General features: G+C 34.6%; 97 protein-coding genes, 1 other RNA gene and 2 riboswitches. Of the genes, 75 read left to right on the top strand and 23 right to left on the bottom strand.

Annotation, left to right across the window (positions count from 1 at the left end; genetic code table 11):
• Window positions 1-202: 202 nt before the first annotated feature.
• The 4 genes from J6D32_RS06000 to rbr all read left to right on the top strand — a co-directional run bounded on the left by J6D32_RS06000 (window position 203) and on the right by rbr (window position 4924).
• Window positions 203-1561: an ABC transporter substrate-binding protein gene (locus J6D32_RS06000; protein WP_006784309.1), complete on the top strand. Its 1359-nt coding sequence runs from the start codon at window positions 203-205 to the stop codon at window positions 1559-1561.
• A gap of 244 nt (window positions 1562-1805) precedes the next feature.
• Window positions 1806-2630 carry a PHP domain-containing protein gene (locus J6D32_RS05995; protein WP_006784308.1) on the top strand — a complete coding sequence of 275 codons (825 nt, stop codon included), beginning with the start codon at window positions 1806-1808 and terminating at the stop codon, window positions 2628-2630.
• Window positions 2631-2850: 220 nt separating this feature from the next.
• Entirely contained in the window at window positions 2851-4161 is a 1311-nt protein-coding gene (locus tag J6D32_RS05990) for a sugar ABC transporter substrate-binding protein (protein ID WP_009606921.1), read from the top strand.
• A gap of 193 nt (window positions 4162-4354) precedes the next feature.
• Entirely contained in the window at window positions 4355-4924 is a 570-nt protein-coding gene (gene rbr / locus J6D32_RS05985; protein WP_006783472.1) for a rubrerythrin, read from the top strand.
• 35 nt (window positions 4925-4959) lie between these two features.
• On the opposite strand, the gene J6D32_RS05980 is transcribed toward rbr, so the two are convergent.
• Window positions 4960-6216, bottom strand: a complete 1257-nt coding sequence (locus tag J6D32_RS05980; protein WP_187115467.1) for a DUF2812 domain-containing protein — start codon at window positions 6214-6216, stop codon at window positions 4960-4962.
• Window positions 6217-6319: 103 nt separating this feature from the next.
• Between J6D32_RS05980 and J6D32_RS05975 the strand changes: the two genes are divergently transcribed.
• Window positions 6320-6739, top strand: coding sequence for a C-GCAxxG-C-C family protein (locus J6D32_RS05975; protein ID WP_006783475.1), 420 nt, complete (start codon window positions 6320-6322; stop codon window positions 6737-6739).
• Between the two features lie 25 nt (window positions 6740-6764).
• Here the strand turns inward: J6D32_RS05975 and J6D32_RS05970 are convergent, their stop codons facing one another.
• Window positions 6765-8114 (bottom strand): dicarboxylate/amino acid:cation symporter, encoded by a 1350-nt coding sequence (locus J6D32_RS05970; protein ID WP_155232406.1) that lies wholly within the window; start codon window positions 8112-8114, stop codon window positions 6765-6767.
• A 628-nt stretch (window positions 8115-8742) separates the two neighbouring features.
• Here J6D32_RS05970 and J6D32_RS05965 point away from each other — a divergent pair.
• The 7 genes from J6D32_RS05965 to J6D32_RS05935 all read left to right on the top strand — a co-directional run bounded on the left by J6D32_RS05965 (window position 8743) and on the right by J6D32_RS05935 (window position 13743).
• Complete coding sequence (locus J6D32_RS05965) at window positions 8743-10011, top strand: 4Fe-4S dicluster domain-containing protein (RefSeq protein WP_238526652.1); 1269 nt, start codon at window positions 8743-8745, stop codon at window positions 10009-10011.
• Window positions 10012-10086: 75 nt separating this feature from the next.
• Window positions 10087-10536, top strand: coding sequence for a type II 3-dehydroquinate dehydratase (gene aroQ, locus J6D32_RS05960; protein WP_006784968.1), 450 nt, complete (start codon window positions 10087-10089; stop codon window positions 10534-10536).
• Between the two features lie 287 nt (window positions 10537-10823).
• Entirely contained in the window at window positions 10824-10970 is a 147-nt protein-coding gene (locus J6D32_RS05955; RefSeq protein ID WP_006784969.1) for a hypothetical protein, read from the top strand.
• Entirely contained in the window at window positions 10952-11617 is a 666-nt protein-coding gene (locus J6D32_RS05950; protein ID WP_132942939.1) for a hypothetical protein, read from the top strand. Before J6D32_RS05955 ends, J6D32_RS05950 begins: the two co-directional genes overlap by 19 nt.
• Before the next feature lie 108 nt (window positions 11618-11725).
• Window positions 11726-12430: an acyl-[acyl-carrier-protein] thioesterase gene (locus J6D32_RS05945; protein ID WP_006784971.1), complete on the top strand. Its 705-nt coding sequence runs from the start codon at window positions 11726-11728 to the stop codon at window positions 12428-12430.
• Window positions 12431-12450: 20 nt separating this feature from the next.
• On the top strand, window positions 12451-12849 hold the full coding sequence (locus J6D32_RS05940; RefSeq protein WP_006784972.1) for a VOC family protein: 399 nt from the start codon (window positions 12451-12453) through the stop codon (window positions 12847-12849).
• A gap of 285 nt (window positions 12850-13134) precedes the next feature.
• Entirely contained in the window at window positions 13135-13743 is a 609-nt protein-coding gene (locus J6D32_RS05935) for a hypothetical protein (protein ID WP_006784973.1), read from the top strand.
• Between the two features lie 8 nt (window positions 13744-13751).
• On the opposite strand, the gene J6D32_RS05930 is transcribed toward J6D32_RS05935, so the two are convergent.
• Entirely contained in the window at window positions 13752-14600 is an 849-nt protein-coding gene (locus J6D32_RS05930) for a patatin-like phospholipase family protein (RefSeq protein WP_006784974.1), read from the bottom strand.
• 141 nt (window positions 14601-14741) lie between these two features.
• On the opposite strand from J6D32_RS05930, the gene J6D32_RS05925 reads away from it, so the two are divergent.
• The gene (locus J6D32_RS05925) at window positions 14742-15617 is read left to right on the top strand and encodes a radical SAM/SPASM domain-containing protein (RefSeq protein WP_006784975.1); all 876 of its coding nucleotides are present in this window, start codon (window positions 14742-14744) and stop codon (window positions 15615-15617) included.
• 10 nt (window positions 15618-15627) lie between these two features.
• The gene (locus tag J6D32_RS05920; protein WP_006784976.1) at window positions 15628-16038 is read left to right on the top strand and encodes a peptide deformylase; all 411 of its coding nucleotides are present in this window, start codon (window positions 15628-15630) and stop codon (window positions 16036-16038) included.
• A 192-nt stretch (window positions 16039-16230) separates the two neighbouring features.
• Here J6D32_RS05920 and J6D32_RS05915 read toward each other — a convergent pair whose 3' ends face one another.
• The 5 genes from J6D32_RS05915 to J6D32_RS05895 form a co-directional block, all read right to left on the bottom strand.
• Window positions 16231-17286 (bottom strand): ABC transporter permease, encoded by a 1056-nt coding sequence (locus J6D32_RS05915; protein ID WP_006784977.1) that lies wholly within the window; start codon window positions 17284-17286, stop codon window positions 16231-16233.
• Entirely contained in the window at window positions 17283-18374 is a 1092-nt protein-coding gene (locus J6D32_RS05910; RefSeq protein ID WP_155232407.1) for an ABC transporter permease, read from the bottom strand. The genes J6D32_RS05915 and J6D32_RS05910 overlap by 4 nt, the downstream gene beginning before the upstream one ends.
• Window positions 18375-18386: 12 nt before the next feature.
• Window positions 18387-19322 carry an ABC transporter ATP-binding protein gene (locus J6D32_RS05905; RefSeq protein WP_006784979.1) on the bottom strand — a complete coding sequence of 312 codons (936 nt, stop codon included), beginning with the start codon at window positions 19320-19322 and terminating at the stop codon, window positions 18387-18389.
• Between the two features lie 168 nt (window positions 19323-19490).
• A complete protein-coding gene (locus J6D32_RS05900) occupies window positions 19491-20135 on the bottom strand; it encodes a response regulator transcription factor (protein ID WP_006784980.1) in 645 nt (214 codons plus the stop codon).
• On the bottom strand, window positions 20128-21282 hold the full coding sequence (locus J6D32_RS05895) for a sensor histidine kinase (protein WP_006784981.1): 1155 nt from the start codon (window positions 21280-21282) through the stop codon (window positions 20128-20130). The genes J6D32_RS05900 and J6D32_RS05895 overlap by 8 nt, the downstream gene beginning before the upstream one ends.
• 70 nt (window positions 21283-21352) lie before the next feature.
• Between J6D32_RS05895 and J6D32_RS05890 the strand changes: the two genes are divergently transcribed.
• The gene (locus J6D32_RS05890) at window positions 21353-22093 is read left to right on the top strand and encodes a flavodoxin family protein (RefSeq protein WP_006784982.1); all 741 of its coding nucleotides are present in this window, start codon (window positions 21353-21355) and stop codon (window positions 22091-22093) included.
• A 12-nt stretch (window positions 22094-22105) separates the two neighbouring features.
• Here J6D32_RS05890 and J6D32_RS05885 read toward each other — a convergent pair whose 3' ends face one another.
• Window positions 22106-22597, bottom strand: coding sequence for a hypothetical protein (locus J6D32_RS05885; protein ID WP_006784983.1), 492 nt, complete (start codon window positions 22595-22597; stop codon window positions 22106-22108).
• A 125-nt stretch (window positions 22598-22722) separates the two neighbouring features.
• Between J6D32_RS05885 and J6D32_RS05880 the strand changes: the two genes are divergently transcribed.
• Window positions 22723-23004 (top strand): nucleotide pyrophosphohydrolase, encoded by a 282-nt coding sequence (locus J6D32_RS05880; RefSeq protein ID WP_006784984.1) that lies wholly within the window; start codon window positions 22723-22725, stop codon window positions 23002-23004.
• Window positions 23005-23025: 21 nt separating this feature from the next.
• Here J6D32_RS05880 and J6D32_RS05875 read toward each other — a convergent pair whose 3' ends face one another.
• A complete protein-coding gene (locus tag J6D32_RS05875) occupies window positions 23026-23580 on the bottom strand; it encodes a metal-dependent hydrolase (protein WP_006784985.1) in 555 nt (184 codons plus the stop codon).
• Between the two features lie 376 nt (window positions 23581-23956).
• On the opposite strand from J6D32_RS05875, the gene J6D32_RS05870 reads away from it, so the two are divergent.
• The gene (locus J6D32_RS05870; protein WP_055165067.1) at window positions 23957-26506 is read left to right on the top strand and encodes an ATP-dependent helicase; all 2550 of its coding nucleotides are present in this window, start codon (window positions 23957-23959) and stop codon (window positions 26504-26506) included.
• A gap of 84 nt (window positions 26507-26590) precedes the next feature.
• On the opposite strand, the gene J6D32_RS05865 is transcribed toward J6D32_RS05870, so the two are convergent.
• Window positions 26591-27577 carry a C39 family peptidase gene (locus tag J6D32_RS05865; protein WP_129821192.1) on the bottom strand — a complete coding sequence of 329 codons (987 nt, stop codon included), beginning with the start codon at window positions 27575-27577 and terminating at the stop codon, window positions 26591-26593.
• 423 nt (window positions 27578-28000) lie between these two features.
• On the opposite strand from J6D32_RS05865, the gene J6D32_RS05860 reads away from it, so the two are divergent.
• The 7 genes from J6D32_RS05860 to J6D32_RS05830 all read left to right on the top strand — a co-directional run bounded on the left by J6D32_RS05860 (window position 28001) and on the right by J6D32_RS05830 (window position 34669).
• Window positions 28001-29296, top strand: coding sequence for a hypothetical protein (locus tag J6D32_RS05860; protein WP_006784988.1), 1296 nt, complete (start codon window positions 28001-28003; stop codon window positions 29294-29296).
• Entirely contained in the window at window positions 29280-29942 is a 663-nt protein-coding gene (locus J6D32_RS05855) for a DUF6320 domain-containing protein (RefSeq protein ID WP_006784989.1), read from the top strand. The genes J6D32_RS05860 and J6D32_RS05855 overlap by 17 nt, the downstream gene beginning before the upstream one ends.
• Before the next feature lie 67 nt (window positions 29943-30009).
• Window positions 30010-30111: riboswitch (SAM riboswitch) on the top strand.
• Between the two features lie 77 nt (window positions 30112-30188).
• A riboswitch (SAM riboswitch) is annotated at window positions 30189-30290 on the top strand.
• A gap of 92 nt (window positions 30291-30382) precedes the next feature.
• Entirely contained in the window at window positions 30383-31426 is a 1044-nt protein-coding gene (locus tag J6D32_RS05850) for a methionine ABC transporter ATP-binding protein (protein WP_055165069.1), read from the top strand.
• On the top strand, window positions 31410-32090 hold the full coding sequence (locus J6D32_RS05845) for a methionine ABC transporter permease (RefSeq protein ID WP_006784991.1): 681 nt from the start codon (window positions 31410-31412) through the stop codon (window positions 32088-32090). The genes J6D32_RS05850 and J6D32_RS05845 overlap by 17 nt, the downstream gene beginning before the upstream one ends.
• 27 nt (window positions 32091-32117) lie before the next feature.
• Window positions 32118-32927 (top strand): MetQ/NlpA family ABC transporter substrate-binding protein, encoded by an 810-nt coding sequence (locus J6D32_RS05840; RefSeq protein WP_006784992.1) that lies wholly within the window; start codon window positions 32118-32120, stop codon window positions 32925-32927.
• Window positions 32928-32946: 19 nt separating this feature from the next.
• Window positions 32947-34125 (top strand): M20 family metallopeptidase, encoded by a 1179-nt coding sequence (locus J6D32_RS05835; RefSeq protein WP_006784993.1) that lies wholly within the window; start codon window positions 32947-32949, stop codon window positions 34123-34125.
• A gap of 91 nt (window positions 34126-34216) precedes the next feature.
• Window positions 34217-34669 (top strand): zinc ribbon domain-containing protein, encoded by a 453-nt coding sequence (locus tag J6D32_RS05830; protein WP_006784994.1) that lies wholly within the window; start codon window positions 34217-34219, stop codon window positions 34667-34669.
• Window positions 34670-34713: 44 nt separating this feature from the next.
• Here the strand turns inward: J6D32_RS05830 and aspD are convergent, their stop codons facing one another.
• Window positions 34714-36357 carry an aspartate 4-decarboxylase gene (gene aspD / locus J6D32_RS05825; RefSeq protein ID WP_006784995.1) on the bottom strand — a complete coding sequence of 548 codons (1644 nt, stop codon included), beginning with the start codon at window positions 36355-36357 and terminating at the stop codon, window positions 34714-34716.
• A 42-nt stretch (window positions 36358-36399) separates the two neighbouring features.
• A complete protein-coding gene (aspT, locus tag J6D32_RS05820) occupies window positions 36400-38085 on the bottom strand; it encodes an aspartate-alanine antiporter (protein ID WP_287467390.1) in 1686 nt (561 codons plus the stop codon).
• Window positions 38086-38250: 165 nt separating this feature from the next.
• Here aspT and amrA point away from each other — a divergent pair, with 165 nt between their 5' ends.
• From amrA to J6D32_RS05805, 3 genes are all read left to right on the top strand, one after another.
• Window positions 38251-39636: an AmmeMemoRadiSam system protein A gene (amrA, locus tag J6D32_RS05815; RefSeq protein ID WP_055165075.1), complete on the top strand. Its 1386-nt coding sequence runs from the start codon at window positions 38251-38253 to the stop codon at window positions 39634-39636.
• A 1-nt stretch (window position 39637) separates the two neighbouring features.
• A complete protein-coding gene (gene amrS, locus J6D32_RS05810; RefSeq protein ID WP_287467388.1) occupies window positions 39638-40627 on the top strand; it encodes an AmmeMemoRadiSam system radical SAM enzyme in 990 nt (329 codons plus the stop codon).
• Between the two features lie 90 nt (window positions 40628-40717).
• Window positions 40718-41137, top strand: coding sequence for a DUF2871 domain-containing protein (locus tag J6D32_RS05805; protein WP_006784999.1), 420 nt, complete (start codon window positions 40718-40720; stop codon window positions 41135-41137).
• Between the two features lie 35 nt (window positions 41138-41172).
• On the opposite strand, the gene J6D32_RS05800 is transcribed toward J6D32_RS05805, so the two are convergent.
• Genes J6D32_RS05800 through J6D32_RS05790 form a run of 3 tightly spaced genes read right to left on the bottom strand, consistent with a single transcriptional unit; the run spans window position 41173 to window position 44017 of the window.
• Window positions 41173-42228 (bottom strand): lysylphosphatidylglycerol synthase transmembrane domain-containing protein, encoded by a 1056-nt coding sequence (locus tag J6D32_RS05800; protein WP_009606504.1) that lies wholly within the window; start codon window positions 42226-42228, stop codon window positions 41173-41175.
• The gene (locus J6D32_RS05795; protein ID WP_055165081.1) at window positions 42225-42920 is read right to left on the bottom strand and encodes a polysaccharide deacetylase family protein; all 696 of its coding nucleotides are present in this window, start codon (window positions 42918-42920) and stop codon (window positions 42225-42227) included. Before J6D32_RS05795 ends, J6D32_RS05800 begins: the two co-directional genes overlap by 4 nt.
• Complete coding sequence (locus J6D32_RS05790; protein WP_006785002.1) at window positions 42917-44017, bottom strand: MGDG synthase family glycosyltransferase; 1101 nt, start codon at window positions 44015-44017, stop codon at window positions 42917-42919. The genes J6D32_RS05795 and J6D32_RS05790 overlap by 4 nt, the downstream gene beginning before the upstream one ends.
• 431 nt (window positions 44018-44448) lie before the next feature.
• On the opposite strand from J6D32_RS05790, the gene J6D32_RS05785 reads away from it, so the two are divergent.
• A complete protein-coding gene (locus J6D32_RS05785; protein WP_006785003.1) occupies window positions 44449-45660 on the top strand; it encodes a M20 family metallopeptidase in 1212 nt (403 codons plus the stop codon).
• A gap of 76 nt (window positions 45661-45736) precedes the next feature.
• On the top strand, window positions 45737-46669 hold the full coding sequence (cysK, locus tag J6D32_RS05780; RefSeq protein ID WP_055165086.1) for a cysteine synthase A: 933 nt from the start codon (window positions 45737-45739) through the stop codon (window positions 46667-46669).
• Window positions 46670-46716: 47 nt separating this feature from the next.
• On the opposite strand, the gene J6D32_RS05775 is transcribed toward cysK, so the two are convergent.
• Entirely contained in the window at window positions 46717-47148 is a 432-nt protein-coding gene (locus tag J6D32_RS05775; protein ID WP_006785005.1) for an Hsp20/alpha crystallin family protein, read from the bottom strand.
• A gap of 135 nt (window positions 47149-47283) precedes the next feature.
• Between J6D32_RS05775 and J6D32_RS05770 the strand changes: the two genes are divergently transcribed.
• The 6 genes from J6D32_RS05770 to J6D32_RS05745 all read left to right on the top strand — a co-directional run bounded on the left by J6D32_RS05770 (window position 47284) and on the right by J6D32_RS05745 (window position 53796).
• Window positions 47284-48276: a LacI family DNA-binding transcriptional regulator gene (locus J6D32_RS05770; RefSeq protein WP_287467386.1), complete on the top strand. Its 993-nt coding sequence runs from the start codon at window positions 47284-47286 to the stop codon at window positions 48274-48276.
• Window positions 48277-48623: 347 nt separating this feature from the next.
• A complete protein-coding gene (locus J6D32_RS05765) occupies window positions 48624-50000 on the top strand; it encodes a sucrose-specific PTS transporter subunit IIBC (protein WP_009607469.1) in 1377 nt (458 codons plus the stop codon).
• Between the two features lie 84 nt (window positions 50001-50084).
• Entirely contained in the window at window positions 50085-51053 is a 969-nt protein-coding gene (locus J6D32_RS05760; protein ID WP_006785008.1) for a carbohydrate kinase family protein, read from the top strand.
• A 25-nt stretch (window positions 51054-51078) separates the two neighbouring features.
• Window positions 51079-52509, top strand: coding sequence for a glycoside hydrolase family 32 protein (locus J6D32_RS05755; RefSeq protein WP_129821186.1), 1431 nt, complete (start codon window positions 51079-51081; stop codon window positions 52507-52509).
• 151 nt (window positions 52510-52660) lie between these two features.
• Window positions 52661-53239, top strand: a complete 579-nt coding sequence (locus tag J6D32_RS05750; RefSeq protein WP_009607470.1) for a chromate transporter — start codon at window positions 52661-52663, stop codon at window positions 53237-53239.
• Entirely contained in the window at window positions 53236-53796 is a 561-nt protein-coding gene (locus tag J6D32_RS05745; RefSeq protein WP_129821185.1) for a chromate transporter, read from the top strand. The genes J6D32_RS05750 and J6D32_RS05745 overlap by 4 nt, the downstream gene beginning before the upstream one ends.
• Before the next feature lie 41 nt (window positions 53797-53837).
• Here J6D32_RS05745 and J6D32_RS05740 read toward each other — a convergent pair whose 3' ends face one another.
• Window positions 53838-54944, bottom strand: coding sequence for a DEAD/DEAH box helicase (locus J6D32_RS05740; protein ID WP_006785679.1), 1107 nt, complete (start codon window positions 54942-54944; stop codon window positions 53838-53840).
• 382 nt (window positions 54945-55326) lie between these two features.
• Here J6D32_RS05740 and J6D32_RS05735 point away from each other — a divergent pair, with 382 nt between their 5' ends.
• Window positions 55327-57429, top strand: a complete 2103-nt coding sequence (locus J6D32_RS05735) for a sensor domain-containing diguanylate cyclase (protein ID WP_155062257.1) — start codon at window positions 55327-55329, stop codon at window positions 57427-57429.
• 177 nt (window positions 57430-57606) lie between these two features.
• The gene (locus J6D32_RS05730; protein ID WP_006785681.1) at window positions 57607-59367 is read left to right on the top strand and encodes a helicase-related protein; all 1761 of its coding nucleotides are present in this window, start codon (window positions 57607-57609) and stop codon (window positions 59365-59367) included.
• 46 nt (window positions 59368-59413) lie between these two features.
• Here the strand turns inward: J6D32_RS05730 and J6D32_RS05725 are convergent, their stop codons facing one another.
• Entirely contained in the window at window positions 59414-60046 is a 633-nt protein-coding gene (locus J6D32_RS05725; protein WP_006785682.1) for a YczE/YyaS/YitT family protein, read from the bottom strand.
• A gap of 542 nt (window positions 60047-60588) precedes the next feature.
• On the opposite strand from J6D32_RS05725, the gene pulA reads away from it, so the two are divergent.
• The 4 genes from pulA to J6D32_RS05705 all read left to right on the top strand — a co-directional run bounded on the left by pulA (window position 60589) and on the right by J6D32_RS05705 (window position 65443).
• The gene (pulA, locus tag J6D32_RS05720; RefSeq protein ID WP_006785683.1) at window positions 60589-62718 is read left to right on the top strand and encodes a type I pullulanase; all 2130 of its coding nucleotides are present in this window, start codon (window positions 60589-60591) and stop codon (window positions 62716-62718) included.
• A gap of 12 nt (window positions 62719-62730) precedes the next feature.
• Window positions 62731-62916 carry a metal-sensing transcriptional repressor gene (locus tag J6D32_RS05715; RefSeq protein ID WP_006785684.1) on the top strand — a complete coding sequence of 62 codons (186 nt, stop codon included), beginning with the start codon at window positions 62731-62733 and terminating at the stop codon, window positions 62914-62916.
• Between the two features lie 129 nt (window positions 62917-63045).
• Window positions 63046-64524: a coproporphyrinogen dehydrogenase HemZ gene (hemZ, locus tag J6D32_RS05710; RefSeq protein ID WP_006785685.1), complete on the top strand. Its 1479-nt coding sequence runs from the start codon at window positions 63046-63048 to the stop codon at window positions 64522-64524.
• Window positions 64514-65443 (top strand): 3'-5' exoribonuclease YhaM family protein, encoded by a 930-nt coding sequence (locus tag J6D32_RS05705; protein WP_006785686.1) that lies wholly within the window; start codon window positions 64514-64516, stop codon window positions 65441-65443. Before hemZ ends, J6D32_RS05705 begins: the two co-directional genes overlap by 11 nt.
• Window positions 65444-65484: 41 nt before the next feature.
• Here the strand turns inward: J6D32_RS05705 and J6D32_RS05700 are convergent, their stop codons facing one another.
• Window positions 65485-67134: a peptidylprolyl isomerase gene (locus J6D32_RS05700; protein WP_055165092.1), complete on the bottom strand. Its 1650-nt coding sequence runs from the start codon at window positions 67132-67134 to the stop codon at window positions 65485-65487.
• A gap of 187 nt (window positions 67135-67321) precedes the next feature.
• On the opposite strand from J6D32_RS05700, the gene J6D32_RS05695 reads away from it, so the two are divergent.
• The 21 genes from J6D32_RS05695 to J6D32_RS05595 all read left to right on the top strand — a co-directional run bounded on the left by J6D32_RS05695 (window position 67322) and on the right by J6D32_RS05595 (window position 89794).
• Window positions 67322-67414 (top strand): YjcZ family sporulation protein, encoded by a 93-nt coding sequence (locus tag J6D32_RS05695; RefSeq protein WP_081448248.1) that lies wholly within the window; start codon window positions 67322-67324, stop codon window positions 67412-67414.
• Window positions 67415-67695: 281 nt separating this feature from the next.
• The gene (locus J6D32_RS05690; protein WP_081448250.1) at window positions 67696-67785 is read left to right on the top strand and encodes a YjcZ family sporulation protein; all 90 of its coding nucleotides are present in this window, start codon (window positions 67696-67698) and stop codon (window positions 67783-67785) included.
• A 457-nt stretch (window positions 67786-68242) separates the two neighbouring features.
• Window positions 68243-68719 (top strand): NADH-quinone oxidoreductase subunit NuoE family protein, encoded by a 477-nt coding sequence (locus tag J6D32_RS05685; RefSeq protein ID WP_006785688.1) that lies wholly within the window; start codon window positions 68243-68245, stop codon window positions 68717-68719.
• A gap of 59 nt (window positions 68720-68778) precedes the next feature.
• Window positions 68779-69123: a hypothetical protein gene (locus tag J6D32_RS05680; protein ID WP_006785689.1), complete on the top strand. Its 345-nt coding sequence runs from the start codon at window positions 68779-68781 to the stop codon at window positions 69121-69123.
• Between the two features lie 20 nt (window positions 69124-69143).
• A complete protein-coding gene (locus J6D32_RS05675; RefSeq protein ID WP_006785690.1) occupies window positions 69144-69569 on the top strand; it encodes an ATP-binding protein in 426 nt (141 codons plus the stop codon).
• A 12-nt stretch (window positions 69570-69581) separates the two neighbouring features.
• A complete protein-coding gene (locus tag J6D32_RS05670; protein WP_006785691.1) occupies window positions 69582-70856 on the top strand; it encodes a [Fe-Fe] hydrogenase large subunit C-terminal domain-containing protein in 1275 nt (424 codons plus the stop codon).
• Complete coding sequence (locus J6D32_RS05665) at window positions 70843-71175, top strand: hypothetical protein (RefSeq protein WP_229040068.1); 333 nt, start codon at window positions 70843-70845, stop codon at window positions 71173-71175. The genes J6D32_RS05670 and J6D32_RS05665 overlap by 14 nt, the downstream gene beginning before the upstream one ends.
• Window positions 71176-71178: 3 nt before the next feature.
• Entirely contained in the window at window positions 71179-71892 is a 714-nt protein-coding gene (locus tag J6D32_RS05660; protein WP_006785693.1) for a PHP domain-containing protein, read from the top strand.
• Entirely contained in the window at window positions 71889-72434 is a 546-nt protein-coding gene (locus J6D32_RS05655; RefSeq protein ID WP_006785694.1) for an ATP-binding protein, read from the top strand. The genes J6D32_RS05660 and J6D32_RS05655 overlap by 4 nt, the downstream gene beginning before the upstream one ends.
• Before the next feature lie 18 nt (window positions 72435-72452).
• Window positions 72453-72821 carry a (2Fe-2S) ferredoxin domain-containing protein gene (locus tag J6D32_RS05650; protein ID WP_006785695.1) on the top strand — a complete coding sequence of 123 codons (369 nt, stop codon included), beginning with the start codon at window positions 72453-72455 and terminating at the stop codon, window positions 72819-72821.
• Window positions 72822-72845: 24 nt separating this feature from the next.
• Window positions 72846-74666 (top strand): NADH-quinone oxidoreductase subunit NuoF, encoded by a 1821-nt coding sequence (gene nuoF, locus J6D32_RS05645; RefSeq protein WP_006785696.1) that lies wholly within the window; start codon window positions 72846-72848, stop codon window positions 74664-74666.
• Window positions 74667-74678: 12 nt separating this feature from the next.
• On the top strand, window positions 74679-76451 hold the full coding sequence (locus J6D32_RS05640; protein ID WP_006785697.1) for an NADH-dependent [FeFe] hydrogenase, group A6: 1773 nt from the start codon (window positions 74679-74681) through the stop codon (window positions 76449-76451).
• Between the two features lie 340 nt (window positions 76452-76791).
• Complete coding sequence (gene nifJ, locus J6D32_RS05635; RefSeq protein WP_006785698.1) at window positions 76792-80352, top strand: pyruvate:ferredoxin (flavodoxin) oxidoreductase; 3561 nt, start codon at window positions 76792-76794, stop codon at window positions 80350-80352.
• A 429-nt stretch (window positions 80353-80781) separates the two neighbouring features.
• Window positions 80782-82047, top strand: coding sequence for a glucose-1-phosphate adenylyltransferase (locus tag J6D32_RS05630; protein ID WP_006785699.1), 1266 nt, complete (start codon window positions 80782-80784; stop codon window positions 82045-82047).
• A gap of 3 nt (window positions 82048-82050) precedes the next feature.
• Complete coding sequence (locus tag J6D32_RS05625; RefSeq protein ID WP_006785700.1) at window positions 82051-83442, top strand: glycogen synthase; 1392 nt, start codon at window positions 82051-82053, stop codon at window positions 83440-83442.
• A gap of 175 nt (window positions 83443-83617) precedes the next feature.
• Entirely contained in the window at window positions 83618-84181 is a 564-nt protein-coding gene (gene folE, locus J6D32_RS05620) for a GTP cyclohydrolase I FolE (protein WP_006785701.1), read from the top strand.
• Between the two features lie 12 nt (window positions 84182-84193).
• A complete protein-coding gene (gene aroC / locus J6D32_RS05615; protein ID WP_006785702.1) occupies window positions 84194-85345 on the top strand; it encodes a chorismate synthase in 1152 nt (383 codons plus the stop codon).
• Window positions 85345-86412: a 3-dehydroquinate synthase gene (gene aroB / locus J6D32_RS05610; RefSeq protein ID WP_006785703.1), complete on the top strand. Its 1068-nt coding sequence runs from the start codon at window positions 85345-85347 to the stop codon at window positions 86410-86412. The genes aroC and aroB overlap by 1 nt, the downstream gene beginning before the upstream one ends.
• Before the next feature lie 2 nt (window positions 86413-86414).
• Complete coding sequence (aroA, locus tag J6D32_RS05605; RefSeq protein ID WP_009607412.1) at window positions 86415-87683, top strand: 3-phosphoshikimate 1-carboxyvinyltransferase; 1269 nt, start codon at window positions 86415-86417, stop codon at window positions 87681-87683.
• Window positions 87684-87724: 41 nt separating this feature from the next.
• Window positions 87725-88975 (top strand): tetratricopeptide repeat protein, encoded by a 1251-nt coding sequence (locus tag J6D32_RS05600; RefSeq protein ID WP_006785705.1) that lies wholly within the window; start codon window positions 87725-87727, stop codon window positions 88973-88975.
• A gap of 90 nt (window positions 88976-89065) precedes the next feature.
• A complete protein-coding gene (locus J6D32_RS05595; protein ID WP_006785706.1) occupies window positions 89066-89794 on the top strand; it encodes a zinc metallopeptidase in 729 nt (242 codons plus the stop codon).
• Between the two features lie 41 nt (window positions 89795-89835).
• Here the strand turns inward: J6D32_RS05595 and J6D32_RS05590 are convergent, their stop codons facing one another.
• Complete coding sequence (locus J6D32_RS05590; protein ID WP_006785415.1) at window positions 89836-90708, bottom strand: YitT family protein; 873 nt, start codon at window positions 90706-90708, stop codon at window positions 89836-89838.
• A 94-nt stretch (window positions 90709-90802) separates the two neighbouring features.
• Here J6D32_RS05590 and dapB point away from each other — a divergent pair, with 94 nt between their 5' ends.
• The 5 genes from dapB (at window position 90803) to nth (ending at window position 94585) form a co-directional block, all read left to right on the top strand.
• The gene (dapB, locus tag J6D32_RS05585) at window positions 90803-91513 is read left to right on the top strand and encodes a 4-hydroxy-tetrahydrodipicolinate reductase (protein ID WP_006785416.1); all 711 of its coding nucleotides are present in this window, start codon (window positions 90803-90805) and stop codon (window positions 91511-91513) included.
• A 103-nt stretch (window positions 91514-91616) separates the two neighbouring features.
• Window positions 91617-92777, top strand: coding sequence for a CCA tRNA nucleotidyltransferase (locus tag J6D32_RS05580; protein WP_132942662.1), 1161 nt, complete (start codon window positions 91617-91619; stop codon window positions 92775-92777).
• A complete protein-coding gene (locus J6D32_RS05575; protein ID WP_009607331.1) occupies window positions 92761-93237 on the top strand; it encodes a hypothetical protein in 477 nt (158 codons plus the stop codon). Before J6D32_RS05580 ends, J6D32_RS05575 begins: the two co-directional genes overlap by 17 nt.
• A 10-nt stretch (window positions 93238-93247) precedes the next feature.
• Window positions 93248-93925, top strand: a complete 678-nt coding sequence (locus J6D32_RS05570) for a DnaD domain-containing protein (protein ID WP_006785419.1) — start codon at window positions 93248-93250, stop codon at window positions 93923-93925.
• A 15-nt stretch (window positions 93926-93940) separates the two neighbouring features.
• Window positions 93941-94585, top strand: coding sequence for an endonuclease III (gene nth / locus J6D32_RS05565; protein WP_006785420.1), 645 nt, complete (start codon window positions 93941-93943; stop codon window positions 94583-94585).
• 36 nt (window positions 94586-94621) lie between these two features.
• Here the strand turns inward: nth and J6D32_RS05560 are convergent, their stop codons facing one another.
• Entirely contained in the window at window positions 94622-97672 is a 3051-nt protein-coding gene (locus tag J6D32_RS05560; protein ID WP_155062251.1) for a PBP1A family penicillin-binding protein, read from the bottom strand.
• 22 nt (window positions 97673-97694) lie between these two features.
• Window positions 97695-98282: a Holliday junction resolvase RecU gene (gene recU / locus J6D32_RS05555; RefSeq protein WP_006785422.1), complete on the bottom strand. Its 588-nt coding sequence runs from the start codon at window positions 98280-98282 to the stop codon at window positions 97695-97697.
• Window positions 98283-98449: 167 nt separating this feature from the next.
• Between recU and rnpB the strand changes: the two genes are divergently transcribed.
• The 8 genes from rnpB to J6D32_RS05515 form a co-directional block, all read left to right on the top strand.
• Window positions 98450-98828, top strand: an RNA gene (rnpB, locus tag J6D32_RS05550) — RNase P RNA component class B.
• Between the two features lie 257 nt (window positions 98829-99085).
• Window positions 99086-99946 carry a helix-turn-helix domain-containing protein gene (locus tag J6D32_RS05545; RefSeq protein ID WP_006785423.1) on the top strand — a complete coding sequence of 287 codons (861 nt, stop codon included), beginning with the start codon at window positions 99086-99088 and terminating at the stop codon, window positions 99944-99946.
• A gap of 9 nt (window positions 99947-99955) precedes the next feature.
• Window positions 99956-100537, top strand: a complete 582-nt coding sequence (pgsA, locus tag J6D32_RS05540; RefSeq protein ID WP_006785424.1) for a CDP-diacylglycerol--glycerol-3-phosphate 3-phosphatidyltransferase — start codon at window positions 99956-99958, stop codon at window positions 100535-100537.
• Window positions 100538-100684: 147 nt separating this feature from the next.
• The gene (recA, locus tag J6D32_RS05535; RefSeq protein WP_006785425.1) at window positions 100685-101722 is read left to right on the top strand and encodes a recombinase RecA; all 1038 of its coding nucleotides are present in this window, start codon (window positions 100685-100687) and stop codon (window positions 101720-101722) included.
• A gap of 284 nt (window positions 101723-102006) precedes the next feature.
• Window positions 102007-103560: a ribonuclease Y gene (gene rny / locus J6D32_RS05530; RefSeq protein ID WP_006785426.1), complete on the top strand. Its 1554-nt coding sequence runs from the start codon at window positions 102007-102009 to the stop codon at window positions 103558-103560.
• Window positions 103561-103662: 102 nt separating this feature from the next.
• Complete coding sequence (locus J6D32_RS05525; protein ID WP_006785427.1) at window positions 103663-104454, top strand: TIGR00282 family metallophosphoesterase; 792 nt, start codon at window positions 103663-103665, stop codon at window positions 104452-104454.
• Window positions 104455-104523: 69 nt separating this feature from the next.
• A complete protein-coding gene (locus J6D32_RS05520; RefSeq protein ID WP_006785428.1) occupies window positions 104524-104787 on the top strand; it encodes a stage V sporulation protein S in 264 nt (87 codons plus the stop codon).
• Between the two features lie 321 nt (window positions 104788-105108).
• Window positions 105109-105449: transposase (locus tag J6D32_RS05515; protein ID WP_503004030.1), on the top strand; the 341-nt coding region annotated here is incomplete at its 3' end.

The following is a 105449-nucleotide window of genomic DNA, read 5'->3' as shown; positions in this document are numbered from 1 at the left end:
TTAATTAATCACTTTTTATTTTTTATATTTTTGTTAATTTTTATGTTAATTTGTTGATTTGATGGAAAAAAATGTGTATAATCTGGGTGTAAGTGAAAAGGAAAAATAGAGAAACAAATGTATGAAACAGGTATCAAAGGAGAAATCCTTTAATACATATTAAATTCAACGGCCATATTGAATTTTAGGGAGGACAAAAAAAGTGAAAAAATTATTAGCTTCGCTAACAGTAGTATTAGGATTATCAACAGTGGTAGCTTGCTCAAATGAAACAAAAGGAGAACAAGTAACACCTGAAACACCTACTACAGAAGAATCAACAGACACAACAAAAGAAACAGGTAATGACTTAGTTGTTACAATTAATGAACCAGTTTCAATCGAATTCTGGCATGCGATGTCAGGAGATAATGAAAAAGTTGTAAACGAATTAGTTGAAAACTTTAATTCAACAATTGGACAAGAAAAAGGAATTACGGTAACTCCTGTTTATCAAGGAGCTTATAATGATTTAAAATCTAAAACAACAGCCGCTATCAAAGCAAAAAATGCACCAGCTATTTCTCAGGCATATCCTGATTGGGTAGCAGAATATTTACAATCAGGTGCAGTTGTTGCTTTAAATGAATATATCGAACACCCAGAAGTAGGAATCACTGATTTTGAAGATATTGCAGAAGCATATCGCTTAGAAAACAGTCAATATACAACAGATGGAACGTTCTACTCATTACCATTTAATAAATCAACAGAAGTTTTATATTACAATAAAACATTCTTCGAAGAACATGGTTTAACAGTTCCAACAACTTGGACAGAATTAGAAGAAGTTTCTAAACAAATCACTGAAATTACTGGAAAACCAGCTTTCGGATTTGACTCAGCTCAAAATGCGTTCATCACATTAGTTCAACAATTTGGAGGACAATATACAACATCTCAAGGTGAAGTCTTATTCGGTGAAACTGATGCTGCAGTACAAGCATTAGAGATGATTAAACGTAATACAGATGCTGGATATTGGCGTTTACCAGGGGAAGATAAATATATGTCAGGACCATTCGTTTCTGAATTAGTTCATATGTTTATTGGATCAACTTCAGGATCGACTCATGTTGTGAATGATAACTTTGAATGGGATTCTGCTCCAATTCCACAAGTTTCTGACGATACAAAAGCAGTTATCCAACAAGGAACTAATGTTGTTGTTATGAACTTAGGTCAAACTGATGAGCAAGTTTATGCTGCGTATGAGTTTGCTAAATATTTAGGATCTTATGAAGCAAATCTTTTATGGGCAACGAACACAGGATACTTACCAATTCGTCAATCAGTTATTGATTCAGCTGAATATCAAGCGTATATTTCTGAATCAGGAAACTCAACAAAACAAACTGGACCAGCACAAGCAGACTACTACTTCTATGATCCAGCATTCTATACAGATACTTTCTCTTCTTATAATGTGCGTACAGAAGCAGGATTAGCCATTGAACGTGTTGTATTAGAAGGTATGGAACCTGCTGCAGCAGTTGAAGCAGCATTAAAAGCTTTAAAATAATTATAGTGACCAAAACACCGCTATTTAGCGGTGTTTTTTAATGTTAAAATACTTTCCTATTAGTTTTATCGAAATCGTATTTGATAAGCAGATTAGGATAGCAGGAGTTATTATTCTTTTCTTTAAATAATCAATAGAAGGTAGTCTTTTTTTATTTTACTTCGCGAAAGGTTGGATGGAATTTCAGAATTTGTCGTTTTCTGTTATAATGATAGAAGTATGAATTTTGTTAGGAGTTGTTTAAATGTTAGTAGATTTACATATGCATACGTATTATTCAGATGGCTCATTTTCGCCGCGTGAAATGGTTCAATTAGCAAAGAAAAAAGGATTAGGATTGATTTCAGTAACTGATCATAACACCATTGAAGCTCATGAAGAGTTTGAAGCTGCCTGTCAAGAGTTAGAGATGAATTATGTGGTAGGGGTGGAGTTAGACTGTGTGTTTAAAACAAAGTCTGTCCATTTATTAGCCTATAATTTTAACGTGAATGAGGAGTTTTTAGCGATTATTCAAAAATCACGTCATCAGTTAGATCAAATGGGGATTGATTTAGTCAAGTTAATGGAAAAGGATTATCCGCAAGTATCGTCTGAAGATTATGAAAATTATACGTATGACCGTACTAAAGGTGGATTTAAAGGCATTCATTATTTAATGGATCGCGGATTAACGGATAATTTAATGGATGGTTTTAAATTTTACAAAGAATATGAAGTATTTTACTGGAATTATGAGTTTCCTACTGTTGAAGAGGCCATTGTTCAAATTCATGCGTGTGGTGGTAAAGCGGTGCTTGCTCATCCTGGAAAGTATTATCGTTTTACACCATTAGATGAAGTCGTAGAAGATTTTAAACTTCTGGTGTCACAAGGAATTGATGGAATTGAGTGTTACTATCCGATTCATAGTGAAGAGTTGACAGCATGTTGTGTTGAGTTTTGTCAAGAACATGATTTAATGATAACAGTTGGATGTGATTGTCATGGTGAGATGAGTAAAAAAGAGGATGAATATGTGATGGGATGTATTAAAAAAGAGGATTCAGATTTAGTTTTAAAGTTTTAATACAAAATGATATCGCTTTCGACATAAAATAACATTAGCGATTTTTGGCGTGATTTTTGAAAAAATAATGGTACTTTTTCTTTATAAAAAGGAATAATTTATAATATTTTATAGGGTGTAACCGTTTGCTTATGATATTAAAGCTATTGTTTAATATAAAATCTGGTGTTATAGTCTTCTTGTAAAAGATTTTCTAAATTATGTCAGGGGGCACATATTAATGAAAAAGCTAGTATCATTAGGTTTAGTTGCATCGTTATCTTTCGCGGGATTAGTTGCATGTAGTGGGAATGAGTCAGAGACACCAGCTGAAACACCAGCAGGTAGTGACACAACGACTGAAGCACCAGCTGAGACACCGGCAACATCAGGTGAAAAAGTAGAGATTAAATTATGGTTAGATGACGATGATTACGCAGCAGCTATTGAACCAGCAATCGAAGCCGCTTACCCAAACATCGATATCGTTTATGAAAAAGTAGGAGCAGTTGATGCTCGTACAAAATTAGAATTAGACGGTCCTGCAGGGTTAGGTGGAGATGTATTCATTCAACCTCATGATGGAATGAGTGAATCAATCATTTCTAATATCTTATTACCATTAGGATCAGATATGGGAGCAATGATTGAAGAGCGCATGTTAGAAGGAGCTGTGGGAACAGTTAAGAAAGATGGTAACTATTATGGTGTTCCATTAGCAACTGAATCAATTGCGTTATTCTATAATAAAACATTATTAGATGAATATGGATTTGAAGTTGCAACTTCTTTTGAAACAATTAAGGAGCAAGCTGCAGTTTACAACGATAATGCAGCAAATAAATTCTTAATTCGTTGGGAACCAGGTAACTCTTATACGAACCAATTCTTCTTAACTGCAGCAGGATTCCAATTATATGGTGAAAATCATGATGATGCTTCTCAAGTTAATTTAAATACTCAAGAAGTTATCGATGGTTTAACATTCTTCCAATCAATGAAAGAATATTTACCAGTACCATATGCAGATTTAAATTGGGATACTATCCATGGTGAGTTTATTAAAGGAAACGTTCCTTACATGATCTCTGGACCTTGGTCATTAGCTGAAGCAAAAACTGGAGCTGAAGACAATGGATTTGAATTCGGGGTAACAACTATCCCAACAATCAATGGTGTTCAACCTGAAACATTCTCAGGAAATATCATTGCTTGCGTTAGTGCATACACACAACACCCAACAGAAGCTAAACAAGTGGTTGACTTCTTAGCATCTGAAGAAGGATTACAAATTATGTATGATGTTCAAGGTAAAATCCCAGCATTAAAAGATGCATCTGTTATTGAAGGTGTAGTAGAAGATCCATATATCGCTGGAATTTTAGCTCAAGCTGAATACTCTCAACCAATGCCAATCTTACCAGAAATGTCAAAATACTGGGGTGCAGCTGAAACAATGTATCGTTCAGTATGGGAAGGTTTAGCAACTCCTGAAGAGGCAGCTGCTAAAGCTTTAGACGATTACAATACTGCATTACAAATGACTGAATAGTTAACACACTTAAAACTCCTCGGATTCCGGGGAGTTTTTTTATGATAAGAAAAAAGGTTGTTCGATGAGAGCAACCTCTTTTTTACATATGTTATTAGGATAAATTTGTAAAGGGTTAACTTGAGAAAGTAACCTTTATCGGGAATTAGCATATCAATATTAAAGAATGAATGTTGATTGGAGTGATGAGTAAATGGATTCTTTAGTGTCAGGTGAAACATTGAAAAATTTAAAAGGGACGAAGACGGAACAAAATTTAAAAAATGCCTTTGCAGGGGAGTCACAAGCAAGAAATAAATATACATTTTATGCAGAAGTTGCAAAGGATGAAGGATATGAACAAATTGCAGCCTTCTTTACAGAAACAGCAGGAAATGAAAAAGAACATGCCGAGATGTGGTATAAACTTTTACATGATGGTGGGTTAGGAACAACAAAAGATAATTTAAAAATAGCAGCCTTTGGAGAAACCGGAGAATCAGAGGATATGTACCCTGATTACGCAAAAATTGCCAAAGAAGAAGGGTTGCCTGAGATTGCTGCTTTATTTGAAGGGGTAGCTAAAATTGAAAATGGACATAGTATTCGTTATTCTAAACTATTAAATAATCTTGAAAATAATCAAGTTTTTGAAAAAAAAAATCCCGTCGTTTGGGAATGCCGAAATTGTGGACATCGTCAAGTTGGTAAAGAAGCTCCAGATTACTGCCCAGTCTGTGGGTATCCAAAAAGCTATTTCCAAATGCCATGCCATAATTATTGATAACAAAAAAGACTTGCTCAAGGGCAAGTCTTTTATTATTTTATTAAATCTACAACTTGTTGAATGACATAATTAAAATCTTCACGATTATTTTCAAAATAGAGATAAATGAATTCATCATCTTTTTCAGCTACAATAAATAGGTCTTGATTGTCACAAACATATAAATTAAAGGATTTGAATTGAGCAAAGAGATAAGGATATATTCTGAATGGATCATGCTGTTTTATTTGTTGAGTAAAGTAATAGTTTAAATAAGTTTGTAGTTGGGAAGATGAAGTTTTAAACGATTTAAAATCTAATTGATGTAAAGAAGAACTCTCACTATAAATTTTTACTTCTTCGAAGATAGGTCCAATATGATTGGAATACTGGCTGTAATAGGTTGAAACCTCATGAGGGGTTAAATCAGCTATTGTGATGATATCTTTGACGTCGACTTCATTATAAGGATGAGACATATCAAAAAAGGCACTCCAAAGAAGTAACAAAAGTGGAAGAATCCAACTTAAGGCATTGAATTTTTTAGTAGACAATTGAAGTGGACTATACTTTTCTAAGACTTCACTTATAAATTGAATACCAAAGGGAAGACCCAGAAATAAAAGTGTTTCTTGAGAGGGTTGTTTATTTAAAAGAATGCCAATGCAACAAAGAGGAAGAACAATCACAACGTTTAGGATGGAGAAAATGGTTGTGATGGTAGGGAGCTGATGCCTGTATTTTTTGAACGAGTCATTAAAGGGGGAAGATTGTAATTCGTTGAAGGTGCATAAATACTTTATATTGATTAGGATTTGAAGAAATAAGGCAATCGAAATGAGTATCATCATCAGGAGAAGCGCAAATGTATCCCAGTTTATTAAAAAATTGAGGTCCATCAGAAAAAACGCTAGAATGAAAGAGATGGCAAGAAGTGATAGAGTCGCGCTGAATAAATCGTGAACAAGATAAGTTTTAAACTGTTTAAATTTCATTTGTTCAATTTTAGGGATGTAGGCAAATACATCGCTAGAATAAAATAAGTAATGTGATTGATAGTGAGCAACATAGTGCCAACCCTCTGTTTCAAATGCATCTAAATATGAGGGGAACTTTTTGTTTAGTTTTTCAATTGTTGAATAAGTATATGGGAAAGTGTCGAAATGGAAAATAACATCTTGAGGTTGTGATTCCTCTAATATAATGTAGGATGAAGAAAAAGATGTTGGAAACCACCCTTCACGTGCTTGTTGCCTTAAAAAAGCATAAAGTTCTAACTCAGATAATTGTTTTATTTTAACCTTCTTCATCATATCATCTCCCTAACGACTTTATTTTACTATAAACTGTAAAAAAAGCGTGCTGTTAAGGTGTGATATAATTAAAAATAAACATTATTAAAGGAGTTATAAAATGGATTATCGAGTGAATAAAGCGATTGAAAAACATTGCAAAGGCTATAATTGTTCTCAGGCTGTTTTGTGTGCCTATCATGATTTAATTGGTTTAGAAGAGGAACAAGCCTTTCGATTAGCTGAAGGATTTGGAAGTGGAATGGGAGGCTTACGTGATACTTGTGGTGCGGTGACGGGGATGTTTATGGCTGCTAGCTATCTAGCATCAGATGGTGATCGTGAGAAAAATGCTTCTCGTAAATCATGCTATGAATTGATTCACACATTAGGAGATAAATTTAAAGAAAAGAATGGCTCTTTAAGGTGTGATGAATTATTGCAATGTGAACAACATAAGCGTCATGAAAAATTATGTACGTCATATGTTGAAGATGCGGCACAACTCCTTGAGGCATACATAAAAAAAACGTCAGTCTAGATGAACTAGATTGACGTTTTTTTTATTATTTTACTTCAGTGTAATAAGCTTTTTCATCTAAACTGTTTTCTGATTTTGCCACAACAACAGCTGTTGCAGAATCTCCAACGACATTTAGGGCCGTCACTAACATTTCAACTGGACGGTTGATTGCTAAGATTAATGAGTAAGCTAGTAAAGCAGCATCATTTTGATATCCCATTCCTGATAATACCGTAAACAAGATAACAGCACCAGCACCAGGAGCAGCAGGCGTTCCGATTGAAGCGATTAAAGCTAGGATAGCGATTAATGAAATACTTCCAAATGTGACTTCATATCCAGCACTTGAAGCGATGAAGATGGCTGCAATGACTTGCATAATGGCAGTTCCGTTCATATTAATAGTCATTCCAAGTGGTAAGATGAATGAAGCAATTTCTTTGTTTACTCCAAGTTCTTCTGTTGTTGTCTTTGTGTTTAAAGGTAATGTTGCAGCAGAAGATGATGTTGAGAATCCAAACATCGCAACTTTAGAGATTTTCTTAACGAATGGCATTGGATTTAAACGAGTTGCAATTAAAATGAATAATGCATAACCAAATACTAAGAAGAATAATAAGGTTAAAACAACTGTTACGACATAAGCTAAGGCAGGTTTCAAGTGTTCAACACCATAAATGGCGAATGTTCTCGTTAATAAGACGAAGATAGCAAATGGACCGAATTTTGTAATTAAGAATGTTAAGAAGACCGTGATAATTTTATTAATATCTTCAAGAAGTTTCTTTAAAACTGAAATTTGATCACCTAAATGATTAATTGATAAACCTGTTACAACAGCTAAGAATACGATTGAAAGAATGCTTCCGTTTGTTGAAAAGACTGATGTAATGTTATTTGGGATAGCTTTAACGAAGATTAATAATGGGTTAGAACCTGTTGTGCCTGTTTGAGCGGTAATATTATCGATGCTTACATTAAAGATTCCAAATTTATTAGCAACTAATCCAACAACACCAGCAAGTAATAAGGCGAAGACTGAAGTTGCTAAGAATCCACCGATTGTTTTGTAAGATAAGCGTCCAAGTGTTTTCGTATCAGAGATACGGCACATTGCTAAAGCAATTGATGTAAATACCATTGGAACAATCACAAGTTGCATTGAATTTAAGAATAATTGACCTAAAATATAGAAGATTCCAAATGCATCTGTTGCTCCTTCAGCACTGATATCTTGGAATAAAATTTTATTAATGGTTGCCCAAAGATCGGCATTGCCACCTGCTAATAAATTTTCACGTAAAATTAAGAATAATGATCCTGTAATTAATCCAGCAACTAAGGCAATTACCATATGAATCGCTAAACGATTATTTGATTTTTTTTGACGCATTGTTAAATCCTCTCCTCATATAAGATGCTAGGACCCAGTAAAAAAAGCCTTAATTTCATGAAGGATGTCACGAAATTAAGGCTCAAATGAATACAACGATATAAGTAAAAAAGCAACATAGAAGTCATGCATTTTCACACTTTATAAAACGTATTATTTTACCTTAATAGCTTCTCGTGAGCTATCTTAAAGGGTTCCTATTTGTAAATAATATACCGACTAATGATTTTAAAGTCAATAAAAAAGTAGAAATTTAGCGAAAAAAAGACATAAAAATATTTTTTTGAAGGGATGTTGAGTGAAGTAATTTAAATAAATAGATGAATAAAGTCCTAAATTTAATGAGATAGAAGGCTAATGACTAACAAAGAGTGGTACAGATCCTGCTAAATAAGCAGTATATGAATTTATGGATGAACGCAAAGTGATATCATGAGAATATTTTATCAACTAAGTTAAAAGAAATTGGAATTGGAGTGGGTGAAAAAGCAGGAAAAGGTTTAGCAACACCGGATTTTTTTGAAAAATAATTAATTTAAAGAGCGATGATGTCACGCTTTTTGAATATTTTAAGTGTAAGAAGTTTACAATAGAATAAATTTTATGAAAAATGGAAGGGAGTGAAGACGTGTCACATTTAGTTGCAAAAGATGCCTATAAAAGTTTAGAAGAGAGAATTAATAAATACCCTCAAGGAGCTCCAAAAAGTGAAACATTGAATGAAATTTTAAAACTGTTATTTTCTGAACGTGAAGCAGATTTAGTTTCTAAATTACCGGTTCGTCCATTTAACTCAGCAAGAGCCTCGAAGGCGTGGAAATTACCACTAGACGAAACGGAAAAAATCTTAGAAGAACTAGCTTCTCGTGCCATTTTATTAGATATGGAAACAAAAGAAGATCGTCTTTTTATGCTACCTCCTCCAATGGCAGGTTTTTTTGAGTTTTCATTGATGCGAATCGGAAAAAATGTGAATCAAAAAGCATTGGCTGAATTATATTATCAATATTTGAATGTAGAAGAAGATTTTGTTAAGGATTTATTTTACTCAACGGACACCAAACTTGGACGTGTTTATGTCAATGAATCAGTCTTAAGTCGTGAAAATACTGTTTCAATTTTAGATTATGAAAGAGCCTCACACATTATTAAATCGGCTTCACATATTGCCTTAGGTGATTGTTATTGTCGTCATAAGATGTTACATATGAATCAAGCCTGTAATGCTCCACTTGATGTCTGTTTAACGTTTGGTGGTGCGGCCCAATCACTAATTAAGTATGGTTATGCAAGGGAAATTGATGCTTCTGAATGTCTAGACGTTTTAGAGCGTTCCTATGAATATAAACTAGTTCAATGCGGTGAGAATGTTCAAAATAATCCAACCTTTATTTGCAACTGCTGTGGTTGCTGTTGTGAGGCTTTATTAGCAGCGAAAAAGTTTGGAAATCTTCATCCGGTTGAAACAACAAATTTTATTCCATCAATTAATCATGAAACGTGTGTGAAATGTGGACGATGTTTGCGTGATTGTCCAATTGATGCAATTTCGAAAGTAAAAGTCGATGAAGGAAAGTCAACAGAGCGCTTTGAATATCAGGTGAATGAAGAAGTTTGTCTAGGATGTGGTGTTTGTGTAAGCGCTTGTTTTAATAAAAGTATCATGCTTAAAAACCGTGGAAAACGTGTGATCACACCTGTTAATTCTGTCCATCGTGTTGTCTTACAAGCGATTGAAAAAGGGCAGTTACAAGATTTAATTTTCGATAATCAAGCGTTTGGTTCACATCGTGCAATGGCGGCCATCTTACAGGCTATTTTAAACTTACCGCCACTTAAACAAGCGATGGCAAGTGAACAAATGAAATCAAAATACTTAGCTAAATTACTAAAGTAGCTAGGAATGGTTGACTCTAGGGATGTTTTAGTATTCAATAAAAGTTAAAGTGCTAGACTTAGAGGAGATATCATAATGAAAATTTTAGTGTTAAATGGACCAAACTTAAATATGATTGGGATTCGTGAAAAAGGAATTTATGGAAGCCGTAGCTATGCTGATATCGTTGGCTATCTTAAAGAAGAAGGAACAAAGCGTGGTCATGAAATTGAAGTTCTTCAAAGTAATTATGAAGGACAGATCATTGAATGGTTACAAAAGGCATACTTTGAACACTATGATGGCGTGATCATCAATCCAGGTGCCTTTACTCATTATAGCTATGCTCTTCATGATGCTATTAAAGCAATCGCAGATGTGCCAACGGTTGAAGTTCATCTTTCAAATGTCCATGCTCGTGAAGCGTTTCGTCATCAATCAGTTACAGCGCCGGCTTGTATTGGACAAATATGCGGATTTGGTGAGTTTGGATACATTTTAGGAATCATGGCATTAGAAAATAATAAAGCAAAAAATCAAAAATAATCACATTTAACCCTCAAAGTCTGATTAGATTTTGAGGGTTTTTATAAAAAGAAAAGGTTTAGAAGATTAAGAGGCTATCTAAGGACAGTCTTTTTTTGTGATTAAAAATCAAAAAAATCCATATAAAAAGAAATGATTTCGATATTTTTTGTAAGCGCTGTGTGCTAAGATGAGCTTAATAATAAGATTGGATACCTCATCAAGATTAGGAAAAAATTAAGGTTTTATTTCCTATGATTTGGGTAAGTTAGAAAAGATGTTCAAATTTAATAAGGAAGTGAAGCGACATGAAAAAAATCATGCTTGTAATGGGACTGATTTTAATACTAGGAGGATGCCAAAATGTAGAACCCAAAAACGAAGAAAGTGAAAAGCAAACACTAGAAAGTCCACAAGCGGAAAAAGAGCATTTTAGATGGAGTTTAATTTATTAGTTAATGGGGGAGCGGAGATGGGAGCAGTCAAAGTTGATTTGAAGCAGTATATTACGAATGGGTTTGTACGATCAGGGGTTAGTTATTTCGGATATGGGATTATTTTAGGCGTGATAACGGCAGGTTTAGGATATGGAACTTATATCATTCATCAAAAAAATAGTTTAAATCCGGTTCAAGGTTTCTCCCAGATTGTTGGCTATTTATTGCTTGTGATGGTTGGCATTTTAGTATTAGTAACTTTTTCATTACTTTATCACGGGATTAAATTATTTAAACAATTTGTAGCCTTTATGAAATCAGATGAAGTAGTGTTGATTTCACATGAAGAACCGATGTCAATTGGGATTGCGCTTGATTATTTATCAGAGGAAACCATCATTTATGAAAATCGTCAGTTAGTGTTAACTGAAAAACACATTATTATATTAGAGGGGGAACCTTGTATTAAGCCCAAATCCTTATTAAGGGCAGCGAGTCTTGATACTCGTGGATTAAAAGAGGGACAGAGAGCGCGGTTAAATCAATTGAAGACGGTTGTATTAGAATTTAAAAATCATGAATTGAAAAAAGTAAATTGCCACTATATTCAAGAAGCGAATGATATTTTACAAAAATTAAAAGAACAAGGAATTAGAATGATTTAAAGTGTAGAATTTGTATGAAATCGAAAAAAAGCATTGAAGTCTACAATGACTTTAATGCTTTTTTGATATAATAAATTATATTTTTAATAGAAGAAGGGGTCATTTTCGATGTATCTAATGGCAGGTCGTGTAAGATATAGTGAAGTCGGATTAGATGGGGGCTTGACGCTGCATCATTTAATTAATTATTTCCAAGATTGCAGTACATTTCATTTAGAAGATATTGGCCTTGGGTTGGATTATTTTCAGTCTCAAAACTTAGCTTTCTTTATTTTGTCGTGGCAGATTGAAATTAATCGTCTACCAAAGGAAAGTGAAAAGATTAAAGTCGGAACACAAATTTACGAGTGTAAAGGTTGCTTTGGTTACCGTAATTATGTGTTATATGATGAGGCGGATAACGTCCTAGCTTATGCCAACCTTGGAGGCGTATTTATGGACACGATTTCGGAAAGTTTTGCTAAATTATCAACGGAAGAAATTGCTAAATATCCGATTGAAGAAAAGTTTGAAATGGAGTACTTGCCTCGTAAGATTAAAGCACCAAAGGCAACGGATACATTCCCGAAGGTTACCATTCGCCCGTGTCAAATTGATACAAACGGCCATGTTAATAATAGTCACTATGTAGCATTAGCACTTGAATGCCTTCCGCAGGAGTTAGAGATTAAACGTGTCCGTGTTGAATACAAAAAAGCAGCTAAATGTGGTGATATCATGATTCCAGCATCAGTCTCTTTAGATGGGATATACTATGTATCATTAAATGATGAAGAAGGACATCCCTACGCGATTTTAAGTTTCAACGAGTAAAGGGAATAGGAGAGTTTAATATGAGTATTAAAATGATGCATCACGTTTGTATTCAAACAGAAAAGTATGAAGAATCTCTTGAGTTTTATATGAGAATTTTAGGATTTGAAATCGTACAAGAAACACCAAACTTCCATAACCGAGCGTTTAATACCTGGTTAAAACTTGGAAACTTTATGATTGAACTTCAAACAGCTAAACAAGGCGAGACGCTAAATCCTTGGAGTTCATTAAATGAAGGAATCGTTCATCTGTGTTTTTTAGTTGATAATGTTTTTGAAGAAATTGAGCGAATTCAACAATTAGGATATGAACATTTCAAAATCAAAAATGGTGAGATCGTTTATAAAGTTGAAGATGGATATCTCTTTAAAATTAAAGCACCCGAAGGAACAGAAATTGAAATTAGAGATTTATAAGCTCAGATAAGTGTTTCACACTTGAAAAACTTTTATCCTGCTAGTGGGGAAGGGGACCCCTAGACTATGGTTATGTCTTTGTATTAAAAAGACTTAGGTAATGAGACTATTTGATAATAGTGAAATACATGTTTTGTTTCAATATAGAAATTAAATCGTTAAAAAGCAGGTGAGGATTGAATCACCTGCTTTTTTTTGATGTAATTCGTCATGATAAATGACGTTTTTTCATAAAATGTAAGGTGTAGAGAAATGATTGACCTTAAATAAAGTGGGTGAGAAGAAATGATGAAAGTTGAGGATGAATTAGAAAAAAAAGAAGTGATAAAATCATTAAGAATAGCGTTGGATGAAACGTTAAAACAATGTGATTCTTGTGAAGACCGAGTCCATCAATCTATTAAAATAGCAAACTGTGTGTTAAGCAAGGAAGAATATTATGAATTGTTGAATGAGTATCAACGATTCGAAAATAATTTTGGTATATTAGAAAGTTTATCGGTGCAAATCACAGAATTGAGTTCTATTTTACAAGCCATGTCAGTCGCCGCAGCTCTTAAAGAAGTTCGAAATAGCATCGATCAATTACTTGATATTATGGAAAAAATTAATTTTAGACTAGATGTTCAAAAGTTTGATCTACTGATGGCCCAACTCATGGAAGAGTTAATGGGGGTCATTGACTTTGATGCGATCGAATATGAAACCTTAGAGGCGGCACTGGGCGCACCTTTTATCGTCTTAGAAACCCTAGATGTTTTAGATCGTGAATATCAAGATATTTATTATCCTTTAAACGTTTTGAAAATACAATCATTTAATAGTAAAACCGCTGCCTATCAATATGCACTAAGTCGCGGTATTAGAAAAGAATTCGTCATCAAAAAAGCGTAGCGACATCGCTACGCCTTTTTTAAAAGTTCTTTGATTTTTAAAATTTCCTTCGATAAATCCTTACGCCCCATCGCATAAATCGGTTCTAAATTCTCTTTATGTTTTTCAAAACGACTAATCGTAATGGGATGACTTGGTGCGATGACCAAGGCTTTCCCTTCGCTTTCAAGTTCTCTTAAATAAGCAAGTGTTTCATTATAATTTTTATGCCTATTGTCTAGTAATTCAATCATTTTGGGATACTTTTTAAACACGCGTTTATAAACAAATCTAAATTGTTCTGGTGACTTTTGATAATGTCGATCACGTGTTAAAATCACCACGACTTTATCACAGCCATCTTCTAATGCTTTTTTAACAGGAATGGCATCAGATGTTCCTCCGTCTAAATATTTTTTCCCTTTATACTCAACAATAGGAGAAAATACTGGAATAGAAGAGGAAGCTTTTAAAACAGTACAATCATGATCAAGTGCCGTTTTATCAAAATAAACCGGTTTTCCAGTTTCAACATCGGTTACACCCAGTTTAAATTCACAGGGGGATTTAAAGAAAGTGTCATAATCGAATAAGTCTAGTTTATGAGGAACTTCATCAAAAATAAAATCCATCCCAAAAATAGATCTGGTTTTAATAAAGTTAGAAAAGCTAATGTAACGTTTATCACCTAAGTAATTTGTATTAACACGATAACTTCGTTTAGCTTGATTTGAAACGTAAGAAACACCGTGACAAGCCCCAGCTGAGACGCCAATGACATAATCAAAAAGTATCCCTTGTTCCATCAGATAATCTAGTGCACCCATTGTATAAAAGCCGCGCATCCCGCCACCTTCAAGTACTAAACCTACTTTCATTCATCATCATCCTTTTTAATTGATTGTGTCTTTTATTCTAACTAATTTGGAAATGATTGTCTATGGACAGTGGTGGGATTGAGTTTGAAATGTGAGATAGCTGTGCTAAAATAAGTGTAGATTATTTAAAGGAGAGGTCCTATGCCCCGATTTAAAAAGATATATGTCGAAATAACGAATCGTTGTAATTTAAAGTGTGATTTTTGTCCAAGTGCTACACTCGGGCGAAATGGAAAAGTCATGAATGAAGACGATTTTAAACATATTTTAAAAGAAGTTAAACCTTATACGAATTATTTATATTTTCATTTACTCGGAGAACCTTTCTTAAATCCTCGAATTGGGCGTTTTTTAGAAATGAGTCATGAAGCGGGAATTCAGGTTAATTTAACGACAAATGGTGTTTTGATTGGAAAAGTAAAAGAAACGTTAATTCAATCACCGGCACTTCGTCAAATTAACTTCTCGGTTCATTCTTTCGAAGCCAATGAATCAACGCAAACGTTAAAAGACTATCTGATGCAAATTGCTTCTTTTATTGATGAAATACAAGCAGTGCGTCCTGTCTACTGCAATCTACGACTTTGGAACATGGATGGCGAAGCATTACAGGCGAAAAATACACTTAACCAACAGATTTTAGACTTGATTGAAGAAGCCTTTCATCTTCCGTATCGCCTAAACGAAAAACTCATGGAAACGAACAATGTTAAAATTCGTGATCGCGTGTTTATTAATATGGCGGATAAATTTGAATGGCCAAGTTTAGAGCGCGAGGTGATTAGTGAGAAAATGTTCTGTTACGGTCTTCGCGATCATATTGGAATTCAGGCGGATGGAACAGTGGTGCCTTGCTGTTTAGATAGTGAAGGGAAAATTCCTTTAGGAAATGTATTTGAAACACCGCTGCATGATATTTTAGAAAGTGAGCGTGCCAAGGCGATGTATGATGGCTTTTCAAATCGTGTAGCAGTCGAAGAACTCTGTAAGAGATGTGGTTACGCGAAGAGATATTAGGAGGTAGACAATGATTAGACCGATTATGAAAGATGAAAAATTTTTAGCACAAAAATCAGTTCCTGCAACAAAAGCAGATTTAGCGGTTGTTGAAGATTTAATCGATACGTTACGAGCTAATTTAGAGCGATGTGTGGGCATGGCCGCCAATATGATTGGGATTAAAAAACGCATCATCGTCTTTGCGATTGGGGAGATCATTGTTCCAATGATTAATCCCGTTATCGTAAAAAAAGAAAAAAGTTATGTGACAGAAGAAAGCTGTTTATCACTTGTTGGATTTAGAGAAACAACACGATATGAAACCATTGAGGTAGAATATTTAGATAAGCAATTTAATAAACAAAAAGGAACGTTTACCGGATTCGTTGCACAAATCATTCAACATGAAATTGATCATTGTAATGGAATCATTATTTAAATTAAAAAAGCTAATTCAAGTGAGATGAATTAGCTTTTTTTGATGGGGTAAAATGAAGTATCGTGTAAGTATCACAGGAGAATATCCTTTGTGTTTTTAGTAGTGATAGGTCAAGTGTATTTAGTACGTTAAGTTTCTGGTAGAAGTATTAAATGAAAAAAATGATTCGTGATGGTTAGTTAGGATACTTATTTAATTTTGAATAAAGTTTTTAAGTTTGAAGCTTCCAGCACTTAAGAAAGCCACACCAAACAGCAAAATGATGATTAGATTCGGCCATAATGTTAGATTAAGGGCTGTATCAAATGCCCAGTAAATCGGGAATAGCTTCGCGATATTCATCATGAGCGTTGGTTCAAAACCGAAATCGAACAGGTTAATACTAAGCATCGATAAAATAAACCCGACGAGTGCATACATAACGATTGACATCTCAATTAAACTTGGATTTTTCACGACACGTGTGACAAAAATAACAAGACTCGACGCAACAAACGACATACTAAACATCAATAAAAGTGGAAGCAATGGATTTGGCATTGACACATCCAAGACCATCATCCCAATATAATAGACAATCGTAAAACAAATTCCCTGAATGAAACACATCGCCAAAATTAACCCACCAAATATCTCAATATCCTTGTTCGCCGTACTCAACGCACGATGTAAAACCTTTTGTTGTTTTAATTGATACACATCCTTTGCGAGTGAGGTGGCACCGATGAACATGAAATAAATGATCATCACGATAAACATCGTCATACTCATATCAACAGGCTTTTCTTTGAACTCGATTTTTGTCGTTATCAGTGAAATCGGATTCAGGTTATAGTAGTCAGTTAGCCAAGTGTTAATTTGTTGTTCAATTTGAATTTCAACTTCTGCTGTTCCAGCGCCCTCCGTTGTTTTTAAAATTTCAACTTGCGGTTTGACACCACCTTCAATGTCAGTTGAAAACGTCTTTGGAATGATAATGACACCTGCTAACTCATTCGCCATTAATCCCTCAAGTGCAGATTCTTGATCGTGATAAATAAATTTTTCTTCAACGCCTAAATTTTCTAACAGTTCTATTTCATAAATGCCATTTGATTCTAAAACATAAGCAACATTTGGAGTTATTTGATCACTATCTGAAAAAAATAGAGAACCGAGGACAAGAAATAAAGGAATAGGTCCCATCATTAACAATAAGATAGGATTTTTAAGATAACGTCTAATATGAACTAAAGCTAATCGAATCATCTTTTTACCTCCCAAAAACGATATTTTTCTTTTAAACAGGTCATTAAATATAAACTAAGCGCAATTGCTATCGTCATTAGGAATGGTGTTTTTAAACTTTCCCACGTTCCATATAAAATATAGTTTTGAAACATTTTAGTAATCGAATAAGACGGAGAGAAGGTTGCGACACTGTCAGTCGGTAAGAAGGTGCCACCGATAAAAATTTGTAAAAAGAATAAAATTAACGCCAACATGTTTCCATATTTAGCGGAGAAAAAGTGACCAATAAATGATCCGACACTTACCATAAAACAAGAGGTTGCCAAAATAGGTAAAAGTAACAGAGCAATAGGTCCCTCAAATGAATATCCAAGGACTCGGTAAACCAAAACGTAAAAGCTTAATAAAATAACACAATATAGTAAATTTGCTAAATAATCATAATTAAACATACGGACTCGTGTAAGCGGGGCTGAATACATTCGCTTATCAAGTCCAAGCTCCGCACTTTTATAACTAGCTCCTGAAATGTTCATGATCATCATGAAGACAAAGAAAGACATCATTCCAACAGAGTAATACGTGGTTGAGTTTAAGGCAAGAGCAGATTCGATATAAACAGATTTTAAACTGGTGTTATCATAAATTAAAGATAATTGCTCGGGATTATCTGTGGATAAACTTCTAAAAAGACTTTCGTGGTACTGATCGAGAATTGACTTTGCTACAGTAAGAGATAACATATGTTTATTCGTATTGAGTTCTTCTAAAACTAACTCACCACCCATTCCCGTTAAAAGATTTTCTTCATAACCATCGGGGATAACTAAAGTCGAAGCACGTTCATCATTTGAAATGATAAAGTAGGAAGACATTGACTCATCGTTTAAAAATGAAATCAACTGATTCGATAAGGTAGATTGATCCTCATCTATGATTTGTAGAGGTAAAGGTTCCATCGAATTTGGATTTGCAAACAGGATGGTCATCATATTCCCCATTAAAAGTCCAATGAATAAGGGCAGTCCAAGCATATACAAAATCGTCATTGGAAACTGCTTAAAAACGACTTTCAAATTCACATAAAGCCACATTAATAATCGCATCACTCTTCCTCCTTAGTCGCGTAACGATTTCCCAGTTAACCATAAGAACACATCTTCAAGACGAGGTTCTTCGTAACGAATCCCTTGTAACTGCGAAGAATATGACTCAAGTAATGCAATAGCGGACGTTAATTTGAAGTCTTTATTAATCGTTAACGTCACTTGATTACCTTCTTCCGTTACTAATGAAACACCCTCAAGTCCTCGTAACTTTAGAACGATTTCCCCACTTAGATGACCGACCGTTAGAATGACCTTTGTTTGTTCTCCAGATAAGGATTTAATTTGTTCCTGACTTCCAGACGCAATTTCTTTACCTAAATCCATGATGAAAACTTTTGAACAAAGCTCCTCAATCTCTTCCATGTAATGAGAGGTATAAATCACTGTTGTGTTTCGTTCCTTACAAATCTTTTTCGTAAACTCAAAAATATGATTACGAGATTGTGGGTCAACCCCAACAGTGGGCTCATCCATAATTAAAATTCTAGGATGATGCATCAAAGCAGCGGCAATATTTAATCGACGTTTCATCCCTCCTGAAAACTTTTTAACTTTCTCCTTTTTACGATCCATTAAACCGGTTGCCATTAAAGCCTCATTAATACGTTCCTTTAGCACCTTGTAACTTAGACCATAAAGAGAACCGAAAAATAACAAATTATCATAGGCCGTCATTTCCTCCATCAACGCTAACTCCTGAGGAACAAGACCGATTAAAGACTTCGCCTCAATCGGTTGCTTCACAATATCATAGCCCCCAATTTCAACACTTCCATTTGTCGCCTCAACGAGTGTCGTCATAATATTAATCAACGTCGATTTTCCGGCTCCATTCGGTCCGATAAGTCCAAAAATTTCACCCTCTTCAATTTCAAAACTGATATTATCTAAAACAAGTTTGTCATTAAAACGTTTCGTTACATTACTCACCTTAACAATACTCATGTTATTTCCTCCCTGATTTTATCATCTGATACCTTCATTATAGTCATAACTGGATATCAATTCCATAACCCATCGTCATAGTAGGGGGTGACTTAAGTCACTTACTTAGAAAAAATGACCTTATAGGGAAATAAAAAAACATCAGTCTAAGTAGAAACTGATGTTTTTTTATGCTAATCCATTCTTAAATGCAAAAATGGCGATTTGAGTGCGATCTCGAAGCTCAAGTTTAAATAAAATATTCGTGATATGATTTTTGATCGTTCCTTCGGATAAAAAGAGTTTGGCGGCGATTTCTTTATTTGTTAATCCTGTTGCAATCTCACGAATAATCATCAGCTCCTTTTCGCTTAAACGATACTGCTCATAAAATTGTGCATCACTTTTAATTGAAGTCGTTTGCGTATTTAACAGTTGAGTTGCAACTTCCGGATGAAAAATAACATTCCCCATGATGGCAGATTTAATTCCCTCATAAATCACCTCATGCGAACTATCCTTTAATAAGTAGCCACTTGCACCGAGTTGCATCGCCTCTTGGATATAAGATTGATCTTTAAACGTGGTTAAAATCAACACTTTTATCTTTGGAAAAGCTTCTTTAATCAAACGTGTTCCAAGAACTCCATCGCATAAAGGCATGCGAATATCTATCAAAACAAGATCTATATCCGGGTGTGATTGACAGGCCTTCAGGGCTTCCTCACCATTTGACGCTGTTGCTACGACCTCAATATCTTCAAATAACGACAACATTAAACGAAGTCCATCACGAATTAGCGCTTCATCATCAACAATTAAAATCCTAATCATAACTTTCACCCTTTCCCTTTGGAATCGTAATTCTTATTTTAAAGCCAACTGTAGAAGGGATAAAGTGAACCTTCCCATTGACCTCACTGACACGCTCGCTCATACTCGTTAAACCGACCCCTTTTTGAAAATTAGGACAGCCAATTCCATTATTTTCAGCCGTTAACACCACATGATCAGGTGAAAAATGAATTGAAATGGACGCATCCGTTGCTTGACCATGACGGAGTGCATTCGACAATGTTTCTTGAATGGCACGATATAGTGTCAATCCCATTTTCGGGCTTAGTTCCCATTTTTGTTTAGAAATCGTCAGTCTGACATTCATCCCAGATAACTTTTTAAAATTCTCAATTAATTCTTCAATCCGATATAACTCTTGATACGTTTGATACTCACTCGGTTTTAAAGTCGAAATGGCCTCACGAACTTCTTGTAAACAATTTTTTAAAAATTCACGTAAATTTAAAGCCAGAGGAGCAACACTTGAATTCTCTTTTGAGGCGATAACTTCCATCGCATTCAATTGAATGATGGCTGTTGAGAGAGCATGTCCGACACTGTCATGAATATCACGTGAAATTCGATTTCGCTCTTTTAAAACGGCAAGTTCTGTTATTGAAGCCCCGTAAAGTTCTAATTCTTCTTTAGCCTGTTTTAATTTTTCTTCAGAAATTCGAAGTTCATCATATAAAAGTTGAGCATCTAATTTCTTTTCATGTTCTTCTTTAATATAAAGCCCTAAAAAAGCAACGATGAGAAACACAAATAAAGAAGTTATCTGATTTAATGTGAAAGAGTGAGAAATTAAAAATAGCAAGATCATTCCGATTAAACAAGACAAGGAAAGATGATAACGTCTTGGTAACAGTAAAATACTATCAAGTATCGGTAAAATAAAATAATAGGCTACCATTTGCGGTTGATACGAACTTAAACAAATAAATAAGATTAAATCAACAACTAACGAACATATAATATAAGGTGCTTGACGAAGCGAGAAAAAACGAAACTGACTATTGATAAGTAAGCATAACAGCATTAAGATAATAAAAATCGATAATGTTTCATTCAAACTAATGAAAGAAAAAATAACCGTGAGTAAACTTAAGTAACGAACAGTAATTAATAGTTTGTTTTTTCTCATAAGATACCTCCTGTTTATTTTTGTATTGTATCATGCAAACAATTGGTAAATAAAGTTACGAGGTGATATTTTGAAAAAAGTTATCGCAATTTCAAGTAGTGGGCGTCAAAAAAATACATATCAACTCATTCAATCGGCGGCTCCCTTATTAAAGGAAGCGGGAATTTCTTTGCAAATCATTCATCTGTCAAATTACTTGATTCAAGATTGCAAAGGGTGTGAGGCTTGTATCTTAAGTGACCGGTGTCCGATTAAAGATGATGTGATCGGGATTTTAGAAAAACTGGGGCAGGCGGATGGAATTATTTTAACGTCACCTGTTTACATGGCAGGCGTGAGTGGACAACTTAAACGATTTATTGACCGTACCTGCAAGTGGTATCATCGTCCAGAATTAGTAAAAAAACCAGTTTTATTAATGACCACAACAGCAGGGGGATATGCCGATGAAGTTCTAGACTATATGGAAAAAGTCGCAACTTTTTGGGGGATGCATCTTTGTGGTCGAGTGAAGCGGAACGTAAAAACTTGGGATGAAGCGGTCAGTAGAAAAGAGTTGAAATTTTTTATTAAAGCGGTGGAAGAAGGGGAGGAAACGGAGTGGATTCCAACAAAGGATCAGGTTATCGCATTTCAGGTGCAGAAAACATTAGCCATGAATATCCTTCCAAGAGATCGAAAGTATTGGATAGAACATGGTTATGATGTACAAGTTTACTATGAAGAGAATGATGTGCCCTTTTATTTAAAGTGGATGGGGAACTCTTTTTATAGTTTCTTTAGCCGTATTATTAAAAAAAAATCCTCTTAATAGGAGGATTTTTTAATGATGATGAGAAGCTTTTGAGATTAAAAATCCAATGGTTGTTGAAATCAAGTCGCGAAGTTGAATAATCCCTTCTTGATAACTTAGATTATTCGTTCGATTAGCAATCATTAAAACAATGATACAAATGATGCACACCGTTGTTGAAAACAAAATTCTAACGTGAGTTGCTTTATTCAAATTAATATCTTTATTGAATACAAACTCTTGTTTCTCATGATCTTCAGATTCTTCAGAAGGTGGCGATGCTTTTTTAGTTGAATAGCTATGAGCCATCCCAAGAATAAAACCAAAGATACTTGAGGTACTTGTTCTAAAGACAATCTGAGTGGTGGAATCTAGCGCATTAGCTGGAACAAAAATAGCATAAATCAGTTGGAAAAGAAGGAGGATTCCAATGAAAAAAATACATTTAGTGGCAAAGTCGAGGTGTCCCCATTCATACTTGAGTTTTTTATAGAGTTTATAGATGCTTGAATTTTTATTCATCGTCATCACTCCTTTATTTAAGTTACTATAGAGTATGAAGATTAAACAAAATAATAAAGTGGTAGTATCACGATATTTTAAATATGTTAAAATAAACTGAAACTATAAAAGTGAGGACTTCTATCATGAAAGAGACAATGAAAGAAATTATCAAATTTAGAGATGATCGTGGCTGGAAACCTTATCATACTCCAGAAAATTTAGCAAAATCTATTTCAATTGAAGCAGCTGAATTGTTAGAATGCTTTCAGTGGAATAATGACTTTGATGCAGAACATGTTTCTGAAGAATTAGCAGATGTGATGATTTATTGCATGCAAATGGCTGATGTATTAGAAGTAGATGTCAAAGACATTATTTTAAAGAAATTAGAAAAGAATGCGATTAAATATCCAAGTACAAAATAAAACCCGTGATTTTCACGGGTTTTATTGATGAATGGCGTAAACCATGGTTGTATAAGTTTCATAAAGGACGTAAAGTACCATACTGATTAAGAGCATTTGACTGATGAAACGTTCACCTTTGGCACCTGTTTTAAAGTTGGCGAGTTTAATTTTTTTCTTACACGGATAAAATAAGCAAACCCCTTGATGCGTGAATAAATCAAGTACAATATGTGAAATATGACCAAGCATTAAGCCGCAGGTAATAATAATATAAAACTCATTTCCGACGTCTAGTAATGGAGCGCAGGCAATTAAAACAAAAAAGAAGGCGATAGAAAGAAAGCTATGAGTCAGTGTTCGATGTTTAAAGTTTTTAGCAATGAATTTTGAGATAAAGGGAAAAAGTTTTCCCATTTGAGATCCTGTCATGTCGATATCGGGTAATAATGACCCGACGGTGGTCGCAAGACAATAAAGGGTGATAATGAAAATTTTAGAATAAAGATTAGCCTCCTCGTAATAAGGGGCAATAAAAAGATGGTGGGTCACAAGTCCGCAAAGTAGGCCACCTCGTTGATGCGTTCCGGCAGTCATAGTTAAAAGTCCTCCTGTATAAACCTGATGTCGAATTTAAAAGATTAATGTCATCTATTTTATATTATACAAGAAAAAAACGAATATTCGTTTGAATTCTATGAGGGAAATAATGGTATATTAGATATAGGGAGAGAGAGACTTGCATAAAATGAAAGGATAGTGTTAAGGTAAGAGGAGATAGAAGTCTAGAGCATTTTTTTAAGCCTCTTTTTATTAGACTATAGGATCCTCGATACAAAAGGGTTTAAGGGTTTAAGAACTGATTATGATTTTAAAATGTTGCGTCTTAGTATTTTGTTTGAGCAACCCAACATAACTGCTAAGGAACAATCGTTTTGTATCGGGATAGATAATGAAGTGAGAGTGATGTTTCATGAATTTAGAAGAAGAGTTAACGGGTTTAAATGACGCACAATCTGAGGTCGTTTCTAACCTAAATGATAATTTATTAGTCATGGCTCCGGCAGGAACAGGGAAGACGAAAGTTATTTCATTACGAGTAGCGGGATTTATTAATCAGGGGATTGAGGCGAAAGAGATATTGTGCTTAACCTTTACGAATAAAGCTTGTCATGAATTAGCAGAACGATTGCTAAAAGTAACGAATGGGTTGGCCAAAGAGGTTTTCGTTAAAACGTTTCATAGTTTTTGTTTTCAACTCATTAAAGAAGAAGCGAAAAACTTCGGTAAGATTTCGCGTGATTTTTCGGTGATGGATGAAGAGGATGGAAAGTTTTTAGTGCGTCAGTTAATGAAAGATGATTATGTCATTGCCGATTTGGCCTATCAATATTTGCAAGAATTGAAACTATATCGCTTAATGATTCCAAAAGCGTATCGTGACGATTATAAAAGAGTGGTCGCCTCTTTTCATCAATCTGAAAAAGCACAAAAACTTCAATATTCGAATAGAAGAAGTGATGCTGGAGCATATACCCTTGGATTTTTAGCTCAGTATGGTTGTTGGTTATATGAAACATATCAAACGTATCTTCTTGAAAATCACCTTGTTGACTTTAATGATTTGATTGTTTATGCTAGCGAATTACTAGAAGATGAGGAGATTTTAGAACGTTGGCGTGAGCGATTTAAGGTGGTGATGGTAGATGAAGTACAAGATACCTCCCAATTTGAATATCAACTGATTGAAAAATTAGCAAAAGGAAAGCAATTTAGTGTTTTTGGGGATTTCAATCAAACCATTTATGAGTGGCGTGATTCAAATCCAGAACTGATTTTGTCACAAATTATGACGACATTTAATCCAAAACGATTGGAGTTATCCCTAAATTATCGGTCTTTGAAACGATTAGTTCAAATGAGTGCCAATTATTTAGAAAATGCGAAAAAAGCACGCTTAATTAATCCGAGGCTATCCCCACGCGTGATTGAGGCAGCGAATGAGGAAGTGGGAGGTCGGCCTGTCTTTTATGAAGCACAGACCCAACAAGAGGAAATGGATTTTATTATCGATCACCTAAAGCATTATCGATTAGATGACCTCGCTAATACTGTGATTCTAACGCGAACAAATAAGCAAAATATTCAAGTTTCAAATTTTTTAAGAAATGTGGGGATTCCCTGTTATTTGATTGAAGATTTAAGTTTATTTAGACGCAAAGTCGTAAAAGACTTACTTGCCTTTGTCAAATTTCAACTTAATCCATTTGATCATTTATCACTTGAACGATTGTTGCCACTTATTTGTCCTGAGGTATCTCCTGAGTTATTTAATCAAACGTATCGTCAACGATATGTTAGTTATGGGATGAGAATGATTGATTTGTTTCAAGAAGCTGCTTATGAGTATGAAGAACCGTATGGATTATTAAAGAAGCAGTTTGAAAAGGGACGAATTGTCATTTTTGATGTGGAATCAACGGGTCTTGATGTGACTCAAGATGAAGTTATTCAAATTGCAGCTATTGAATTGGTGAATGGTGAGTATACTCGTTCATTTGAACGATTTATTAAACCGAGCCACTCGGTTGGAGACTCAGCTTTGGTGCACGGATTTAGTGATGACTATTTAAACGAACATGGCGAAGAGGCGAGAGAAGTCTTTTTACAGTTTCAAGCGTTTGTAGAAGGCGCTTTATTGATTGGTCATAATGTTCAATATGATTTAAAAATTGTGAGTAGTCAGATGAATCGTTTAGGTCTGATGTTTGAAAATTCAATGGGCTATTATGATACCTTAGATATTGTTAGGCGCCTGTATCCAGATTTGAAAAATCATAAGTTAGATACCGTCAGCGCCTATGTTGGTGTGAGTCATGAGCCGACGCATAATGCGATGGATGATATTTTAGCAACAAAAGATGTGCTCGTTAAAAGTATGGATTTGTTAATGACGCATCATGAAAACCGTAAAAAAGTCATGAAATTTTATGAACCTCATTTATGGGGAGCGATTCAAAGGTTAAAAGAAATTCAAGACTGTTTTGAAACACAGCCGCCACATGTTGCGATGAAAGGTTTAATAGATGCTTTTGAGTGTGAGGATGAAGCACATAAGCAAAGTATCATAGAGTTACTTAATTACATTGAGGCGACCTATCATCGCCTGCATCATACGAATCCACATCAACCAAATTTAGAAATTTGGATTCAAATGCTTAATTTGATGGCGTTATCAAGCAGTGAACTTGATCGTGTCATGAAAGAGGAAAATAAGCTTGCAATTATTACGGTGCATCAGTCAAAGGGGCTTGAGTTTGATCATGTGATTATTCCATTTATGAGTCAGGGGATGTTCCCGCTCGATTTTGATGGGATTAATCAAGAGGAAGAATGCCGATTATTTTATGTTGCGATGACTCGTGCGAAGCAGAGCTTATTATTGACGCGCCATATGAAAGAAACCTCTTCATCTAGAAGGGTGAAAGAGCGAAGTCAATTTATATCGTTTTTATATTCATAAAGAAGAATGAGCCAAAAAGTATGAATGAAAGGGTTAAACGATTATTTGAAATAAAAAAGAGTCTCAGTTACCTGAGACTCTTTTTTATTCTGTCACTTTGTCAACAACGATGAAGGGTTGTAATTGATAAGGTTTAGGTGCGACTTTACGATCTTGCCACATATAGAAGAAGCGTTCAAGTGGAAAAATAGCATATCCATCTTGCCAATGGTCTGATGTATCATAAGGATCAGCAAAAATTAAGGTATCATCTCCAATACTTGGTGTTCCATTGTTATCATATCCAATAATAGAGACCCAATGACCATCCCAGTCTCCCCATTCAACCATAACGGGTCTTCCTGCTTTTAAGTGTCCTGTTAGCCATGTGACGAAGTAAGAATCTTTAGCATCGTCAACCCAAGCTTCAGTATCGTCACTATTTTCTGAAGCGTATAAAGATGATGAAGAGAAGGTCGGTTTTAGATTTCCGATATTAGAAGGGGTTGCTCCATCCTCTTCGCTTACCAAGTCAGCCTCGGTATAATCAGCGCGATAACTTGTTTCTAATACTTTAAATCCTTCTAAATTAGAAAAGAAGTTGTACATGTCTTCAACGGTTGTGCCATATTCATGAAAGTTATTAGCACTTCCAGGAAGAGCGCCTTCCGTATCATCGTCAACACTTGAACCCATGGCAAGTGCGATATCCCATTCTGTTAAATCAGTTTTTCCCATATTCCAAAGTGTCATTAAAGAAACGGCGTTTCCACATGACCATTCCGTTGTTTGTTGCATCGTTTTAAAACCTTCAATGAGGGTTAAGGTTTCGTCTGATTTTAATCGATAAAAATCGGGATTAACATAAAATCGTGAAGTAGCGTTATCACCTAAAAAGTTATAAGAATCTGCTCCCCCCAATTCATCGTAATCTTCTCCCTCAATAAAATCTGGTTTTAATTTAACTGTCTCAGAAACGGTTTTAACTGCCTCCTCTTCAAGTGGTTCAATGGCAGGTATTTCATTTTGATTTTGGCATCCTGTCATCACCCCTAATGCCATAATTAAAGTTAATAATGAAATTTTTTTCAAAAGTAATCATCCTTTCAAATTTTGATTTTCGTAATTTTATTCAACATTATGTTTAGTATTTATAAACTTTTTGAGCAAAAATAAAATGTTTAGATGAGAATCATCGAAACAAAAGAGAGGGGGAATAGCTAATTTATTAACGTTTTATTGCTCATTAATCATATATTAAACGATTTTTAAGGATAAATCAATCATTTTTATTTAAAAAATTCATAATTTTTTACAATTTATATAAGTAAACATTTAGATTATTATTTTTGTTCTACAAATGGAGAAGTTTCATCTCAAGAGATGAATAAAAAGAAGTAAAAAAAGTAAAATTGTTTTAATTGAATTGGTAGATTTATAATCTTAGTTATTGTATGATTAGCTATAAAGCATTGATTTTTGCGATGTAGATTTAAAAAGTAAGGACGATGGTAGATGAATGATAATTACCAAGCATTTTATTGGAGTAAGCTTGATAATGTGGCGAAGTTATATTCACTCGTATCGAGTACAAAGGCAACAAATGTATTCCGAATTTCGGTCAAAATGACAGAACCAATTCAAGCGGATTACTTATCAGAAGCTGTCGTGGGGGCACTTCTTGAAATGCCATCATTTAGTGTACGTCTAAGGATGGGAATTTTTTGGTACTACTTTGATATGAATATTCAAAAACCAAGAGTTCGTAAAGAGTTTACGTATCCATGTTCAAAAATGACGAAGTACACTAATAATGGTTATTTATTTAATGTCACCTATTATGAAAACATGATGCATCTAGAAGTTTTTCATGCTTTGGCTGATGGAGCAGGCGCATTACAGTTTTTACAGGTTCTATTGTATCAATATTTAAAAAGAGTTTATCCTAATTCAGTCAATCAACATTTACAGTTAATGAGTGACCAACAATCTCAACGTGCAATGGATGAGGACAGTTTTTTAAAAGTTGTGTCGGATCGAGATGGAAAAGTTATTCCAACGACTTCTAAAGCATATAAAATACTAGGAATTAAAAAACGTCCTCAAGAATTAAAAGTGATTCATGGAATGATGCCAGCAAAACAGATTGTTAAATTATCAAAACAATATGGCGTTAGTATGTCTTGTTTTTTATCTTCTTTATTAATTTATTCGATTTATATGGAAAATGAGAAATTCACAAAGAATAAGCGACCAATTACGGTGACAATTCCATTTGATTTAAGAGCCCGTTTTGAGTCAAATACTGTGCGTAATTTCTTTTCTAATGTGACGGTATCGGTTAATGTTTTAGAGGAGATGAGTTTTGAAGATATTTTAAAGCAGGTATCCATTCAATTAATTGAGGGGCAAGATCAACAAGTTGTGACGCATAAAATTAAAGATAATGTGAGTGCTCAAGAAAATTTAGCCATCCGTTTTGCTCCACTGTTTATCAAAAATACGGTGATGAGACAAATTTATTTAAAGGCCGATCAAGGGGTGACAACCACGTTATCGAATCTTGGGCGTATTGTCTTTTTAGATGAAATTTCACAGTATGTCGATCAAGTACGCGTCATGCTTCCGGTGACACCACATCAACGAATTCGTTGTGGGGTTTGTTCATTTAAGGAGACGTTAGTCGTTAGTTTTACATCATCATTAGAAGAAACTGATATTCAACGATTCTTCTTTAGATTTTTAAAAGATCAGAAAGTTGAAATTACAATTTCATGTAACGAGGAAATAAATAATGAGATATTGTTCTAAATGTCAAATGAATGTAGAAAATGAATTGAAAAGATGTCCTTTATGTGGGGAAATATTGGACTTAGTTGAAATTGAAGTGGTTCGAGATTATCCATCCCGATTTGCAAAGAAACGTCGCGTGCCGATTCGTAAACTGATTGTATTTATGGCCATGGTGATTATTTCGTATTCTTTTATCATCGGAATTTTTCATGATTTTAATTGGAATTGGGTCTTTATTATTGTGTGTTCTACTTTATATTTGTCAGTGAGTGTTATTATTGGCTTAAGAGTGAAAAAAAATATTGGACCAAATATTTTGACGCATGTCTTTGGTGGAACTGTATTTGCCGTTATTTTAGATTATTTACTTGGCTATCAAGGGTGGTCATTGAATTTTGTGTTTCCATTAGCACTGATGGCAGGAACATCTGTCTTTACATTGTTAATTATTTTAAGACCAAAGCGTTTTACAGATTTTGCAAGTTATCAGTTACTGCTTGGGGGTATTGGATTGTTTTTATTAATGCTCGTTTATTTTGAGTTAATTAGTTTTCCAGCGGTTGCAGTGGTTGCAGGATATTACGCCTTAATAACATGTGTTGGGATGTTTATGTTTGCTGATCGTAAACTGATTCATGAAATAAAAAAGAAATTTCATTATTAAAAAGACTTTACATTCCATAAAATGGATGGTATAGTATCCGTAAGTTAAAAAAGAAATAAAAATGGATTCCTTATCAAGAGAAGTGGAGGGACAGGCCCTATGAAGCTTCAGCAACCGGTACAGTCGTACACGGTGCTAAATCCGACAGATTAATTCTGGCAGATGAGGAGCGCGAGTTGTAAGTTAGACTAAGCGTTCTTCAAATTTTTGAAGGATGACTTAGTTTTTTTATTAATTAAATATAAAACCTTATCAAGAGAAGTGGAGGGACAGGCCCTATGAAGCTTCAGCAACCGGTACAGTTGTACACGGTGCTAAATCCGACAGATTGATTCTGGGAGATGAGGGGATTGTTTATTAGAGGACTCTAATGAGACGGACCCCAGCTTTTGATAAGGGGTCCGTTTTTTTATTTCAACTGACAAGGAGGGAGATAGAAGATGATTGAGTTAAGACAGGTAAGTAAGAACTTTGAAAGTCAAGGGCAAGTGGTTAAAGCTTTACAAAATATAAATTTAAGGGTGAATAGAGGTGAAATCTTTGGAATCATTGGGTATAGTGGAGCAGGAAAAAGTACGTTAATCCGATGCTTGAATTATTTAGAAATTCCAACAGAGGGAGAAGTGTTGATTAATAATTTGGTTCTGGGGCAATTGAATGCGAAGCAATTAAGAGAGGCTAGACGAAAAATCGGAATGATTTTTCAACATTTTAATCTCATGAAATCACGTAATGTTTATGAAAATATTGCTTATCCGCTAAAAGGTCAAGGATTGAATCGTGATGAAATAAAGGAGAAGGTTGATCGTTTATTAAAGCTTGTTGGATTAGAGGAAAAGGCTAATGTCTACCCTAATCAGTTGAGTGGGGGTCAAAAACAACGTGTGGCAATTGCTCGGGCATTGGCAAATGATCCAGAAGTGTTGCTTTGTGATGAGGCGACATCAGCTCTTGATCCTCAAACGACTAAATCGATTCTTAGGTTGTTAAAAGAAATTAATGAACGGTTAGGAATTACGATGGTATTGATTACGCATCAAATGGAGGTTGTTAAAGATATTTGTCATCAAGTGGCGGTGATGGAAGAAGGTGAAATTGTTGAAGTAGGACCTATAGTTGATGTTTTTTCAAATCCTAAAGCAACTATTACAAAGGATTTTGTGGCCAATGTATTTCAGGATGAACGGATTTTTGAGTTATTAGAGTCGAGAGGTTCGTTTGAAGAATTAACAAAACTTGAAAAACTTGTGAAGATTTCATTTGTTGGACAACAGACAGGTAAAGCCTTTATTTCTAATATTTCAAAGTTGTTTGATATTGAGGCGAGTATTTTATTTGGAAGTGTGGAGATGATACAAAAAACGCCCATTGGGCATCTAATTGTCAGTTTACATGGCGATGAGAAATTGATGAGTCAGGCACTACAGTATTTAAATGATAATCAGATTAAAGTGGAGGTGTTAAGTGATGGTCGAGTTCTTTAATCAAATTTGTCCAAATGTGGTCGAGTATTTTCCTGATTTATTAAAAGCACTTAACGAAACGTTATTAATGGTTAGTATATCGGGGATTTTTGCAACGATGATTGGATTGCCAATTGGGGTTGTTTTAGTGGTGACAAGGCAAAATCATTTGGTTGAAAATAAATGGGTCTATTATATCATCGGAAAATTAATGAATGTTTTGAGATCCATTCCTTTCATTATCTTGCTTGCGTTTATTATGCCATTTACGAAGTGGATTGTTGGCACAACGATTGGGTTAAAAGGGGCTTTAGTTCCGTTAATTGTGGGGACGACACCGTTTGTAGCGAGACAAGTTGAGTCGGCACTGTTAAATGTTGATGATGGGGTAATTGAAGCAGCAAAAGCGATGGGATCGAGTCCATTTGAAATTATCTATCGTGTCTTGTTAAAAGAAGGATTACCAAATATCATATATGCACTCACGATTACGATCGTAAGTTTGATTGGATTTTCAGCTATTGCTGGAAGTGTTGGTGGAGGTGGTCTTGGAGATTTTGCCATCCGTTATGGTTATCAATATTTTAAAGGAGACATCATGTTTGTGACTGTTGTCGTTTTACTTGTGTTAGTGTCACTAGTTCAAAGTGCCGGGGAATGGCTCCAACGGAAACTCAGTCATTAAAATAAATCATATTAGGAGGAATTGATCATGAAAAGAAAATTATTAGGGTTAGTAATGTCAGTTTGTTTAGGATTTTTATTAGTTGCATGTGGTAATGAAGTGGGAAGTGATTCGGTTATTAAGTTAGGAATTAATGGCGAAGTTAATTCCATTTGGAAAAGTGTTCAAAGTCGTCTTGCAGAAGAAGGGATTATCCTTGAGTTTGTGACTTTTAGTGATTATAACTTACCAAATACCGCACTAGCCGATGGAGAAATTGATGCGAATGCTTTTCAAACAATCGCATTTTTTGAAGAATTTAAAAGCAATCATAACTTAGATCTAACATCAATTGGATATACCGTTTTAGCCCCAATGGGAATTTACTCATCGCAATTAACGGATGTAGCACAATTACAAGAGGGAGATAAAGTGTCAATTCCAAATGATGCTTCAAATGGTGGTCGAGCTCTATTATTACTTCAAGATGCAGGTTTAATTACATTAAAAGAAGGAGTGGGGATTACGCCAACGGTGAAAGATATCATTGCCAATCCTAAAAAGTTAGAAATCGTTGAATTAGTTGCTCAACAATTACCGCGTTCATTTGAGGATGTGGCAGTCGCAGTCATTAATAATGGGGTCGCTGTTCAAGCTGGCTTATCACCACTTGATGATTCGATTTATGTTGAGAATACAGAAAGTGAAACGGTTGTAAATTACTACAATATCATTGCGGTTCGGACAGAGGATCAGGATAAAGAAGCATTAAAACGTTTAGTGGAAGTCTATCAAACGGAAGAAACTAAAAAAGCTATAGAAGAAGAATACAAAGGGGCATCGATTCCAGCATTTTAGTGAATAGGAGAGAGAACGTATGGAAAATCAAATTCGTCAATTTATAAAGGAACAAGAAGCTTATTTTATCAACCTGAGTCATCAAATCCATGAACATCCTGAAATTGCAAACGAGGAATATTTTGCGTGTGAGTTGTTAACGAATGTTTTAAAAGAAAGAGGATTTGATGTAAAGACAAATATTGCGGGGCATGAAACAGGATTTGTGTCACGATATATTGCTAAAAAACCTGGTCCGGTGATTGGTTTTTTAGCTGAGTATGATGCTTTAGCGGGACTTGGGCATGGATGTGGTCATAATATTATTGGGGTAAGTAGTGTATTAGCTGCTTGCAGTTTAGCACCTTTATTAGAATTAACTGGAGGAGAAGTCATTGTTTTTGGGACACCGGCTGAAGAAGGTGGAAATAATGGGAGTGCGAAAGCTTCGTTTGTTAGAGCGGGATTGTTTGATGATGTAGATGCTTGTATGATGATTCATCCAGGTAATAAAACAGCAATAACAACTAGCTCTTTAGCCAATCATCCCATTGAGTTTGAATTCTTTGGACGTCCCGCTCATGCAGCAGGATGTCCGGAGAAAGGAATTAATGCATTAGATGCCATGATTTTATTTTTTAGTGGGGTGAATGCTTTAAGACAACATGTAACATCTGATGTTAGAATTCATGGAATTATTACACACGGAGGAGATGCACCTAATATTATTCCAGAGTATACGAAAGCGAGATTTTATGTTCGTGCCAATACGATTGCAACCTGTGAAGAAATCACGAATAAGGTCATTCAAATAGCGAAAGGTGCGGCATTGAGTACAGGGTGTGAGGTGAAATATAATACGTATCAAAATATTGTGGAAGATTTAATTGTGTATCCCTTATTTAATGAATTATTTAAAAAGATTGCAACTGAAGTGGGATTGATTGTAGAGGACATCAATCCTAATGAATCAAAAGGTTCAACCGATGCTGGGAATGTCAGTCATGTCATTCCAACGATTCATCCATCTGTAAAAATCTGTGACTCTGAGGTAGTGACTCATACTGAGGAATTTAAGCAGGCAGCGATTTCTAAACAGGGGGATGAAGGGTTGCTTCAAAGCGCAGAAATTTTAGCTCGAATAGGATTACGATTATTAAGTGATGGTGAGTTGTTAGCACAAATTAAAGAGGAGTTTGAGTTGAATAAAGTGAGATAACATCAAAAGTTGAATTTATAGTTATATCACTAAAGCACTTGAATATAATAAAGTGATTTAATAATTATAAATTTGAAGATGAGGTGAGAGGATGGGCACTTTTTTCGAACAGTTTGGTAAGAAGGTTACTCAAACAAGTCAAGATGCGATGAAAAAGACAAAAGAATTTGCGGAAATCGCAAAATTAAACACACAGATTAGTGACGAAGAAAAACGATTAAATAAAATATATATGAATTTAGGTCGCTTATATTATCAACTTTATGGAAATCAACCTAGTTTGGAATTTAAAGATTTATGTCTAGCAATTGAAGGAAGTTTAAAGAATGTTGAGCATTATGAGGTAATGGTTAATGAATTAAGAGGGATTAAACGTTGTGAATCTTGTGGGACAGAAATGCCGATTGATTCAACGTTTTGTCAAACGTGTGGAAGTCGCTTAAATGAAGAAAGAGGAAGTGTCGTTGCTGTTGTTTGTGCTAAATGTGGAATGGAAAATGGAGCACAAGCTACATCTTGTATTGGTTGTGGGCAACCTTTATAAAAGAAAAATCCCCGGTGATACCTTTCACCGGGGATTTTTCTATATTACCATTGGAATTCTTTCCAATCTTCCGCGTATTTAGAGAATAATTCGTTAACTGCTTTACCAATTTCAGCGTATTCTTCATCTTTTAAGTTAGCTAAGGAAACACGGATTGACCAAGATGGCCCTTCGAATCCACTACCGTTTAATAAGACGATACTGTATCGATCGGCTAATTCGAATAAGAATTCTAATGGGTTACGTTTTTCTTTTAAGTATTTAACGAACTCCTCACCGTATTTTAATTTTGCCCAAACAAGAAGGTCAATTTCATTGTAGTATGACGTACTATATGGATCTTCTTTATAAGATAAGTTATCAAAGTTATCATATAGTAAATGTTTACGACGACGGCAAATTTCTTTCGTTTGTTCTTTGTAAACATTTTCTTTATCTAATAAGGCAAAGATAGAGAAGATTGCCATTTGGACCTGACAAGGAGTGGATAATCCAGCAGTGTGGTTAAGTGCAACCTGACGGCTATCTGCTACGATACGATCGATAAATGGAATATTATCTGGATCAGTTGTTAAGGCGCCATAACGTTCACGTAAAATATCTTTTTCATCTTCTGGTAATTTGTTGATTAAGTGATTGAAGACATTGTCTTTTTCTAATGCGATAACCCCTAAACGCCAACCAGTGACACCGAAGTATTTAGAGTACGAATAAACTCCTAATGTGTTGTAAGGAAGGGTACACATTAATGATTTGAAATCGTTAGAGAATGTACCATATACGTCATCGGTAACAATCATTAAATCTGGATTTTGACGTTGTACGACTGATTTTAAGTAATACATAGACTCTTCGTTGATTGCAACTGACGGTGGATTACTTGGGTTAACAACACAAGCTAATTTGATGCTAGTATCTGCTAATTTATCTAACTCTTCTTGCGGATATTGCCAAGTATGACGGCCTTCTTCACTAATTTCTGAAGCATAAATTTTTACGATATCGAAATGATAACGAGGTAAGTTAGCAATTTCTACATAAGGGGTAAAGATTGGAACGAATAAGGCGATTTTATCTCCTGGAGATAAAATGCGGTTGGCAATTAGTGAGTCGAAGATATAGCACATTGCGGCTGTACCACCTTCAACAGCGTATAATTGGTGAGTAGATGTTTCGGGATTCCCACCCATTTCTTTAATCACATAATCTTTCACAACTTGTTCGATATGGATTAACATACGATCAGGAACTGGGTAGTTGTCACCGATAATAGCATCAACTAATTCAAATACCCAAGAATCTGGATCAAATCCTTTATCTTTAATACCATATTCAATGATGTTAGATAGTAATTCAATACCAGGAGCATCTTTATGATTTCTTACATAAGAGGTGAATCGCTCATAAATTCCTGGTTTTTCAGGCATACCAGCTAAATCTTTTTCATGCCAAGTACGTTGTGTTTCTTCAACGGCGAATTGTCCAAGAGTGAAGAAGGCTTGACGTGGAGTGGCAGCTGTCCAGTTAGGATTTCCGCGTCCTGCATTGAGCATAATACGGACACCTTTTTGTTCAGATTGTTTAGCCATATGAATTAACTCATCTTTTAATTCAAATGGGCTTAAGTGTTGTACTCTTTCAATGATATCATTGATTTTTTTACGCTTAACTTCAGCTCGTGTAGTCATACAAAACTTCCTTTCAAATTTTGTTTCAAGATATTAATAAGGTTAGGAGAAGAAAATAATAACCAAGGATCCCCAAACAGTTAATAAGATATTACCAACAGCGTAAGGAACGGTGTATCCAAGTACGGGTGCATTACTTTCAGCTTTCTCAGTAATAGCCCCAATTGCCGCTGTTGTTGTTAAAGCTCCTGCAGTTGCTCCTAGAGCAATTGGAGCTGAAAATTTGAATACATATTTTCCAAGAAAAATTCCCGCGAATGTTGGAATAAGTGTCACCACCACACCTGCTAAGAAGAAACTGATCCCTGATGATCTTAAACCAGAAACGAACCCTGGACCGGCATTAATACCGACAACAGCAACGAAAGCAGCAAGACCAACATTACTTAAGAACCAAGCAGTTCCTTTTGGAATACGACCAATGGTCGGACGACGAGAATGAATTAGTCCAAAGATTAATCCCATAATCAAAGCCCCACCACTTGTAGATAAGCTGATTCCAACATGGCCAATCGTGAGCGCCGGTATCCCAATTAATCCACCAATTAAAATCCCTAAACCAACGAAAATCATATCCGTTTCATCTGAATCACGTGCTGGTTTTCCGATTTTGTACGCTAAAGCTTCTACATCATCAACAGGTCCTGTTAGTGTAATCACATCTTTCTTTTTAATAACTGTTTCGTTATTATAAGGGATTTCATCTCCTGTACTTTGAAGTTTAGAGATAAAAACACCACGTGTTAAAGTGTTGTGACGAACCTCACTAATTGATTTTCCAGTAATTTCACTATCTTTAACATAAACAGCCACTGTTTCAGTTGGAAAGTTAATTAACGTATAGTCTGAAATTTCTTGCCCAATCTCTAGAAGGTTAATTTTAGAGACATCTCGTTCTTTAAAAGAAAATGCAACGCGATCATTTTTTTGGATAATTTCATCCACATTTGGTCTGAAGACATCATTCCCACGTTTCATTCTCACCATAAATAGACGAATACCTTCTGTGGCAAGTTTGTGTTCAACTGCTTTTACAGTTTGTCCAATGTAGCAATCATCAATGATATAAGCGCGATAATCGACATCTCCTGCACGCGAATTTAAAAGTTTTCCTTCAAGTGCATCTTTAGACGCATTATCGATTTTTCGACTTTCTTCAGCTAAATCAACTCCATAAATTTTTGGACCCAGTGTTGAAAGAACAAAAGCGCATCCGATGGTACCAAAAATGTAAGTGACGGCGTAACCGACTGGAACGAAATCACTCATGGATTTAATATCAGCAGCTGAGACTGATAGCTGACTAATCGAATCTTGAGCAACCCCGATAACAGCAGATTGAGTTAAAGCTCCCGCTGCGAGCCCTGCGGCTTGTCCAGCGTTGTAATGAAGGATTTTTCCAACGATAATTGTTGAAATGAGTCCAATTACGCAGACGATAACTGAAAAAATAACTTGTGGAATTCCGTCTTTTTTGAGCCCTTTAAAAAATTGAGGTCCTGCATTATAACCTAGAGCAAATAAGAAAAGAAGGAAGAAAACTGATTTTACAGTGGCATCAATCGTGATGTTTAATTGCCCGATGATAACCCCTGTTACTAATACCCCAGTAACGGAACCGATTTTAAAGGTACCGATTTGGATTTTTCCTACTGCGTATCCAATGGCTAGCGTTAAAAAAAGCGTTAGTTCTGGATGTGAGCGTAATGCATCGATAAACCATGTCATAGTAACTACCTCATTTACTAGATTTTTAAAAAAATATTATTATCTGTGCTAGTAAATTTATGCTGTCTTTTAAGGATTCCCAACAATTTACTACCCAATGTTTGGTTTAAATTTGAAAATCAATATAAACTAATAAAGATATAATTTTAAAAAAGAGGTGTTTAAATGAATTTTTATTTAATGCCACATCCACCGATTATTATTCCCGCTATTGGAAAAGGGGAAGAATTAAAGCTTTATAAAACGACATTAGCGTGCAATCAAATTGCCGAGGAAATATCAAAGCTTAAACCTCAAACCATCATTATCATTACTCCCCACGGGCCGATGTTTTCAGATGCCATTTGTATTTTAGATGATGAAAAAATAGAAGGTGACTTATCGCAATTTCAATGTCATGATGTGAAGATGAGTCTAACATTCGACCGGGAGTTAAATGAATTAATTTTGAATTTAAGTCAAAACAGAAATATTCCAGTTGTCTCAGTTGATCAACATCTTTTAAAAATGTATCATCGTCGATTTCAACTAGATCACGGAGTTGTTGTTCCTCTTTACTTTATAAATGAGCAATATCGAGACTATCAATTAGTTCATATTACTTATGCTCCATTAAAAGATCGTCAACTTTATGAATTTGGAATGGTTTTACAAGAAGCAGTCAAACAATTAGACCGACAGGTTGTCATGATTGCGAGTGGTGATTTATCACATAAATTAAAAGAAGCAAACATGAAGTATGGCGAAGAGTTTGATCGCCAGTTTTTAAACCACCTAAAAAAAGGTGAGCTTTTAGAGCTTTTTGAATTAGATAAAGAAGTGGTCTACCAGGTGGCAGAGTGTGGATTACGCTCGATGAAAATTATGAGTGGTGCCATGGATGGTGGAAAGTATGAAGGTAATGTGTTAGCTTATCAATGTCCTTTTGGTGTCGGTTATGGAACGGTAAAGTTTAATTATTTAGGAGTAGGGATAAAAGGATTAAAATATATTGAGAAAAAGCCTAAAATTAAGGCAGTATCGATTTTACAGAAAGAAAATCCCTATGTTTATGTTGCACGTAAAGCGTTAGAGGATTATTTTCAACAAACTAAAACGCTGTTAACACAGGAAGATTTACCGAGTGAAATGTTTGTTAAACGGCAAGGTGTGTTTGTTTCCTTAAAAAAACAGGGTCAATTACGTGGTTGTATTGGAACCATTTTTCCAACAACTGATTGTGTAGCAACAGAAATTGTAAGAAATGCGATTGCAGCGGCAACACAAGATCCTCGTTTTATGCCAGTTGAGGAAGAGGAATTAACCGAGTTAAAGGTTTCCGTTGATGTCTTAACCGAGCCTATTTCTTGTTCTAAAGAAATGTTGAATCCTAAAAAATATGGGGTCGTTGTTAGCTGTGGAATGAAAAAAGGGGTATTATTACCTGACTTAGAGGGGATTGAAACAGTCGAGGAACAACTATCAATTGCCTGTCGTAAAGCGGGGATTGGTGAAACTGAATCTTATGAAATTGAACGATTTGAAGTGATTCGCTATCAAGAAGGTGATTAAGATGGATGCTCCTGTTTTGTTTTATAAAGGAAAAAAAGATTTAATTCAGTGCGAATTATGTTCACATCTTTGCATTTTATCGGAAGGAAAGTGGGGGAGGTGTAAAGTTCGGACGGTTCATGATGGACAATTAATTGTAACTAATTTTGGTAAAGTTACCTCAGCAGCTTTTGATCCGATTGAAAAGAAATCCTTGTATCATTTCATGCCAGGGACTTGTATTTTATCGATTGGAAGTTTTGGATGTAATATGACCTGTTCTTTTTGTCAAAATTATGAGATTTCACAACATCAACCTCATTCAAAGACTTTACCGGTTGAACAGTTATGCCAGATTCTTTCTGAACAACCCAATCATGTTGGCGTCGCGTTTACCTATAATGAACCTTTCATGTGGTATGAGTATGTCTATGAAGCCGCTAAAAAAATTAAACAAACAATGCCACATCAAAAAATTGTGATGGTCACGAATGGCTATATAAATCAATCGCCATTAATGAAGTTATTACCGTACATTGATGCCATGAATATTGATTTAAAAGGATATACCAATCAGTATTACCGTAAAATTTGTGGAGCAAAATTAAACCCAGTTCTTGAAACCATTAAGCTAGTAGCGAATAAAGTACATCTTGAAATTACAACGTTGCTAGTGAGTGATGAGAATGATTCACTTGAGGAAGTCGAGGAAATTGCAAAATTTATTGCCAGTATTAATCCTAATATTCCGTTTCATTTAAGTCGATATTTTCCCAAATATAAATTAAATCATCAAGCAACGGAAATAGAGGTGTTAATAAAGGCGAAAGCGATTGCTCGAAATTATTTGAATTATGTTTATATTGGTAATGTTGCTAATCTCAATCAAAATACTTACTGTCCCGATTGTCAGGAGTTGTTGATTGAGAGAAATTTATATGAAAGCAAAGTTTTTTTAACTGAACCCAAGTGTCCAACCTGTGGAGCAAAAATTGAAATGATATTAACTTAAAAACTAAATATTGTTAAAAAAAGTGTGTTATTTTTGACTTTTTCTCAAGAAGAAGATAAAATATTTTTTGTCTTGAGAGGAGAGATATTTATGATGAAAAAATTGGTTAATACCGCTTTTACTTACACAGTAGTTGCGTTAGTTTGTGGGGTTATTTATCGTGAGTTCACAAAAATGGTAGGATTCACAGGCCAAACGAATTTATCATTATTACATACCCACTTATTTACACTTGGAATGTTATTTTTCTTAGTGGTGTTAGCTTTAGAAGCAATCTTTAAAGTAAGTGAGCAAAAAATGTTCAAGTGGTTCTTTATTATTTATAATATTGGATTAGTTTTATCAGCAATGATGATGGCTGTTCGTGGATTTTTACAAGTTCAAGGAACAGAATTATCAAAAGCATTAAACGCTTCAATTTCTGGTATCTCTGGGATTGGACATATTGGTTTAGGGGTTGGATTAGCTTTATTCTTTATTGTTTTAAAACGAAGTGTAGCGACAAAATAAAAAAAGTGATGCAAATCTCATTTGCATCACTTTTTTTATGAAGATAAAGCCGTTCTGGGTGGATGATTGGTTTTATCTTTTGATAAAACGATATGAACAATCATTGAAATGATCCCACTTATTAATAAGAATGAATAAAAGCTAATTCCACGACATAATAACATAGCTGGAACTAATAGATGGCTTGCAAAAAATAATTTAAAGACACTCATAAAGGCATTTTCTGAAGCTCCGACTGCACCTGGTAAGGGAATAGAGGAAACAGCTAATGAAACGAGTGCTTGTAAGGAAATAATTTCAAGCATAGTATATGTATTTAAATGAAAGGCTTTGTAGACGAAAAATGGAACAAGATAAGTGGCAGTTAGTTGAATCGTTGTTGTCAATACAATTTGAAGTAGTAAAAGGGGTTGCGTTTTAATGTAAGCTGCGCCTTTTGTATATTCTAAAACGAGTGTTTCTAGTTTTTGACGGGTTGCTTCAACATTTTTTAGAAGTTTCATTTTGGCCAATAAGGTCGTTAAAAAATTAATTAACTGATAAATGAATTTTTTAGAAAACATTGCCATCAAAATTGCAGTCGTTAAAATTAAATTAATAGAGACACTAAAGATTAAGAAATATTTAATTCCATTTAAGTTAGTCATGAGAAAGTCATGATTGACTAAAAAGAGAATTCCACCATATAACATCATGACAATTTGATAAACGACGGTAATAATTAATAAATTTAAGGAAGAGTAAGAAAGATTAATTTTTGCTTTACTCATATAAAACATTTGAGCGGGTTGGCCTCCAGATGAAGAGGGGGTAATCGAACTAAAGTAGAATCCTACGAAAGCAAACCCTAAACATTTAAGATATGAAACCTTTTGTTTTAAAGCTTTCATAATGGAAAAAGTATTCATTGCTTCGCATGCCACAAAAATAAACATCATAGCAAGTCCTAATAGAATGTAAAATGGATTCACCGTTTTGAGTGCTTGGAGAAGCGAACTGATGGATTGATCTTTGAAAATGAAATAACTTGTCAAACCCATTAGGAGTATCATAAATAAAAGACTTAAAGATTGCTTTGTTTTACTATTCATAAAGAACTCCTTTCTGGTGTAACGAAGTGATAACCTTGTTGTTTTAAATGTGGAAGTGTTGTTTTTAATGCCTCAAGCATACGTTTTGGGGCTAAAGGATCGGCATAGGCGCCATGTCCTGAATCATGTAAACATAAGATAGAGGAGTCATTAATTGAATTCAAAATTTTATTTTGAAGAATTAAGCTCATACTATTGTAATCCCAATCGTTAACCATTAAATTCCATAATATCATGGTTAAATCGTGTTTTTTTACAAAGTAATAGGTGAAAAGATTCGTATGTCCCCACGGGGGACGGTAATAATGAGATTTTACACCGATTTCTTCCATGATTTCAAGGCTTTTAGAGAAATCTTTTTTAGTATAAATGTAACTATAAAACCAAGCGTTTCGATGATTTAATGAATGAAGGGCAATCGTATGTCCCTCCATTTGCATACGTCGTACTAATTCAGGGTGTTGCAAAGCATGATCAGTGACGACGAAAAAGGTTGCTTTAATTTGATGTTGTTTCAATAAATCTAATAGTTTTGGGGTATACAAAGGGTTGGGGCCATCATCGAATGTTAGCATAATTCCTTTTTTTGGTGTGGATTTTATTACGTTTTTATTAATCATCTTATTATAATATGTTGGTAAAATAGAGTGGATCATAAACAAAATGATTAAAATTGTAGAAAATAGTTTCATGATGCATACGCTCCTAACTGTACAGATAAAATAATCTCTTCTAATGCATTTTTATCAAATTGTTTTTTTAATTGTTGCATGTTGCGTTTAATCTCATCTAAAGCCTTTGCATCATAAATAAGATTAGAAACCATTTCAATATAATCTGTTTGCTTTTTTTGAATGACATGTCCAAGGCAATGAAGTGAAATAAAGTTCGCGTTATTTACTTCCTGTTGTAAAAATGGTTCAAAGACAAGCAACGGAATTTCAGAATTAATCGCCTCAAATACCGTGATTCCACCTGGTTTAGAAATCATTAAATCAGCTTCTTGCATAAATTTATATACCTGGTCCGTAAATCCAATGACCTCAATATTTTGGTATTTATTATGCAATAAATTAAAAAGACGCTTGTTTTTCCCGGTAATTACCGTTGTTTTAACATGATTTAATTGATTTAGTGCTTCATAAAAAGATTCGGATTTGGGTAAGAGACCAAGACCACCTCCCATAATTAATAATTTCTTTTCATAGCTGTGACTATTTTTAAATGAAGACTCAATCGGTTCATTGAATTCGCGCTTAACAGGGATCCCGATGACTTGTATTTGACTGGCATGCACGCCTTTATTAATAAGGTCCATTTTGATAGAAAGAGAAGCAACTAAATAATAGGTTGTATTTTCATTAATCCATTCACAGTGACTACTTACATCAGTGATACAGGTAACAAAGGGAATTCTTTTTTTCGATTTTTTATCATAGTGAGACAATAACTGAGAACAAAACGGAACGGTTGAAATAATTAAAGTTGGATTTAATTCATTTATTAATTGCTGAAGAGAACGTGAAAAGTAGTCCACTAAAATAGGTTTTTGATTAATTTCTCCTTTTTCTGACAAACGATAGAAAAAGTTATAGCAAGTACTGGCTCGATTAATTAATAAATTAAAACTTTTATACAGGATATTTGAAACTCTGGGAGCTGAATATTCAAAAAAATCAACAATTGAAATTGAAGCATTTGGAAATTTTTGTTGAATTTGCTGTTCGATTGAATGCGAAGCAGAATAATGTCCCATTCCAAATTTAGCAGTTAAAATTAATATTTTCATTTGACATTCTCCTTTTTCCTTTTCATACGAGTATTATAAAAGTTAAATCTTTAGAATTAAGGAGAAAAAGTCTTAAGAAATTTTAAAGATTCTCTAATCAAACCTTAAGAATTAAGGTGATAATTCGAGATTAATGCATATTGTAATAAAAGTATGGATGATTGTCATACTATATATAAATAGAAATATCATTCATCATTTTATCATTCGTCTTAGTATTCAAACTTTTTTGAATACTAAGACGAATGATAGTCGAGGGGTCATTTTACAATAGAATTTAAAATCGTGTGGGTCACTTTAGTAGTGAGTATAGTAAGATTCCTACGCTAGTAGGATATAACATCCTCGATGGTTACGGAAAATAAAAAATTTTTAAGTGTCAAACATTTATCTAAAGTTATAGATAAAGATTATTTTTTTAAAGGAGGGATATGGTGAGGGATATTAACTCTTACATCACAACCATAAAAAATCAGATTGAGAAAAACCACGATGAGATTTTGTCATTAAGTCATGAAATTCATGATAACCCTGAAATTGGGAATCAAGAGGTAAAGGCTTGTAAATGGCTAACCGATTTATTAATCAAGCATGGATTTGAAGTGAAGGTTAATATTGCGACTCATCCGACGGGTTTTATTGCACGTAAAAAAGGGCAGAATAAAGGGCCTGTTATTGGATTATTAGCTGAATACGATGCTTTAAAGGGCTTAGGTCACGCGTGTGGACATAATATTATCGCGATGACGAGTGTAGCGGCAGGGATTGCACTTGCCCAAATCATCGATCAAACAGGTGGAGAAATTGTGGTGTTTGGAACGCCGGCTGAAGAGGGTGGACCTCATGGGAATGCAAAAGCCTCTTATGTTGCGGCCAATTTGTTTGAAGGTGTTGATGTTTGTATGATGATTCATCCTTTTCATACAACAGCTAAAACCCAGCCGACACTCGCGATTGTTCCGATTGAATTTGAGTTTTTTGGAAAAGCTTCTCATGCAGCCTCTGCACCTGAACAAGGGGTTAATGCCTTAGATGCTATGATTTTGTTTTATAACGGTGTTAACGCACTTCGTCAACAAAGTCCACGTGATGTTTTATATCATGGGATTATTACTCATGGCGGTGAAGCACCTAATATTATTCCAGATTATACAAAAGCAAGTTTTTATATTCGAGCTGCGCATCACGAAACTTGTTTAATTTATAAAGAAAAGATTTTACACATCGGAAAAGGTTGCGCTGAAGCAACAGGATGCGAGTTTAAGTATAACGATGATTTTAATCAAGTTCATGAGATGTTAATCTGTGATCGATTTGAACAGTTATTTATTGAAGAAGCAAAGAGATTAGGGTTAGAAGTTAAGTTAGAAGGTGCTAAAAGCATTGGTTCAACGGATGCCGGAAATGTGAGCCAAGTGGTTCCAACGATTCACCCAACACTTAAAATTTGTGACGAGTCCATTACGATTCATACCCAACACTTTAAAGAAGCTGCTATTTCAAAAGTAGGAGATCAAGCTATCTTAGATGGAGCATTGATTTTAGCTTCGATTGGGCTTCGATTATTAACAGAAGAATCGTTATTAAATGAGATAAAAAATGAATTTGAACAACTAAAATCGTTAAAGAGTCTAGTCAACTAAAGACTCTTTTTTAGTTTGTTTGTCATAATTGTAGGTTTTTTTTGAGTATACTATAGTAAAAAAAGGGGGAATTGTAGTGGAAAAAATGGTGCACAGTTTAATTGAGTTAATTGGACATACTCCGTTGTTAGAATTATGTCAGTACAATCAGCAAGAAGGAGTTTTGGCTTCTATTGTTGCTAAACTTGAGTATTTCAATCCTGCAGGAAGTGTAAAAGACCGCATTGCTTATTCGATGGTATTAGCAGCAGAGGAGGAAGGGAGATTAAGTAAAGACTCAGTTATTATTGAACCAACCAGTGGGAATACTGGGATTGGATTGGCTTTTGTTTGTGCAGCTAGAGGGTATCAACTAACTTTAGTCATGCCAGAAACAATGAGTCTTGAAAGACGTCATTTACTAAAGGCACTAGGTGCAAATTTAGTTTTAACAAAAGGCAGTGACGGAATGAAGGGCGCTATCGCTAAAGCAAATGAATTATGTGCTAGCACACCTAGAGGAATTATTTTACAACAGTTTGAAAATTCAGCTAATCCGCGCATTCATAAGCAAACGACCGCACTTGAGATTTGGGATGATTTAGAAGGGAATGTTGATGTGTTTGTAGCAGGGGTTGGGACGGGGGGAACGATTACCGGTATTGGTGAAGTTTTGAAACAGAAAAATCCCGATATTAAAATTATTGCTGTTGAGCCGAAAAGTTCGCCTGTTTTATCAGGAGGAAAACCAGGACCTCATAAGATTCAAGGAATTGGAGCAGGCTTTGTTCCTAAAATTTTAAATGAATCGATTATCGACGACATTGTGCAAGTTAGCGATGAGGATGCTATTGCAACATCGCGAAAGTTAGCCAAATCAGAAGGATTATTAGTTGGTATTTCATCAGGAGCAGCGATTTTTGCAGCGACTGAGCTAGCAAAACAAGAAGCATTTGCATTTAAACGAATTGTTGTTTTATGTCCGGATACAGGAGAGAGATATTTATCAACAGGTCTTTATGAACTGTAATGAAAAAAGACGACTTTCACGTTTTAGTGAAAATCGTCTTTTTTACTTTATAGAACGTTAATGACACGACGGTTAATTACGGTAGTTGCTTTTTTGGGGAAGATAATAGTTAAGGTATCCTGATTGAGCCTAGCTGTAATTTTATTACTTTCAACATCGCCTAAATTGAATGTTTGAGAAAAAGAGCTAGATTGATAACTTTGAGCCCCATCTTGCGTTGCCTGATATTCTTGTTTAACTGTTAAAATTAAGAGTTGATCTTCAACCACAAGTTGAATGTTTTCTCTTTTTAAATTAGGAAGAGTTAGCGTAAAGATGTATTCTGAACCTTGATCGATGAAAGAGGTGTTGTTCATTGTATTAAAGCTTGATTGAAATGAATTGAACATCATATTTTCCATCTGATTAAAAAGATCAAAAAAACCATTACCACTAGAAACTTGATTAGTCTGATTTTTAAAAGGTGTCAAATTAAACATAAAAATGCCTCCTTTTTAGCTGTTTTAGATTTTCTTCTTATTATATGTGTGATTGCCTCGAAATGTGCTCTATGATTAGACGTTAATTTATGCTAACATTAAAGAGGTCTAATATTTTATTATATGGTGATAAAAATGAATATTGTGGAGATTGCAAAGTTAGCCGGCGTTTCTAAATCGACGGTTTCAAGATATTTAAATGATGGCTATGTCAGCGAAGATGCCAGTACGAAAATTAAAGAAGTGATTGAAAAAACAGGATTTGTTCCAAAACGTCAAGCACAAATTATGAGAACACAAAAAACAAATTTAATCGGTGTTATTGTTCCTAAAATCAGTACTGAAACGGCAGCCCGCGTTGTTGAGGGAGTGACTAAAGAGTTAAGTAAGTATGGTTATGAAGTGTTGATTGGAAATTGTGAGTTATCGATTGAAAAAGAAATGGACTATTTAAAAGTATTTCGTAGTTATCAAGTCGATGGTATTATTTTCATGGCAACAGAAATAACACCTAAGCATTATGAGTTGATGGATCAACTTAATGTCCCGATTGTGGTTTTAGCACAAAGAGTTGAAAATTATCCATGTATTATTCACGATGACTATCATGCGAGCCGAGATGCTGTTAGGTTTCTTTTAGAAAAAGGCCATGAATCAATTGGATTTATTGGAGTAGGTGAATATGACGTGGCAGTTGGGGTTGAGCGTAAGAGAGGATATAAAGATGAGTTAATGGCTCAAGGAATAGCAATTGATGAGAATTTAATTCAAATTGGTGATTTCTCTCAGCAAAGTGGGTATCGTTTAGCAAAAGAGTTAATGGAGTTAAAGCGTCGACCGACTGCTATTTTCGCGGTAACTGATCATTTGGCCATTGGATGTATGGAGTATCTAAAAGAAGCGGGATATAAAATTCCTGAGGATATTTCTGTGATGGGACTTGGTGATACACAAATTGCAGGATTAGTTACGCCTAAATTAACAACCGTTCATTATTATTTTCAAACGTTAGGCGTTAGAGGAGCTAAGTTATTAGTTGATTATATTCAACAAGGGAAATCATCTACTAAAAATTGTGAAAGCAATTTTATTTTTACGTATAGACTTATTGAAAGAGATAGTGTATAATAATCTTCGAAATGGAGATTATTATTTTTTATCCGCGGTGGGAACGTTCCCTTAAGGTAGGGATCAGTTAATATAGTTTATTTTGCTCCAAGCAATGAGTAAGCGCAAATATTTTTATTAGAGAATGTGGGAACGTTCTCTCATTCTTTTGTAAAATAAGAAAGCGTGTTCTAAGAGTGAATGAGTAAGATAAAAGAGTTAATCAACGCTATAAGAGAATCGTTTTATGAAAATATTAATCTTATGAGACCTATCATGGGGTCGATCTAATCTTTAAGATAATGTCCCGAATAAATGATTATCTTAAAGTAGAGCTTGTAAATATGAAATTTGAGGAGGAGTACTCAATGGCAAATCAAAATTATGCTGAAGTAGCAAAAGCTATCCTTTCTGCTATTGGTGGAGCAGAGAATGTTAATAGTGCTGCACATTGTGCAACACGTTTACGTTTAGTTTTAAAAGATGAATCAAAGGTTGATCAAGCTGCGATTGAAAAAATGGATATTGTAAAAGGTGTATTTTCAACGGCTGGACAGTTCCAAATTATTATTGGACAAGGGACAGTTAATCGCGTTTATGCAGAATTAGCATCACTTGCTGGAATTCAAGAAATGAGTACGGCGGATGTTAAAGATGCTGCGATGGAAAAATTAAATCCTTTCCAACGTTTCTGCCGTATGTTATCAAACATTTTCGTTCCAATTATTCCTGCAATTGTAGCCGCTGGATTATTAATGGGAATTTTAGGAGTTGTTGATAAAGTTGGTTTAGGACATTTAAAAGAAGAATGGTGGTTCATGTTATTAGATATGTTCTCATCAGCAGCTTTTAACTTCTTACCAATTTTAATTGCAATCTCTGCAGCAAAACAATTCAAGTGTAATCCTTACTTAGCAGCAACAATCGGGGGAATTATGATTCACCCTGCTTTACAAAATGCTTGGACACAAGGGACAGGATATGAAACAGTTAGTGTTATGGGATTATTTGATATGCCATTACTTGGATACCAAGGAACTGTTTTACCAATCTTAATTGTGATCTTTGTTATGTCTTATGTTGAGAAATATACTCGTAAATTCGTACCTAAGATGTTAGATATTTTATTAACTCCATTAATTACAGTCCTAGTAACTGGATTCTTAGCTTTAGTAGTTATCGGACCAATCGCTAACACAGTAGGTGGAGCAATCTCAACATTCTTCACGTATGCCCTAAATAACTTTGGAATCTTCGCAGGATTATTATTAGGTGGAACTTATTCATCAGTTGTTATCACTGGGATTCACCATAGTTTCCATGCTGTTGAATTAGAGTTAATTGGAAATACTGGATTCAATCCATTATTACCAATCTGGGCAATGGCAAACGTGGCACAAGGTGGGGCAGCATTCGCAGTTTACTTTATGACTAAAAATGCTAAAACAAAAGCAATCGCTTTACCATCGGCAGTTAGTTGCTTATTCGGTGTAACAGAAGCAGCAATCTTCGGTGTAAATATGAAGTATGGTCGTCCATTTATCGGGGCAGCAATTGGTGGTGCTTTAGGTGGAGCATATGTTGTGATGACTAAAGTATTATTTACAGCTGTTGGTGTAACTGGATTACCAGCCTTAGCTATCACTGCACCAGGAACAATGTTAAATTATTTAATCGCAATGGGAATTGCACTTGCAGGTGCATTTATTGCAACATGGATTCTTGGAATTAAAGAAGAAAACTAATATTTAAATATTGAGATCAAAGATGAATAATGGGAGTTTCCCACTATTCATTTTTGCGTATATAAAGAAAAGGAGAACGGTATCATGAAAAAAGTCATTGCAATCGGAGAAGCATTAATTGATTTTATTCCACAACAAAAAGGAGTCGCTTTAAAAGACGTTGAAGGATTTGTGCGTGTTCCAGGAGGAGCACCATTAAATGTGGCAGCAGCCGTTGCAAAATTAGGTGGTCGTGCACAAATGTTAACCAAGTTAGGGGTAGATGGATTTGGAGATGCCATCTTAGAAGAAGTTAAGCCTTTAGGTGTTGATGTGTCACGCATTAGTCGTACAAATGAGGCGAATACAGCTTTAGCATTTGTATCATTAAAAGAAGATGGAGAGCGTGATTTCTCATTCTATCGAAATCCAAGTGCAGATATGTTATTAAGTGCTGAAGAAATTTGTGAAGAAGATTTTGAAGAAGGAATTATCTTACACTTCTGTTCAGTAAGCCTAATTGATGCTCCAATTAAAGAGGCACATAAAAAAGCGATTGAATATACAACGAAGCATAATGGAATCATCAGTTTCGATCCAAATGTTCGCTTACCTTTATGGAAAACACCAGAAGCTTGCCGTCAAGCTATTTTAGAATTCTTACCATTATCAAATATCGTGAAAATTAGTGATGAGGAATTAGAATTTATCACAGGAATTAAAGACGAACAAGAAGCACTAAAATCATTATTTGTTGGTCAAGTTGAAGTTGTCATCTATACGAAGGGGACGGAGGGTGCAGAATTTATTACGAAAGAACGTAATATTTCAGTTCCATCATTTAAGGTAAAAGCAGAAGATACGACTGGGGCAGGAGACTCTTATATCGGATCATTCTTATATCAAGTTTCAAAAGCAGCGACAAACTTAGAAGAATTAGTGAATTTAGATGAAGCTAAAGTAGTAGAAATCTTAACGTTTTCAGCCGCAACAGCAGCACTAACAGTTTCTAAAAAAGGTGCAATTGCAGCCTTACCAACAACAGAAGCAGTTATTGAAATGATGAATCGCTAAGCTATAAAAAATGGGAGGCTAGAGCATGATGACAAAAGAGCAGTTTATTAAAGAAATTGAAGCCCACAAACACGAAGTAATGAATAAAGTTACAACGGATGCTTGGCGCAATAAGTATCATATTATGGCCCCAATGGGATGGATTAATGATCCGAATGGATTATGTTATTTTAAAGGTTTATACCATGTGTTTTATCAATACTCTCCACTTGATGCAAAGGGTGGCTTAAAATTTTGGGGACATTATACATCGCCAGATATGGTAAATTGGACAGAGCATGAAATTGCCTTATATCCAGATATTGCGGCAGATGTTGATGGAGTTTATTCGGGTTCAGCCATTATTCATAATGATGAAATGTACTTATTTTATACAGGGAATGTTAAACATGAGGGGAATCATGATTACATCTTAACAGGACGTGAACAAAATGTAATTATGGTTAAATCAAGTGATGGATTTAACTTTTCAGAAAAACAAGTTTTATTAACAAATGAAGATTATCCTAAAAATATGGGCCTTCATGTTCGTGATCCAAAAGTTTGGGAAGAAGATGGAATGTTCTACATGGTTTTAGGAGCTCGTTCTGTTGACAATAAAGGATATGTTTTACTATACCAATCAACTAATTTAACGGATTGGAAATTATTAAGCGTTCCTGCAGGTGGACTTGATGACATGGGATTCATGTGGGAGTGTCCAGATACATTCAAGTTAGAAGGTAAAGATGTTTTTATGTTCTCACCACAAGGAATAGACGCTAAAGGATTAAAATTCCATAATGTTTATCAAAGTGGATATGCGATTGGTTCATTTGATGAATCTAAACATGTTTTAAATCTAGGAGAATTTGATGAGCTAGATCGCGGATTTGATTTTTATGCGCCACAAACATTTATTAATCATGATGGACGTGTGATTATGTATGGTTGGGCAGGTGTTCCGGATGCAATTGAACATAAGAATCCAACGATTGAAAATGAATGGCAACATTGTTTAACCCTTCCACGTCAACTTGTCTTAAAAGGTGATAAAATTTATCAATTACCTGTTGACGAACTAAAAGCGATGCGTCAATCAGAAATTGCCATGAATAATTTATCTTTAGGTGAAAAGAAGGAAATTGAATTATTCGAAAACTATGCTTTTGAATTAAACTTAGAATTTACTAACTCAACGAAATTTAGACTTACACTTCGTGAAGATTTAAAATTATCTTATGAAAATGGTATTTTTACATTAGCGTTAGGTGAAAGTGGATATGGGCGTGATGAACGTTCGGTTGCGGTTGACACGATTGAAAATCTTCATATTTATTCCGATCATTCAATCGTAGAAGTTTATTTAAATAATGGAGCAGAAGTCTTTACAACTCGTATTTATAATAAGGAAGTTGATCAAAACTTAGTTCTTGAAGGTGAAGGGCAAGTTAATCTTGTAAAATGGCAATTATAATGTAAAAAAGAGAAATCACATGTGATTTCTCTTTTTTTACACATACCTAACTAACAAATTAACATAATGATATAAAATATGGAAATTATACTTTAGTAAAATTCTAAACGTGTTATAATGATAGAAATAGCTTTGATATGGGAGAGAGAGTATGAAAAAGGACGCTAATTTTTACTTTAAACTATTTTATTCAACGTTTTGTTTGAGTGCTTTTACTTTTGGTGGTGGCTATGTCATTGTTCCATTAATGAGAAAGAAATTTGTTAATGAATTAGAGTGGTTAGATGAAAAAGAAATGCTCGATTTGACTGCAATTGCACAATCAGCACCAGGGGCAATGGCGGTTAATGCTGCCATTTTAGTTGGATATCGATTAGCTGGAATTTTAGGAGCATTTATCACTATCTTAGCGACAGTTTTACCACCTTTAATTATTTTATCGGTTATTTCAATGTTTTATCAATTGTTTAGAGAAAGTATTTTGGTGGGTGCATTGATGTTTGGAATGCAAGCAGCGATTGGAGCTGTTATTGTAGATGTTGTTTTTGGCATGGCAAATAATCTTGTGAAAGATAGTGGGAAAAAGATGATTTGGATGATGTTAATCGTTTTTATACTCAGTTATATTTTCAATGTGAATCTAATTTTAATTATCATCACATGTGCACTAATCGGAGCATTTTCAGTTCATAAACATAGAGAAACAAAGGGAGATGAGGTGACAGAATGATTTATCTAAAACTATTTCTTAGTTTTTTTCAAATAGGTCTATTTAGTTTTGGAGGAGGATATGCGGCATTACCTCTGATAGAGGAACAAGTTGTTGTACAAAATGGTTGGTTAAGTATGACGGGATTCACAGATATTATAACGATTTCGCAAATGACCCCGGGTCCGATTGTAATTAATGCTGCAACCTTTGTTGGAATGCAAATTGCAGGACTTCTAGGAGCCATTATTGCAACAATGGGGTGTGTTTCTCCATCTTGTATCATTGTCTTAACCTTAGCCTTTTTATATCAGCGATACAAAGAATTACCGATTATAAAGGGGATTCTGTTCGGTTTACGTCCTGCCGTTGTCGCATTAATTGCTAGTGCAGGTGTATCCATTATTTGTTTATCTTTTTTTGGGGAGGAAATATGGCCACCGAATTTGAATCATCTTCAGGTGGTGTCTGTGATTCTTTTTATACTTAGTTTAATTGGACTTCGTAAGTTTAAGCTTAATCCGATTACGGTCATGCTTATAGCAGGAGGAATTTCCGTTATCCTACAATTCATTTAAAATAATAAAAAAGAACAAGTCATATGACTTGTTCTTTTTTATTATTTTAAATGACGTCTTGGAATATTAAAGCGTAATTTACGTTCAATAGCATTTAATTCAAAGTCATCTTTTGGAGCAACGAATAAACAAGTATACCCTTCTTCACCAGCGCGACCTGTACGTCCGATACGATGAATATAAGTTTCTGGTGTTTCAGGGATATCATAATTATAAATATGAGTCACTCCACTAATATCAAGGCCACGTGATGCTACATCTGTTGCAATTAAATATTGTAAATCAGCCTCTCTAAATGACTTTAAAATACGCTCGCGTTTATTTTGAGCAATGTCACTGTGAATGACTTGGGTATTGAAACCACGTTGCTTCATTTTAGCGAATAATTGATCAGCACGACGTTTCGTACGACAGAAAATAATCGCTAAAAATGGGTTATCTTCTTCAAGAACTTGACAAAGTGCATCAGCCTTCCAACGATCCGTCGTTTCAACTAATTCTTGCTTAATACTTTCAACAGCAACTTTTTTAGCTTCAATCGTAATCATTGTTGGATCATATGAATAACGGTACGCTAGACGTTTAACGTTTGGTGCCATTGTAGCAGAAAAACATAAGGTCTGTCTATTTCTTGGCGTTTGACGTAAGATTTGATCCACTTCATTTCTAAATCCCATTAATAACATTTGATCTGCTTCATCAATAACAACAGATTTGACTTTATCTAAAGTAATCGTTTGACGTTCTAGGTGATCAATTAAGCGACCTGGCGTTGCGATAATCAGATGAATTGATTTTTTTAGCTTATTTAATTGAGAACCAATGTTGCGACCTCCATATGCGGCTAAAACATTAATGTTTCGAATTTCTGCTAGTTTATTAGCTTCTTCTGTAATTTGCAAGGCTAATTCACGAGTTGGTGTAATAATCAAAGCTTGTGTTGCTTCGATATCAGGTGAAATATTTTCAAAAAGTGGCAGTAAGAATGCTAATGTTTTTCCAGTTCCAGTTTGGGCTTGAGCAATGACATCTTTATAATTTTTAATTAAGGGATAGCATTGTTCTTGAATAGGAGTAGGTGAAGTGATACCAGATTTTTTTAAAACTTGAATCAGATCATCACTAACACCTAATGTTTTAAAGTTCATATTGAATTACCTCTCGTTGTTAAATTTATTACCTTAATCATACCATAGTCTGATAGATTTACCTAATTTTCAATTTAAAAAAAGACCATCTTACCTAGATGGTCAAAGAACGATATATATCTAACACTACCCTCAATAAGAATTCATTCCCCAATGAACCCTTATAAGACTATTTTAACTCTAAAATAATGATAAAAAAAGTGTTCATTTGCACACAAAAGGCGGATTAATCAATAAAGATGATGATAATTTACTAATAAATGCAATAAAATGTATGAAATAGGAGGTAAAACACAAAACAAAAGAAAAAATGTGTTAAACTTTGGTTAGTTGAGAATAGAAGAGAAATGGGCTGATACAGGGAGTGATCGTAGTGACTAGCATGAATCACAATATCAAATTATATTGCGATAAATTATTACAGGATGAATCATACATTTTAAAGCTAATGTCAATTTTAGGGGATCAAAAACGTGGAAAAAAATTATCTTTATCTGATTTAGAACAGATTTTAATCTTTACTAAAAAACATCAATTAAAATTAGCACAGGCCGGCATGCTTCATGTGGTAGCATGGTTCAGTGGCGAAGATGGGATATATGATATTGCGATTGATTATTTGTTAGAGTCTTATCAGATTTATGAAAGTTTAAACGCAGTTGATGGAATGGTATCAGTATGTAATGCGTTAATGTGCGTGTATTTTCACACCGGACTATATACGGAGAGTCAAGAATGGGGAGTAAAAGGAATTAAACTTTCAGAAGGTTTAGAAGATCCAAAATATGTGGCTCATCTTTTAGGAAATACCGTGATTCATTATTTAAGATTAGAAAAATATAAAGAAGCTCGAGAAGTTCAAGAAAGAGTTAATTATTTAAACATTAACACAACGAAAATGAATGAGTTAGTTTTTTTACAAACGGAAGCAGAATTATGTTTAGTAGAGGGTAATTTGAAAAAATCTAAAGTCATCTTAGATGACGTAATCAAGAGATCTTATGAATTAGGTTATCCGATTGCATTTGCTGATTCATTCCGTTTAAAGGCACGACTGCTACATAGTATGGGGGATGAAGTAGGAAGTGACTTGAATTTTCAAAAGAGTGAAGAAATTGCGATTCAATATCAGTTAAAACAGGAAAAAATGAAGACGTATTTGGAATGGGCAAAAATCTGTTTGCAACAAAAGCGATATGAAAAAGCCGAGGATTATTTGCTAAAAGCTTATCAACAGGCCAATCGAAAAGTTGATCCACTCTTTTTCTCACAATTATGTGGGACATTGATTGAGTTGTATAAAGCAATCCATGATTTTGAAAAGGCGTTAAACTATTATGAAATTAAGTATGAGCATGAAAAAACGTTAGAATTAGCTAGAACTGAGTTATGGGGTAAAAAGTTAACACAGGAAATGTCTGCATATGAATTAAGAATTATTAAAACGCTATATGATGAACTTCAAATTATTTCATCGATTGGTCAATCCTTAACAACGAATTTAAGTTATAAGCAACTATTATTAAGAATTCACGATGAATTAGCTAACTTGATTAGTTCTAATGTCATGGCGATAACAGAATTAAATCAGGAAGAAGAAAGTTTAAAATATGCTATCTATATGCAAGACGGGGACTATGTGGATTCAGGGCATATCCAACTTGATGATGAAAATAGTTTAGGTGTCTACTGTATTAAACATAAAAAAAGTTTAATTATCCATGATCTTTTAACAGAGTACAAACACTATCATCTTGAAAAAGATAAAACCATTTTACTTCAGAAGGGAATACAATCCTTATTATGTTGTCCCCTACTCATTCAAGATGAGGTAAAAGGTTACATTACCATTCAAAGTTATGAGAAAAATCAATACTCAGAGCGTGATTTAAGCAAGTTAAGTATATTAGCATCTTACATTGCTATCGCGCTTGAAAATGCTAAATTATATAAAAAGGCAAATTACTTAGCTCGTTATGATGGATTGACAGGTCTAAATAATCGAGTTCAAGTTCTAAAAAAAGGGGAACAAATGCTTAAATCGGCTCACAATGATCGCTGCTGTGTTTTAATGTTAGACATTGATCACTTTAAAAAGATTAATGACACATTTGGTCATCTAGTTGGAGATGAGGTGATTCAAAAAGTAGGATTACTTTTAACAAAGAAAGTTAATTCAAATATTCATATCGGACGATATGGAGGAGAAGAATTTGTTATTTTCTTGCAAGGTTATACTGAGTCGAAGGCATTAGTATTTGCTGAGAAAATCAGAGAAGAATTGTTAACCCTTAGCGTAAAAAGAATAAAAGAGCACTTTCCTTCAATTACGGCTAGTTTTGGCGTTTATGAATACGAACAAGGTTCTTTATCTGCGGAAGAAGGCATTCATTTTGCTGATCTGGCTATGTATTATTCTAAAACGACAGGACGTAATAAAGTGACGCCGTACAGCATGCTTGAAAATAAGGAGACTATTGCTTAATTTTATTAAGTAGTAGTTTTTTTATTAACCTTAAAAGACTCATCACTTAAGATTTATTTTAAATAGGCTTATACTAGAGTGTTGATGTGATAAAAGAAGGGGGCACATGCATAAGATTTAGTAAGGAATTTTATTACCTCTATGAGGCTTGATGGCAAAACGTGAGAGAGGTGCCTAATGAAAAAAAGTCACGGAATTGAAAAAGAAATTAAAAAACTTCGAATACATCTTTCACATTTACAAGAAAATAGCAAAAAAGCATCGCTTCATCTGTTAATGAATGAGGAAGCACTCATCCGAAAAAAAATTAAAATATTAAAACAACTACCAGATATGGAAGAATACGGGGGAGAAATTTTATATAATGACTATGTATTGTTATTAAACGATATTTCACGAAAAATCTTAAGTCATTACAATGAAGAAAATCAAACCGATTATAATTTTGAAGACCTCACCTCATCTTACAAAGAGGCTTTTATTAACAGTGGAATTTTATGTGTGCTACAAGGTATTTATCTTCCTAGATTAATGAATCATGATTTTCAATGCTATCTCCCAATTAACCCAAAAGATGAATATAAAAAAACGAGGCAAATGAAGCGAAAGTTTTATCTTCATCTTGGAGAAACGAATACAGGAAAAACTTATCATGCGATCGAGGCTTTGAAAAAATCTAAGCGCGGCATTTATCTAGCACCTTTACGTTTACTAGCTTTAGAAAATTATGAAAATCTAAATCAGTCTCAAATTCCCTGTCATCTTTTAACAGGGGAAGAAGAAATTATCGTCACGAATGCTAATCATATTAGCTGTACGATTGAAAAATTAGATTTGAATCAATTATATGATGTAGCCGTGATTGATGAAGTTCAGTTAATAGGCGATGTTATTAGAGGGGCGTCTTGGACAAAAGCAATCTTAGGATTAATGAGTCAAGACATTCATATTTGTGGTGCTTTAAATACAAAAAAATTATTAATTCAATTAATTGAGGATTGTGGTGAGGAATACGAGATAAAAGAATATTATCGGAATACTCCTTTGAAACTAGAGCAGACGCCGTATCAAATGAATAATCCTTCTGCTGGAGATGCGTTAATTGCTTTTTCTAAGAAAAAAGTTCTGGAGCTATCACGATATTATCAAGATCGAGGCTATAAAGTCAGTGTCATTTATGGCGATCTGCCACCTGAGGTGAGACGGTTACAATATTCGATGTTTAGTAGTGGAGAAAGTGAATTGTTAATTACAACAGATGCGATTGGAATGGGAGTTAATTTACCCATTAAACGTATTGTGTTTACGAGTTTAAAAAAATTTGATGGTGAAGATATTAGAGAGTTAACGTCACAAGAGGTCAAGCAAATTGCAGGTCGGGCTGGAAGGAAAGGAATCTATGAAGTTGGATATGTGACGAGTATCGATGAGTATTTGGGGAGGCTTCAAGAAAAATTAGAGTGCGAAGATCGATTGATTGAGAAAGCAATCATTGGACCGACGGAATTATTACTTCAAATAAAAGGGATTCCATTGATTGAAAAGTTAGCGATATGGTCTATGTATTATGACGAATTTTCGTATTATCAAAAAATGGATGTTAGCCATTATCTATTTATTTTAGAACAAATTAAGCCCTATAAATTATCGCAAAACGATCAATGGAAAGTGATGAAACTCCCCATTAATTTTACAAATCCAGAATTGTTAAATTTATTGTTGTTCTTTATTGAGGAAGTGTTTGTTGATGGGAACTTCGAATTAACTAAGCCAAAAATTCACTCAGAAGACCTCGATTTGTTAGAGATTCATTATCAAGAAGTTAATCTCTATTATAATTTTTCAAAATCATTTAATTTAATATTTGATGTGAATTGGGTATACCGAGAACGAGCGAAAATTAGTAAAAAATTAAATTATTTATTACACTGTCTTTAAATCAAAAAAAGAGCATTTATCTATGAGATAGATGCTCTTTTAACTATTAAGCGCGACTTAATTGCGTAATTTTTGTTTCAATTGGAGTTAAGAAGAATTGGATACAAGGTCCGATTAATAATGTTGCAATAATTGTTCCAAGACCTAATTTCCCACCTAACGTGAATCCAAGAACAACCAAGATAACATCAAATGTAATACGAACCCATTTATATTGCCACTTTAATTTATCGCAAATAATAATTGGTAATTGGTCTGTTGGTGCAACACTTAAATTAGCTGATTTTAAGATTGAGAATCCAATTGCAATAACAACACAGCTAATTGCAACGATAGCTAATCGAACGATTAAAGGTAATGATTCAATTCCAAGTGGATCGAATAATTGATTTAAAAGATCTAAAAAGGGTCCAGCTGTAACAACAGCTAAGAATGTTCCTAAACGAATATACTCACGCGCAAAAATTAAAATACCAACAAAGACAATTCCCATGAATAGCATGTTTGCTTGACCAACCGTGATGTGAAGAATATTTGATAAACCTTGCATAAAGATTGTGACTGAGTCTACTCCAGTATTTGATTTGATAAAGAATGAAACTCCAATTTGAATGATGAAGCATCCCACGATAAAGCATAAAATTCTAAAGATAAAATTTTTGAAATTCTTTTGTTTCATTATAGTCCCTCCGATAGTGTGTTTTACTTTTAGATAACGATTGATAAAAATGTGAATTTAAGACATGTTCTATATTCGAATTGCATGCGCTTTAAATTTATTAATTTCAGGTAATATCATACAAAAACAAATAGGAGTTGTCAATTAAAAAGTAAGCGAAAACATTGTTGCTATTATCAAATTTTATTTATTTTTTTAAAACAATGTGGAGGTTTAGTGTATCCGTTTTTATTATAATACCAATGTTTTTGATGTTTTTTTGCACGAAGTAAATGTGACAAAAAAACATATATTTTTTATAGAAAATTGCAGATAAAAATTAAAAAAACATTTCAAAAAAATTACAATTATTGTTAATAAAAGATTAAAATGGTAAAATTGATGTATGAGTTCGTACTATTTTTAGGGGGTAAAAATAACATATATTAAAGCGCCTTATTTTATATTTTGATCAGGTGAAATGAATGAATCAATAAAAAATAGTCAAAGATGAAGGTGAATCATGAGATAGAAAGAATAGTAGTTAGGAGGGGCATGAAATAATGAATATTCAAGGAAGGTTTTCATCATACTTAGATGAATATAATAAAATTACGATCTTAGTACCAAAGAGTTATTATGGAGGGGAAATTGCACCTTTTAGATTAGTTAATCTAATGAATCAGGAAGTACTCGAGTTAAAAGTAGAAGAAAAATTTGATTTTGGAAATGAGCTAAAATATATTTTATCGATTCAAGGGTTTGTTGAAGTAGGGCAAGAATATAGGGTCATGGATTGTTATAATAATGATAGCTATTTATTTTTAGGCTATATTGCGAGAACAGATGAATTCGATAAGCGTTTTTATTATACTGGAGACGATTTAGGAGCGACTTACTCTAAGACAATGACACGCTTTAAATTATGGGCGCCAACAGCGACACAAGTCCAACTAGTCCTTTATGAAGAGGATGTGACGCATTATCGCAAAATGAAACGAAGATCAAAAGGAATTTGGGAATTAACGGTTTATCAAGATTTAGAGGGATATCGTTATCGTTATGAAATCGTAAATAATCTCGTTAAACAAGAAACCATTGATCCATATGGCATCGCATCGACTGCTAATGCGACTTATAGTGTCATTATTGATCCCGCTTTATGCGAAACAATTAATCATGATATTAGACCCCAACTTAATCAACCAACAGATGCCATTATTTATGAACTTAGTGTCAGAGATTTTACAATTAATGATGAATTCATTAGGCATAAAGGGAAATATTTAGGCTTAACAGAATGGTTAGAAGGGAGTAATACAGGACTAGATTATTTGAAAAATTTAGGTGTGACCCATATTCAATTACTTCCGATATTTGATTTTGAAGGTGTTGATGAATTAAATCCACAAAAAAGTTATAACTGGGGGTATAATCCTGTTCAATACAACGTTCCAGAAGGAAGTTATTCAACAGATGCCACGAATCCGTATGCTCGTATTAATGAATTAAGAAAATTAATTAATACACTACATGAAAATGGATTTGGTGTTATTATGGATGTGGTATACAATCACGTATATGAACGACGCACTTTTCCTTTTGATGCAATGGTTCCAACATACTTTTATCGCTATGACTATCAAGGAATGCCATCAGATGGAACAGGGTGTGGAAATGACTTAGCAACTAATCGATTAATGGTTCGCAAATTTGTATTAGACTCTGTAAAATTCTGGGTTGAAGAATATGGAATTGATGGGTTTAGATTTGACTTAATGGGGATTATAGATGTAGATACGATGAATGAAATTCATCAATTATGTGAGGAATTAAATCCATCGATTTTGATTTATGGAGAAGGCTGGGATATGAATACGCCACTTCCTCAAAATCAAAAAGCAGCTAAATTCAACGCTTATAAAATGCCTAAAATTGGACACTTTAACGACTCATTTAGAGATAATATAAAGGGTCATACTTTTAATCATCAAGAGCGTGGCCTAGCACTTGGAAACTTTGGATATGCGAATGTGGGAAAACAATTATTAGCAGGAAGTTCTGGATTAAGTGAAGGAGAAACGTATATGTTTTATCAACCTTCACAAAGTATAAACTACATTGAATGTCATGATAATCACACGTTATGGGATCGCATGCAACTTTCAAATGGTGATGAGAGTGATGAAATTCGTCAAAAACGTCAAATATTAGCGACAGCCATGGTTATTTTTGCGCAAGGGATTCCTTTTATCCAGTCTGGACAAGAATTCTTTAGAAGTAAAAAAGGAATTGAGAATAGCTATAATATGCCAGATGAAATTAATGCGATTAATTGGGAAGAGGCCAAATCACACCAATCAAGCATCGATTTGATAAGAGGATACATTCAAATTAGAAAGGCACATGGCGCTTTTAGATTTTCTAATTCTTTATTAGTAAAAAAACATCTTCGTATTTTTCAACATCATCATTCTGTGATAGAATATACTTTGAAAAATGTTAAAGAATATGGTGAATGGGACGAAATTCATGTCTTCTTCAATACACAAAATCGATCAGTAGAAATTCCGGTGATGACAAAAGGATTACAAATCATTGCAAATGCCTCTAAAAGTGGTTTAACCTCTTTAGGTGAAGTTGGAAATGAGCTTAGCATAGAACCTCTAAGTACAACGATTATCGTCAAATAAAGGAGATCCCACATGGAAGCAGATAAAGATATCATCAATCGATTAAAACGGGTCGAAGGACAAAATAGAGAAATGATTCGAATGATTGAAGAAGAAAAAGATTGTCGTTCGGTTATTCATCAAATGAATGCTGCTAAAACAGCCATTGATCGAGCCATTGGTTATACAGTGGCCAATCATCTAGAAAATAGTATTTAGCAGTATATTGAAGCAAAGAATAAAGATAATCAAGTATTAGAAGAGGCAATTGATTTGGTTATCAGAAGTAGATAGGGAAAAATCCTTAGCACTGCTAAGGATTTTTTATTAGAGAAATGGAGTGTTACGATGACAAATCAAGTAAACATCAAGATTTTAGGTGTAGAAGATGCTCTAATTTTAAATGCCATGCAAGTATTGAATCAGACATTTTTTACAAGTTCAACCATTAATGAATCAGAACAGCCGGACCTAATCTTTTATTATGAAGAAAAAAAAGAAGGAGATGAACTAATCGTCACAGGAACGTTAAATCAAGACGTTCAAACGATTCGTCGTCAACTTGAAGCAAATGAATCAAAGACACGTAAGTATGCCTATTTAGCCGTTTATTTACTCCTATTACAACATCATACCGGCCATATTCAGGCGTGGGGACTGTTAAACGGAATGCGTCCAACAAAACTGGTTCACGGAATGAAAAAACGAGGTTATTCCGATCAAGAAATTAAAGAATACATGCAGGCTGAATACTTAGTCAGTGATGAAAAAATCAATTTATTACTTGATGTTGCGAACCACCAATTAAAAGTTATTCCAGACTTACATACCATCCAAAATGAAATTAGTCTTTATATTGGAATTCCATTCTGTCCGACACGATGTGCGTATTGTACCTTCCCAGCATATGCACAAGAACCGTTCAAAAAATGGATTGAACCCTTCCTTGAAGCACTGCTAGAAGAAATTAAATTAGTTGGAGCGTTCATTAAAGAACGTCAACTCAAAATTACATCCATTTACTTTGGTGGAGGAACAGCAACTTCTTTAACAAAAGAGCAGTTTGAAAAACTATTAATCACGGTATATGAACACGTGGCTAATGCTTCTGAAGTTCGTGAAATCACAGTAGAAGCGGGACGTCCAGATACCATTACACCCGAAAAATTATCATTATTAAAAGAATATGACATCCATCGTATCAGCATTAATCCGCAATCATTTAATCAAGCAACGCTTGACAGTATTGGTCGCCATCATACGGTAGAAGATGTCATAGATAAATTTAAAATGGCTAAAGAATACGATTTTGATAATATTAATATGGACTTAATTGTTGGGCTTCCTGATGAAGGAGAAAAAGAATTAGCCTATACATTAAGTCAAATCGAAGAACTTCAACCTGAATCATTGACGGTTCATATGTTAGCCTTTAAACGTAGTTCAAAAATTACTCAAAATCGCGGGTTATATACGACAGCAAGTAAAGAAGAGTTAGAACGTATGAGTCGAATGACGTATGATTTTGCAAAAGAACAACAGTATTTACCTTATTATTTATACCGTCAGAAAAATATTTCCGCTAATATGGAGAACATTGGGTATTCCAAAGAAGGACATGAAAGCATCTATAATATTTTAATTATGGAAGAAGCTCAAAATATTTTAGGTCTTGGCGTTGGAGCTTCGAGTAAATACTTAATTGGAACGTCAGTTCATAATCCAAAAGACTTAAAAACGTATATTGATTCTTATCAAACGTATGCAACTAAGAAAATTGAAACGCTAATTGAAAGTTTAGAAATAGGTGATACCCATGCAAATTAAAGATTTAAAAGTAAAAGAAGTTCAAACCATCCAAGTGTTAATCAAATCTGTTAACGTCGCTAAAAATGCAGCGCAAAAATCATATTTAAGATTTGAATTTGTTGATCAAACGGGTACTATTTTCGCAAATAAATGGAGTGTTAAACCAGAAGAAATAACGCTATTTCATCCAGGCCAAGTTGTAAAGGTTAAAGGTCTTATTCAACTTTATAATACCCAAAAACAAATCAATATCGAAACAGTAGAGCCCGTAGAAGGGGATCTTGATATTTCTAAATATGTCATGGCCTCTGCTTATCCAGCAGATGTCTTAAAAAGCAACATCGAAACGTTTGTCAATCAAATGCAAGAGGGGTACTATAAAAATATTGTAAATGCCTTTTTAAGCAAATATGAGACTGAATTTTACCGTCATCCCGCTGCAAGTCGTATGCATCATGCTTTTATTTCAGGACTTGCACAACATGTCTATGAAATGTTGAAAATCGCAGCCGTGTATTGTGACATGTATGAGATGCTGAATCGAGAATTAGTGTATGCAGGTATTATTTTACATGATATGGGGAAATTATTTGAAATGACATGTGAAAATCTTGTCAGCACGGAATATACCTTAGAAGGGTTAATGGTGGGGCATATCAGCATGATGGTGTCACTCATTGATGAAATGTCTAAAGAACTAGAGTGCGAGGGAGAAGAATCTATCTTATTAAAACATATGATAATTGCACATCATGGTAAATTAGAATGGGGATCACCAAAAGAACCAATGATTGCAGAAGCAGAATTAGTTCATTACTTAGATGTTGTTTCTGCGAAAATGACGGCTCTTGAGACGGCTTTTAAAACTTGCGAAATTTCTCAAATGAGTGAACGGGTTCCTATGCTCGATAATCGCCGTTTTTATAAACACAAATAAAAAAAGACTGAGAAGGATTTAATTTCTTCTCAGTCTTTTTTTTATTCAGCGGCTTCTTCTGTGTTATCAGAAGCGTCTGTTCCTTCATCAGTTGTTACATCATCAGTTGTTACATCATCTGATGATTGAGTAGCAGTTTCTTCAGTTGTTGTGTTATCAGTTCCTTCTTCAGCAGATAAAGAATCTTGAATGTTAGCTACGATTGCATCATAACGTTTTTGAACTGATTCATCTGTGAATTTAACATTTGCTTCTGTACGATATTTAATTAAAATCGCTTCTAATTTTAATTGAGTATATTCTTCAGAGCGAATTGTTGTTTCTAATTCATCTTTTAAATCATCGAATGATGGCTTTTCATCTTCTGCATATTTGTAGATAACATGGTATCCATATTGTGTTTTAACGGGTTCTTCAGTGTATTCACCAACGTTTAAAGCAAATGCGGCATTTTCAAATTCAGATACCATTTGACCTTTTCCAAATGATCCTAAATCTCCGCCATTTGATGCTGAACCATCTTTACTATATTCTTTTGCTAATTCTTCGAATTTAGCTTCTTTATCTTCGGCAGCATCTAATTGTGCAATTAAATCTTTAGCTGTTTCTTCATCTTCTACTAAGATGTGACGAGCGCTAATATTTGGTGTGTATTCATTATAAGCAGCTTGTAATTGTTCGTCAGTAATTGGGTATTCAGCGGCGAAAGCAGCATCTTGTAAGGCAGCAAGTTTGAAGTAATTGAAGATTTCCTCATCGTTCATTAATCCGTATTGTGCCATATAAGCATAGTAGTTGCTTCCCCAGTTCACTTTAAACTCATCGATTAAAGCTTTAACCTCTTTCTCATCATAAGAGTATTTATCTTCTAATAGATGAGTATCAAGGATTGAGATTCCAGTTGATAATCCATAGGCAGGAACTAATTCATTATATAAGTCTTCAACAGTATATTCTTTTTCATTTGTTTTAGCGATTAAATCACTCTTAGTTTTGTTTTCAGTATAAGTTGAAGAGATTTCTTTGTATTGATCTTGTAAGAACGTATTATAGATTGTAAATCCAGCATCCTCACGCTCTTTAGCAAGGGCAGCTACAACAACTTCATCTGTCATTTTTTCTTTTACTAATGTTTCTGTAATTGAATCTTTTACCTCATCAAGCGTTGGAATTTCTTCAGTTGTAGCTTCTTCAGTTGTTGTTTCATCAGTAGTTGCTTCAGAAGAAGATTCCTCAATTGTTGTTTCCTCTTTTTTATATGTTTCGTCGTAACGCGCTTGAATTTCTTCATCTGTTACAGTAATTGATGCTTTAACAGCAGCTTCACGATATAAATTTAATGCTAAATATTCGCGAACCTCCTCTTCAGAATTGAATCCTTGAAGAGCTAAGAATTGATCGAAGTCGGAATAAATTGATTTATACATGTCAATCATTTGATCAATTTGAGTCGTATCAATCTCATATTTTGTTGATAAAACATCGTAATCCACTTGATTAAGTAGAGCTACAATTCCTCCAGTTTCAACCATGTCATTGAATAATTCTTGCTTAGTTACGTTGTATACATCTGATGTAATAAAATTCTCGTTACCATTTGGTAATTTAATGCTCACTTCATCTTTATTTGAACAGGCACCTAACGTTAAGGTTACGGCTAGTGCGGCTGCTGCAGCGAAGTACTTTTTCATCACTTTCACATCCTCTTAATTGGTATATTATAACGTTTTTAATGATAGCATTTTTCAAAATGGGTAACAATATATTTTTGGTAGGTTTTTGTGGAATTTCGGTAAAAACATAAACCAAATTATGAATTTACCATAGTATATATTAGCTCAGGAAACTTAGTGGGAAATTTGAAAGGAGTTGAGATTAATGTTCGGTAATGGTTGTGCATTTATCTTAGTATTATTCATCCTATTAGTTATCATCGGATGTGGATGCGGATGCGGATTTGGAGCTTTCTAATTAAGCTGTAAATCAATTCCTAGATAAAGAAAGTTTCAATGTTCTTTTCTTAAAAAGAACAAAAAATTAGTGATTATTAAGGGAGCGAACTTGTTATGTGTGGAAATAGCTGTGCATTTATTTTAGTCTTATTCATCTTATTAGTGATTATTGCATGCGGATGTGGATGCGGATTTGGAGCTTTCTAATCAGGCTTTAAATTAATTCCTAGATAAAAAGGTTTCAGTGTTCTTTTCTTAAAAGAACAAAAAATTAGTGATTATTAAGGGAGCGAGTTAGTTATGTGTGGAAATAATTTTGCATTTATTTTAGTCTTATTTATTTTATTAGTAATCATCGGATGCTGCTGTGGTGTTGGACTAGGTTGCTAACGATATAAATACGAAAAAATTTGTAAATGGTTAAAGTGTGAAGTGAAAATATCACCATTGTTTTCTATTAGAATGGGACAGAAGAGGGTGGTGAGGAAGAGACTTAACGAAAGTTAAGTCTCTTTTTTTGTAAAAGGTAACGCCTAATATAGTGTCTGACAATCATCATAACCTTATACTTTAAAATAAGAAAATGTTAAATTGAACAAAGGAAATGATCCTATTGATTGTGTTTTTAAATGGTATCTTTTGATGGGAAAGGGACTTTAATTATAAAGGCATGTTCTTTCGACATTTAAGAGTGGGAAAATGGAAGTATAAAACGATTACAAACAGAGATTGTGTGAAATATTACAGAATGAAAAAATAAATATTATTAATACGTGGATGGCACATTGCAAAGCAATAGGGGGTATCGTATAATCTCCTTGAAATCCAAAATAAAGGGGAGGTTATTATGGAACATACAAGCTTAACATCAGAGAATTTCAATAAGCTAGATGTGTTTATTCAATCACATTTAAGTGAGACGGAAGGGTTGATGCCAATTTTACATGAGGCGCAAGATATTTTTGGTTACATTCCATTAGAAGTTCAAAAGTTTATTTCAAATCGCACTGGGATTTCAGTTTCAAGAATTCATGGGGTCGTGACTTTTTATTCTCAATTTTCAACTGAACCAAAAGGTGAAAATGTGATCGGGGTCTGTTTAGGAACAGCTTGTTATGTAAAAGGTGCTCAAGCAATTTTACAGAAATTCAAAGAGGAATTAGGGATTGAACCTGAACAAACAACATCAGATGGAAAATTTTCATTGGTAGCTACAAGATGTATTGGTGCTTGTGGACTAGCACCGGTTATTACAATTAATGACGATGTTTACGGAAAGATGGATGCTTCACAAGTATCTAGTATTCTTAAAAAATACAACTAGTGAATTATTCAATTATGTAAGCGTTGTATTTTTTAGAAGGTAGAAATGGGGGAACATTGTTGAAAGTATCAACGATTATGAGTCTTCTAGATGCAAAGTGCTTCACTAAATTTCAATTAGATGATGAGATTGAGAGTGCTTTTGCCTGCGATTTGATGAGTGATGTTTTGGCATATGTTAATCAAGATATTTTATTGATTACTGGTCTTGCTCATGTACAGACCCTACGTACAGCTGAAATGTTAGATATTAAGTACATTGTATTTGTAAGAGGAAAGCAACCCAATCAAGAGATGATTGAATTAGCTAAACATCATCATATGATTTTACTAGGAACGCATTTAACGATGTATGAAGCAAGTGGAATTTTATATCAAGAGGGATTAGTTGGATTACAAGTCTGATGAAATGGCAGGGTGGCTAAATGAAGAATAATATACGATTTGTGTTTAAAGTAAAAGCAGATGATTTTTTGAATGCAGGAAAAGTATCGAGTGAAATTAAAAAATACTTGTCTCAGCTTGGGTTGTCTAGAGAACTGATTCGGAAAATTGTCATTTGCTCTTATGAAGCAGAAGTTAATTTAGTCATTCACTCACTGGGTGGAGACATTGAATTAGAAATTTCAAATTCAGCTATTCATCTATATTCTATTGATCAAGGTCCAGGCATTGAAAATATTAATTTAGCGATGAAAGCGGGTTTTTCGACTGCATCAGAAAAAGCCCGTGAAATGGGATTTGGTGCCGGAATGGGATTGCCGAATATGAAAAAACATTCAGATGAGTTTGAAATTAAATCATCGAATGGCGGAACATTTATTCGTATGACATATTTCATTCCTAGTTAGGAGGTTAATGAAATGAAAGGATATAATCATCGCATTAAAATAAACTTTGATGATTGTATCGGTTGTACACGATGTATGCGTGTTTGTCCTACGGAAGCAATTCGAATTGTCAATGGAAAAGTCAAATTAATAGAAGAAAAGTGTGTGAATTGCGGAGCATGTTTTACAACTTGCCATGTTCATGCCTTTGACTTAAAAAAAGAGCGATTAGAAGAATTAAATCAATATCCGTTTAATGTGGCTATTTTACCGATTGCGATTTATGGCATGATAAAAGATTTAGAAGATTTAAATATTGTGTACCAAACGTTATATGATATTGGATTCGATGCTGTTTTTGATAGTTCAATTGTTTATGAATGTTTAGGAGAAAAAATTGAATCTTATGTGACAAGTTGCAAGCTGTCTAATATGCCATATATTTTGACGCACTGTCCCAGTGTGGTCAAACTTATTCAAGTTAAGTATTCTGATTTGAATCATCATCTTGTTCCATTTGATTTTCCAATTGAAATTTGTGCCAAGTTAATTCGAAAAAGGTATGCAAAGCAACTAAAGATGAATCCAGATGAAGTCGGAATTAGTTATATCAGCGAATGTTTAGCTAATTATATGGAAATAAAACAACCGATCGGTAAAAAGGAATCTAATATTAATTTCGTCTTTTTACTTTCAACTATTTTCAAAGATATTTTAAAGCATATTGAAAATGATCCGCCTCAAACGCTGAATCACACGGTTTCTTTAAACGGAATTTTATGTGCTAAAGTAGGTGGGATTAGAAGAATTACCCAATTAATTGATTGTTTATCTGTTGATGGAATGAATCAAGTGGTTGAAATTTTAGAAAAATTAGATATGGGGCAATTGAATCATATCAATGTTTTAGAGTGTTATGCATGTGTAGGTGGCTGTGTTGGAGGGACATTCACACTTGAAAATCCATTCATTGCTAAGAGTAAAATTAATCGTCTCGTCAAAAGTGTGATTCCTTCAGATTCGTTGGAAAAACAAATGCTAAAAGAATTGTCTGATACCTATGATTGGGTATTTGAAAGTGAATTAGAGCATTTTGATATTTCAAAATTAGATGATGATTTCTTTACTTCATTAGTCAAATTACAACAGATTAATGACATCTATCATCAGCTCCCAAATATTGATTGTTGTGCATGTGGGTCACCTTCTTGTCGAGCTTTGGCGGAAGATATTGTTGCTGGATTAAAACGATTAGAGGATTGTATTGTTTTAACACAGAAAAAAAGAGGTGATAATGTTGACACTTAGTCAAGTTTTATTAGATTCAAGATTAACATTAATTTGTGGTGAAGATTTAGAAATAACACAGGTTGAAGGCTTTTATATTGGTGATTTATTGAGCTTTGTCATGGGAAAAGCGAAAAAAGGCCAGTTATGGCTAACCGTTCAAGCTCATCCTAATGTGATTGCAATTGCAAGTCTTTTAGAATTAAGTGGGGTTATTGTTTTAGAAGGGGTTAAAATCCCAGAAGAAACCATTCAATTAGCAAAAGAGCACAAGATAGCATTGATGCAAACAAATAGTAGTGCAGTTGAAATGATTCAAGCATTACTGTCGTTAAGTTAAAGAATGAAGCTGTACTATGACTTACATATTCATTCGGCCTTATCACCTTGTGCTGATGAGTCTATGACCCCAAATAATATTGTCTTAATGGCTAAAATTAAAGGTCTCGATATGATTTCACTGACCGATCATAATAGTGTCAAAAATATGGGACCAGTTGCTAAGATTTGTGAAAAAGAGAATATCTTATTTATTCCAGGTATTGAAATTGAGACCATTGAAGGAGTACACCTACTTTGCTATACCGATAGTTTAGAAGCGATGATGAAAATAGGGGAAGTTACTGAAAAACATCTAGGGATGATTGAAAATCGTCCTGAATTTTTTGGAACTCAGTGGGTCATGAATGAAAAGGATGAAGTGATTGAAAGGGTTAAACCACTGTTAATTCAATCGACCACGCTAACGATTCAAGATGTTATTAAATTGGTCCATGAAATAGGAGGTGTTGTCATAGCTGCGCATCTGAATAAAAGAGAACACAGTATTTTGACAAACCTAGGGTTCATTCCTCCAGATTTATTAATTGATGGTGTTGAATTAAATGCCTACGTTTTAAAAAAAGATAAAGCCTCGCCTAAATGGGGAGACTATTTAGTTTTTATTAATTCTGATGCCCATCAATTAGGCGATATCAGTGAAGCTGAAAATGTCATAATTTTAGAAAATAAGTCTCGCTTCGACTTTTTTTCTTATGTTAAGAAGGAGGAGAAATGAGAGATCTTTCCTTACACTTATTAGATTTAACAATGAACTCGATTCGTGCAAAGGCAACACTCATCGAAATTAAGTTCATTGAATCTAAAAAAAATGATCAACTCATCATGGTCATTAAAGATAATGGATGTGGCATGAGTCAAAAGATGTTAGAGCAAGTTAAAAATCCATTTTTTACAACCCGTACGACCCGAAAAGTTGGACTTGGGATTCCCCTTTTAATGGCGATGTCTTCAAGATGTGAGGGAGACGTCTTCATTCAATCTGAAATCGGGGTTGGGACTGAAGTGAGGAGTACAATCAAACTTAGTCATATTGATCGACCTCCTTTTGGTGAGATTCATAATACGATTGCATCTTTAATTTATTTAGAACCAAACATTGATTTTATCTATGAGCATCAAAATGATGAGTTAGACTATTTATTTTCTACGCAACTTGTGAAAGAAGTGATCAAGGATTTACCGATTAATCATCAAGAGGTGATGAATTGGATTAATAAAGAATTAAAAGAAGGGGATTTTGCCTTCACAACTTACTAATAGTAAAGGGGTTCTGATATGAAAACTTTAAAGGAATTAGAAGAAATCCGTGAAAAAACCTTAAAGAATTTACAATTGCGCGATCATGAAGGGAAAGAAGTTCGTGTGGTTGTTGGAATGGGGACTTGCGGTATTTCAGCAGGGGCACGTCCTGTTTTGAATGAATTAGTTAATGAAGTGAATCAAAGACATCTTGAACATGTCGTGATTACTCAAACAGGATGTATTGGAATGTGTACATATGAGCCGATGTTTGATGTTTTTGATGCATTTGGGAAAACAACTTATGTTCATATGACACCTGAAAAAGTTAAAAAAGTAGTTTTAGAACATTTAGTTAATGGAAACATCGTATCAGAATATACAATTGGTGCAGTGACGAACTAGTAAAAAATAGAAGGAGGGGTATAGATGCAGTTTTATCGGTCACATGTTTTGATTTGTGGGGGAACAGGTTGTACATCATCAAAATCAAAGGAAATTAAACATGAACTTGTTAATCATCTTGTACGGTTAGGACTTGATAAAGAGGTACAAGTGGTTATGACTGGGTGCTTTGGTCTTTGTGAAGCTGGACCTATCGTTATCGTTTATCCAGAAGGAACGTTCTATTCTAAAGTTCAAGTTAGCGATGCAGTACGTATTGCAGAAGAACACTTATTAAAAGGTCGTATTATTAAAGATCTTTTATTCAAAGAAGCTTTAGAAGAAGGTGAAATTAAAGCAGTTAATGAAGTAGAATTTTATGCCAAACAAACAAGGGTTGCTCTGAGAAATTGTGGGAATATTAACCCAGAAAATATCGATGAGTATATTGCACATGATGGATATCGTGCCTTAGGAAAAGCTTTGACTGAAATGACACCAGAACAAGTCATTGAAGAAGTTAAAAAATCAGGATTAAGAGGCCGTGGTGGTGGTGGTTTTACAACAGGTCTTAAATGGGAGTTTACTTATAAATCAAAATCAGATAAAAAATATGTGGCCTGTAATGCAGATGAAGGGGATCCTGGAGCCTTTATGGATCGTTCTATTTTAGAGGGAGATCCACACTCAGTTTTGGAAGCAATGGCTTTGGCTGGATACGCTATCGGGGCTGATACAGGATATATTTATGTTCGCGCTGAATATCCGATTGCTGTTAAACGGTTAAGCATTGCCATTGAACAAGCACGAGAATATGGATTACTTGGTCATGGAATTTTCGGAACAGATTTTAACTTTGATATTGAGTTACGACTAGGTGCGGGAGCTTTTGTTTGCGGTGAAGAAACAGCTTTAATTGAATCAATTGAAGGAAAACGCGGGATGCCAAGGCCAAGACCACCATTTCCAGCTGTTAAAGGGGTATGGGGAAAACCAACGTTATTAAACAATGTTGAAACTTATGCCAATGTTCCACTCATTATTTTAAAAGGTGGAGAGTGGTTCGCAAGGATTGGGACTGAAAAATCAAAAGGAACAAAAGTTTTTGCTTTAGGTGGAAAGATTAACAACACCGGATTAGTTGAAATTCCAATGGGAACAACATTAAAAGAAGTGATTTACGGTATTGGAGGAGGGATTCCAAACGGTAAAAAATTTAAAGCTGCACAAACTGGAGGACCATCAGGAGGATGTCTAACAGAAGAACTGTTAGATACAGAAATTGACTTTGATAATTTAGTGAAGCTTGGATCTATGATGGGATCAGGTGGAATGATTATTATGGATGAAGATAACTGTATGGTTGATATCGCAAGATTTTATTTAGATTTTACATGTGATGAGTCATGTGGAAAATGTACACCTTGTCGTGAAGGAACAAAACGCATGATGGAAATTTTAAATAGAATTACCGAAGGAAAAGGTGAGCTTTCCGATTTAGATGAGTTAGAACATTTAGCAGAATATATTAAATCAAGTTCTTTATGTGGACTCGGTCAAACAGCACCCAATCCAGTTCTATCAACACTCTCTCATTTTAAGGATGAGTATTTAGCTCATGTTGTTGATAAACGCTGTCCATCAGGGGTTTGTACGAAGTTATTAGAATACTTTATTACCGATAAATGTATTGGATGTGGAATGTGCGCCAAAGCCTGCCCAGCATCATGTATTAAACCGGTTGGTGAAGTAGTGAATGAAAAAACAGGACGTCGTCGTCATGTGATTAATAAAGTAGATTGCATTAAGTGTGGGGCTTGTATGGCTACTTGTCCACCAAAAATTAGTGCAATTGTAAAGCGATAGGGGGGATTAGAAATGGAATTAGTCAATCTCACAATGAATGGAATAGCTTTGCAAGTTCCGTCTCATTATACGATTTTAGAAGCTGCACGCGAAGCGGGAATTAAAATTCCAACCTTATGTTTTTTAAAAGATTTAAATGAAACAGGTGCTTGTCGAGTGTGTGTGGTTGAAGTAGAAGGGGCTCGTTCGCTTGTGACGGCTTGTAATATGAAAGTTTCGGAGGGAATGAAGGTTCACACTCATTCAAGTAAAGTGTTAGATTCAAGAAGAATGACGGTTGAGTTACTACTTGCTAATCATAATGTCGAGTGTACAACTTGTGTGCGAAATCATAACTGTGAACTAAAACAATTATCAAATGATTTAGGATGTACGGGTCGTCATTTTAAAGGGGAACGTCGAGAAACGATTTATCGAGATGATTCATATTCAATTGTGCGTGATACATCAAAATGTATTTTATGTGGACGTTGTGTTGCCGCATGTCGTGAAAAAGCAGGGGTTGAGGTTTTAGCTTTTAATCAACGTGGGTTCAAAACTTATATCGGTCCAGCGTTTGAAGCATGTATGGATGACGCAGGTTGCATTCATTGTGGACAATGTATTGCCGCTTGTCCAACCGCCGCATTGCAAGAACATTCAAATATTAATCAAGTTGTTGAAGCTATCAACGATCCAAATAAAATGGTTGTTTTTCAAGTTGCCCCTGCTGTTCGCGCAGCACTTGGAGAAGAATTTAATTTACCAATTGGAACATGTGTAACTGGAAAAATTGCGGCTGCACTTCGTCGTATTGGAGGACCAAGCAGTAAAGTTTTTGATACAAACTTTAGTGCTGACTTAACGATTATGGAAGAAGCTTATGAATTGGTTAATCGAATTCAACAGGGAGGAGTCCTTCCAATGATTACATCTTGTTCTCCAGGATGGATTCGATTGGCGGAACAATATATGCCAGATGTCTTACCACATCTTTCGACTTGTAAATCACCACAACAAATGTTTGGAGCTATTTTAAAGTCTTATTGGGCAGAAAAAAATAATATTGATAAATCATCGATCTATTGTGTTTCTGTTATGCCGTGTGTAGCTAAAAAAACTGAATTAAAACGTGAAGAATTAGCGGTTAATGGAATAGCGGATGTTGATGCATCCATCACAACGCGAGAATTGGCTCGAATGATTCGCATGTATGGATTAGATTTTAATGCATTACCAGATGAAACATTTGATCAACCACTTGGTGAATATAGTGGTGCTGGAACTATTTTTGGGGCAACAGGTGGTGTAATGGAAGCGGCCTTAAGAACAGCAGCAGATGTATTAAGTGGTCAATCTTTAGAACAAATTGAATATGAAGCAGTACGCGGTGTTGAAGGCGTTAAAGAGGCAACCTTAACCGTTGGCGATTTAACTTTGAATGTAGCAGTTATTCATGGTGGAAAACAAGCGCTTGAAACAGTGAATCAGTTATTAACGAGTGATAAACCTTACCATTTTATTGAAGTGATGGGATGTAGTGGCGGATGTGTTGCTGGAGGAGGACAACCTCATATTCCAGCTCACTTATTTAATAAAGGATTAGATATACGAGAAGAACGAGCAAAAGCTCTTTATGAAGATGATAAAGCCCAAGTCATTCGAAAATCGCATGAAAATCCTGTGATTCAAAACGTATATGCAGAATATTTAGGAACACCAAACAGTCATTTAGCTCATGAGTTACTACATACTCATTATGAGAAAAAAGACTTGTATATAAAAAAGTTAAACGAAACAAACTAATCAAGATTATAGTAAATACGAGTCGTATTTGATTATAATGTTTAAATGTTTTTATTTTAAAGCATATTCCTTTGATAGTTTTAAGAGTTTAGGTATACTATAACTGTAACCGAGATTTAATTGATTATGAAAAGTTATAATGTTTTAAATCAAAATTTGATGATATTAGCTGGAATAAAGGTTAGTAAATAGGTTTGTGACTAACGTTTATGCGGTATGGTATTAAATGTATAAAAATGAAATAAAAGCATTTTGCTTTCGTTGTTGATTAGTGTTAGGTATAGTATAATTGTATCGTGTATATATTACAAAATGTATTAAAATCAGGGAGGTTAATGTTATGTCTAAAGTGTTCCAATCAATGGATGGATGTCAGGCAGCTGCATATGTTTCTTATGCTTTTACAGAAGTAGCGGGAATTTATCCAATTACGCCTTCGACTCCAATGGCAGAATATACAGATTTATGGGCTTCACAAGGTAAAAAGAACTTATTTGGTGCGCCAGTTAAGCTTGTTGAGATGCAATCTGAAGCTGGGGCAGCTGGTACCGTTCATGGTTCTTTACAAGCTGGGGCTTTAACAACAACATATACAGCATCACAAGGTTTATTATTAAAAATTCCTAACATGTATAAAATCGCAGGGGAATTATTACCAGGCGTTATCCATGTTTCTGCTCGTGCTCTTGCTGCACAAGCATTATCAATCTTTGGGGATCACCAAGATATTTATGCAGCACGTCAAACAGGATTTGCGATGCTTGCAACAAGCTCAGTTCAAGAAGTGATGGACTTAGGAGGGGTTGCTCACTTAGCAGCTATCAAATCAAGTGTTCCATTCTTACACTTCTTTGACGGATTCCGTACTTCACATGAAATTCAAAAAGTTGAAGTAATGGATTACGAGGACTTAGGAAAATTATTAGATTATGACAAAGTTCGTGAATTCCGTTCACGTGCGATTAACCCAAACCACCCAGTAACTAAAGGGTCAGCACAAAATGACGACGTTTACTTCCAAACACGCGAAGTACAAAATAAATACTACGATGCAGTTCCTGGTATTGTAGCAGATTATATGGAAAAAATTTCTGAAATTACAGGTCGTCCTTATGCACCATTTATGTATTATGGAGCAGAAGATGCAACAGATATTATCGTTGCAATGGGATCAATTACAGAAACAATTAAAGAAACAATTGATTATTTAATTAAAACTGAAGGACGTAAAATTGGTTTAATTACAGTTCACTTATATCGTCCATTTAGTTCTGAATACTTCTTCAAAGTATTGCCAAGTACAGTAGAACGTATTGCAGTATTAGACCGTACAAAAGAACCAGGAGCACCAAGTGAACCATTATGTTTAGATGTACGTTCAATCTTCCATGGTCGTGAAAATGCACCAAAAATTATTGGAGGACGTTTCGGTTTATCTTCAAAAGATACAACACCTTCACATATTTTAGCAGTGTATGAAAACTTAGCTGGAGAACAAAAAGATGATTTCACAGTTGGTATTGTCGATGATGTAACATTCAAATCATTACCAATTAATAAAGAAATCATGGTATTAGAAGATCACGTAACAGAAGCTTTATTCTTCGGTTTAGGATCTGATGGGACAATCGGAGCTAATAAAAATACAATTAAAATCATCGGAGAAAATACTGACTTATATGCACAAGCATACTTTGCATACGATTCAAAAAAATCAGGTGGTTTAACACGTTCTAATTTACGTTTTGGTAAAGATGTGATCCGTGCTCCATATCTAGTATCAACTCCAAGTTTCGTATCTTGTTCAATGGATACATACATTGGTAAATACGATATGATTAGTGGATTACGTCAAGGAGGAACATTCTTATTAAATACTGTTCACTCTAAAGAAGAAATCGTTGAAATGTGGCCAAATAGTTTCAAAAAACAATTAGCAGAGAAAAATGCGAAAGTATACTTAATTGATGCCGTAACATTAGCTAAAGAAATTGGATTAGGACGTCGAACTAATACAATCATGCAATCTGCATTCTTCAAATTAAATGAGCAAATCATGCCATATGAAACAGCTCAAACATTAATGAAAAAATATGTTGAAAAATTATATTCACGTAAAGGTGAAGCAATTATCTCAATGAACTTCGCTGCTATTGATAAAGGAGCAGAGGGATTAGTTGAGTTAACAGTAGACCCAGCATGGGCCAACTTAACAGACGAAGAAGTTCATGTTGATGAAACTCGACCACACTTCGTAAAAACAATTGCTGATCCAATTAATCATAATGATGGAAATAATTTACCAGTTTCAGCATTCGTTGATTATGCTGATGGAACAATGGTAAATGGTTCTGCGGCTTATGAAAAACGTGGGATTGCAAACTTCGTTCCAAAATGGATTGAAGAAAACTGTATCCAATGTAATCAATGTGCGTTCGTTTGTCCTCATGCTGTTATCCGTCCATTCTTAGTGACTGAAGCAGAAAAAGAACAAGCTCCAGAAGGAACACGTACATTAAAAGCGATTGGAAAAGGATTAGATGGATTAGAATATTGTATCCAAGTTTCAACACTGGATTGTACAGGATGTGAAGTTTGTGCACATATCTGTCCAGGTAAAAAAGGAAATAAAGCCTTAGTTATGGTTCCAATTAGTGAAGAATTAGAAGCAGGACAAGCAGAACGTTCTGACTACTTCTTCAATAAAGTAACTTATAAAGATGATTTATTACCAAAAACAACAGTTAAAGGTGCTCAATTTGCTCAACCATTATTCGAATTCTCTGGAGCATGTGCTGGATGTGGAGAAACTCCATATTTAACATTAATGACTCGTTTATTCGGTGATCGTATGACAATTGCCAATGCAACAGGATGTTCATCAATCTATGGTGGTTCATTCCCAGCAACACCTTATACTACAAATGCTAATGGAGAAGGACCAGCATGGGCTAACTCATTATTCGAAGATAATGCAGAATTCGGATTTGGTATGCATGTGGCTGCTGAGACATTACGTAACCGTATTGGAATCATCATGGAAGAAAATATGGAAAACGTAGAAGCTGAATTAGCAGAATTATTTACGAAATGGTTAGATAACCGTCATAATGGTTCAGTAACAAAAGCATTAGCACCACAATTAGAAGTTGCTATTTCTTCATCAGCTAATGAAGCAGTTAAAGAAATTTTAGACTTAAAAGATTACATCGTTAAACAATCTAACTGGATTGTAGGTGGAGATGGATGGGCATATGACATCGGTTATGGAGGATTAGACCACGTTATCGCTAATAATGAAGATGTTAACATCTTAGTATTAGATACAGAGGTTTACTCAAATACTGGTGGACAATCATCTAAATCTTCTCGTGCCGCTTCAATTGCTAAATTTACTGCGGCTGGTAAATCAGGTAAGAAAAAAGACTTAGCAGCGATTGCAATGTCTTATGGACACGTATATGTTGCTCAAATTTCTCATGGTGCTAGCCAAGCTCAAGTATTAAAAGCATTCATGGAAGCAGAAGCTCATGAAGGTCCATCAATTATCTTAGCGTACTCACCATGTATCGCTCACGGTATTAAGGGTGGATTAGCTAATAGCCAATCTCAAGCTAAATTAGCAACAGAATGTGGATATTGGCCAACATATCGCTTTGATCCAAAATTAATCGATCAAGGTAAAAACCCATTAACAATCGATTCTAAAGCACCAAACTGGGATAAATATCAAGACTTCTTAATGAGTGAAGCTCGTTATGCTCAAGTTACAAAAATCAACCCTGAGCATGCACAACGCTTATTAGATGAAAATAGAAAAGAAGCACAACGTCGTTATCGTCAATTAGAACGTATGGCTGCTCTTGACTATTCAGAAGAAGCAATTGAAACAAACGAATAATATAGATGAAACAGGTCAGTTAATCTGACCTGTTTTTTTTATGTCTAATCGAAGGTGAAGCTTTTATAAAACAGGATAGAAAATAGCCAAGATGGTCTCAGACTTAAAGGATATATTAGAAAGGAAACGTAGAATGTTTATGTATTGAGAATTATTTTGTTAGGGCAATGTATCGCATAATAAAACGACAAAGGTGAACAAAAAACTACAAAAAACAAATAAAAACCAAAAAATAAACCGCTTTCATATAGTTTGTGTGTAACGGGTTACTAAAAAATAATATGAATTAATAATCATCTGACAAAAGACGCTAAAATCAAACGTTTAGTCGTGTTAGGATTATGAGGTAATAAAGAGGGTCATGGAGGAAATGATAAAAAAGAAATAGAGATGGCCGAAATATTGCAAGGAAGAATGGGGGATTATTAAATGAAAACATTAGCCATGATTTTAGCCGGAGGACGAGGATCAAGACTTGATATTTTATCATTAGGAAGAGCTAAGCCTAGTGTTCCATTTGCAGGGAAATTCAGAATTATTGACTTCGTTTTGAGTAACTGCTCAAATTCAGAAATATATGATATTGGAATTTTAACTCAATACTTACCATTATCATTAAATGAACATATTGGGGTTGGACAAGCGTGGGATTTTGACCGTAAAAATACAGGGGTGACGCTATTACAACCATGTGAAGGATTGTCATCTGATGAATGGTATACTGGAACAGCAGATGCTGTTTATCAAAATATTAGCTATATTAAACGTAAAAATCCTGATTATGTGTTGATTTTATCGGGTGACCATATCTATAAAATGGATTATCGTCCTTTAATCGATCAACATATTAAAACGGGAGCAGATGTAACGGTCTGTGCTCAAGAAGTGGATATTAGAGAAGCCTCACGCTTTGGAATTTTAACAGATGATGAAAATGGACGCATTATTGAGTTTGAAGAAAAGCCAGCAGAGCCAAAAAGTAATTTAGCTTCAATGGGGATTTATGTGTTCACAACAGATGTTTTAATTAATACTTTACAAGAGTTGAAAAAAACAGGATTAGATTTTGGTGGTGATGTTATTCCTCACTTAATTCATCATGGAAATGTGTATTCTTATCGTTTTAATAGCTATTGGAAAGATGTAGGAACTTATGAGTCTTACTTGGAGTCAAACTTAGAATTAACAACAACGGTTGATAAAATTCAATTAGATATGTATGACAAAGATTGGGTTATTCATACAAGAAGTGAGGAAAAACCAACAGCTAAGTTTGGTTCAAAGGCGCAAGTATGCCAAAGTTTAATCTCTAATGGATCGATTATCGCAGGATCTGTTACAAAATGTGTTATTAGTCCAGGGGTACATATTCATCCAAATGCAATCGTTCGAAACAGTGTTATCATGAATGATACAGTGATTGAAGAGGGGTGTATCATTGATGGAGCGATCATTGATAAAAATGTTGTCATTGGAAAAGGTTCAATCATTGGACGAGGAAAAGTACATTGTCCAAATGAAGAAAAACCAAATGTTTTATCAAGTGGATTAAATGTTATTGGTAAGGGTGTATGTATTCCAGAAGGGACAATTATTGAACGAAATGTTCGTATTTTCCCTCATGCAGAAGCAAACGATTTTAATGAACAAATCATTACATGTGGTCGAACAATCCGTCCGTCTAAGGAGGCATAACTGGTGAAAGTAGCCTTTGTATCCTCTGAAGTATATCCGTTTATTAAAACGGGAGGATTAGCTGATGTTGCCTATGCCTTACCGAAAGCATTAGCTAAACTTGGACATGATGTTCGTGTCATTTTGCCAGCCTATAAGCAAATTCCTGAAGGATTACTTCAGGGAGCTTATTGGGTAACGAATGTAGAGTTAATGGGAAAAACGTTCTGGATTAACTGTGTTGAATCAGAAGGTGTTAAATATTATTTAATATTTGAACCACTTTTTTCAAATCGTGATTCAATTTATGAAAATGATGATCGTGATTATCAATTTGCGATGTTTTGTGAAATCACATTAAAATTATTAAAAAATATTAACTTTCAAGCAGATGTCATTCATACTAATGATTGGCAAACGGGATTAATTCCATTTTTTATGCATCAACGTTATTATGCAGATCCATTTTATTATGATACGAAAACACTTTATACCATTCATAATCTTCGTTTCCAAGGTATTTTCAGTTCTCAAGCAGTTCGTGCACTTGGGTATCGGTTTGATGATATTAGCATTAATTACATGCAACTTGGAATTCAATATGCGACGAAGGTTAATACAGTAAGTGAAACATATGCGAAAGAAATCCTTACTGATTTTTATGGAGAGCATTTAAATCATAATTTATGGATGAGAAAAGCGGATTTAAGTGGAATCGTCAATGGAATTGATGTGGATTTGTTTAATCCTGAGGTTGATTTATCACTGCGTAGTCAATATTCAGTTGAGACGCTTTATTTAAAAGCTGATAATAAAGAAGAGTTACAACGCCGCTTTGGAATGGAAGTTAATAAAGAAATGGCTTTAATTGGAGTGGTCACACGATTAGATTCTCAAAAAGGTTTGGATTTAATGGCCTGTGTGATGGAAGAAATGTTAATCCATGATCATGTTCAATTCTTTATTTTAGGATCGGGAGAGGCGAAGTATGAAGCATTTTTCCAATCTCTTCGCGATCGTTATCCGCAAAAGCTTGGGGTTTACTTTGGATATAATGCGGCACTTGCTAATTTAGTTTATGGAGCAAGTGATATGTTCTTAATGCCTTCTTTATATGAGCCATGTGGATTATCACAACTTATTTCACTTCGATACGGAACAGTTCCAATTGTTCGTGAAACAGGTGGATTGAATGATACGGTACACGCCTTTAATGAATTCACGAAAGAAGGAAATGGATTTAGTTTCACGAATTATAATGCGCACGATATGATGTATACCATCCGCCGAGCTTTAAGTTTTTATTATCAGGATAAAGAGACTTGGCAATTATTAATGAAACGTGGGATGACAGGGGATTATTCATGGGAACAATCCGCGCAGCGATACGTGGAATTATATCAGTCGATGTTTTAATAATAGGCATAGAAATGACTAGTTTTGAATTAGTGATTTCTATGCTTTTTTTATGTTTTGAGATTGATAAGGACTTCTAAAAAAGTAAAAACTAAAAAGTAAGAGAAAAAGATAAGATTATGGTAAAATATCATATATGGAAAAATGTCGAAATCTAATAAAAAGGTGATAAGCAATGTCAGTTGATAAAAATAAAATTGAAGAAGCAGTTAAGATGATTTTAGAGGCCATTGGGGAAAATCCAAGTCGTGAAGGGTTAATTGATACACCAGCACGTGTGGCTAGAATGTATGAAGAGGTTTTTTCAGGTTTACACGATGATCCCAAAAAACATTTACAAGTTTATTTCAGTGAAGAATATGATCAATATGTATTAGTCCAAGATATTGTGTTCCATTCGATGTGTGAGCATCATTTATTACCGTTTTTCGGGCGTGTGCATGTCGCGTATTATCCAGAAAATGATGCGGTTGTTGGATTAAGTAAAATTCCACGTGTCGTGGATATTGTGTCTAAACGCCCCCAATTACAGGAGCGTATGGGAAAACAAATTGGCGATGCTATTGTTGAAACCCTTCAATCTAAAGGGGTTATGGTTGTTATCGAAGCGGAACATATGTGTATGGTGATGAGAGGAATTAAAAAGCCAGGAGCTATTACAAAGACCATTTATAGTACAGGTGTGTTTAAAGAAGAGATCGCACTTCGTCAAGAAGTCTTAAATTTAATTAAAGGTTAAGAGGTGAGGTAGATGCGATATTTTACAAGTGGTGAATCACATGGTCCCCAATTAACGGCTATTATCGAAGGAATTCCAGCTGGACTTGAGTTAACAGCCGAGATGATTAATGAAGAGTTGAAAATTCGTCAAGGTGGATACGGACGTGGAGATCGAATGAAGATTGAAACAGATCGTGTTGAAATTGTCAGCGGAGTTAGACATGGTAGGACGCTTGGATCCCCCATTACGTTAATCATAAAAAATAAAGATAATAAAAATTGGGGCCAAACGATGTCAGTTGCTCCAATTGATGAACAGGATTATGAAATAAAAAAAGTGCCACGCCCTGGCCATGCCGATTTGGTGGGTGCGATTAAATATGGACATCGTGATTTACGTAATGTCCTTGAACGTTCATCAGCTCGTGAAACAGCAATTCGAGTTGCAGTTGGAGCGGTAGCTAAACAAGTTTTAAAAGCTCTTGAGATTGAAGTGGGGGCTCATGTTTTACAAATTGGGAACGTATCGGCAAATATAGAAGAGGTAACCGTTGAAAAGATTAAATTACAGGCAGTAAAGTCTTTAGTGCGCTGTCTTGATGTAGAAGCCTCACAGGCGATGTGTCAAGAAATTGATATAGCGAAATCAAAGGGAGATTCACTTGGAGGAGTGGTTCAGGTTCTCGTTGAAAATGTTCCAGCTGGAATTGGAAGTTATGTTCAATTTGATCGTAAATTAGATGCAAAGATAGCAGCAGCGGTGATGAGTGTTCAGTCGGTTAAAGGCGTTTACTTTGGAGATGCGATGATGGCTTCAAGTCACTTTGGAAGTCAGGTTCATGACCAAATTACTTACGATAACGGATATACCAGACAAACAAATCATTATGGTGGATTTGAAGGAGGTATGACCAATGGAATGCCACTTGTTATTCAGGCGATGATTAAACCAATTCCAACACTGTATCAACCCCTTCAATCCATTCATATTGAAACGAAAGCAGTTGAAGAAAGTATGATTGAACGCTCCGATACCTGTGTGGTTCCGGCGGCAGGTGTTGTTTTAGAAGCGGTGGTGGCTATTGAAGTTGCAACTGCTATAATAGACGAGTTTCAATCAAATCAAATGAGCCAACTAATCGATTCGATGAATGCTTATCGTGAATATGTGAGGTTATACTAATGCAAAAATTAATGATTCAAACGAAGCATTCCACGTATCCCATTTATGTCGGAGATTGTTTAGCCTCCTTAAATCCATTTATTCAAAAGGCGAGTCAAGTTGTGGTGATAACCGATCAAACGGTTTATGATCTTCACTACGCGCAACTGAAAGAGTATTTACCTTCTGAGTCCCCTGTTTTCGTGATAAAACCAGGCGAGTCTTCTAAATCTATATCAAATTATTATGAAATTCAGACGTTTTTAATTGAACATCAGGTCGATCGTCGTGGTTTAGTGTTAGCTTTTGGAGGGGGCGTTGTCGGAGATTTAGCTGGATTCGTCAGTGCGACTTACATGAGAGGGATTGATTTTATTCAAATCCCAACAACGCTATTGGCACACGATAGTGCGATTGGTGGAAAGGTTGCCATTAATCATGAGCTTGGTAAAAATTTAATTGGTGCATTTTATCCTCCTCTTGCCGTTATTTATCATCTTGATTTTTTAAAGACGTTAAGTGATAAAGAGTGGCGTAGTGGATTTGCTGAAATGCTGAAACATGGTTTTATTGCAAATGATGATTTACTAACAAAACTGATGAGTTATCCATCTCTTGAACCGTTAAAGCACCCTTCTTTTTCACCGATTTTAATTGACAGCCTAAAGGTGAAGCAAGTGATTGTAGAGGCTGATGAATTTGAAAAAGGACAACGTGCTTTTTTAAACTTTGGGCACACGTTTGGCCATGCTGTTGAACTGGTGTATCCATCCCTTTCTCATGGAGAAGCTGTCGCAATTGGGATGGCTTTTGCTCTTTTTGTAAGTCAGGAAAAACTATTCCTTCAAGTTGATTTGATGAAGTATTTAAACACATTAGTTAAATTAAATTATCCGATTTTATTAGAAGAAGAGAAGATTGAAACGTATTTAAACTATATGGATCATGATAAGAAAAATGATCGACAATTGATTCGATTTGTATTATTAGATGATAAACAGTCTCCATGCCTTGTTAGTTTGACGCGTGAAGAGACGAAACGATATGTTAAGCAGTTTTTAAAATGGATGAACGATAGGAGGTTATAAAGATGCGTTTAAGTGGAGAGTTACAAGTCGCAGGAGATAAATCGATTACGCATCGTGCTATTATTCTAAGTAGTTTAGCAACTGGACAAACTGTCATTCATGACCCGCTACTAGGGGCTGATTGTTTAAGCACGCTTGAAATTTTTAAACAGTTTGGGGTGACGTATCAATTAACGGCTAATCAATTAATCATCGATAGCCCAGGTGTAGATGGATTTACCTATTCAAATTCCATTCTTGATGCCGGAAATTCAGGAACGACTGCACGTTTATTGATGGGGGTGTTAAGCGCTCTTCCAACAACGCTAACGTTAGTTGGTGATGCTTCATTGTCAAAGCGCCCAATGAAACGTGTGACAAGTCCATTAAAACAAATGGGAGCTTGCATTGAATTAACACATGATCAGACGTTGCCAGCTACGATTAAAGGACAAAGTCTTAATGGAATTGAGTATGAATTACCAGTAGCAAGTGCTCAGGTGAAGTCAGCTATTATGTTAGCGGCTATGTTTGCAAGTGGAGAAACGAAAATCCATGAACCGGTTCCGACGCGTGATCATACGGAAAAAATGTTTGAAGATTTCCAAATTGTCTATAATAAGGAGAACCGTGTGATTACCTTAAGTGGGCCTCAGATGCCAAAAACGCCAGGCCAAGTCTTTGTTCCAGCTGATATTTCATCGGCGGCTTTCTTTATGGTAGCAGCCTTAATGGTTGAAGGCAGTGACCTTATCCTTAAAAATGTGGGTCTAAATGAAACTCGCTGTGGCATTGTGGATGTCCTCTTGCAAATGGGAGGACGTCTGACTATCCAAAATGAGCGTTATTTTGGTGGTGAGCGAGTGGCGGATATTCGAGTTCAGTATACGAAAGATTTAAAGGGGATTATCATTGAAGGTGAGATGATTCCTCGTTTAATTGATGAAATTCCGATCATCGCCTTACTGGCAACGAAAGCGATGGGACAAACCATCATTAAAGATGCAGAAGAATTAAAAGTAAAAGAGACGAATCGAATTGATGTGACGGTTGGAGAGTTAAAAGCCATTGGTGCCAACCTTTTCTCAACCGAAGATGGTATGGTTATTAACGGCGATATTAATCTGAGCTATCACCCTGCTTTAGTCTCAAGCCATGGTGATCACCGCATTGCAATGATGTTATATGTGGCATCATTATTGATGAAAAATGAGCTTGAAATAGAAGAGATGCAAGCGATGAATATTTCATATCCTGACTTTTTAGTGCATATGCAAAAAGTTTTAAAATAAGTGAGAATGATGTTGAAGATAGAAAAATAGAGGTGTTTTATATGACAATTGAAACGTTTATTGAATTATATGAAAAAGGACAAATAACAGAAGAAGTCGTTGAACAAATGCAACATTTTGCTTTTCATGCTAACGATGATGAAATTTTCTTAGTAGCACAAATTTTTGCGGCACTGGGACGTGTTTCAGCTGCGATTGAATTAGTAGAGCCATTAATTTCAAAATATCCGCATGAAACGAATTTAAGAACATTCCTAGCTGATTTATATTTAGATTTAGCGGAAGATGAAAAAGCATTAGATTTATTATCAGGAAGTGATGATGAGTCAGATGTGAGTGTTTTATTACTAGAGGCTGATATGTATATTGCTCAGGGGTTATTCGAAGTAGCCGAAGATAAATTAAAAAAAGCAATGACCTTAGAACCTAAAAATGATTTGATTAAATTAGCTTATGCAGAGTTTTATCATCATATCGGAGAATTCGAGCAGGCTTTAAATTTATATTTAGATTTAATTGAATGTGGCTTATCAGCTGAAATTAACGTGTATGATCGTTTAGCTACCTGCTATTCTCATATTGGTGAGTTTGAAAAAGCTTTAGAACAATTTGAGTTATCAGAAAAATATTTTGGAAAATTAAATACCGATCAACTATTTAATAAAGGGTTTTTAGCTTATCAATTAAATGATGAGGTTGAGGCAAAGAAAGTATTCCAAGAATTAAAAGAATTAGATCCTTCTTACGATACGATTTATCCGATTTTAGCTAAAATCTACTTAAAAGAAGAAGATTATGAAAAAGCATTAGAAATGGTTGCAGAAGGAATGACACATAATGAGTATAATGCGGAGCTATATTCGATTAAAGGAACAGCATTAGAAAAGTTAAAAGATTTTGAAGCCGCTCGTGATGCGTACTATGAGGCTTTAAATTTAGACCCTGAAGATTTAGAGTCAGCTCTAAGAAGCAACCGTATTTGTTTAATGTTAGAAGATTATGAGGAAGTGGTTCATAATATTAAACATTATGAAGAAAATGGATTATATGATGATCATTTTACTTGGGACTTAGCGATTGCTTATCTAGAGTTAGAAGAATATGATGAGGCAAAAGCGTGCTTTGAACAAGGAGCCGCATTATTTGCAGATAACGTTGAATTTTTATTTGATTATGCTCAGTTCTTAATTGAAGAAGGATTATCTAACGAAGCGATTAAGCTATTAGAACGTATTTTACAGTTAGACCCATCTGCAACACCAGCTCGCGAACTTCTAGAGAATTTGATGTAATAATTGTAAAAGAATTTACATAATCAAGACAGTTTGTCTTAAAAGAGGTATAATACATTCTAAATAAGATATTGATTGAGGTGATCAGTAATGTTTTTATATTATAGTCCGTATGGATATGGTGGGGGAATGTATATGGATTCTTCATACATCATTTATCTATTAATTGCGTTAATTGTCCCAATGCTCGCACAGGCTAAGTTAACGTCAACGTTTAATCACTACATTCGTGTCCGTAATTCATCTGGAATGACGGGAGCAGAAGTAGCGCGACGTATTTTAGATATGAATGGATTACAACATGTTCATTTAACAGAAGTGGGTGGTCGTTTGAGTGATCACTATGATCCAACTCGTAAAACGGTTCGTTTATCAAGTGATATTTATCGTGGAAACTCGATTGCTTCGGTTGCCGTAGCGGCACATGAGTGTGGACACGCCATTCAACATGCGAATGCCTATGCCCCGCTACAATTCCGTTCGGCAATGTTCCCACTGGTTAATTTCGCGAATAAATTTGGTTATATTGCCATCTTACTTGGATTTGTTTTAGGAAGAGGAAACTTCTTATTACTTGGAATTATCATGGTCGGAATCACTGTATTATTCCAACTCGTGACATTACCAGTTGAATTTAATGCCTCAGCTCGTGCTCTAACACAGTTAGGTGAATTAAATATTTTATATGGTAATGAAGAGAAAGCTGGGGCACGTAAAGTCTTAACGGCAGCAGCTTTAACGTATGTAGCGGGAGCTGTAGTTGCGATTGCCGAGTTATTACGTTTGATTATGATTTTTAATCAACGAAATAATGACTAATAAAAAAATCCTATCTTGATAGATAGGATTTTTTTTAGATATTAATCAAAGTATGGGATGCCATTTGAATCAAATGTGAAACCTTCTCCTAATGTTTCATAAACATGACTTACAGTTACGAAAGCTTGAGGATCAATTTTATAAATAAGTTCTTTTAAAGAAGATAACTCGCGTTTATTGATAATGGTCATGACAATGACTTTATCATTTTTATTATAAGTTCCCATCCCATGAATAAAGGTTGCCCCTCGGTTCATTTTAGTGTGAATGGCAGCTGCAATTTGTTCATAATTATTTGAAATAATGAGAACCTTGTGTCCAGCCTGGAAACCTTCTTGGAATTTTCCAATGATAATGGCAGCAATATAAAGCCCAATAATGGTATAAATGGCATTTGTAAATGATAAGAAAATAATAAGTGAAATCGTGATGACAATAGCATCAAAAGTGAACATTGTACGTGACATTGGAATGTCGAGTTTATCTTTTATAATTTTAGCAATAATGTCAACACCACCTGTTGTTCCACCCGCATTAAAGATAATCCCAAGTCCAGAACCCACAAAGACTCCCATTCCGATAGCAGCTAAAATCATATCATTTGGAAGTGGGGGGATAATATGTCCAATCATCTCAAAGATTCTTAGGAAAACAGACAGCATAACCGTTCCGAAAATCGTGAGCCAAAATCCTTTTTTACTGAACTGTTTGTATCCGATAATTAACATAGGTATATTCAAGAGTAGGTTTGAAACAGCCGTACTAATTCCAAAGACATGAAATAAAATAATTGTAATTCCTGTAAATCCACCTTCAGCCATGTGATTAGTGATGGCAAAATTTATAATTCCAAAAGCCATCAATGCGGTTCCTAAAGAAATCAATAGTAGTTGTTTTAATAATTTTTGTGACACGTTAGAACCTCCTAGAATATTTTACTATTAGTTATTATTATATCATGAATGGATGAATAAACTATAACGAATAGACAAATTTTGAGGTGAGATGATGAAAAAGATAGTAGTGGGTGGCTTAAATGGGAAAATGGGAAGCTTTCTTGTCGAAGCATTGAAGAATGAGGAAGATTTAAAGTTAGTAGCTGGTGTGAGTGAAGTAGAAGATTTAACGGGTGACATCCCCGTATATTCAGACCCTCAAAAAGTAATTAATGAAATTGAGTTTGATGTGTATGTTGATTTTACTGTCTATGAATTTGCAAAAATAGCGTCGGAACTCATGTTAAAATCAGGAAAATCGATTGTGATCGGAACGACTGGATTTAATAAAGCTGACGTCGATTATTTAAAAGATGTGGCCAGACAATATGGAGGGCGCGGAGTCATTGCCCCAAACTTTTCAATTGGTGCCATTTTAATTAATAAGTTTACGGAAATGTGTTCTCATTATTTTGATAATTTTGAAATTGTAGAATATCATCATATCAATAAAAAAGATAAACCATCAGGAACGGCAGTTTATTTAGCTAATACACTAGACTGTTCTTTGAAACGAAAGTTAGCCTCAACTCATGTGCATAGTATTCGAATGCCAGGGATTTTAGCGAAACATCAGGTGTTAATTAGTGATGATTATCAAACACTTGAGCTCATCCATCAATCCAATAGCCGCCATTCATTTGAAAAAGGAATTATTTTAGCCATTCGAAAAGTTGAAAACTTAAATGAACTGGTGTATGGATTACAACATTTAATTGATTAAGAAGATAAAAACCTCCTTAAAATAATAAAGGAGGTTTTTTATTGATTATCTTGTTTAATGTTAAGTATAATAAAAGGAGTATAATTAAATTGGAGTGTTAAAAATGAGTTTAATCCGTGTTGGAAAGGTTGTTTTGAACCGTTTGATAGAAAATGGATATGAAGCTTATTTTGTAGGTGGAATGGTTCGCGATCGATTGCTAGGTCGAGACATTTATGATATTGATATTACAACGTCCGCTAAACCTGATGTCGTCATTGGGTTATTTGAAAAGACGATTCAGACTGGAATTAAACATGGAACGGTGACCGTCATGATAGAAGGAATACCGGTTGAAGTCACAACTTTTCGTGTTGAAGAAGCATACGAAGACTTTAGAAGACCGAGTGAGGTTAGGTTTACGTCATCTCTAATAGAAGATTTAAAGCGTCGAGACTTTACGATGAATGCGATAGCAGAGTCAATTGATGGAACGCTTGAGGATCCCTTTCATGGACTTAAGGATTTAAGTAATCGTCAAATTAAGGCCGTAGGAGAGGCGAAGGAGCGCTTTATTGAAGATCCGTTACGAATGTTGCGCGGACTTCGTTTTATGTCAAAACTCGGCTTTGAGTTAGAGGATGAAACGTCTAAAGCAATAGGTGAAGTGGGCGCTTTAATTGAACACATCTCAAAAGAACGAATCAAAAAAGAAATTGAAGGGATGGTAAGTGGTGAGTTTTCATTAAAGGCATTTAATCTGCTAATCCATACCCCACTTTGTGACTCCATCACTTATTTTAAAGAACTGAAGCGATATTCAAGTTCTAACTTAGCAAGGCTAGAAGAGGGCGTTGAGTTATTTGCCTTAATTGGTTTAACAGTTGAGGAAATGGAAGACTATTTAAAAGCTTGGCCTTTTTCTAACGTTGAAAAACGTATGATTAAAGCGATTAGGGAGTGTTATGACAAACAGTTGCCCCCTCAGTATATTCAGTATAAATACAAAGAAGATTTAGCTCTCCATTATCATCGAATTCAGAATGTATTAAAACAATCAGTTGAAAAATTTGAGTTAAGAGAGCTACCGATTACTGATCGAAAAGAATTGGCGATTGAGGTAGCGGATATTATACAGTGGATTAATCACCCTAAAGGTCCATGGCTTAGTCAGCTACTTGAGGCGTTAGAGTTTGAAGTTGTAATGGGAACACTTGAAAATGAGGTCGTGAGTTTGCGAAACTATATTCAACAGTTAGGAGAAGGTTATGAAATCAAAAAATAGGTGGTTAAAACGATTTGTTTTATTAATAATTGTCCTAATTATTTCGGGATTTTTATTACTATTTTCTTATGTAATGGGACATGAAAAAAGTTTGATGAATTATCAGTCATCGCTTTCTAAGTTACCGGAGGTTGAGCAAGTGCTTGAAATTTCTGAGTATCAAGGGATTGATGCCTATTACGTGGCTAAAGTATTGCTAACGAATGAGACAGAGCAGTATTATTTTATTAAAGATAATGTCGTGGTTTATCAAGTCGAAATAAACAAGATTTTATCAACTGATGCCATTGTAAATAAAGCTTTATCGCTAACAGGTAGTGGGAAAGTGAAGCATTATTATTTAGGTTTTTTGGATGAAAATCCAATTTATGAAGTGTTAGTGACAACGTCTAAAGGTGAGGAATATGTGATTTTAAATGCTTTAGACGGAGAATTGATTTCGCATTTTATTATTGATTAGGAGTAGAAACATGATGTATGACTTATGGGAAAAAAAGCTGCTAGATTTTAATACATTATTGTTAACAATCTATAAAGAGCTTGAGTTAAATGAACAAGAATTTGTTTTTATTTGTTTGCTAGCTAATTTAATTCAAACGAATCCAGGTGGGTGGACCTTTGCCGACATTTCAAAACAGATGACGCTTGATGATGGCAGTTGTTCGCTATTATTTATCGGTCTTGTTGAACGTAAGTATATCTTGGTGAGTAGTAAAACAGATGAATTTGGAAAACGATTTGAAGAATATTCATTATCTCCTTTATTTACGCGTATTGAGAAGCATTTAAAACAGAAGAAAAATCAATCGAAGTCCACGCAACGAGAAGAGATTTTTACGTTGCTTGAGCAGGAGTTTGGAATTTTAAGCCCGCTTGATATAGAAACGATTCACATGTGGATGACAGAAGATAATTTTGATCCAGAACTGATTAAGTTAGCCATTTATGAGGTGAATGCGAATCAAATTAAATCAATTCGCTATATTGATAAAATTTTAATCGAGTGGAAAAAGAAAAATATTACAACCGTTGAGGAAGCTAAACGTCAGTTGATTCAGTTCAGACAACGTAAACAAAGTCCTATGGCAACGAATAATGAAGCTCCAGTAGTCGATCCTAATTTTTATTATGACTGGATGAATGAATAAAGAGGAAGTGAGCAAATGGTATCGAAGAAAAAAGCACTTGAAATCATTGATGTGATGGAAACATTATTTCCAGATGCGCACTGTGAATTAAATTTTAAAAATGAGTTTGAACTGGTATTAGCTGTTTTATTATCTGCCCAAACAACCGATAAAAGTGTTAATAAGCTAACTCAAACGTTATTTGAGAAATATAAATGTCCAGAAGATTATATCAAGGTTCCGTTAAGTGAGCTTGAGCAAGATGTTAAAACGATTGGATTATATCGAAATAAGGCGAAAAATATTCAAGCTTTGTCTCAAATCTTATTAGATAAATATGATGGAGTCGTTCCTTCGACATTTGAGGAACTCGTGAAACTACCAGGTGTTGGTCGAAAAACAGCCAATGTTGTTTTATCTGTTGGATTTGGAGTGCCACGTATAGCAGTAGATACACATGTTGAGCGTATCTCAAAGCGATTAGACTTTGCTAAAAAAGATGATACGGTCCTTGAAGTAGAAAATAGATTAATGAAGTTGATTCCAGAAAATAGATGGTCAAAAGCACACCATCTAATGATTTTCTTTGGTCGCTATCACTGCACGGCTAAGAATCCAAAATGTGAAACCTGTCCTTTGTTTGATGCATGTAAAGAAGGAAAAAAATTAATTAAAAAATAAAAAAGAGAAACGATTTAATCGTTTCTCTTTTTTTATTTAGTTAAAGAAGTTAAACAATGTTCTGATGAAACTAATCGTTTGGGCTCCTACTGGAGTTGCTCGCTCATCATCATCACCATCTCCATTTACGCCTGAATCTGGATTAATTGGATCCGGAATGACAGGCGTTTCTGGTGTTTCTGGTGTGGTACTAGCAGGTCCTTTTGAAACCGTGATGGTTAACGTTGAACCTGGTGTAATAGCAGATCCAATACCCGGATTTGAACCGATGAATCCACCACTTGCAATTGTTTCATGATTTTCTTGGTTGACTTTAATTGAAATCGAATTCAGAGTTCCCCAAGCTTGATATTTATTAATGAAGTCTGAATCTGACTGATAGTTTGGAACGACTAACTGGCTAGTAGCTACTTTGACATAAACGGTTGAACCAGGAGTTAATGTTCCACTGTTTGGAGAATTTGAAATGATAATTCCTTCAGCTACTGTTGTGCTTGGTTCGTCACTGAATGAAATATTAATTCCATTAGAACTTCCCCAAGATTCAGCTTGTGCTTTTGTCCAACCAGCCATATCTGGAATACTAACTGGTTTAAAGCAATTCTCACAGTCTACTGTGATACTGTTTGAATTATTACTTGCTAGAGCCCCGTAATTTTCATAACGTGCACGAATATAGAAATCTGTATAGTAAGACATTTCACCGTATCCAAGATCTTTTGTGAATGAATTATCACTTGTTGTTCCTAAGTGAACCTCATTGCCATCCATGTCTTTGGCATACACATCATAGACAGTTCCACCAATTGTATCTAATTGGAATTTCATCATGTAAAGTTGATCTTCTGGAACTTCAAGTTCTTTACAGCTACTTAACTTTGTACAGTTAGGTGTAATTGATTTATATTGACTGATTAAGCTATTGATATAGTTATAATCTAGCGTATAAGTTTTAATGTGTTCCCAAGATAATTGAAGTTGGCTTCCATTATAAGATCCTGTTAAGTTTTGTGGTGTAGCTAATTGTTCAAAACGCGTTGAATAAACAGATGGTTGACTACCTTTAGGGAATAATTCAGACGCTTTATAGGCATCCGGTGTTAAAGAAGAAGCTAATTGTACTTGTCCATCTTCTGCACCACTTTCCTTTTCAATTGTGACACTGACTACTGAATCAGGTCGAGTTGGTTCCACATATCCTGCTGGATTTAAATAAGACATCAGGTTTTTAAAGACATACCAAGGAGCTGATTGTTCGCTGTTTGAAATATAGTGTCCTTGGCTCGTATCGGTATAACCGGTCCAAATGGCTGCTGTGTATTCGCTTGAATATCCAACAAACCATGAGTCACGAATTGCATTGTCTGGCATTCCATATTTTTCACGAATTTCTTGTGGGAAGTTTGTTGTTCCTGTTTTACCTGATAAATACATACTTGTAACATTTGCCGTTTTCCCGGTTCCATCTGTCATAACCGTGTGTAACATATCCGTTATAATATAGGCTGTTTCAGGACTCATTGCTGTCTCAGATTTTTGATCGGCATAGATGGTTGTTCCGTCTGATAAGACGATTTTTTCAATGGTGATAGGTTCATTATATGTTCCACCATTACCAAACGCTGCGTAAGCACCTGCCATATCAAGAGGAGAGAATCCTGTTTCAACTCCACCAATCGCTGTTGATTCATTTAATGTATCTTCAACTGGCATTCCAAGTCCTTGCGCAAATTCGGCTACTTTTTTATCCCCAACTGCATTAAATGCTTTAACAGCTGGGACATTTAATGATTTATTTAAAGCATTACGAATTGTCATACGTCCTTGATACATGTGGTTGTAGTTATGAACCATGACATCACTACCATTTTGGTAGGCATAATGATCATCGTTAATGGTTGTTCCTGAACCCCATCCAAGATATTCAATGGCAGGACCATAAGCGAAAATTGGTTTTGCTGTTGAACCAGGTTGGCGCTGGATTTGTGTTGCTAAGTTAAACGTACGCTCACCCTCAGCACTTCCTCCCCCAATCGCTCTGATTTCTCCTGTTTTCGTATCCATGAATATAATTCCTGATTGTAAATCTTGTGGCCAAGTATAATATTGATTTGTATTTTGTAAATCATAAACAAATGCTTGGGCGTATGGGTCCATTGTTGTATAAATTTGAAGTCCTGAATAAGGATCTAAACCGTATTTTTCTTGAACTTCATTGATAACAACGTCAATAAATGACTGGTATTTTGTTTTATCATCGACACCGCTTGTTTGATAAGCCAACATATCAGTAATTGGTTTGGCAGCAGCTAGGGTTGCCATATCTTCAGTGATATATCCGTGTTTAACCATTAGTTTTAAAACGGTATTACGTCGAGTTTCACTTGCATCAGGATTGGTATCTGGTCGATAAACGTTTGGTAATTGGACAATACCTGCAAGCGTTGCAGCTTCTGATAATGTTAAATCACTTGCATCCTTACCAAAGTAGTATTCAGACGCTTTTTGAATTCCGTTTACACTTCCTCCAAAGGGCGAGAAGTTTAAGTAAGCTTCAATAATTTGCTCTTTTGTTAGTACTTTTTCAATTTGAATTGATAAGTAAATCTCTTTGATTTTACGATCAATACTTTTTTCACTAGTTAAGTGAGATTGTTTAATTAACTGTTGAGTTAAGGTACTAGCCCCTTGGTCAAAATCACCTGATTTTAAGTTTGTTATTAAAGCAACTAAAAAACGTTGCCAGTCTACACCGTGATGTTCAAAGAATTTTGAATCTTCTACAGAGACAATGGCATCAATTAAAACAGGAGAGATTTGGTCATAGGTTACCCACTCACGTTTTTGAACACCAAGTTCATCAATAACATTTCCATCTTTATCATAAATATAACTTGATTCTGTCGCATAGATTTTTGAAATATCTAATTCTGGAGCAGTTTCAATCGTTTTGAAAATGATGAAACCACCAATCATCATTGCTGCGATTCCCCCCAATAAGACAACCAATAGGAATCCTTTTAAAATCGTTCCAACCGATTGAAATAGGGTGAGAGAAAATTTTTGTGCACCTTTATTTTTGTTCATCAACGTCACCGCCTTTTATTTTTTATAAGAATAATTCTTCTACCACTTTTAAATAATCAATTCTTGGATACGCTCCTTCATTGATTAAGGTTGCATGCTCCAAAAACTCCTCACGTTTTATCGAACGTCTACTACCTAGTTTATATTGTTGCCAAAACTCGATGAGCTTTTCACCAGGAAGTAAATAAATTTCATTAAATTTAGAAAATTTGACAAGTAAAAAGACAATTCCCCCATGTTTTAAAACTTGAGCCATATGTTCTACCTGATGTGCGTGGAGATTTTGAAGAGGGAAAATAGTTATATTAGATGTTTCTTTTGCTTCAAAATCGATATAGTGTCCTTTGAAAATGCCGTTAAAATCTGTTGTTGACGGCGTTCTAAAATAGGCTTCTGTTATAACAGCAGCCGCACGTTTTGGATAGTTTACTTTAACAATTTGCACAGGTGTTGGTTTTTTATGAATGACCGCTTTATTTGTGGATAAATAATATTCATTTGAACGATTTAAATCATCTTCAAAAGACATTCCACGTTTTCCAAAAGTAATCGTTTTTTCACTTGAAGATTTAGAGATAACAGTTGATTTTTTTTTGTGGGGATAATTCACTGGGCTATACACCTCCTAATTGTATATCTTATCAAAAAAAAGGAAAAAAAGCTAATCTTACATAAGATTTCATATTAATATTGAAAGGAGTTTGGTAGATAAAATAAAAAAATAGAATTTATTTACAATTGACTTTTATTTTGAAATTTGCCATAATATAAAATGTAACATTCGGGTAATTGCAGTGTCTTATGACATTGAGGAAAGTCCATGCTCGCACAACCTGCGATGGTTGTAGTGATCGTGCCTAACCAAACAATAAGTTAGGGCAGTCAAATATGTGACTGACGGCTGGGAAAGCACCTAAGTCTTTGGATATGGTGTGATTACCTTTAAAAGTGCCACAGTGACGATAACTGTCGGAAACGGCAGAGTGGAACGGGTAAACCCCACGAGCGAGAAACCCAAATTTGGTAGGGGCACTTCTAAAGCGGAACTGAACGCGTATGGAAGGTAGAGAGTTATTCTCTACAGACAGATAATTACCACCTGAGTACGAGGAGGCATCCGTATGTAGTACAACGGTACAGAACATGGCTTACAGAATGTTATCTATGCATTTAATAAAAACACAGCACACAACAAGATTTGTTGTGTTTTTTTGTTTATAACAAAATATAAAATGTATGAATTATTTAAATTAACTAAACATATGAAAGATAAAGACAATCAATATAACTGGAAAAAACAAGATAAATTTGATAGTTTCGGTATAAAAATACTTATATTCACTTTTTAAATAAATATAGGTATGCTATTATTAATTTAGTTTGTTTTTATGGATGTTACGGGAGGTGTTGGAAATGGATTTTTCAAATAAAGAAAGTAATCAAAAATTAGCTGATTATTTGCGTGAACAACGTTTGAATCGAAGTTTAAATTTAGACGATGTCTCTGACAAAATAGGGGTTCCGATTCAACATTTAAAGAATATTGAAAGTGGCGATTTTTCAAGATTTGATGAGTTTTATTTAAAAATGTATATTAAAAAATATGCTAGTTTTTTATCTTTAAATGTAGATGAAATTTATCAATCTTTCTATGGTGAACAGATAAAACGAGAAGTTGAAGTTAAAATTAAAAAACAGAAGACAGAGAAGCGAACACGTAATTTTGGTCGCCTTGGTGGAATTGTTGCTACCATATTAGTGATTGGTTTAGGTGGGTATTTTGTGATCGACATGATTAAAGCGGCTTCAGAAAAACCAACCGAAGAAGTTGTGATTAAAAATCCAAACTCATCTGAATTGATTAATGAACCAACAAAAAATACAGAAAATGAAGAAAAAAAAGATGCAGAAATGGTAGAACCGGAAATTTCGTTACCAAAAACAACCATATCGAAAGTATCACAAAACAATCAATCAACGATTTATGATGTGATGTCTGAGGGTGAGCAATTAGATTTAAAAATGGTATTTAACAATGATTGTTGGTTAAATGCAACGATGAATAATCAAAGTATTATTCCTGGGGAAACTTATCGAACTAATGATGTCTTTGAGTATACGTTTACTAAAGATATGCTAACCAATAATGAGGGAGTTTTAGAATTTAATATCGGTAATGTAACCGGATTAGAGATGATGATTAATGGAGAGCTAGTTAGCATTGACGAGACGGTTCCTCATCAATACATTACACTAAATATGAAAGTAAAATAGGTGAAAGTTATGAATTTAGCAAATAAGTTGACACTATTACGTGTGATTTTAATTCCATTTTTTATTGTTTGTTTTTATATCCCAAATTTAGTTTTTAATGTTGTAAATCTAAATGATTATCAAATTCCATTTGCAAATATTTTAGCGTTAATTATCTTTTTAGTTGCCGCAATTACGGATTTTATTGATGGATATATTGCGCGTAAATATAATATGATTACAGATTTTGGGAAGTTTATGGATCCATTGGCAGATAAGTTATTAGTAACAGCCGCTTTATTAATGTTACTTGAAAATACATTAATTTCTGGTTGGGTTGTGTTTGTTATTTTAGCACGTGAATTTATTGTAACAGGGTTCAGAACCATTGCAGCTTCAAAAGGTGTTGTGATTGCAGCAGGATGGTTAGGGAAAATCAAAACAGTTGTTCAATTTATTATGATTTCAACGTTATTATTATTAAATTATCCATTTGAGTTATTAAATTTACCAGTGGATCAAATCTTTGTAGCCTTAGCTGTTATTTTAACCTTAGCTTCAGGGGTTGAGTATATTTACAAAAATCTTCATATTTTTGATGGGGCAAAATAAATATTTTTTTAAAAAAGCGAATTTTTGTTCGCTTTTTTGTTGCGCTAAAATAAAAAATAGTTTATTATTAAACTAAATTAAAGGAAATAGTCAACAAAATGGGTATGTTATAAGTAGATAAATAATGAAAGTGGAGGATTAAAATATATGAGTAATAATCGCGAAGCAGCTTTAATGCAGGCGCTTAAAAGTATTGAAAAGCAGTACGGAAAAGGATCTGTCATGAAGCTGGGTGAAAAAACAGATACAAGAATTGAAGTTGTTTCTTCAGGTTCATTAGCACTTGACTCTGCTTTAGGTGTTGGAGGTTATCCTCGAGGACGTGTTATTGAAATTTATGGACCAGAAAGTTCAGGGAAAACAACATTTGCGTTACATGCCATTGCAGAGGTACAAAAAAAAGGTGGAACAGCTGCGTTTATTGATGCAGAACATGCGTTGGATCCAGCTTATGCTGAAAAATTAGGAGTCGATACGGATGAATTATTAGTGTCGCAACCTGATACAGGTGAGCAGGCATTAGAAATTGCTGAAGCTTTAGTTCGAAGTGGAGCGATTGATATTTTAGTTATTGACTCAGTTGCCGCTTTAGTACCACGTGCTGAAATTGAAGGTGAGATGGGTGATTCACACGTCGGATTACAAGCACGATTAATGTCTCAGGCACTGCGTAAATTATCAGGTGCGATTAACACGACCAAAACCATCGCTATTTTCATTAATCAAATCCGTGAAAAAGTGGGGATTATGTTTGGTAACCCTGAAGTAACACCAGGGGGGCGTGCCTTAAAATTCTATTCAACGATTCGTCTTGAAGTACGTCGTGGAGAACAAATCAAGTTAGGAACAGATATTGTTGGAAACGTTGCGAAAATTAAAGTCGTGAAAAATAAAGTTGCTCCACCTTTTAAAACAGTTGAAGTAGATGTCATGTATGGTGAAGGGGTTTCTAAACAAGGAGAGATTCTTGATTTAGCTGTTGAATATAATATCATTGAGAAGAGTGGTTCTTGGTACTCATATAACGGTGAGAAATTAGGACAAGGACGTGAAAATGCTAAATTGTTCTTAAAAGAGAATCCATTTGTGATGGAAGAAGTAGCCGAATTAATTCGTGCTGAATTAAATATTGCAACAGATACGGTGCAAAATACTGGTTTAGATTTAAATTTTGATGAAGAATAAAAATAAAAAGAAGCGTTTATTATAAACGCTTCTTTTTTGTATAAAAAAGTAATAAATAGTAGAAAATAAGGAAGATTTGTAAAACAAATTCACCTTTTTAAGAAGATAAGAAAAATTAGGAAACAGTTTTTGTTTGTTTGTTGTGGAATTCTTGACATGTTATTACAATAATATTAAAATAAATAATGTAGTATTATATCGTAATACTAATTATCTTCAAACTATAGAACCGTTTAGTAGATCTATGGCGGATAATTTGATATTAATTAATTGGAGGTGCGCATATGCTAGAAATTATCATCTCCATTTTGCTAGTAGGGATAGGGTTAGTTATTGGGAATTTTAGAGGAAAGAAAGTCTATCAAGCTGAGATGGAACGAGCTGAACAATCGGCAGGACATATCATCTCAAAAGCAGAAAAAGAAGCTGAATCAAAAAAGAAAGAAGCGCTTTTAGAAACTAAGGAGGAAGTTCAAAAACTTAAAGTTGATGCAGAGCGCGACATTAAGGAAAAGAAAACGGAACTTGTTCGTTTAGAAGAACGTTTAGTACAACGAGAAGAAACAATAGATCGTCGAATTTTAAACTTAGAAAAACGTGAGATTGCTCTTGAAAAGAAAGATGAAGCTATAGCAGAAAAACAACTCGAACTAAAAGAACTAGAAAGCAAAGTGGAAGAAACTTTAGAAGAACAACGTCAAAAATTAGTTGAAATTTCGGGCTTAACAACAGATGGAGCACGAGAAATCATCTTTAGACGTGTAGAAGATGAAATGTCTCATGAAGTAGCGAAGTACATTAAAGAAGAAGAAGAAAAAGCTCGTTTAGAGGCTGATAAAAAAGCTAAAGAGTTAATTGTACTGGCTATTCAAAAATATGCATCAGAACAGACAAGTGACTATAGTGTCAATGTTGTTAACTTACCAAGTGATGAAATGAAAGGTCGAATCATTGGTCGTGAAGGTCGAAATATACGTACGATTGAATCATTAACGGGGGTAGATTTAATCATTGATGATACACCAGAAGCGGTCGTTTTATCATGTTTTGATCCAATTCGTCGTGAAGTGGCTCGTATTACATTAGAGACACTTGTTCAAGATGGAAGAATTCATCCTGCACGTATCGAAGAAATTGTTGAAAAAACACGTCGTGAAGTCGATTTACGCATCCGAGAATACGGTGAAAATGCTGTATTTGAAGTTGGAATCGGGAAAGTTCATCCTGATTTAATGAAAATTTTAGGACGTTTAAATTACCGTACAAGTTACGGACAAAATGTATTGAAACACTCTATGGAAGTTGCCTTCTTATCGGGTATTATTGCAGCTGAATTAGGTGAAGATGTAAAGCTTGCTAAACGTGCTGGTTTATTGCATGACATCGGAAAAGCAGTGGATCATGAGGTAGAAGGAAGCCACGTAGAGATTGGAATTGAATTAGCAACAAGATATCGTGAACACCCAGTTGTTATAGATGGAATTGCATCGCATCATGGTGATGTAGAACCGAAGAGTTTAATTGCAGTTATTGTTGCTGCAGCGGATACTTTATCTGCTGCTCGTCCAGGAGCACGTAGTGAATCCCTTGAAAATTATGTTAAACGTTTAGAACAACTTGAAAATATCGCTTGTCGATTTGAAGGGGTTGAAAAGGCGTTTGCCATTCAAGCAGGTCGTGAAGTACGTGTGGCTGTTATTCCTGAACAATTAGATGATGTTCAAGCTCATCAAGTTGCGCGCGAAATTCGTCAAACAATCGAAAATGAACTAGAATATCCAGGAAATATTAAAATTACGGTAATTCGAGAAACTCGAGCTGTTGAAACAGCTAGATAATTGTTCATATGATGGATTTAAAAGCTATTGATGCTGTCGTATCAATAGCTTTTTAATGTTAAAAAAATATTGCTACAAGATGCTACAAGAAAGGCTGATATCATGAAAATTTTATTTATCGGAGATATTTACGGAACACTTGGTCGTCAAATGATTCAAGAAAACTTACCAAAAATTAAAGAAATGTATAAGCCACACATTATTATTGCGAATGGAGAAAATATTTCTCACGGAAAAGGAATTAACGAGAAATACTATAAGTTTTTACTAGAACAAGGTGTCAATGCTGTGACGCTTGGTAATCATACGTGGGATAATCGTTCTATTTTTGATTTTATTGATGAAGCAGATAAATTAGTTCGTCCAGGGAACTTCCCAGCGTCTAATCCAGGTAAAGGATTAACATTTATTAAATTTAATTCATTAGAGGTTGCCGTTATTTCAGTTCAAGGAAGAACATTTATGCCAATGATTAATTGTCCATTTTTAGCCATTGATGAATTAATTAAAGAAGCGCAAAAGCGTACGAATATTATTTTTGTTGATTTTCATGCAGAAGCAACAAGTGAGAAAGTAGCACTAGGTTATTATGTAGATGGACGTGTTAGTGCTTGCGTGGGAACACATACACATGTTCCAACAGCAGATGAACGCATATTAACAAAAGGAACTGCATATATTACAGATGTTGGGATGACAGGACCGCTTGATGGGGTAATCGGAGTTGAGCGTGAGAATGTTATTAATAAGTTTATTGAAGGCTTACCAATCCGTTTTAATGCAGTTGAACAAGGTTCAGCGCAGTTAAATGCTGTTTTAATTGAAGTAAATGATAAAACGGGGAAAGCATCATCAATTAAACGTATTAATCTCAAGAAAGAATCAAGTCTTTAAAAAGTAGTCATGTATCGGGATGAGGGTGCATAAACTTACTGTGTAAAACAAAAAAAGAGGGGGACTAGTATGGAAGTATTAAAAGTATCATCTAAATCTAATCCTAATTCAGTTGCGGGGGCTTTAGCTAATGCATTTCGTGAAAGAGGCTTAGTTGAGATTCAAGCAATTGGGGCAGGAGCATTAAATCAAGCAGTAAAAGCTATTGCTATTGCTAGAGGATATGTAGCACCAACAGGGAAAGATTTAATTTGTATTCCGGCGTTTACAGATATCTTAATTGATGGAGAAGAACGTACGGCAATTAAACTGATTGTTGAATCAAGACAATAAATTTTAAAAATAAAAAAACTAGTGAAATCATACATCGGTTTCAGTTTTGGGAGAGTTTTTATAGAATTACATGAATTTTTACTTCCCAAATTACAATTAAATTCTCTATAGTTTTTCTAATAAAATAACATTGAGAATTTAAAATCAAAATTCAATATTAAAACAACTTAAAAATGCAGGTTAACTACCTGCATTTTTTTTATCTTTTTTTAAAACGCTGTGTTTTAGAGAAGTGTTGATATTTTATACAGAAATTGCATAACTCACTCCTTAATTATCCATTATAATAGTAATGGAACAAATGTTTGAGGAGTTGGATTCATGCCAAAGTCACTAATTTTAAAACTTTTACATAGGGTAGCACCAAGTGATTTACCGGAAATCTTGGTTGAAGTTGAAAAAGGAATCTTTAAATCTGATTTATCTAAACTTCAAAATGAGATTCAAGAAACCAGATATTCATCGGGGCAGTATAAATGTCCTTTTTGTGGTGATGACCATATTGTAAAAAATGGTAAATTTAAAGGAAACCAACGCTATCTTTGTCGTAATTGTCGTAAATCGTTCAGCCAACAAACTCAAACACCAACTGCTTATTCAAAGAAAAAAACAAAGGTATGGATTGATTATATTGAATGCATGATTAAGGGATATAGCTTACG

The sequence above is a fragment of the Turicibacter sp. genome (genome assembly GCF_017941855.1).
Taxonomy (GTDB): Bacteria; Bacillota_I; Bacilli_A; order MOL361; family Turicibacteraceae; genus Turicibacter; species Turicibacter sanguinis.
This window is presented reverse-complemented; position numbering and strand designations above follow the sequence as displayed.

Excerpts from the sequence above, each read along its gene's own strand:
- J6D32_RS05995 (WP_006784308.1), top strand. The coding sequence starts at position 1,806 with ATGTTAGTAGATTTACATATGCATACGTATTATTCAGATGGCTCATTT.
- J6D32_RS05990 (WP_009606921.1), top strand. The coding sequence starts at position 2,851 with ATGAAAAAGCTAGTATCATTAGGTTTAGTTGCATCGTTATCTTTCGCG.
- rbr (WP_006783472.1), top strand. The coding sequence starts at position 4,355 with ATGGATTCTTTAGTGTCAGGTGAAACATTGAAAAATTTAAAAGGGACG.
- J6D32_RS05980 (WP_187115467.1), bottom strand. The coding sequence starts at position 6,216 with ATGAAGAAGGTTAAAATAAAACAATTATCTGAGTTAGAACTTTATGCT.
- J6D32_RS05975 (WP_006783475.1), top strand. The coding sequence starts at position 6,320 with ATGGATTATCGAGTGAATAAAGCGATTGAAAAACATTGCAAAGGCTAT.
- J6D32_RS05970 (WP_155232406.1), bottom strand. The coding sequence starts at position 8,114 with ATGCGTCAAAAAAAATCAAATAATCGTTTAGCGATTCATATGGTAATT.
- aroQ (WP_006784968.1), top strand. The coding sequence starts at position 10,087 with ATGAAAATTTTAGTGTTAAATGGACCAAACTTAAATATGATTGGGATT.
- J6D32_RS05955 (WP_006784969.1), top strand. The coding sequence starts at position 10,824 with ATGAAAAAAATCATGCTTGTAATGGGACTGATTTTAATACTAGGAGGA.
- J6D32_RS05950 (WP_132942939.1), top strand. The coding sequence starts at position 10,952 with ATGGAGTTTAATTTATTAGTTAATGGGGGAGCGGAGATGGGAGCAGTC.
- J6D32_RS05945 (WP_006784971.1), top strand. The coding sequence starts at position 11,726 with ATGTATCTAATGGCAGGTCGTGTAAGATATAGTGAAGTCGGATTAGAT.
- J6D32_RS05940 (WP_006784972.1), top strand. The coding sequence starts at position 12,451 with ATGAGTATTAAAATGATGCATCACGTTTGTATTCAAACAGAAAAGTAT.
- J6D32_RS05935 (WP_006784973.1), top strand. The coding sequence starts at position 13,135 with ATGATGAAAGTTGAGGATGAATTAGAAAAAAAAGAAGTGATAAAATCA.
- J6D32_RS05930 (WP_006784974.1), bottom strand. The coding sequence starts at position 14,600 with ATGAAAGTAGGTTTAGTACTTGAAGGTGGCGGGATGCGCGGCTTTTAT.
- J6D32_RS05925 (WP_006784975.1), top strand. The coding sequence starts at position 14,742 with ATGCCCCGATTTAAAAAGATATATGTCGAAATAACGAATCGTTGTAAT.
- J6D32_RS05920 (WP_006784976.1), top strand. The coding sequence starts at position 15,628 with ATGATTAGACCGATTATGAAAGATGAAAAATTTTTAGCACAAAAATCA.
- J6D32_RS05915 (WP_006784977.1), bottom strand. The coding sequence starts at position 17,286 with ATGATTCGATTAGCTTTAGTTCATATTAGACGTTATCTTAAAAATCCT.
- J6D32_RS05910 (WP_155232407.1), bottom strand. The coding sequence starts at position 18,374 with ATGCGATTATTAATGTGGCTTTATGTGAATTTGAAAGTCGTTTTTAAG.
- J6D32_RS05905 (WP_006784979.1), bottom strand. The coding sequence starts at position 19,322 with ATGAGTATTGTTAAGGTGAGTAATGTAACGAAACGTTTTAATGACAAA.
- J6D32_RS05900 (WP_006784980.1), bottom strand. The coding sequence starts at position 20,135 with ATGATTAGGATTTTAATTGTTGATGATGAAGCGCTAATTCGTGATGGA.
- J6D32_RS05895 (WP_006784981.1), bottom strand. The coding sequence starts at position 21,282 with ATGAGAAAAAACAAACTATTAATTACTGTTCGTTACTTAAGTTTACTC.
- J6D32_RS05885 (WP_006784983.1), bottom strand. The coding sequence starts at position 22,597 with ATGAATAAAAATTCAAGCATCTATAAACTCTATAAAAAACTCAAGTAT.
- J6D32_RS05880 (WP_006784984.1), top strand. The coding sequence starts at position 22,723 with ATGAAAGAGACAATGAAAGAAATTATCAAATTTAGAGATGATCGTGGC.
- J6D32_RS05875 (WP_006784985.1), bottom strand. The coding sequence starts at position 23,580 with ATGACTGCCGGAACGCATCAACGAGGTGGCCTACTTTGCGGACTTGTG.
- J6D32_RS05870 (WP_055165067.1), top strand. The coding sequence starts at position 23,957 with ATGAATTTAGAAGAAGAGTTAACGGGTTTAAATGACGCACAATCTGAG.
- J6D32_RS05860 (WP_006784988.1), top strand. The coding sequence starts at position 28,001 with ATGAATGATAATTACCAAGCATTTTATTGGAGTAAGCTTGATAATGTG.
- J6D32_RS05855 (WP_006784989.1), top strand. The coding sequence starts at position 29,280 with ATGAGATATTGTTCTAAATGTCAAATGAATGTAGAAAATGAATTGAAA.
- J6D32_RS05850 (WP_055165069.1), top strand. The coding sequence starts at position 30,383 with ATGATTGAGTTAAGACAGGTAAGTAAGAACTTTGAAAGTCAAGGGCAA.
- J6D32_RS05845 (WP_006784991.1), top strand. The coding sequence starts at position 31,410 with ATGGTCGAGTTCTTTAATCAAATTTGTCCAAATGTGGTCGAGTATTTT.
- J6D32_RS05840 (WP_006784992.1), top strand. The coding sequence starts at position 32,118 with ATGAAAAGAAAATTATTAGGGTTAGTAATGTCAGTTTGTTTAGGATTT.
- J6D32_RS05835 (WP_006784993.1), top strand. The coding sequence starts at position 32,947 with ATGGAAAATCAAATTCGTCAATTTATAAAGGAACAAGAAGCTTATTTT.
- J6D32_RS05830 (WP_006784994.1), top strand. The coding sequence starts at position 34,217 with ATGGGCACTTTTTTCGAACAGTTTGGTAAGAAGGTTACTCAAACAAGT.
- aspD (WP_006784995.1), bottom strand. The coding sequence starts at position 36,357 with ATGACTACACGAGCTGAAGTTAAGCGTAAAAAAATCAATGATATCATT.
- aspT (WP_287467390.1), bottom strand. The coding sequence starts at position 38,085 with ATGACATGGTTTATCGATGCATTACGCTCACATCCAGAACTAACGCTT.
- amrA (WP_055165075.1), top strand. The coding sequence starts at position 38,251 with ATGAATTTTTATTTAATGCCACATCCACCGATTATTATTCCCGCTATT.
- amrS (WP_287467388.1), top strand. The coding sequence starts at position 39,638 with ATGGATGCTCCTGTTTTGTTTTATAAAGGAAAAAAAGATTTAATTCAG.
- J6D32_RS05805 (WP_006784999.1), top strand. The coding sequence starts at position 40,718 with ATGATGAAAAAATTGGTTAATACCGCTTTTACTTACACAGTAGTTGCG.
- J6D32_RS05800 (WP_009606504.1), bottom strand. The coding sequence starts at position 42,228 with ATGAATAGTAAAACAAAGCAATCTTTAAGTCTTTTATTTATGATACTC.
- J6D32_RS05795 (WP_055165081.1), bottom strand. The coding sequence starts at position 42,920 with ATGAAACTATTTTCTACAATTTTAATCATTTTGTTTATGATCCACTCT.
- J6D32_RS05790 (WP_006785002.1), bottom strand. The coding sequence starts at position 44,017 with ATGAAAATATTAATTTTAACTGCTAAATTTGGAATGGGACATTATTCT.
- J6D32_RS05785 (WP_006785003.1), top strand. The coding sequence starts at position 44,449 with ATGGTGAGGGATATTAACTCTTACATCACAACCATAAAAAATCAGATT.
- J6D32_RS05775 (WP_006785005.1), bottom strand. The coding sequence starts at position 47,148 with ATGTTTAATTTGACACCTTTTAAAAATCAGACTAATCAAGTTTCTAGT.
- J6D32_RS05770 (WP_287467386.1), top strand. The coding sequence starts at position 47,284 with ATGAATATTGTGGAGATTGCAAAGTTAGCCGGCGTTTCTAAATCGACG.
- J6D32_RS05765 (WP_009607469.1), top strand. The coding sequence starts at position 48,624 with ATGGCAAATCAAAATTATGCTGAAGTAGCAAAAGCTATCCTTTCTGCT.
- J6D32_RS05760 (WP_006785008.1), top strand. The coding sequence starts at position 50,085 with ATGAAAAAAGTCATTGCAATCGGAGAAGCATTAATTGATTTTATTCCA.
- J6D32_RS05755 (WP_129821186.1), top strand. The coding sequence starts at position 51,079 with ATGATGACAAAAGAGCAGTTTATTAAAGAAATTGAAGCCCACAAACAC.
- J6D32_RS05750 (WP_009607470.1), top strand. The coding sequence starts at position 52,661 with ATGAAAAAGGACGCTAATTTTTACTTTAAACTATTTTATTCAACGTTT.
- J6D32_RS05745 (WP_129821185.1), top strand. The coding sequence starts at position 53,236 with ATGATTTATCTAAAACTATTTCTTAGTTTTTTTCAAATAGGTCTATTT.
- J6D32_RS05740 (WP_006785679.1), bottom strand. The coding sequence starts at position 54,944 with ATGAACTTTAAAACATTAGGTGTTAGTGATGATCTGATTCAAGTTTTA.
- J6D32_RS05735 (WP_155062257.1), top strand. The coding sequence starts at position 55,327 with ATGAATCACAATATCAAATTATATTGCGATAAATTATTACAGGATGAA.
- J6D32_RS05730 (WP_006785681.1), top strand. The coding sequence starts at position 57,607 with ATGAAAAAAAGTCACGGAATTGAAAAAGAAATTAAAAAACTTCGAATA.
- J6D32_RS05725 (WP_006785682.1), bottom strand. The coding sequence starts at position 60,046 with ATGAAACAAAAGAATTTCAAAAATTTTATCTTTAGAATTTTATGCTTT.
- pulA (WP_006785683.1), top strand. The coding sequence starts at position 60,589 with ATGAATATTCAAGGAAGGTTTTCATCATACTTAGATGAATATAATAAA.
- J6D32_RS05715 (WP_006785684.1), top strand. The coding sequence starts at position 62,731 with ATGGAAGCAGATAAAGATATCATCAATCGATTAAAACGGGTCGAAGGA.
- hemZ (WP_006785685.1), top strand. The coding sequence starts at position 63,046 with ATGACAAATCAAGTAAACATCAAGATTTTAGGTGTAGAAGATGCTCTA.
- J6D32_RS05705 (WP_006785686.1), top strand. The coding sequence starts at position 64,514 with ATGCAAATTAAAGATTTAAAAGTAAAAGAAGTTCAAACCATCCAAGTG.
- J6D32_RS05700 (WP_055165092.1), bottom strand. The coding sequence starts at position 67,134 with ATGAAAAAGTACTTCGCTGCAGCAGCCGCACTAGCCGTAACCTTAACG.
- J6D32_RS05695 (WP_081448248.1), top strand. The coding sequence starts at position 67,322 with ATGTTCGGTAATGGTTGTGCATTTATCTTAGTATTATTCATCCTATTA.
- J6D32_RS05690 (WP_081448250.1), top strand. The coding sequence starts at position 67,696 with ATGTGTGGAAATAATTTTGCATTTATTTTAGTCTTATTTATTTTATTA.
- J6D32_RS05685 (WP_006785688.1), top strand. The coding sequence starts at position 68,243 with ATGGAACATACAAGCTTAACATCAGAGAATTTCAATAAGCTAGATGTG.
- J6D32_RS05675 (WP_006785690.1), top strand. The coding sequence starts at position 69,144 with ATGAAGAATAATATACGATTTGTGTTTAAAGTAAAAGCAGATGATTTT.
- J6D32_RS05670 (WP_006785691.1), top strand. The coding sequence starts at position 69,582 with ATGAAAGGATATAATCATCGCATTAAAATAAACTTTGATGATTGTATC.
- J6D32_RS05665 (WP_229040068.1), top strand. The coding sequence starts at position 70,843 with ATGTTGACACTTAGTCAAGTTTTATTAGATTCAAGATTAACATTAATT.
- J6D32_RS05660 (WP_006785693.1), top strand. The coding sequence starts at position 71,179 with ATGAAGCTGTACTATGACTTACATATTCATTCGGCCTTATCACCTTGT.
- J6D32_RS05655 (WP_006785694.1), top strand. The coding sequence starts at position 71,889 with ATGAGAGATCTTTCCTTACACTTATTAGATTTAACAATGAACTCGATT.
- J6D32_RS05650 (WP_006785695.1), top strand. The coding sequence starts at position 72,453 with ATGAAAACTTTAAAGGAATTAGAAGAAATCCGTGAAAAAACCTTAAAG.
- nuoF (WP_006785696.1), top strand. The coding sequence starts at position 72,846 with ATGCAGTTTTATCGGTCACATGTTTTGATTTGTGGGGGAACAGGTTGT.
- J6D32_RS05640 (WP_006785697.1), top strand. The coding sequence starts at position 74,679 with ATGGAATTAGTCAATCTCACAATGAATGGAATAGCTTTGCAAGTTCCG.
- nifJ (WP_006785698.1), top strand. The coding sequence starts at position 76,792 with ATGTCTAAAGTGTTCCAATCAATGGATGGATGTCAGGCAGCTGCATAT.
- J6D32_RS05630 (WP_006785699.1), top strand. The coding sequence starts at position 80,782 with ATGAAAACATTAGCCATGATTTTAGCCGGAGGACGAGGATCAAGACTT.
- folE (WP_006785701.1), top strand. The coding sequence starts at position 83,618 with ATGTCAGTTGATAAAAATAAAATTGAAGAAGCAGTTAAGATGATTTTA.
- aroC (WP_006785702.1), top strand. The coding sequence starts at position 84,194 with ATGCGATATTTTACAAGTGGTGAATCACATGGTCCCCAATTAACGGCT.
- aroB (WP_006785703.1), top strand. The coding sequence starts at position 85,345 with ATGCAAAAATTAATGATTCAAACGAAGCATTCCACGTATCCCATTTAT.
- aroA (WP_009607412.1), top strand. The coding sequence starts at position 86,415 with ATGCGTTTAAGTGGAGAGTTACAAGTCGCAGGAGATAAATCGATTACG.
- J6D32_RS05600 (WP_006785705.1), top strand. The coding sequence starts at position 87,725 with ATGACAATTGAAACGTTTATTGAATTATATGAAAAAGGACAAATAACA.
- J6D32_RS05595 (WP_006785706.1), top strand. The coding sequence starts at position 89,066 with ATGTTTTTATATTATAGTCCGTATGGATATGGTGGGGGAATGTATATG.
- dapB (WP_006785416.1), top strand. The coding sequence starts at position 90,803 with ATGAAAAAGATAGTAGTGGGTGGCTTAAATGGGAAAATGGGAAGCTTT.
- J6D32_RS05580 (WP_132942662.1), top strand. The coding sequence starts at position 91,617 with ATGAGTTTAATCCGTGTTGGAAAGGTTGTTTTGAACCGTTTGATAGAA.
- J6D32_RS05575 (WP_009607331.1), top strand. The coding sequence starts at position 92,761 with ATGAAATCAAAAAATAGGTGGTTAAAACGATTTGTTTTATTAATAATT.
- J6D32_RS05570 (WP_006785419.1), top strand. The coding sequence starts at position 93,248 with ATGATGTATGACTTATGGGAAAAAAAGCTGCTAGATTTTAATACATTA.
- nth (WP_006785420.1), top strand. The coding sequence starts at position 93,941 with ATGGTATCGAAGAAAAAAGCACTTGAAATCATTGATGTGATGGAAACA.
- J6D32_RS05560 (WP_155062251.1), bottom strand. The coding sequence starts at position 97,672 with ATGAACAAAAATAAAGGTGCACAAAAATTTTCTCTCACCCTATTTCAA.
- J6D32_RS05545 (WP_006785423.1), top strand. The coding sequence starts at position 99,086 with ATGGATTTTTCAAATAAAGAAAGTAATCAAAAATTAGCTGATTATTTG.
- pgsA (WP_006785424.1), top strand. The coding sequence starts at position 99,956 with ATGAATTTAGCAAATAAGTTGACACTATTACGTGTGATTTTAATTCCA.
- recA (WP_006785425.1), top strand. The coding sequence starts at position 100,685 with ATGAGTAATAATCGCGAAGCAGCTTTAATGCAGGCGCTTAAAAGTATT.
- rny (WP_006785426.1), top strand. The coding sequence starts at position 102,007 with ATGCTAGAAATTATCATCTCCATTTTGCTAGTAGGGATAGGGTTAGTT.
- J6D32_RS05525 (WP_006785427.1), top strand. The coding sequence starts at position 103,663 with ATGAAAATTTTATTTATCGGAGATATTTACGGAACACTTGGTCGTCAA.
- J6D32_RS05520 (WP_006785428.1), top strand. The coding sequence starts at position 104,524 with ATGGAAGTATTAAAAGTATCATCTAAATCTAATCCTAATTCAGTTGCG.